Here is a 109,043-nt window from a genome sequence, read left to right as displayed (position 1 = left end):
CAGGTGTCACCAGCCGTTCGACGGCGCTCCAGTTCCGCGAATCCAGCGACGCGTAGAACTCACTCGTGATCGTTTGAAGATTCTCCATGCTTCTGATCATCGCAAAGTTGCCTGCGTGTGCTTACCGGGACCGGAACCACAGCGCAGGCTCTCTGATCTCAACTCCGTACGAGCCCTAGCCGGGCATCCCCTCGACGAAGCGGGTGAGCAGCCGAGCGAACTCCGCCCGCTCCTCCGCCGACCACCCCTCCATGGCCGCCGCGAACGCCACCTGCCTGCCGCGGTGCGCCTGTTCCAGCGCCGCCTGACCCGCGTCGGTCAGCACCAGCCACGCCCGGCGCCCGTCGGCCTGGTCGGCCTCCCGCCTGACCAGGCCCGCCGTCACGGCCGCCGCCACGAGCCGGCTCGCCCTCGGCTGATCGACGTTGAGCGCCTGCGCGACCGTGGACACGGTGGCGGGCTCGCCGGCGCCCTCGATCACGTCGAGCACCTCGAACTCCGGCCCCAGGGCGCCCTGCTGCCGCGCCAGCGCCCGCCTGCTCTGCCGCCGCCTGATCGCGACCATCGCCCGCTCAATCGCGGCAATTTCCTTGTCTTTATACATATAGTTGCTATCCTACATCTATGGACAGACCGATCGGCCACTGGCTGAAGCATCTCGACAACCTGCTGGAAGACGCCATGGAGCAGGCGCTCCAGACCACCACCCGCCGGGAGTGGCAGGTGCTCAACCTGGCGGCCCAAGAAAGCACTTACACCATGCCGTTCACGGGGGTGGACGAGGCGGTGGAGCGGCTCACCGCCAAGGGCTGGCTGGCGGACGGCAAGCTCACCGACGCGGGCAGGGCCGCACATGAGGAGATCTCCGAGAAGGTCGGGCATTTCAGGCAACAGGTGCTCGTGGGCGTGAGCTCGCAGGAGTATCTGGCCACCGTCGACGTGCTCCGCCGCATGTCCGCCAATCTCACGAAATAGCGCTTGATTCCAGGATGATGCGGGCCACGAGCTCGGGGTCGTCGCTCATCGGTACGTGACCGCAGCCCTTCAGCAGCTTGACCCGCTGCCCCGACCAGCGGGCCGCGCGTACGGCCTGGCGGCGCAGCAGCAGCCGGTCGTGCTCGCCCCACGCGATCGTGATGGGCGACTTGGGCGGCGCGGGCGGCATCAATCCGGCGAACGACTCAAGCGTCTCGTCGAAGCCGCTCGCCTCACTCAGGGCCTGCACGGCCGCCGCCAGCGCGTGCGGCTCCAACCTGGACGGGTGGGCGACCAGGATCCCGATGGACGCGCTGCTCAGGAGCGGGGTGGCGCCGAACCTGGCCCCCGCTCGCAAGGCACGTAGCATCGCCTGGGCGTAGAGCAGCTCCGGGCGGGACCAGAAGCCGGTGGGCGACAGCGCCGTCGCCGTGCGTACGACACCGCGCGAGGCCAGCTCGAGCGCGATGTAGCCGCCGAGCGAGTTGCCCGCCATGTGCGGCTCGCGCACGCCGAGCCGCGCGCAGAACGACTCGACCGCGTCCGCCAGCGACTCGGCGGTGTAGGGGATGCCCTCAGGGAGCCCCGGCGAGACTCCGAAGCCGGGCAGGTCGACCGCGATCACCGTGCGGGAGGCGGCAAGCCGGTCCATCACCGGCAGCCAGGCCTGCCAGTGGTGACCGATGCCGTGAATGAGGATCAGCGGCGCACCGGTGCCTCGTCGCTCGAACGCCAGCTCCACAAGGCCAGCTAATCACTCACCTGCCGCGGGTGGGAATCTCGAACCAGACGGCTTTGCCTTCCCTGGTAGGACGCGATCCCCAGCGTCTGGCCAGCTGGTCGACGAGGTAGAGACCGCGTCCGCCCTCGTCGTTCTCCCCCGCGCTGCGGATGCGCGGCAGGCGCAGATCCTGGTCGAAGACCTCGACCCAGACCGCCTCCTCGCCTCTGCGCAGCCTCAGCGTGAACTCCTTGTCGCCGACCACTTCGTCCTCGAAGCCCGGCATGTCCCAGGACTCCTCGAACGGCAGCGGCGGCCCTTCCACGACCAGCTCCCTGCGCGGGATGCTGGCGGTGGCCGCGTGGAGCACGACATTGGTCACGACCTCGGAGACGAGCAGGCAGGCCAGCTCGGCCCGCTCCTCGGGGACGTTCCAGCTCGAGAAGGCCTCCGACGCCATGCGGCGCGCCTCCCCCACCATGATCGGCTGGGCGGGGAACGTGCGCTCCTCGACGTCGAGGTCGACGTCGCTGGAGCGGACGACCAGGATCGCCATGTCGTCGTCGATCTCGCCGGGCACGGCCACCGTGGCGGTGTCGGCGATGCGCTCGACCTCGGCGCCGGACATCTTGGCGAGCTTCTCGCAGAGCACGCCGAGCGTCTCCTCCTCGCTCGGCATCCGGCCGTCGCGGCCCGGCCGGCGGTCGACCAGCCCGTCGGTGTAGAGCAGCAGCGCGGCGCCCGGCGGGAGGGTGCGCGTCTCCTCCTTGTAGACCAGGTCGGCGTGCAGGCCCTTGGCGCGGACGCCGAGCGGCTGGCCGACCTCCTCGATGTCGAGCTCGACGCACTGGCCGTCGACCAGCAGCAGCGGCGGCGCGTGGCCCGCGTTGGCGAACGACAGCTGGCGCGACCAGGCGTCGTAGACCAGGTATTGGCAGGTCACGATGGGCGGGATGCTGACCTCGGCGCCGTTGTCGTCGTGCTCGGGCGTGGCGATGATGCGGGTCCACTCGTCGAGCCTGGCCAGGATGTCGGCCGGTGACTTGTCGTCCTGGGCGAAGGCCCGCAGCGCCGCCCTGAGCTGGCCCATGATGGCCGCCGCCTTGGCGCCCCTGCCCTCGACGTCGCCGATCACGATGCCGACCCGGCCGGCCGAGAGCGGGATCACGTCGTACCAGTCGCCGCCGACCTGGGTCTGGATGCCCTGCCCGTGGGAGGCGAGCGGGGCCGCCGGGTAGTAGCGCACCGCGATCTCGAGGCCGTCGAGCTGCGGCAGCGCCCGGGGCAGCAGGTATTTCTGGAACGACTCCGCCGTGTGGCGCTCCTCCTCGAACAGCAGCGCGTTGTCGATGGCGAGCGCGACCCTGGTGGCGATGGCGCCCACGAAGTCACGGTCGAAGGCGTCGTAGTGGGGGCTGCGCCGTTCGGTGAGGTTGGACAGGCCGAGGTACATCAGCCCGAGCGTCTCACCACGCACCAGCAGGGGCGCGGCGATGGCGGAGGTCATGCCGATCTCGCCGCACAGCTGCGCGCTGCCCTCGCTGGGGGCCGGGTAGCTGCTTGAGGCGAAGCTCTCGACCAGGATGGTCTCCTGGCGGCGCAGCGCCGTGTCCGCGTAGTGGCCGATGGGGTAGCGGATCTCCGCGCCCACCGGCATCCATGTGCCCGGCGGGGGCGTCCACCCCTGCACGTGTTGTGAGACCCGGCGGACGAGCCTGTCGCCCTCCATCAGCTCGATGAAGCAGTGGTCGGCGAACTGCGGGACCAGCATCTCGGCGACCCGCTTGAGCGTCTCCTCGACGTAGAGCGAGCCCGCCAGCCGCTCGCCGATGCGCTCGAGCAGGCCGAACCGGTCTTTTTCCCGCTCGTTGCTGCGCAGCGCCTCGCGGGCCGTGATGACGATGCCCGTCACCGAGCCCGAGGGGTGGCGCAACGGCACGGCCTGGGCGCGCACGTAGACGATGGTGCCGTCGCCGCGTCTGACGTCGAACGTGCCCTCCCACACGCCGCCCTTGAGCACGTGCTTGGCCAGATCGATGGCGAGCGGGTGGTCCTTCTCCAGAATCCCGAGGGACAGGACGGGCGTGTCACGCGAAGGCGACTTGCGGCCGAAGAGCTTCTCGGCGAACGGGTTCCAGTAGAGGAGATTGCTGAAACGGTCGGTGACGACCACCGCCATCTCGGCGTGGTCGAGCACAGATCCGGCATTAAGGTGATCAGCCGTTTCTTGTGACAGATCCCCCCAACGGTTCATCCGGAGACCACTCCTCGGGGTGGCATGCACGCAAAGCGGACCACGGGCGCTCCTGCAACAGTCTTGGCCAAGGGGGAGTGGAGGGCCTCCCAGGAGGGATTCAACCAAGCAGCCGCGCGCGCGTCAGCGCTTGGAGACAAATACGTGCGCGGCGACATCGCGCGGAAGCTCCGCGGGAGTGTCGTTTGCGTCACCGTCACCTGTCACCCGCACACCGTCGTCGCTCGCCGCGAGCGTCACCTCGCGTCCGGGTTGTATCCCAACTTGCTTGAGTTTAAGCATCACAGCAGGATCGCTTTGCACTTGTTCGCTAATTCGCCGCACGACGACGGGTGTGTCTCTCGGACCTGCCAGGTCCGACATCGATGTCAGCACGTTCGCGCCGCCCTCGGCGGCCTCCTTGGCGCCCAGCTCGCCCAGCCCGGGGATGGGGTTTCCGTGCGGGCAGACCGTGGGGCTGTCCAGCAGCGTCACCAGGCGCGTCTCGACCGACTCCGACATGACGTGCTCCCAGCGGCACGCCTCGATGTGCACTTCTTCCCACGGAAGGCCGATCACCTGGGTCAGCAGGCACTCGGCGAGCCTGTGCTTGCGCATCACGCGGGTGGCCAGCGTGCGGCCCAGATCGGTCATCGACAGGTGCCGGTCGCCCTCGACGCGGACGAGGCCGTCGCGCTCCATGCGGGCGACGGTCTGGCTCACGGTGGGGCCGCTCTGCTGCAGACGCTCCGCGATGCGGGCGCGTAGGGGGACGATGCCCTCCTCTTCGAGCTCGTAAATCGTGCGGAGGTACATCTCCGTGGTGTCGATCAGGCCGTGTGCGGTCAAGGCAGTCCTCCCAAGTAAATGGTACGCCGGTCGAGGTGGGGACTGAGCCCGTCCGCAGCGGGCACAGGAGTCACAGGAACCCTATTGGGAGAACGACCGACGATGGTTAAGGACGGCAACAAGGGAGCGGCCGAGTTCCTTCCCGACCAGCTCGATCTCGACTCGCTGCGCCGCGCGGCGGCCTGCTGCGAGGGTTGCGAGCTTTACAGGAACGCCACGCAGACCGTCTTCGGCGAGGGCCCGAAGCAAGCCAGGTACATGCTCGTGGGCGAGGAGCCCGGGGACCAGGAGGACCGGCAGGGGCACCCGTTCGTGGGCCCGGCGGGGCGCATTCTGGACAAAGGGCTGGAGGAGGTGGGTATCGAGCGCGATGACGTATACGTCACCAACGCGGTGAAGCACTTCTCCTTCACGCTGCGCGGCAAGAGGCGGATCCACCAGAAGCCGACGGCCGCCGAGATCACCGCCTGCCGGCCGTGGCTCGACGCCGAGCTGGCCGTGGTGCGGCCCGAGGTGATCGTGGTGCTCGGGGCGACGGCGGCCAGGGCGCTGCTGGGGCGGGAGTTCCGGGTGACCCAGCACCGGGGTGAGCCGGTGCCGCTCGGGGACGCGCTCGCCGTGGCCACGGTGCACCCGTCGGCCGTGCTGCGCGCGCCCGACCGGGAACTGGCGTACAAGGGCTTCGTGGCCGACCTGAGGGTCGCGGCCAGTGTGGTGTGACGCTAACGGGCCCGGTAGTTGCGGAAGCCTCTCACGGAGAGGCCGACGACCAGCACCGTGACGGCGCAGGCGATGCCGCCGCCCACCCAGGCCCCGGTCAGGCCCAGCCCGGTCGCCATGGCCCCGGCCCGCAGGTCGCCGAGGCGCGGCCCGCCCGCCACGACCACCATGAACGCCCCTTGCAGCCGCCCGCGCATCTCGTCGGGCGCGTACAGCTGCAGGATGGACTGCCGCCACACCGACGAGATCACGTCCGCCACACCTCCCACGGCCATGAACGCCACCACCAGCCAGAGCTCGTGCACGAGCCCGGCGACGGCCACGGCCAGGCCCCAGACGGCGATGACCACGACGAGCGCCACACCCTGCCGCGAGACCCGGCCCACCCAGCCGGAGAACAGCGCCCCGGCGGCGGAACCGATGGCCATGGCGGAGGTCACCAGGCCGAGCGCGAGGGAGGAGCCGCCGAACCGTTCGGCGGTCAGCTCAGGGAAGAGCGCGCGCGGATGAGCGAACACCATCGCGATGATGTCCACCACGAACGACATCAGCAGCACGGGGCTCCTGACGATGAAGCTGAGCCCCTCGAGCACCGCCCCGGCCCCGGGACGTCTCACCTCGCCCAGCGGGGGCAGTGAGGGCAGCCTGAGCGCCGCATAGAGGCTGCCGGTGAAGAGGAGGGCGTCCAACGCGTACGCCGCCGCGAACCCGCCGGTGGTCAGCGCGACCGCGCCGATCAACGGGCCCAGCACCGCGCCGGTGCTGAAGACGAGGGAGTTGAGCGCGTTCGCCGAGGGCACCAGCTCCTTCTCCAGGAGCCGGGGGATGATCGCACCCCTGGCCGGGCTGGTGATCGCGAAGCCGGTGGCGTTCACGGCGACCGCGGCGAAGATCAGGTAGATGTTCCCGATCTTGAGCAGGGCCTGGGCGAGGATGAGCAGCGTCGCCGCCCAGGCGATGAGCGAGCCGACGATGAGCAGCTTGCGCCGGTCCACGGCGTCGGCGACCGCGCCTCCCCAGAGACCGAAGACGATCAGCGGGATCAGGTTGGCCATGCCCAGCAGCCCGACGTAGAACGAGGAGTGGGTGAGCTCCCAGACCTGCTGCCCGACCGCGACGATGGTCGCCGCGACGCCTACGTGGGAAACGGACTGGCCAAGCCATAGCCGCCGGTAGTCGGGCACACCGAGCGGCCGGGTATCTACCAGATGACGCTTGACCAGATCCGCGATTGCCACTCAACGAACATTAAGGCGCGAGCCTTTCCAGGGCCCAGCCGGGTCTCGTGCGCCGGTAGCGGAGCCTGTCGTGCATCCGGTCGAGTTGCCCCTGCCAGAACTCCATCTCGATCGGATAGACCCGGAAACCGCCCCAGAAGTCGGGCACCGGAGGATTCTCCGGCCAGCGCGCCGCCAGTTCCGCGTAGCGGTCGTCCAGCTCCTCCCTGGTGCGCACGACGGCCGACTGGCGCGAGGCCCAGGCCCCGATGCGTGAGCCGTACGGGCGGGAGTTGTAGTACGCGGCCGACTCCTCGTGGGAGATTCGCGTCACAGTGCCCTCGATGCGTATCTGGCGGCGGATCGGGTGCCAGGGGAAGAGCAGCGACGCGCGGGCGTTCTCGGCCAGGTCGCGGCCCTTGCGCGACTCGTAGTTGGTGTAGAAGACGAAACCGCGTTCGTCATAGCCCTTCAGCAGGACCGTCCTGGCACTGGGCCGGCCGCCCGCGGAGGCGGTGGCCAGGACCATGGCGTTGGGTTCGGGCAGGCCGGCTTCGAGCGCGTCCTGGAACCACATGGTGAATTGCTCTATCGGTTCGGACGCGAGGTCTGATTCGAGCAGCGGCTCGCCCTCGTAGGTACGGCGAAGCCCAGCCAGCACGGGCGGGCGCGGGGTGGCATCCACGAGACGGTATTCTTGCGCGCTTGTGTGGTAGATCCCATGCATCCCCTCTCACCAGCGGGTTTGGCCTTACAGCGGGTCCCGAGACCAAGCACGACCTGGGAAGGGGTTAAATTGACCCGCCGGTATCTCGACATCAACAGAGCGGAGGAGCTCGGGGGGAGAGAACGAGGCCACCGATGCCAACGACCCCCGCAGCGGCCGCAACCATTGGCACAGCATTGCCCAAACATGGCAAGGGAAAGGGAGGCGGCCGAGTATGTCCGACTTCAAACCCGGGCTCGAAGGCGTCGTAGCTTTCGAGACCGAGATCGCGGAACCGGACAAAGAAGGGGGCGCCCTTCGATACCGGGGCGTCGACATTGAGGAACTGGTCGGCCGTGTCCCGTTCGGGGCGGTCTGGGGCCTGCTGGTCGACAACAAGTTCCAGCCGGGCCTGCCTCCGGCGGAGCCGTACCCCATCCCTGTCCACTCCGGTGACATCCGCGTAGATGTGCAGAGCGCCCTGGCCATGCTGGCTCCGGCCTACGGCTTCAAGGCCCTGCTCGACATCAGTGACGAGGAGGCTCGCGACCAGCTCGCCCGCGCCTCCGTCATGGCTCTCTCGTTCGTCGCGCAGTCCGCGCGTGGGCTCGGCCTGCCGATGGTGCCGCAGAGCCGGGTCGACGAGGCCAAGACCATCGTCGAACGCTTCATGATCCGCTGGCGCGGTGAGCCTGATCCCAAGCATGTCAAGGCCATCGACGCTTACTGGACCTCCGCTGCCGAGCACGGCATGAACGCCTCGACGTTCACCGCCCGCGTCATCGCCTCCACAGGGGCAGACGTGGCCGCCGCGCTCTCCGGCGCCGTCGGCGCCATGTCGGGCCCGCTGCACGGTGGCGCCCCGGCCCGCGTGCTGCACATGATCGAGGGTGTGGAGCAGCTCGGCGACGCCAAGAAGTACGTCCAGAGCGAGCTCGACAAGGGCAACAGGCTCATGGGCTTCGGGCACCGCGTCTACCGTGCCGAGGACCCGCGCGCCCGCGTGCTCCGCCGTACCGCCAAGGAGCTCGACGCGCCCCGCTACGAGGTCGCCGCTGCGCTGGAGCAGGCCGCGCTGGAGGAGCTGCACGCGCGCAAGCCCGATCGCGTGCTGGCCACCAATGTCGAATACTGGGCGGCCGTGGTGCTGGACTTCGCCGAGGTGCCGTCGCACATGTTCACCTCGATGTTCACCTGCGCCCGCACGGCCGGTTGGGCCGCGCACATCCTGGAGCAGAAGCTCACGGGCCGGCTCGTCCGGCCGAGCGCCAACTACGTCGGCCCCGCCTCGCGTCCCCTGAGCGACGTGCCCGGCGCCGCCGAGGTGGCCGGGAAGTTCTGACGCGATCGGCCCCGGCACGTCAGCCGAACGAGCACTTCACCTCGAGTTCGGCGGCGCTCCCGGGGCCTTTTCGTCGGCCGTGCGGCTGCCCCGCGACACCGGGTCGTTCCGGAAGGAACCCGCGGGGTCCATCGAGCGGTTGTGGGGTTCTTCTCAGTTTCCAGCCCCGGTCCCGGATCATCCTCGCGGGGTCAGTACCCTGGTCACGTGGCTGACATCGTGATTCCCGCTGACATCAAGCCCGCCGACGGCCGATTCGGCTGCGGGCCCTCGAAGGTGCGCACCGAGCAACTGGCCGCGCTCGCCGCCTCCGGCGCGAGCCTCATGGGCACCTCCCACCGCCAGAAGCCGGTCAAGAACCTGGTCGGCCGCGTACGCTCCGGGCTCGCCGACCTCTTCTCGCTTCCCGAGGGCTACCAGGTCGTGCTTGGCAACGGCGGCACCACCGCGTTCTGGGACATCGCCGCCTTCGGGCTGATCCGCGACAAGTCCCAGCACCTGTCGTTCGGCGAGTTCTCCTCGAAGTTCGCCGCGGTCACCAAGAAGGCCCCGTGGCTGGCCGAGCCGAGCGTCATCAAGTCCGAGGTCGGCACCCACCCCAGCGCGGTGGCCGAGGAGGGTGTGGACGCGTACGCGCTCACCCACAACGAGACCTCAACCGGCGTCGCGATGCCCATCAAGCGCGTGGGCTCCGACGACTCGCTCGTGCTCGTGGACGCCACCTCCGGCGCCGGCGGCCTGCCCGTCGACATCACCGAGGCCGACGTCTACTACTTCGCCCCGCAGAAGAGCTTCGCCTCCGACGGCGGCCTGTGGATCGCGATCATGTCGCCGCGCGCCCTGGCCAGGGTCGAGGAGATCGCCGCGACCGGCCGCTACGTGCCGGAGTTCTTCAGCCTGCCCGTCGCGATCGACAACTCCGCGAAGGACCAGACCTACAACACGCCGGCCGTGGCCACGCTGTTCCTGCTGGCCGACCAGCTCGACTGGATGAACTCCCAGGGCGGCCTGGCCTGGACCACCGCCCGCACGGGCGAGTCCAGCCAGCGCCTCTACACGTGGGCCGAGAAGTCGTCGTACGCCACGCCGTTCGCCGCCCCGGAGTTCCGCTCCCAGGTGGTCGGCACGATCGACTTCTCCGACACCGTCGACGCCGCGGCCGTGGCCAAGGTGCTGCGCGCCAACGGCATCGTCGACACCGAGCCGTACCGCAAGCTGGGCCGCAACCAGCTGCGCATCGCGATGTTCCCGGCCGTCGACCCGGCCGACATCGAGGCGCTCACGGTCTGCGTCGACTACGTGGTCGAGCGCCTCTGACGGCCCCAGGAGGGTGAGCGCGTCCCCTCCTCGACGCTCTGCGCGAACCTGGCCAGCACCGGCGCCTGTCGTTGCTGGCCGTTCGTCAGTTTGACCCACCCTCCCGGCTTGAATAGTAGGAAACGTTTCTTGCCCGAAAAGCTCAGTCCCGGCCAGGCGATGACCCGGTCGAAGAGCCTCGGTTATCTCATGTTCGCCAGCCGATGGCTCCAGGTCCCCCTTTACCTGGGCCTCATCGTGGCTCAGGCGGTGTACGTATGGCAGTTCGCGCTCGAGCTCTGGCACCTGATCGAGACGGTGTTCCTGCACACCGAGCCAGCCACCGCGGCGACGCCGTCGCCCGAGGTCGTGGTCATGCTCACCGTCCTGGCGCTCATCGACGTGGTGATGATCTCCAACCTGCTGATCATGGTGATCATCGGCGGCTACGAGACCTTCGTCTCCCGCATCAACCTCGACGACCATCCCGACGAGCCGGAGTGGCTCTCCCACGTCAACGCGAACGTGCTGAAGGTCAAGCTGGCCACGGCCATCGTCGGCATCTCGTCGGTGCACCTGCTGCAGACGTTCATCAGGGCCCAGTCGACGCCGAACGACAAGATCATGTGGCAGACGATCATGCACCTGGCCTTCGTGGCCTCGGCCATCGGCCTCGCCTACATCGACCGCCTGCTGTCCTCCTCGCCCGCGGAGCACACGCGGTCGCACCTCAGCGGCTAGATCGCTGATGTGAATTTGGGTTAGTGGTCGTAGGCGGTCAGGGACCGTTTCACGGGTGCGTCGGTGTTCCAGTTGTGCCAGATTGCGGCGTTGAGGGCGAGGATGCGCTGGCTGATACGGGCCCAGAGGCCGTCGGGGTGGCGGGCGTTGTGGCGTTCGAGGCCGAGCTGGTTCTTCAGTGTCCAGATGATCGCCTCGATGCGCTGGCGCAGCCAGCCGGGAAAGGGCAGGGCGCGTGCAGGCTCGTCTTCGCGGGTCGGCCGGATCAGGAGATGACCCAGATCGGCGGCGGCCTTCTCGATGCCGGCTCCGGCGAATCCCTTGTCGCACACGATCGGGCATGGCCCGTCGGCTATCTGGTGGACGTGCAGCAGGTGCAGGGCCTGCTTGCGTTCATCGAGCTCTTTGGGGTGGGCCAGGCTGAAGCCGGTCACCGCGCCATCAGCGGTAGTGATCAGCATCAGCTTGGCGCCCCAGTAGAAGGCGTGGTGGGACTTGTCCATGCCGTATCCGGCGATCTCACCCAGGTGTGATCTGTTGACCGTCACTCGCGAGGCGCCGCAGCGGATCGGGGTGCCGTCCATCAGCCGCAAAGGCTCGTGCCAGGTCGGGACCTGGCGGGCCAGCCACAACGCCGCCGCCGACATGGCCGGCCCCAGATCACGCAGTTGCCGGTTGTACTGCGACTGGGACGGCAGCCTGGGGAACAGGTGCCCGATCCGGCTGGCCGCCATCCGCATCCAGCGGCGTTCGTCATCACACCGCAGCAGCACCTGCGCCACTGCCACGACCACCGCCTCGGCCGGGGTCAGCACCGGCGGCCGGCCCCGTCCGCGAGGCCGTCCCCGCGAAGGCATCACGTGATCGTCCAGATGCACATAGAGTGCGGTCAGAAGGGCGTCTAAGTCAGTCTTCACACACCGACAATGGACGCCCTTCGTCACGCCCGCGGCCGATCACCAAAATTTCACATCAGCGATCTAGTACGCGGGGATCTCGCGCTTGCGGCGCAGCACCCAGCCGGCCACCACGCCGCCGATGAGGCCGAACAGGTGGCCCTGCCAGGAGATGCCCTGCTGGTTGGGCAGCAGGCCCGCCAGGATCCCCCAGTACGCGATGCCCACGCCGACGGCGATGACGATGTCGAGCAGCCTGCGGTCGAACAGGCCGCGGGCCAGGATGAAGCCGAAGTAGCCGAAGACCAGGCCGCTCGCCCCGACCGTGTAGACGCCGGGGCTGGTCAGCCAGGTGCCGAAGCCGCCGATGAGGATGATCAGCACGCTGGCCCACAGGAACTTGCGCAGGTCACGCAGCCCGGCCAGGAAGCCCAGGATCAGCAGCGGCAACGAGTTGGCCATGAGGTGGCCGAAGCCGCCGTGCAGGAACGGGGCGAACAGGATGCCGATCAGGCCGTCGGGCTCCCACCCGATGATGCCGAACTCCCGGTCGAGCGAGCCGTTGAGGAAGAAGTCGACGCCCTCCACGACCCACATGACCGCGAGCATGGCGACCACGACGAGGAGAGCGCTCAGCGCACCGGACAGGAGGGCCCCGGCGCCGCGCTTGGCCGACTCGAACCTGGAACCCGAATAGTCGCTCATGCGCCTCTCCTGGTACGTCGTTTTCTCTTTCTTTACCGTAGCCAGGAACGCTTATGCGCGCGCTGAAGGCGGGAGGCGCGCCCGCGCAGAAGTGGTGTGGGAGGGCGCGGGTGGGCGCCCTCCCCCGGTTATTCGCCCTTCCACTTGGGCGGACGCTTCTCGGCGAAGGCCGCGGCGCCCTCCATGGCGTCCTTGGAGCCGAAGACCGGCCCGACGATCGCGCTCTGCTTGGCGAACATCTCCTCCAGCGACCAGTCCGCGGACTCGATGACCACCTTCTTCGTGGCGGCAAGGGCCAGCGGCGCGTTGGCGGCGATCTTGCGGGCCAGCTCCAACGCCCCCTCGAGCGCCTCCCCCGGCGATGTGATCCGGTTCACCAGGCCCAGCTCGTACAGGCGCGAAGCCGGGTAGTGGTCGCCGGTCAGGGCGATCTCCATGGCCACGTGGTACGGGATCCGGCGCGGCAGCCGCATGATGCCGCCCGCGCCCGCCACAAGACCACGCTTGGGCTCGGGCAGGCCGAACGTGGCCTCCGACGACGCCACGATGACGTCGCACGACAGCGCCAGCTCGAACCCGCCGGCGAGCGCGTACCCCTCGACGGCGGCCACCAGCGGCTTCTTCGGCGGCGACTCGGTCAGACCGCCGAAGCCGCGCCCCTCGACCACCGGGAAGTCACCCGACAGGAACCCCTTGAGGTCCATGCCCGCGGAGAAGGTGCCACCGGCACCGGTCAGGACATAAGCAGAAATGTCGGGACGAGCGTCCAGCGTGTCCAGCGCCTCCGCGATCCCCCGCGCCACCGCCCCGTTCACAGCATTACGCGCTTTAGGGCGATTTATCGTGATTACGGCGACGTTCTCGGATTCCTCGACGAGCACTTCGTCAGACAACGAGACCTCACTTGGGCTGGAAGCGGATGCCGCCGTCGAAGCGGACGACCTCGGCGTTCATGTAGTCGTTCTCGATCAACGACCGCACCAGGTGCGCGAACTCGTCGGCCCGCCCCATGCGCTTGGGGAACACCACCGGCGCCACCAGCTTGGCCTTGAACTCGTCCGCGTTGGCCGAGAAGCCGTAGATCGGCGTGTCGATGATGCCCGGGCAGATCGTGTTCACCCGGACGCCGATCGCGGACAGGTCGCGCGCCGCGGGCACGGTCATGCCCACGATGCCGCCCTTGGAGGCCGAGTACGCGAGCTGCCCCGTCTGACCCTCCAGCGCGGCCACGGAGGCGGTGTTGATCACCACGCCCCGCTGCCCGTCGGCGTCGGCCGGCTCGGTCTTGGCGATCGCGGCGGCACCGATCCGCATGAGGTTGAACGTGCCGATCAGGTTGACCTCGATCACCTTGCGGTAGGAGGCCGGGTTGTGCGGGCTGCCGTCGCGGTTGACGGTGCGCTCGGCCCAGCCGATGCCGGCGCTGTTGACCACCACGCGCAGCGGCTTGCCTGTGGCCACGGCGGCGTCCACGGCCGCCTGCACCTGATCGTCGTCCGACACGTCGGTCCTGACGAACACCCCGCCGAGCTCGTCGGCGATGGCCTTGCCGCGCTCCTCATTGAGGTCGGCGACGACCACGGTGGCGCCCGCGCGGGCCAGCTCACGAGCCGTGGCCTCACCGAGGCCGCTGGCGCCGCCGGAGATGATTGCTGCAGATCCGTTCACGTCCATATCCCGGACCCTAACCCGCAGACCGAATGAAGTTCTACTCGGGGTGCGGTCAAATCTCGCCCACGGCGCTGTCGACGTCGGAGTACACCTTGATGCGCCGGTCGAGCCCGGTCGTGCGCAGAATGCGCGCCACGGGCGCCTGGGGCGCCGCCAGGGACACGCCGCCGCCCTCGCCCGTCGCCAGCCGCCAGGCCTCGATCAGCACCGACAGCCCACTGGAGTCCATGAACGACAACTGCTGCAGATCAAGCACGAGCTTGGCGCTGTCCTGCTTGATGGCGTCACGCACCTCGTCGCGCAGGAACGGCGCGGTGAACAGGTCGAGTTCTCCCTCAACGGCCACCACCACGGCGTCGCCAAGAGCGTGTCGCGCAAGCCGCAGCTTCATTTGGCCCCTCCTCGATGAGCCACTGTACTTCGACATCCCCGGGTACCGGGCATGCACAAACTACGAAGATGCGGACGAGATACCTGAAATAGGCCTCATACCGCAGGGATGGCGAAGCCGTACGGAAGCTCCAAGCGGTGCTCGGCCAGCAGTTCCGCGTCGGAGAGCAGCTCGCGCGTGGGGCCGTCGGCGGCGATCACGCCGCCGGAGAGGATCAGCGAACGTTCACACAATTCCAGCGCGTACGGAAGGTCGTGCGTGACCATGAGCACCGTCACGTCGAGAGAGCGCAGGATCTCGGCCAGCTCCCTGCGGGCGGCCGGGTCCAGGTTGGACGAGGGCTCGTCGAGCACCAGGATCTCCGGCGACATGGCCAGCACCGTCGCCACCGCCACGCGGCGACGCTGGCCGAACGACAGGTGGTGCGGCGGCCGGTCGATGGCCTCCAGCATGCCGACCCGCTCCAGCGCGTCCTTGACGACGCGGTCGAGGTCCTCGCCGCGCACGCCCGCGTTGGCCGGGCCGAAGGCGACGTCCTCCCTGACCGTGGGCATGAAGAGCTGGTCGTCCGGGTCCTGGAAGACCAGGCCGACGCGCTGCCTGACCTCCTTGAGCGTGTCCTTGCGCACCGGGGTGCCGGCCACGGTGACAGTTCCGTGCCCAGGGGTGAGGATGCCGTTGAGATGCATGACGAGGGTGGTCTTGCCCGCGCCGTTCGGGCCGAGCAGGGCCACGCGCTCGCCGCGGGCGATCGACAGGTCCACGCCGAACAACGCCTGCGTGCCGTCGGGATAGGCGTAGGCGAGCTGCCTGACTTCGAGAGAGTTCACCAGGAGAGTCCCCATACTGCGAGGGCCATGGCCGGGAGGGCGAGAGCAATGCCCCATTGGCGTACGGATGCTGAAAAATCTTGAATAATTGGCATCCGTCCCGAGTATCCCCGACTGAGCATCGCGAGGTGCACGCGCTCGCCCCGCTCGTACGACCGGATGAACAGCGCCCCAGCGGACCGGGCGATCACCGGGATCTGCCGCAAATCTCGCGCTTCGAACCCACGGGACTCCCGAGCCACCCGCATCCGCCGCATCTCATCCACGATCACGTCCATGTACCTCAGCATGAACATGGCGATCTGCACCAGCAGACTCGGCAGCCGGAGCCGCTGGGCCCCGATGAGGATCACCCGCGGCTCGGTGGTGGCCGCGAGCAGGATGGAGGCGATCACGCCGAGCGTGGCCTTGGCCAGGATGTTCCAGGCCGCCCAGAGCCCGGGCACGCTCAGCGAGACCCCCAGGACGCTGGTCCGCTCCCCCAGCCCGATGATCGGGATGACGAACGCGAACAGCACGAAGGGCACCTCGATCACCATCCGCCGCAGGACGTACGGCATCGGCACCTTCGCCACCACCGCCACGATCCCCAGCAGGGCGGCGTAGGCCGCGAACACCCAGAACCGCTCCCGCGGCGTGGCCACCACGACGATCGCGAACGCGAAGACGGCCAGCAGCTTGCACTGCGGCGGCAGCCGGTGCACGACCGAGTCGCCCGGCAGGTAGAGCTGGTGATGGTGCCCCGCACCCATGAGTCAGACCTTGACCTTCGTACGGCTCCGCGCGGCATAGGCCACGCCCCCCGCGACGAGCAGCACCAGTCCGACACCGACGATCCCGGCCACCCCGACCGGAATGCCGCCCACCTCGCCGTAGTCGGCCAGCGCCCACGACCCGAACAGATGGTCGCTCGCCTGCGAGAGGAAGCCCTTGTTCTCCGCGACCGCCTCCAGCCCGTCAGGCGAGGAGGAGGCGAAGAACGACGCGATCCCGGCCAGCACCAGGGTCAGGCCGATGCCCCCGAGCAGGAACGGCCTGAGCGCGCCGGGGGCGGCCGCCGGCTCCTGCCCGCCCACTGTCGTGGTCTCACCGTCGGCCCCACGCAGGACCAGCGGCTTGGCCAGGCCGCGGGCGCCGTACACGAGGTCGGGCCGGACCGCGAGGACCGCGCCGACCGTCATTGCGGTGATCAGCGCCTCGCCGATCCCGATGAGCACGTGGACGCCGCCCATGGCCGCGGCCACCGCGCCCACCTCGACCGGCGCGGTCCCCCCGACCCAGAACAGCAGCGCGAACACCAGCGCGGCCGAGGGCACAGAGACCAGCGCGGCCAGGAACGCCGCCACCACGACCCGGCCTCTGGTCACCCTCGCCACCAGCCGGAAGACCCCCCAGCCGACCAGCACGGTGACGATGCCCATGATCGTGATGTTGATGCCGAGCGCGGTCAGCCCGCCGTCCGCGAAGAGCACGCACTGCACGAGCAGCACCACGGCCATACACAACACGCCCGTATAAGGCCCGACGAGTATCGCGGCCAGCGCCCCGCCCAGCAGGTGGCCGCTGGTGCCGGCGGCGACGGGGAAGTTGAGCATCTGGACGGCGAAGATGAAGGCCGCGACGAGCCCGGCCATGGGGGCGGTCCTGTCGTCGAGCTCGCGCCGCGCCCCGCGTAGACAGACCGCGACGCCGGCGGCCGCCACGACGCCGGCCGAGACGGATGTCGCCGCGTTGAAGAAGCCATCGGGTACGTGCACGCCAAACCTCCTGCAAGAGCAAACGTCCCTACTTTAGGACATCGTCTTGCACCTGCACATAGATGGCAATTAGCGCATGATCCTTCTGATGATCGTCCGCGCCGTCAGCCGCCGCACCACGGTGCTCAGCCTCCCCTTCCCCGAGGTCGCGTACGGCCGCACGGTCCTGAGCAGGGCCGCGCCCCACCACCACCTGCGCGGCGCCGCGACCGTCTCGGCGTCGGTCTCGATCCTGAACCGGGCGGGCGGCCCGCCCAGATCGAGCTCCAGGTACGCGTCCCAGGTCCCCGGCGGGAGCCAGCCGACCGCGACCCTGGCCGCGAACCCGCCGCCGGGCAGCGCCAGCACGCGCTCGGTCCGCTCGCATCCGGTCCGCCGCTCGCGCCAGACGATCCGCTTGACCGCCGAGGCCGCCGGAGCGGTGCCGACGACGCTGACCTCGCCGTCGATGAGCAGCCGGTGCCCCAGCGCCCACCTCGTCCTGATGAGGCGCACCGTGCCGGGCACCGCGACCACGTGGCCGCCGACGTCGATGCTGAGGTTGCCGTTGTCCCGGGTGAAGTACGGCAGTGCCACCACCCCGTCGATCAGCCGGGCCGGCGGGAGATTGATGCCGCTGTCGCGCTCGCCCCCGAGCCTGCCGAACCGCACCACGCCCTCGAGCTCGACCGCCACCCGCAGATCCCAGATCCCCGAGGCGAGCGCGGCCACGTCCACCCGTACGGTGAACTCGCCCCCCTTGCGCTCGGCCGGGATGACCAGCTCGGTGGCCGGGTCGTGCCGCGCGCGCAGCACCACGGCCAGGCCGTCGTCCCTGCTGATGCCGTCCAGCCGGGCGGATCCCGTCACCACCAGGCGGTCGCCGTCCCAGCGCAGCCCGGTCAGCCTGCGCCGCACGGTGGCGCTCTCGATGCGGGCCAGGCGCACCAGACGGTCGATGTCGCCGAGCGCGGTCGCCCGCTGCCTGTCGATGCTGTTGAGCAGCTCGTGCACCCCGGGCGTGTACCACTCGTCGCAGAGGGCGGCCACCTCCCGGGCGATGTCCTTGCGCCGTACGTCGTCGCTCTCCAGGAACACCGCCCCGAGCTGCGCGAACGCGTCGAGCCTGAAGTGCCTGCGCAGCAGGTGGTCGCGGAGCGGACCGGGCTCGACGTGCTCGGCCATGAGCTGGATCGGCTGCCTGATCATGGCCAGCCAGGCCAGCGGGTCCCTGCTGCCCTTCTGCTGCATGATGCTGCTGCCGTCCGGCCTGGACACCAGGTGGTAGCAGTCGTAGTCGGCCACCACGGAGATGACCGCGGCGTGGCAGTAGGCGTGGACGGTGAAGACGATGTCCTCGCCGACGAGCATGCCCTCGCCGAACCTGATGTCGTGGCGTTCGAGCAGTTCCCTCCTGAAGAGCTTGAAGCAGCACAGGCTGTTGTAGACGTTGCTGTCGCCGAGGCCCACGCGGTCGGCGCTCTGCTGGAACATCGACACCGGCGCCCGCCGGCCGTGCCCCACGATCTTGCCGAGGACGATGTCGGAGCCGTTCCTGTCGGCCATGGCGACCATGCGTTCCAGCGCCTCGGGGCCGAGGTAGTCGTCGGCGTCGCAGAAGAACACGTACCGGCCCGTGGCGTGCTCGATGCCGACGTTGCGTGGCCGGCCCGCGCCACCGCTGCCGTCGATGTGGACGACCTTGACGCTGTCCTTGTGGTAGGTGGCGTAGAGGTCGAGGAGCTCGCCGCTGCCGTCCGTGGAGCCGTCGTCGACGACGATGAGCTCCTTCTTCACGCGCTGCACGAGCGCGGAGGTGAGGCATCTGTCGAGGTATGCCCGGCAGTTGTGTGCGGGGATGACAACGCTTACGTCAACCGCGTCGTCATCGTTCCCGGTTGCCGACATCGCCACCACCGCCGCCTGTGTCACGTTGCGCTGCTAGTTGGTTTCAGTATGTGACGGGCGCCGGTCTCCAGGGGGGCCAATCGGGCATCTTCATCCCCTGCTTTTGCCAGCAACGGAGATTTACGGCATTCCGCTGATAACCGCTGAAGTGCCACATTCAGCCTGGACCGAATGAGTTTCAGGGACGAGGTTTTCCTACCGGGGAATAGAAACCTCTGCACCAGGATCATTGAGATACCCCCGGCCGTTCGCCGGTGATCCGCTCCCGAGAGTTGCGCGTCTACAGTTAGGCAACCTTGACCGGGAGGTGGCGGTAAATGGGATCGGATCTCCGCAGGCGGGCGGCGCACGACTCGCCCACGCACTCTGCTGAGTTCATCGCCTCGGCGGCTCGACTGGAAGAGCTGCACGAGTGCTCCGCACTGCTTCGCCGCACGAGGATGCGAGCCGAAGAGATCGTGGACGAGGCGCGTGCCCTGTTGATGGAGGCCGAACAGCGCGGCGAGGTGGACCGCGTCCTGGAGTTGCGCGCCCAGCTGGAGCAGGCGCGCGGGTTGTACCGCAAGGTGCTGAACGCGTACGTGACGATCTGCCACAGGATCACCGAGGAGCGCCAGGAGATCTTGCAGGAGCACTTGGGGTTGTCAGGTGCAGCTTGACGGGGATAATGTCAGGCCATGCCTGACTTGAAGGACAAGATCCGCTGCTCTTTCTGCCACAAGAAGAGTGCGGAGGTGAGCAAGATGATTGCCGGTCCTGGTGTGAACATTTGCGATCAATGTATAGGGCTGTGCAATCAAATCCTCGAACAGGAACGACTCGCATCCTCCACCGAGCCCCGGCTCCCGACGTGGGAGACGATGACCGAAGAGCAAATACTCGAGCACCTCCCGAAAATCGCCGTCGTACAAGCACAGGTGGACGACAACCTGCGCGACTGGGTGGCACACCTGCGTGGCAGGGACGTCAGCTGGGAACGCATCGGTGCCTCGCTCGGCATGACGCGGCAATCCGCGTGGGAACGTTTCAGGAGCGAGACCTGAGCATTGAACCGTTGTGGCGCGTGGGACGTCCTATATCCAGGGAGGCCCAACATGCGCGTGCTAGACGGTCTCGCGGCGCCCGATCTCGAGGAGCTCCACCTGGAGCTGGTTCTGATCCTGGCGCTGCACGAAGAGGCAGAGCGGCCGGCTGCCCAATGAGCGGGCTCCAGCTCCCCGGACCGCAACCCGGGGAGCTGGAGCAGGGGGGACGCCTCGTAGGATTGCCGACCATGCTGCGTTGCGCCGTGCTTGACGACTACCAGGGAGTGGCGCTCGGTCTGGCCGACTGGTCGAGAGTGCGGGCGACGAGCTTCCGCGACCACTTCGGCAGCCAGGACGAGCTCGTGGCCGCCCTCCACGACTACGAGATCGTGGTCGCCATGCGGGAGCGCACGCCGTTCCCGGCCGGGCTGCTCGCCCGGCTGCCCAACCTCCGGCTGCTCATCACCACGGGCATGCGCAACGCCGCCATCGACCTGGACGCCGCGCGGGAGCGCGGCGTCACGGTCTGCGGCACGGGCAGCAGCTCGACCCCTCCGGTCGAGCTGACCTGGGCTCTGATCCTCGGCCTCACCCGCCACCTACTGCCGGAGGCGACGGCCATGCGCGCCGACGGCCCCTGGCAGAGCACCCTGGGCACTGATCTGCACGGCCGCACGCTGGGGCTGCTCGGGCTCGGCAAGCTGGGGTCCCGGATGGCGGAGATCGGCCGGGCGTTCGGCATGGACGTCGTGGCGTGGAGCCAGAACCTCACCCAGGAGCGTACGGACGCCCTCGGCGTGCGGCTCGCCCCAGGCATGGACGTGCTGCTGTCCGAGGCCGACATCGTCTCCATCCACCTCGTGCTGAGCGACCGGACCCGGGGCCTGATCGGGGAGCGGGAGTTGTCGTTGATGCGGCCCGGCGCGTACCTGGTGAACACCTCGCGAGCGGCGATCGTCGATCAGGAGGCTCTGGTGGCGGCGTTGAAGGCGGGGCGGATCGCGGGAGCCGGGCTGGACGTGTTCGAGACGGAGCCGCTGCCCGCCGGCCACGAGTTGCGCACGCTGCCCAACGTGCTGGCCATGCCGCACCTGGGGTACGTGACGGAGCTGAACTACCGTACGTACTTCCGCGAGGCCGTCGAGGACATCGACGCCTTCCTCGACGGCGCTCCGATCCGCCGCCTTCAGTGAGTTCTGCCCCTGGCCCGGAAGGCGGCCGTCTTGACGCGGTTCTGGCAGGCCGTGGAGCAGAACCTGCGGGTGCCGTTGCGTGACACGTCCACGTAGACGCGGTCGCAGTGCGGGGCCGTACAGACTCCCAGGCGGTCGCTGAACTCGCTGCCCAGCACGATCGCGAGCCCGGTGGCGCAGCTCGCCCCCCACTCGCCCGCCATCGTGCCGTCGTGGCCGTGGAAGTGCAGGTGCCACGGCTCGCCGTCGTGCCGCTGGAGCATCGGTCTGGCGTGGGTCTCCTCCAGCAGCGCGTTCACCTGTGTGGCCGCGGTGTCGATGTCGCCGTCGGCCACGGCGGCGAAGACCGTACGCAGGCGGGCGGCCACCTCGGCCAGTTCGGCGCCCTCCGGCTCGGTGACCTCGCGGTGACCCGGATAGACAGCACGCAGGGCCTCGGTGGCGGCGGCGCCGAGGCCGTCCGGCGCCGGATGGTCGCGTCCCCGCCGCTCACCCGGGGTCAGCGCGTTGACGAGCGCCACCGCCGCCCTGACCACTCCATCAGTGTGACTGTTGAAATCCAATTGACCGGTTACACCTTCATGTTCTAGTTTGTAACTGACCAAAGCCTAAACGACAGTTACAAGGAGACGTTCGTGCTCACTCACGATGCCGCATTGGAGTGGATGGCGCGCTGGGACCGTCAGCAGGAGGGCTACCTGCCGGATCGCGAGGAGCGGTTCACCGCCCTGATCGACGCCGTCGAGGCGCTGGGACGGCCGGATCCGGTGGTGATCGATCTGGGCTGCGGCCCCGGCTCGCTGTCCGCCCGGCTGCTCGACCGCCTGCCGAAGGCGAAGGTGATCTCGGTCGACGCCGACCCGCTGCTGCTCGGGCTCGGGCGTGCCGCGTACCCGCAGCTCACGTTCGTCTCCGCGGACCTCCGCACCGGCGGGTGGACGGAGTCGCTCGGACTGGACGGGCCCGCCGACGCCGCGATCAGCACGACGGCGCTGCACTGGATCTCCGGCTCCGACCTCAAGAGCGTGTACGGCGAGGTCGCGGCCGTCCTGCGCCCGGGCGGGCTGCTGCTCAACGGCGACCACATGGACACCGACGACGCCACCCCGGCCCTCGCCCGCCTGGAGCACGCCGTTCACGACCGGGAGACGGAGCGGACGTTCGGCGCGAACCCGCCGGAGGACTGGCGGACCTGGTGGGACGCGGTCGAGGCGGACCCCGCCTTTGCCGAGCTCAACGCGGAACGGCGCACCACTGCCGGGGCCTCGCACCACGGCTCGGAGTCCCGGCTCCTGTCGCATCACGTCGAGGCGCTCCGGGAGGCCGGCTTCTCGGAGGTCGGCACGCTCTGGCAGCGGGGCAACAACCGCCTGCTGTGCGCCGTACGAGACTGACGCGTTCGACCCCTATACAGTCAACCAAGCGCTTGCTACGCTCCGCCCATGATGTCCACGGTCGTCTGGGGCACCGGCAACGTCGGCCGCGCGGCCATCCGTGCCGTCGCGGCCCATCCAGGATTGAAGCTCTCGGCCGTGCTCGTCCACGACCCGGACAAAGTCGGCCGGGACGCCGGCGAGCTCGGCGGGCTCGGGCACGATCTCGGGATCGTCGCGACCGACGACGTCGACGCGGTGTTATCCGCGAGCCCCCGGGCCGTGGTGTACGCCGCCTCCGGCGACCTCCGCCCCGACGAGGCGCTCGCCGACGTCACCCGGGCGATCCGGGCGGGGGCCGTGGTCGTCACCCCCTCCCTGTACGCGCTCTACGACCAGCGCAGCGCACCGCCCGAGCTGCGCGAGCCGGTGCTGGCCGCCATAGGGGACGGCGGCGGCTCGCTGTTCGTCTCGGGAATCGACCCCGGCTGGGGCAACGACGTGCTGCCGCTGCTGATCAGCGGGCTCGGCACCGCCATCGACGTGATCCGCTGCCAGGAGATCTTCGACTACTCCACGTACGACCAGCCGGACTCGGTCCGGTACCTGGTCGGCATGGGCCAGCCGATGGACTACGAACCGCCCATGATCGCGCCGACCGTCCCGACCATGGTGTGGGGCGGGCAGGTACGCCTGATGGCCAGGGCGCTCGGCGTCGAGCTCGACGAGATCCGCGAGACCCGGGACCGGCGCCCGCTGGACGCCACAGTGGGCGAGTTCGAGGCGGGGACCCAGGGCGCGGTGCGGTTCGAGGTACAGGGCATCGTCGGGGGCGAGCCCCGCATCGTCATCGAGCACGTCACCCGCATCCACCCGTCCTGCGCCCCGGACTGGCCGACGCCCCCGAACGGCGTGGGCGCGCACCGGGTGATCATCGAGGGCCGCCCGCGCATCGAGGTCACGGTCGAGGCCACGGACGAGGGCGGCAACAGCTCCGCCGGCGGGAACGCCACCGCGGTCGCCCGGCTGGTGGGCGCCATCGCCTGGCTCGCGGAGGCGGAGCCAGGACTGTACGACGCGCTCGACGTCCCGCTGAACCCCGGCAGACTCGGAGGGAACCGGCCGTGAACATCGACATCCCCCAGGGCAAGGACCCGATCGCGTACGTCTGGGGCGAGATGGTGCCCGGCATCGGGATCGCCGCCTCCAAGTTCTCGATGTCGGTGTACGCCCACAGCACTCTGGGACTGCGCGAGTTCGAGGCGGCCCGGCTGCGCATCGCCCAGATCAACGGGTGCGCCTTCTGCCTCGACTGGCGCACGGAACGGGACGGGGAGAAGGTCGAGGAGGAGTTCGACGAGGCGGTGACGCAGTGGCGCACCACCGACGCCTTCGACGAGCGCACCCGGCTGGCCGCCGAGTACGCCGAGCGGTACGCCCTCGACCACCACGGGCTCGACGACGAGTTCTGGACGCGGATGACCGCGCATTACAGCCAGCTCGAAATCGTGGAGCTGAGCATGTGCCTCGGCTCATGGCTGGCGTTCGGCCGCCTCAACCACGTGCTGGGCCTCGACGCCACATGCACGCTGACCGGCGGCTCCTCACCCACACCGCAGCGCAGGAAGTGAGGACCACATGAGCAGCACCAACCTCCCCTCGGGCAACGGCATCTCGCGCCGCGGCTTCCTCGCCGGAGCCGGCTCCATCGTGGGGGTAGCGGCCCTCGGCGGACCCGCCGCCGCGGCCGCCGGCCCGATCGCGAACGGGGCGCACGTGCCGGTGCTGGTGATCGGCACCGGGTACGGCGGCTCGGTCGCCGCCCTGCGCCTGGCCCAGGCGGGCGTCGACGTGCACATGGTCGAGATGGGCATGGCCTGGGACACCCCCGGCTCCGACGGCAAGATCTTCTGCAACACGCGCGAGCCCGACTACCGCTCCTACTGGCTCCGTACCAGGACAAAGGCCCCGCTCAACTACTTCCTCGGCTTCCCCATCGACCGGGACATCCCCCGCTACACCGGCGTTCTGGACGCGGAGGACTTCAGCGGCATCACGGTCTACCAGGGCCGCGGCGTCGGTGGCGGCTCACTGGTGAACGGCGGCATGGCGGTCACCCCGAAGCGCGCGAACTTCGCCGCCATCCTCCCTTCCGTGGACCCGGCGGAAATGTACGACACTTACTACCCCCGCGCGAACGCCGGCCTCGGAGCCGCCACCGTGGACCCGGCCTGGTTCGACTCCACCGACTGCTACCAATACGCACGCGTCGGCCGCAAGCATGCCCAGCGCTCCGGCTTCCCGTTCGTTTTCGTGCCGGACGTGTACGACTGGAACTACATGAAGCAGGAAGCGGCGGGAACGGCCACCAAGTCCGCCCTGGCCGGCGAAATCCTCTACGGCAACAACTACGGCAAGAAGTCGCTGCAGAAAACGTACCTCGCCCAGGCCAAGGCCACCGGCAGGGTCACCATCTCGCCCCTGCACAAGGTCACCTCGGTCGCGCCGGCGACCGGCGGCGGCTACACGGTCGTCATCGACCAGCTGAACACCAACGGCGACACCACGACCACCAAGACCGTGACCGCGGACCGCGTGTTCTTCGCCGCCGGCAGTGTGGGCACCAGCAAGCTGCTGGTCAAGCTCAAGGCCACCGGGGCGCTCCCCAACCTGAACAACGAGATCGGCAAGGGCTGGGGCGACAACGGCAACGTCATGTGCGGCCGGGCCAATCACCTGTGGGACCCGACCGGCGCACTCCAGTCGGCCATCCCGTGCTGCGGCATCGACAACTGGACCGCGGGCGGCGCATTCGCCGAAGTGGCCCCGCTGCCCACCGGGATCGAAACCTACGCCTCGTTCTATCTGTCGATAACCAACACTCCGAACCGGGCCCAGTTCTCCTGGAACGCCGCGACCGGCCAGGTGGATCTGAGCTGGCAGGCGTCGTGGAAGCAAACGTCCATCGACATGGCCAAGACCATCTTCGACAAAATCAACGCGAAGGAAGGGACGATCTACCGTACCGACCTGTTCGGCGTCTACAAGATCTGGGGCGACCACCTCACGTACCACCCGCTCGGCGGCGCGGTGCTGAACAAGGCCACTGACAACTACGGCCGCCTGACCGCTTATCCCGGCTTGTACGTCATAGACGGCGCGCTGATCCCCGGAAACACCTCCGTGAACCCGTTCGTCACCATTACCGCGCTCGCCGAACGGAACATCGAAAGAATCATTTCCGCCGACCTTTGACGGATGGCCCTCCACGTGCGGCGCAGCCCCGCGAGGCAGTGTTTCGCGGGGCCGCCGGCATGCTGGGGGGTAGCAAGGGACCATCGATATCGATGTCAGGCTCCGGCGGCCAGCTTGAGAGTGATGGCGCCGAGGATGATGGCGGCAAAGGACAGCAGCTTGGGCAGGGTGATCTTCTCTTTGTAGATGAGAGCGCCCAAGAGGACGGTGCCTATGGAGCCCAGGCCGGTCCAGATGGTGTAGCCGACGCCCACATCCAGCGTCTTTAGTGCCAGGCTGAGGGTGAAGATGCCGCCGCTTGCGGCCAGCAGGGTGAAAACCGAGGGCCACAGCCTTGTGAAGCCCTGGGTGGCGTTGGTGCCGAGCGCGAAGGCGATCTCGAAGACGACGGCGAGCGACAGATAGAACCAGGCCATGACGGTGTGCTCCTTGCGAGAACAATGGTTGATCGGTCAGCCGGCGGCGGCCGGCTTCTTGGTGAGCTTGTCGGCGAGCTTGAGCCCCAGAACGCCGCCGATGATGAGGACGAAGGCGAGCGCCTTCCAGATGTTCATCGGCTCGTGGAAGATCACGGTCCCGAGCACCACCGTGCCGACCGAGCCGATGCCTGTCCACACGGTGTAGCCGACGCCCACGTCCAGCGTTTTCAGCGCCTGGCTGAGGAAGAAGATGCCACCGGCGGCGGCCCCGGCCGTGAGGAGGGACGGACCGAGTTCGGTGAAGCCGTTGGTGGCGTTGGTGGCCAGGGCGAACACCACCTCGAAGACTGAGGCGACCAGCAGGTAGATCCAGGCCATGGGGAGTTACTCCAAGGTAGTTGTATGTATATGCAATCACTTCGGGAGAGTATGTATGTACAAGTAAGCTTGTGTCAATATGACTAGATCGTCCGCCGGAGTCCCGGTGCTGCCGAAGGAGACCACGTGATGACATCAACGGCCCCGATCGCCACGAGCGACACCGGGGATGCGCACATGTGGAACCAGATGCTGACCTTGCACGCGCATGTCGAACATCGCCTCGGCACCGCACTCCAACGCCAACACGGCCTCGGCCTGTCCGAATATCGCGCCCTTGAGCTCCTGGCCGGCGCCGACGACGGCGAACTTCGCATGCAGGACCTGGCAGCCCGCCTGGGACTGAACCAGAGCTCGGTCACCCGCCTGGTCAGCCGTCTGAACGCCGCCGGGTTCACGTACCGCGACCTGTGCCCCGAGGACAAGCGAGGCGTCTACACCGTCATCACCGATGCCGGCCGCGCCCGCCACCAGGAGGCGCGGGGCACCTATGCGGAAACGCTGTCCGCCGCCCTGGACGAAGCCGCACAACAGAACGCACTGATCAGCACCCTCCTGACCACGGCCCGCCCTCTGTTTCAATGACCCTCGTACGTGCGTCCCTCCCAGAGCGCTCGCGCAATGAGCATGAGCCCGCAGGAATGCGACGCCCACACCAGGTCATGCGGAAGGCGGGACGAGCAGCGCTTCGGCGCCGATCGAGGCGTAACCGGCGGCGAGGAACGCCCGGACGCTCGCCGCATTGCCCGGGGCGATTTGAGCCCAGAGCGGGTGTGCGGTGAGATGCCTGGCCGCGCGGGCGAGTGTACGGCCCAGGCCGCGTCCTCGGCCGGCCGGATCGACCTCGATCGCGACCTCCCACCGACCGGCTACGCCCCGTCCGATGACCAATAGTCCTCCAGGACAGGTCCAGACGCGTACGTCGTCACGATAGCGGCGGGCTCGCTCGACGCGTGGATGGGCGGTGTCCGTGACCTGGATCAACTCGATCGGCGGGGGGCCGGCGCAGGGAGTGGCCAGGGCGAGCATGTCGATGTTGTTGATCCGGCGTCCCATGCGTTCCTCCAAGTCTCTGAGGAACGGGGGGTTGAGCGGCGCAGAGAGGTCGCCGTCGGGAAGCCGGGATCTGATCCACTCCTCGTCGAGGTCGGCGAAGATCACATTGTGCGCGGTGAAGGCGATCACTCCTGCGTCACGCGGAGACGGCTGCGGGACGATGGTGGGACCGGCATCCGGCTCGGGCATCTGCCCACGGGCCGCATGGGCGAGGAGATCAGACAAAGCGATCACTCAGAGACCGTAGTCACCCAGCCGATGCGCTTTCAAATGTAGTCTCCGGGCCACACGAACGGTCTTCGGCGGCTACTGTCCGGCGAGCCGGGCGAGAAACGGCGTCAGCGTGTTCAGGAAGGTGTTCTTCGCAGGGGCCGCCAACAGCGGGTCCAGATGGGTCATGGCATTGTCCTCGGCATATGTCACGTCGGTGATCCGCGACTGTCCCACCACCCATGCGGCGGCCGTGTTGGCGGAGCCGTGCGTCAGACCGCTCTGGAACGAATACAGCGGCACGTCGATCTCGCGGGTGTGCGACAGCCGCAGGCCCAGCTTGCGGGCCACCCGGGTGTCGTCGAACGGGTCGGCGGCCTCGAGGTCGAGGCTGAGCCGGTTCGGCCAGTACCACTCGAACAGTGAGGGCACGGGGCCGGCCAACGCGCGGGCAAGGGCGGCGGCCGAGGTGTAGGCCGGGTTCACGCTGATGTCCGGCACCAGCGGATGCGTGACGAACAGCCACTCGACCAGTCCTTCGTTGGTCACCTGGGCCGATGGCCGCAGCCCGGGCGGCAGGTGACGGGCCACCGCCGAGGGCTCGTCCGGGAGGGCCGCCGCGTACTTGCCCGCGAGCTGCTGCAGGATCGCGAACGTCTCGGTCCGGCCCATGGTGAGGGACTCGTCGAAGACCTCGCCACCCGCGATCTCGGCGAGCCGGGCGTCCGCCTGGTCGGCGGTGAGCCGGTAGGTGTAGCCCTCCCCGGCGAAGGCGTCGTGCACACCGCCATCGATCAGCACCAGACCCGCCAGGTCGCGGTATCCGGGGTGGCCGTCGAAGTCCCAGCCGGCGTAGGCGAGCGCGGTGGTCGCGCCCCACGAGTGCCCGCCCAGGATCACCCGGCGGCGTCCGCCGTCGGCTGCCGCCAGCACCACCCGCCGCAGGTCGGCGAGCTCGACACCCAGCCCCCACTGCCCGACGTACGGCACGGTCTGTGGCGTCTGCGCCCGGTAGTGCTCACCGAGGTAGTAGTCCGCGGCTCGGTCCGGTGAGCGGCGGAACCCGCGCAGGTCGGTCAGGTTCTGCTCCCGGCGATCGACGGCCCAGATCTGGGTGCCGGGCAGCCGGGCGGCCAGCTCTCGGGCGAGCGGCGCGAAGCCACCCGCGGCGCCGAACTGACCCGGGACCAGCACCACGACCTGCCGGGCGCCGGGCGACCCGACTTTCAGCACATGGACACGGTCATCGGCGGCCGGGCCCGGCGCGTCGGCCCCGGGCATCGGCTCATAGGCCTCCCGAACTGCGGCGGCCCCGGCGGTCGCGCCGGCGACAGCCAGGACGGCCGTGATCGCGCAGATCATGCGCTTGAGCGTTCTCATCGCTTCCTCCTTGCGGATGTCTCGACTCGGAAGAGCACACGGACCGGCCGGACGTTCCATGTGCTCTCCGTCACAGGGAACGTGGGCCGGGTCCCAGCCCTCTTCGGTCATGAAGTGACCTCACAACCATCAGGAGGCGGTAGCTGTGAAACCCCAGACGCGAGTGCGTACCGGGATCGCGGTGGTCACGGTCCTGGCGGCGGACGCCGTCGCGCACCTGTACTGGATGACCGGCAGCACCTGGCCGGCCCGGGACGCCGGCTCGCTGTCCCGAGCTGTGCTCAACTTCGTGGTTCCGTTCACGCCGCGGGTCCTGCTCGTGCCGTTGGCGCTGCTGCTCGCCGCGGCGACGCTGGTCCTCATCGCCCTGGACCGGCCCGCCTGGCTCTCTTCGCCGGGCACGGTCATCGTCTCCCGGCTGCCCCGGGCAGTGAGCCGCGCGGATGGCATGGAACGTTCGCGGCCGAGCGCTCCTCTTCCTTGGTGACACAGGTTTCAGATCCCCGGGAGAAGCAGTGTTTCGTCACCGCCCGTCGTACGTCACCTTGCTGACAGGATCCTTCAGATGAACGATCTGGTGAGAGCGGCGCAGCGGGGCGACACCATGGCGATGAACGAACTGCTCGAGCTGCTCACTCCGTACGTCACCCGGATCTGCGGCCCCATCGCGCTGGCCGATGGCGCGGACGCCGCGCAGGAGGCGCTGATCGCGATCTTCAAGGGCCTGCGCGGCCTGCGCGAGCCCGCCGCGCTGTACGGCTGGGCCAGGGCGATAGCGGTACGTGAGGCGGTGAGGGTGGCCAAACGGAGCGGACACACGGTCGAGTTCGAGGACGACCTGCCCTCACCCGCCGACCTGGAGCAGGCGGCGGACATCAGAGACATGCTCGCGCGGCTCTCGCCGGAGCACCGGGCGGTGCTGATGCTTCGCGACGTGGAGGGGCTTGACGAACGGGCGGCGGCCGAGCTGCTGAAGGTGCCCGTGGGGACAGTCAAGTCCCGGCTGTTCAGAGCCAGAGACAACTTCAGGAAGGCGTGGTCGGCATGAGTGGTTCGTGGCCGGTGGCCGAGCTTGACCCCGTCCGCAGGCTGCACGTGCTCGCCTCGGCGATATCGGGGGCAGCGGTGGCGACCCGGGTCATTTCCGCGCCGTTCGAGCAGGTGTGGCGGGTGGCGAGCGATCTGGAGCGGGGGCTCGGCACGTTCGAACCCGATATGCGATCCGTACGCGTCGAGCAGACCGAGTCCGGACTTGTCGCCCACGCCCGCAGCCGGTACGGCTTCCGCGCCTGCTTCGAGGTGGACCTGCGGCCGGGCTGGATCTGGATGCAGAGCAGATTCCTGCTGATCGGGCTCGCGGCCGTACCCGTCGCTGAAGGCACGCTGTTCGCGGCGACCGGCGGCGTACGCCTGCCCGGCCGCGCGGCCCTCGTCCCCCTCCTCGTACGGCGGGCCAACGAGCGCGCACTTGAGCGACTGGCCGCCCGATTCGGCTGAACGAGCGGCTCCGACTTCAGGAGTCGCGGCGCAGGGAGGACAGGCCCCACAGTTCGGCGATGCGCCCGTCGCGTACCCGGAAGATCTCCAGCATGGTCGGCGGCTGCCCGCCGGGAATGCCGCGCACGCTGGTGCGGACGGCGGCGGTGTCTCCCTCGACGACCATGTCCTCGACGACGACCTGTGCGTCGGGGAACGCCTCGTGGAACTGCTGCCAGGACCGGGTGACGCTTCCGGGCCCGGTGGTGCCCAGGGGGTGGCTGTAGAAGTCCGACGTGAAGATCTCCTCTGCGGCGGTGTGGTCGTGGGCGTTGAACGCGGCGTACATGCGCTGCGCGGCGGCCCGCACATGGTCTGTCATCGGCTCTCCTGTTCGGACGCGTTCGCGTGGACGCGGCGCAGGACGTCCAGGACGATCTCTTGTTGCTGGGCAGTGGTGCCGGAGAGCAGCCGCTCCTGGTAGGCCTGGTGTGCTCGCTCAAGGTCGGCCGCCATCCGCTCGCCGGCGGGGGTCAGCGCGGCCAGGGTGTAGCGGTTGTCGGCCGGGGCGAGTCGCCGGCTGACCAGCCCCTCGGCCTCGAACTCCTTGACCAGGCGGGTGACGCTCGCACCGTCGATGCCCAGCGCCTGGCGCAGGTCGCTGTGACTGGTCTCGCCGTCGCGCCGCAGCCGGACGAGAACCTGTACGCGTTGCGGGCTCATGCCCACGTGCCGGGCGAACGCCTGGCGCAGCTCGGCGCAGACGCTGCCGAGCTCGCGGAAGAACGTGTCCTCGGACGTCTCTTCATGCACGATCTCTTTATAACCTCAACTCTTGAGGTAATCAAGAGAGTCGGACGGGATGGTCAGCTGACTTGCTCGAGGTGTTCAGCGACCTTAGCTTGATCTTTAACCTTTCTCATCGGCCGGGTTGTTGAACTGGGTGAAGGTTGGGCCGTTCGCGGGACGTGGAGACGGCCTCGGCTGATCATGAGCGTTGCTGAAGACGCCGACGATCACTACCGAGACCGTGAGGATGAGTGTGCTGAACGAGGCTGCCCGTGTCGAGTCCTTGGCCGCTTTGTCCCGCTTTCGACCGACTTTTACGACTGTCTGAGCGCGCGCGCCGATGCGCTGTTCGAGCTGGCCGATGCGGTGTTATGCAGTGATGGGCCGGTGCGTTCGCTGGTGGAATTGTCGCTGGTCGGCGAGCACCGTCGAGGTCATGGGTCTGAGGGGCCATGATCGTTGCGTGATCTGCCCATCCAGATCCTGGCCAGGATGCGTTCGGATCGGGTGCTGCGCCGGGCGGCCCCGGCACGGGTGCCGGGGACCAACGGCCGGCCACCGCGTCATGGGGGCGAGTTCATCTTCGGCGACCGGGACAGTTGGGGCGAGCCGGACGTGGACAGCGAGACCGACACCCGCCTGTACGGGCGCGCCATCGCCTGGGCTTGGGATCGGCTGCACCCGCGGTTGACCCGCCGTGCGGCCTGGGCCGATTCGGCTGAGCTGCCGATGATCGAGGGCACCGTGATCCGTCTGGAGGTGGACCATCTGCCCAGCGGGGCGATCCCGAAGCCGGTGTGGCTGTGGTGGTCCCAGGTCGATGCCTGCGCAATCGAGGTGGACCGGATGTGGCAGGCGTTCCTGCGCCGCTTCGACATCGAGCACACCTTCCACCTGCTCAGGCAGACCCTCGGCTGGACCTGCCCCAAAATCCGCGATCCGCGGGCGGCTGATCGCTGGACCTGGCTGATGCTGGCCGTCTACGCCCAACTCCGGCTGGCCCGTCCCTTGGCCGCCGACCTACGCCGCCCTTGGGAGGAGCCCGCGCCCCCGCAGCGTTTGTCGCCCGCTCGCGTTCGCCGAGGGTTTCGGCACCTGCGCGCCAAGACGCTCAGTCCGGCCCAGGCACCGAAACCTTTCCGGCCAGAACCAGGACGACCACCCGGGCGGCGCAACAACCAACCCACCCCACGCCACGACGTCTACACCGCCACCGGCCTGACCACCGCGAAGACCCCTGCCCGGAAACCGACGACGAAGAAATCCGCTAACCCACGTCCGCGACGCACAGGTTAAAGATCAAGCTATAGCAGCGGTGGCCACGCCGACCACGGCGGGGCGCGGCGATCCCGAATGGCAGTCCTGGCGGAGTGAGTTCACCACGGAGGAAATTAGTCGGAAACAAAAAGACATTTACGGCCATGTACACTCCTCGCCGATGCTGATCATCTTGTTCCGATCAGCGCGCGCTCAGGGAGGTACTGTGCGGTTACCCCGAAGATCTGCGACCTGTGTCGGCGTCGCCCTTGCCGCGGCTCTGCTGACCCCCGGAGCGACCCACGCTGCGGCCGGTCCTGCCCGAACGTCCGCGACGCCGCCGACCTCCGGGGCCGTCAGCGCGCGGAGCGCACCGGCGACGGTCACCTTGATCACCGGTGACAAGGTGACGGTGACTCCCGGGACCGCCGGAGCGGCTCCCGAGGTGAAAGTCACGCGAGCGCCCGGCGCGACGGGCTCGGTGCGCGTCACCACCGAGGGCCGGGACACCTACGTGTACCCCGAGGAGGCCCTCGCCTACGTCGCGGCCGGCCGGCTCGACAAGCAGCTCTTCGATGTGACCCAGTTGATATCCGAGGGCTACGACGACGGGCATGCCTCCGAACTCCCGCTGATCCTCACCCAGGCCAAGGCCACGGCCGCCCCCACGACCGGCGCCGGGCTGCCGGGCACCGAGATCACGATGAGGCTTCCCGCCGTCCACGGTGCGGCGGTCCGTACCCGCCGGTCGAAGGCCGGCGCCTTCTGGTCGGCCCTCACCGGCGGGGCCGGACACGCTGCGGAGGCCCCCTTCACCGCCGGCGTCGACAAGGTGTGGCTCGACGGCGAGGTGCGGGCGGACCTGACCGAGACGACGGCGCAGATCGGCGCCCCCGCCGTCTGGTCCGCCGGCGGCACGGGCGCCGGAGTCCGCGTCGCCGTCCTGGATAGCGGCGTGGACACCGAGCACCCGGACCTGGCGGGACGCGTCGTGTCGTCCAAGAGCTTCGTCCCGGGCGAGGACATCGTCGACCGGCTCGGGCACGGAACCCACACCGCCTCCACCGTCGCCGGCACGGGCGCCGCTTCCGACGGCGTGGAGCGCGGGGTCGCCCCCCAAGCTGATCTGTTAGTGGGCAAGGTGCTCAGCAACAAGGGAATGGGCCAGGACTCCTGGGTCATCGCGGGCATGGAGTGGGCGGCGCGGACCGAGCACGCCAAGGTGATCAGCATGAGCCTGGGCGATCCGTCGCGGCACGGCCAGAACGATCCGGTGAGCCAGGCCGTGAACCGGCTGAGCGCCGAGACGGGCGCGCTCTTCGTCATCTCCGCGGGCAACGACGGAAACAACACCTCCTACCACCTCGGCGCGCCGGGAACGGCGGACGCCGCCCTCACCGTCGGCGCGGTGGACGGCTCCGACAATCTCGCCCAGTTCTCCAGCGCCGGGCCGCGTCTGCTGGACGACGGCCTCAAGCCCGACATCACCGCCCCCGGGGTGGGCGTGGTGGCGGCACGCTCGCAGTACATGGCGAACGGCAGCGGCTACTACACCGGGCTCGACGGCACCTCCATGGCGGCGCCGCACGTCGCCGGGTCGGCCGTCCTGCTGGCCCAGAAGCATCCCGACTGGAGCGGGCAGCAGATCAAAGACGCCCTGATGAGCACCAGCGCGCTGACCTCCGAGCGCAACCCGTACAAGGCCGGAACCGGCCGGGTGTCGGCGTCCGGTGCGTACTTCGCCGGGATCGTCGCGACCGGGTCGGTGGACGCGGGACTCGTCCCATGGTCGCGCACCACGCCGCCGCAGCCGATCAAGCGTGAGATCACCTACACCAACACCTCGGACTCCCCCGTCGCGCTGGACCTCTCCGTCGACCGAATGGACTCCGGCGCGGAGGTGTTCACGCTGGATGCCGACCACGTCTCCGTGCCCGCGCGGGGAACCGCGCAGGTCGGCCTGGTGGTGGACCCGAAGGGGCTCGCGGCGGGGCAGTACGCCGCCCAGGTCCTGGCGAAGGGCAGCGACGGCGCCGTACTCGCGCACACGGCCGCGGGGGTCTCCGTCGAGGCCGAGAAGCGCAACCTCACCGTCCACCTGAAGGACCGCTCCGGACGGCCCATGAGCGGCGCGGTCCACATCGCCGGCGACAATGGGATCGACTCCTGGCTGTGGGTCCCCGAGGACGGATCGCTCACCAGCCGCTGGGCGCCGGGCACGTACGCGCTCAGCTCGTACGCGGACGTGGAGGGGACGCACGGTCCCCATTCCCTCGGGGAGGCCGTGCTGGCCGCCCCGGAGGTCGACCTGACGACCGACCGGGACGTGGACCTCGACGCCTCGCGGTCCCGGCAGGTGAAGGTGGCGACGCCCAAGCCGACCGCCGTCGTCGACAGCAGGCTCGACCTGTGGCGCTCCTTCACCTCCAGCACGCCGACGCCGGGCACCGGGGCCGTCTTCGACGTGCTGTTCCCCTCGGCCGACTACGACAGTGTGTGGGCCCTGCCGACCAAGGACGAGGTGACGAAGGGCAGCTTCGCCTTCGGCACCAGGTTCCGCGCGAAGCAGACGCCGCTGGCGATCACCTACAACGGCGAACGCCTCGACGACGTGCTCGCGCAACCCGGCTCCCCGCCGCTGCCGGACGGCACCTCGCGCCTGGACGCCGTCTTCGCCGGCAACGGTACGGCGGCCGACTACGCCGGCCTGTCCGCCCGCGGCAAGGCCGTGGTCGTGCGCAGCACCGACGCCGTGCCGACGGATCAGCAGGCAGCGGCGAAGGCGGCCGGCGCGGCGATGCTCCTGGTGGTCGACCAGGAATCCGGTCGGATCGGCGACTGGTGGTACGGCGAGCCCGACCACACCACCGCCGGATCGGTACCGGTCGCCTCGCTGGGCCGGGACGAGGGGGAGAAGCTGATCAAGAAGATCACCGCGGCCGACAGGCCGATCCACCTGGCGGCCGAGTCACACCCCACGCCCGAGTACCTCTACGACCTGGCCGACTACCACGTCGGCGGCGTGCCCGCCGACCCGTCTGCCGACACCGATCCGCGCAGCCTCGCCCGGATCGACCTCGACTTCGCCGTGCCTCCCGGCAAGCAGGGCATCGAGATGCGTGATGACTTCCCCCCGTACGACTGGCCGGGCGGCCCTGCGCACCAGTGGGGGAACGTCGTGAAGCTTCCGTTCGCCGACGAGCCGGTCGCCGCGGGGACGCGTACCGACTGGGTCTCCACCGGACCCGGCGTCCAGTGGAAGCAGTCCGGCACCCTGCGGTACCCCAACGGCCAGACGGGCGCCACGCAGGAGTGGACGACGGCCACCGACGAGCTGAGCTACAAGCCGGGCAGCGCACACGAGGACCGCTGGTTCGGGCCCGTCATGCGGACCCGGTTGCTCGCCGCCGACGCCCTTTACCGGCTGCCAACCGGCGATTTCACCATGACCGTCGCGGGACTCGGCGATGGCGGGTCGGCGCACGACGGCCCCGCCAACCAGACGCTCTCGCTCTACCAGGGGGACACACAGCTGCTCCAGATTCCCTACTACTACTTCGACGTGAGCGGGCTGGACGATCGGGAACTGCCGTACCGGCTGGTCGTGGACACGACGGGCAGCCCCGACCTCAGCTCCTACTCGACCACCACCAGCACCGAGTGGCGCTTCACCTCCGGGGCCACCACCGAGACGAAGGAGATCCCCCTGGTCCAGCTGGACTACGCGACCGACCTGGACCTCGCGGGCCGGGCGGATCGCCGGACCGGAATCTCCATCACACCATCGGTGCTTGGCGGCACCTCCACAGCGGACGATGTCTCCCGGCTCCGGCTCGAGGTCTCCTACGACGACGGGAACACGTGGCAATCGCAGGATCAGAAGGAGACGAAGGGCACCTGGCGGGCGACGCTGAACGCGCCGGCCGGCGCGTCATACGTCTCTATCCGGGTCACCGCCGACCAGCGGAACGGCGGCGGCGTCACCCAGACCGTCATCCGCGCCTTCGGCCTCAAGCCGTAACCGGGGCGCGGTAGATCACCCGCCGCCACCGTGGCCATCAGGACGGTGGCGGCGGGTGGGATCCTCAGAGGCGGCGCACGGCCCTCAGCTTTGCTTTTAACCTTTGGGCTGAGGTCTCCTTTCAGACGTGGACGCTGGTTGATCTTGTTTGCGTGGGACAGGGTGGCGTGGGGCTGGACCGGAGCGTGATCCTTGAGGACGTCCCGGTCCGGCTCGAGTGGGTTTGGGAACAGCGGCTGGGATGCCGAGCAGACGGTGGACGTTGCGAAATCCGCGGCGGACCCTTCCGGGCGTGAGCGGCCGGTCCGTGGCGGGTGGTTTCTCCCAGGGGCGGCGCAGGTCCTCGGCCAGGTCGCGAACGCCGCATACCGACGAGCGAGGACGGGCTTCGAGACACCCCGAGCCGGACCTGGGCGATGGAGATGCGATTGTCGGCAGCAAGCAGCGCCGATGTCGCAGCGCTACTCGTCGCGATCCGTGGAGTCAGGAGGAGGCTGATTCGCGTGGTCGTAGGCTTCCTGCGACGCTGACACGTCGCCGAGGTGCGCGATCGCCCATTCCTGCAGTGCGCGCAGCGGCTCGCGCAGAGTGCGGCCCGCCTCGGTCAGCGCGTACTCGACGCGGACCGGAACCTCGGGGTAGACGGTACGGCGCACGAGCCCGTCCCGTTCGAGCCCGCGGAGGGTCTGGGTGAGCATCTTCTGCGAGATGCCCTCAATGCGTCGGCGCAGCTCCGAGAAGCGGGCGCTGCCGTCCCAGAGGGCGCCCACGATGAGCACCGTCCAACGGTCGCCAATGCGATCCAGGATGTGGCGAGTCGGGCAGTCCGCGCGGTAGGGGCTGCCGCGGAGCACCGACTCGGCCTGAGTGGTTACCACAAAGTGCCTTCTTCCCATTGGAGAGCTGCGCTCATACGGTAATCGCAGCGCGTCGTCCGACGCCAGCCGTCCCGCAGAAAGGCCTCCTCATGTCCCGCATCACCGTCATCGGCGGCACCGGCTATGCCGGTTCGGCCATCGTCGCGGAGGCCGCTGCCCGCGGTCACCAGGTCACCGCGCTGAGCCGCTCGCTCCCCGACGCGCCCATCCCGGACGTGGCCTATGTGCAGGGCGACGCCACCGACGAGGCAACGCTCTCGGCGGCCATCGAGGGCGCGGACGTCGTCGTGGGCGCACTCGCCCCACGCGGCCCGCTGGCCGGCATCTTCCGCGACGTCTACCGCATGATCGCGCGGCTGACCGATGCCGCGGGCGTACCCCTGTACGTCGTCGGCGGCGCCTCGTCGCTGCGCCCCGCGCCCGGGGCGGATCGCTTCGTCACCGACCTCAGCCACATCCCCGCAGAGCTCCACGACGAGATCCGTGCCGGAGCCGCGCTCATCATCGAGGACCTCCCAGCCACGCCCCCGACCCTCGACTGGGTCTTCGTCAGCCCGGCGCTCCGGTTCGGCGCACGCATGCCCGGCGAACGACTCGGCCGTTACCGGCTCGGCGACGACGTCGCGGTCGCGCCCGAGGACGGCGGCGCGATCTCCGCCGCGGACTACGCCCTCGGGTTCGTCGACCTGATCGAGAAAGGCGACCACCACCGGGCACAGGTCAACCTCGGCCACTGAGGCGATCCCCGTGAGATTCCGTTCGCTGTCCGGCGCTCGAAGTCCGATACAGGGCATGCACGAAACCGCGCCCGAACGTAAGGAAGGCATTTTCCGGCATGGACGACGCATATGAAAAGACGCACTATCGGGGATTCGGGCCCGTCCTCGGGCTGCCGGTCCAGGACGGCCGGGTGGATCTCTCGGCCTTTCCCCCGGATCTCCAGGAGTTGTTCCCGCCCGTGATCGAGAGGGCGAAGGAGCCGCTGGTCGGCATCACGACGGACGGGCACGTCGTACGCGATCTGTTCGCCCTCCAGGACACCGGCTGGAATCCCGAGCCCGCGAGCAAGGCGGCGACCGCCTTCCTCGACCGCCTCACTCCCGCGCAGCGCGACGACGTCCTGTTCGCCGTGGACGCGGCCGAATGGCGCATGTGGATCAATGCCTTCCCGAACTGGGATCCGCACGGCCTGCGCCTGGAGGACCTGGAGCCCGCGCAGCGCGAGCGGGCGCTCGCGATCGTCGAGGCGTCCTTGTCCGCCACCGGCTTCTCCTACGCTCGTACGGCGATGAAACTCAACGCCGCGCTCGGCGAGCTGATCGGCCAGTACCGCGACACCCTCACCGAATACAGCTATTTCTTCGCACTGTTCGGCACCCCCTCGGCAACGGAGCCGTGGGGATGGCAGCTGTGGGGCCACCACCTCGACGTGCACTGCTTCATCATCGGCCGGCAGATGGTCCTCACCCCGGCCTTCATCGGCGCCGAGCCCACCGAGGCCGACCGCGGCACCCACAAGGGCCTGCGCCTGTTCGACGAGCAGCGGACGGCCGGGCTCGACCTGCGGCGCAGCCTGCGCCCCGAACAGGCACGTCAGGCCGTTCTCCACACCTCGATCCGGGTGCAGGACCTGCCCGCCGAACTCTCCGACCCGGTCAACGGCAGGCACTTGGGCGGCCCCGCCCAGGACAACCGCGTCATCCCCTACGCGGGGCTACCGGCCGGCGGACTCTCCCCCAGGCAACGGGAGTCGCTGCTCCACCTGGTGAAGACCTACGCGCAGCGGCTCCCGGACGGTCCCGCCGCCGCCTTCATGGAAAGCATCGAGCGGCACCTCGACGACACGCACCTCGCCTGGATCGGCGGGAGCGGCGACGACGACGCCTTCTACTACCGCGTCCACAGCCCCGTCGTCCTGATCGAGTACGACTGCCACCAAGGCGTCTTCCTCGACAACGACCAGCCCGAACCGTTCCACGTCCACACCATCGTGCGCACCCCCAACGGCGGCGACTACGGACGCGACCTGCTGCGCCGGCACCTCGCCCGCCACCATCCACAACAACGCGCCGGACGCTGACGGCCACTCGCCCGCCCGTCACGGAAGCGTGACGGCATGCGACGTCGTGGACATGGAGAAAACGGGGTGCCGGATCCGGGCTCGCATCCCTACCCTCGGCCCCATGCGCCGCGAACCTGCCCTGCTGAACGTCATCGACGCGGAAGCCACCTGCTGGGACGGACAGCCTCCGCATGGCTCGGTGAACGAGATCATCGAGATCGGCCTCACCGTCGTGGACGTGGCGGCCCGGCGCCGTGTATCCCGCCACCGCGTCCTGGTCCGCCCTGCCCGGTCGGCGGTGAGCGACTTCTGCACCGAACTGACGGGACTGACTCAAGCCGAGGTGGAACGGGGCGTCACCTTCGCCGAGGCCTGCCGAATCCTCGTCGAGGAGTACGAAGCCCGGAAGCGTCCCTGGGCAAGCTGGGGCGAATACGACCGCCGGCAGTTCGCCCGGCAGAGTCAGGCCGACGGGGTGGCCTATCCGTTCGGCTATCCAACGGAGCGCACCCACACCAACGCCAAGGCCGTATTCGCCGCCGCCTACGGGCTGCGCAAGAAACCCGGCATGGATCACGCCCTGCGGATCGCCGGACTCCCGCTCGAGGGACGCCATCACCGGGGCGAGGATGACGCTTGGAACATCGCCGCAGGTTCCCGTCACGCATCAGACGCCACCGCCTCTAACAAGCTCGTCATGCGTGCGGGGACGCGCCGGATGGCAGGTGCCTCGCGAAGTGCTGCACAATGGCGGGCTGGCGGTCATCGGCGGGGTGGCAAGCATGGTCAGGCACATTCCTCTGCGGTGGGTGGTCCAAAGCTTCTCTCATCGAGGCGCGGCTGCCTTTAGAGAGTCGAGCTGGGTCTGCAGAGACTGGCGCACCGTCGAGGCGCGGGCGTATCCGATCTTGGCGTGCCCGGATGTCCGGGTGCCGGCGGCGGGGCGGGGCAGTTCCGCCCACGAGGTCCCAGGTTTGCGCAGCGCCGGGGTCGGCATGTTGAGCACCTTGGCCGGCGACGGCACGAGCCGGAACCGGGGATCGAGGCGGGAATGCCCTGGACGGCCGGATGTGGGGCCGCTGTTTCATAGGCGCTTATGAAACACCGCCTATCCGCGCCATCGAGAGTGTGGGCATTCGGGCATGATGCTGGGTATTTCATGGGCATCCCGAGGGTACTGGAGACACCCCTCACCGGCACGATCAACGACACGCTGGCGACCGGAGTGCGCGCGCTGCTGGCCCTGCCCGGCTGTCGGGGTCGTCGCCGCGGGCGCGGCCCACACGGCGGGCCCGGGCGCTGGACGCGCTGCTGCGCGAGCAACCGGACCGGGTCGAGCGCCGCGACCTGGCCGCCGCCGCACGGCTGCCGTTAGGTGCTGACCCCGGCACCTCCGGCGCGATCTTGACCGCTCGGTGGGCGGCGGCGGCCGCGGCCGCCGAGTATGAGGCGCACCACTACTGCGACGCGGACGGTCATTCCGCGCGGTCATAGGCGTCCTGCGATACCGACACGTCGCTGAGGTGTTCGATCGACCACTTCTGGAGCGCGCGGAGCGGTTCCAGCAATGTTCGACAGGCGTCAGTGAGTGCGTACTCGACGCGAACCGGCACGTCGGGGTAGACCGTGCGGCGCACGCAGGGTGGCACCCCGCGCTCGGGCGTGGAAGGCCGAGGCCAGGCAGCCCAGCGCGCGCAGGACATTGTGGGTGATCGCGGCGCAGGTCAGCCACGCGGCATTGGCGGCGAAGACACCAGAGGGCATGTGCGCGAGCGGCCCGTCGCTCAAATCAGCGTTGACCTGTTCCTGTACCGCGTGATCACGGTGCTGCTCCTCAGCTTGGATCAGCGTGTACGGGGTGTCGGTGAAGATCGGGTAGTGGCGCCAGGCGGGAAACAGTTCGTCTTGGCGCTCTTAGGATGAGGTGTACCCCTCGCCGTTAGGTGCCTGCCGATCGCGGCTACGTCAGCACCGCGTAGTTCTCGCTGGCGGCGTCGTGCAACTGCCAGAGGTGGTCGGCGACGGTGTCGGGCTCGTGTTTGAGTCCTGGGCCCACTGGTCCCACGACCACGAGGTGGGCGATGTGCAGCGGGGTGCCGGCGAGGGCCTGGGACAGCAGCGCGGCGTAGGCTTGCTCTGCGGCTCCGGCGATCGCGCTCGCCGCGCGGTCGGGGTTCGGGTGTTCCACGGCACCTCCCGTGACGAACAGCAGTGTGCCGCGACCGGCCGTACGCATGGCGGGCAGAACGGCTTGTGCGGCGGCAGCGGCGCCGACCACGTTCAGGGCCAGGGCCTGTTCCAGGTCGTCGGCTCGAGTGTCCAGCACTGGTTTGATCAGGCCGATGTCCGGCAGTGGGCTGAAGCACATCACCTCGGCCGGGCCTTGCCGCTCGGCGAGCACCGCCAGAGCCCGGGCGACGGCGGTGGGATCGCTCGCGTCGGCCGGGTGCCACTCCGCTTGGATGCCGTCCTCGGCCAGGGCCTTGGCCAGGGCGGCGAGCCGCTCGGGGTCGCGGGCGACGAGCCCGGCGGGGTGGCCGGCGCGGGCGAAGCGTCGCGCCACCGAGGCTCCCACTCCGGGCCCCGCGCCGATGATGTGCACGGGGCCGGGGCGTTGGTTATGCATGTTCACTCCTGTGTCGCGCTGGATCATGATCTGTGGTGTGCCCGGTCACGCCTTGGCGGCCAGTGGTCGCCATGCGTTCCAGGTGTCGAGTCGCTGCCGGTAGGCGGCTTCGACGACGGGATAGGGATAGGTGCCGAGGAAGAGCCGCAGTGGCGGCTCGTCGGTGTCGATCAGTGCGAGGATGACATCGGCGGTGGCCTGGGCCCGCGCGACGGCCGGGGAACTACAAGCGGGAGGCCGGGTTGGTGGCGGTGTTCATGTTGTCACGGTCGTCGACATAGGCCAGGAACAGGGTTGCGACCGGTTCGGGGACGGGAGAGGGCGGTTCGCCGGTGATCGAATGCTGAGTTACGCGCCCTGAACTGCGGTTGAGCGGGGTGGCGGCCGGTGGTGAACCCGCCGGCCGCCACGCGTCTGGCGCGCGCACCTACTTGGCGGCGTGCTCCCGGACGCCCGCAGTGAGGACGCCCTGCTGCTTCCACGCGGGGATCTGATCGTAGATCACCTCGGCGAACGCCTCTGCGGTCTTGCTGTCCTCGGTCCAGCCGCGCTGGAACTCGGACCCGACAGTAAGCCAGCCCACCGGAATCGCTCCGGCCTGGATCACCCGCTGCATCGCGAGCTCGTGAGTCTCCTTGGTGCCGGCGGCCGACGCGTCCCCGACCACGTGCACCTCGTACCCGCGGTCGAGGGCGGTCAGTGCGGTGAGCGAGAGGCAGACGTCGGTCTGGACCCCCGCCATGATCAGCTTCTCGCGACCGGTCGCCTCGATGGCCGCGGCGAAGCTCGCGTCGTCGAACCCGTCGTACATCGGGGGATGCGCTCCACGACGGGGTGGTCACCGAGGACGTGGGCGAGCTCCGGATAGAGCGGGCCACCGAGGCCGTCGGAGGGGCCGTCCGTGACGACCAGCGGCGTGTTGAAGATCTTCGCTACCTCGGCCAGGGCGACGGTGTTGTTGATGTGCTCCTCAAGCGTATGGGAGCGGAGCAGGTCGGCCCTCCCAACCTGGTGGTCCATCAGGACGATCGCGCTGTTGTCGGCGGACAGGCGGATGCGTGCCATCTTTTTTCCTCTTCTGCTGTCGAAACTGTGGGCGGGGGTGGCTCTGACCACCTGGCCGGTTGCTGTCTACATCCAAAGCAACTTGCCTGCGCACGCAGGTATTTCCGCTTTCGGCGCACCGGTTGCTGTTCGCCGGCCGCGCCGCTGGGTGCCGGTCAGAAGGTGACGACGGCCTTGAAGCGCGCCTCCCCGGCCGCCTTCACTTCAAGCACGATGACTGCCTTCATCTGTGTCGTCATTGGCGAGACTCCTTCCCCTCGGCTCGGCGGCGGGCCGGACGACCATGGCCCGCCCCACTCGCGTTCTTGCGGTGTTGCGGCCGTTTCGGGACGCTGCATTCATGCTCGCCGCTCCGCACCGCGGTCGCCTCGGCGAACATCGCCTAGATCCAACGCCGCTGGGGGGGTGGTGGTGTCAGGACCGCTTGTGAGCATGTTGATGCTGCCGATGGCTTGGTAGGTGGGCGGGTCGATGGCGGGTCCGCGGGCGCGCCGAACCCCGGACGTGACGCCGTCGTCACGTCGCTGCGGGCCGCCACCATGGCTCCGTGATGCGCGGCAGCCAAGGGCGCACCGGGGTCCGCGCGTCACCGGGTCAATGGTGACGAACCAGGTGTGCGCCTATGACCTGCCGCACATGTTCGCCCGGTCGGGGGATGACGGTGTGGGTGTCGTCAGTCCGGCAGCAGGTGTGACGCCAGGGAGAACATCTTCTCTGACAACGCACCACTCCACGTGCCGTACCAGACAAAGCTGGAACGAACGTAGCGGCAGTGATCATCAGCCCGCCACAGGCGGTCAATCTCCTCCGTTACCGCAGGTCAGACTCAACTTCGTTGAAAATTTCCCGTTGCTAGTGGGACCCCGGGAAGGCGGTGCGTTGCCGCTCCCGCACGGCTACCCGCTGCGGGTCTGCCGGTCGATCATGGAGACCAGGGTCGAGACGAGCTCCTCGGCCGTGATGTGCCACTTGTCCGCGGACAGGTGTCCGCTAACCTCCATGTCCGTGATCCCGTGCACGCTGGTCAACAGCAGCGCTGCGTATCGACGGGTGTCCTGGGCGCCGACCAGATCGCCGACGATGGCGAAGAACTCGCCCTGGGCGCGGTCGCCCGCCTGGGTCGCCGCGTGGACCGCGGCCGGGTCGCCGGCCGGGGCGGCGAACATCAGCCGGTACAGGTGCGGCTGACGGCGGCCGATCGTCATCAGCGCGGACAGGGCGCGCTGCAGCTTGTCGGCCGGGGGTGCCTGCGGATCGGCGCGCACGACCTTTGCCTGATCCGCGAGCCGGTCCAGGGCTTCGGTCGCTACGGCGGTTAGCAGGCTGTCCTTGTCGGGGAAGTGCCGGTACGGCGCCCCGCGGGTGACCCCCGCGCGCGCCCCGACCTCGCGCAACGTCACCGCGCCCGGACCGCCGATGTCCAGCAGGGCAGCGGCCGCGTCCAGCAGGGCGCGTCGTGTCGCGGCGGCGGATTCCACTCGGCTGACCATGCCGATCACTATACAGTTGACACTGTCATCTGAGAGGTCCACCCTTGTTAAGGTGACAACGTCATCTGAAACTACGCTGGAAAACCGCGGCTGCGTCGTCGTGACCGGAGCCTCGACAGGGATCGGCGCGGCGTCCGCCCGCGAGCTGGCCCGCCGGGGATTCCACGTCCTCGCCGGCGTCCGCCGCGACCAGGACGCCGACACGCTCCGCACCCCGGGCGTCGAGCCGGTCATCCTCGACATCACCCGGCCCGACCACATCGCCGAGCTGACCGCCCGCGTCGGCTCGCAGACAGGTGCGTTGCGGGCGTTGGTGAACAACGCCGCCATCTCCGTCAACGCCCCCGTCGAGGCCCTGCCGCTGGACGAGTGGCGCCGGCTGTTCGAGGTCAACCTGTTCGGCCACGTCGCCGTCACCCAGGCACTGCTGCCCGCCCTGCTGCGCCACTGTGGCCGGGTGGTCAACATCAGCTCGGTCGGCGGGAGGGTCGCCATGGCCACCTTCGGCCCCTACGCGGGCACGAAGTTCGCTCTGGAGGCGGTCAGCGACGCGCTGCGCCGGGAAGTGACGCCGCATGGTGTGCGGGTGGTGGTCGTCGAGCCCGGCGGGGTCCGCACGGAGATGGGCGACCGGGGCATCGCCACCACAGGTCGGCTGGCCGAGGCCATGTCACCGGAACTGCGGGATCGCTACGGGCCGCTGGTCCAGGCGGTCATCGCGTTGACCGCCGCGGGCACCGCGAGCGGTAAGTCCGCCGACGATGCCGCCCGGGTGATCGCCAAGGCCGTGACCGCCAGGAAGCCTCGCACGCGCTACACCATCGGCCGTGACGCGGCCGTACTCACCCGCCTGTCGCGGGTACTGCCGGACCGGATGCTCGACCGCATCAGTGCGGCCGCCCTCCGCCCGTACTACCCGAAGACCACCACCCACGTTCGAGCGAGCAGCGGCTGATTCCTGAAATCTAGGGTCTCTTGGCCGGATGCGGACACATCGTCACACGTGTGTCACGTTCCACCCCCGACCCTGGAGCCCCCTAGTGCTCAAGCGCTTCCTCGTTTCCACCGCCTGGTCGGCGCCGCCTTAGTTCTCGGTCCGCACTCTGCGCCGGGACATCGACCGGCTGCGCGAGCTGGGCTATCCGGTCGAGGCGCAGCGCGGCGTGGACGGCGGCTACCAGCTCGCCGCGGGTGCGGCGCTGCCACCGTTGGTGATCGACGACGAGGAGGCGGTCGCCTTGGCCGTGGGACTGCAGGCCGCCGCGCAGGGCGCGGTGGAGGGCATCGCCGAGTCCTCGGTGCGGGTGCCGGCCAAGGTGGTGCAGGTGATGCCGGTCCGGCTGCGGCGCCGGATCGACGCGCTGCGCGCGATGACCGTGCCCGCCGGCTGGGCCGGCCCGGCCAGGGCGGACGTCGACCCGGGCGTACTCACCGCGGTCACGCTGGCCTGCCGGGACAGCGAACAGCTCCGCTTCTCCTACACGGCCGCCGACGGCGAGCGGAGCGACCGGCACACCGAACCACATCGACTGGTCTGTCTCGGGCGCCGCTGGTATCTGGTCGCCTACGACCTCACCCGGCACGACTGGCGCAGCTTCCGGGTCGACCAGCTCACCGCGCCACAGGGCACCGGCTCCCGGTTCCGGCCTCGTGACCTGCCCGCCGCCGACGCCGCCGAGTTCGTCCGCGCCGGCCTGGACAACCTGACCCGCCCGTACCGGGTGGAGGTCCTGGTCGACGCCCCGGCCGCGACCGTGCGCGAACGGATCGGCAGGTGGTTCACGGTCGAGGAGGTTGACGCCGGGCACTGCCGGGTGCGCATGACCACCGACTCTCTGAACTGGCCGACCATGGCGCTGGGCGTGCTCGGCGCCGACTTCCGCGTCCTCGACCCGCCCGAATCGCTCGACCAGATCCACAACTGGGGAGCCCGGTTCAACCGGGCCTAGTTCAAGGAAGGGATCGTTACCAGGCGGTCACGGCGAAACCGTCGAAGGCAAGAGGCGGCCTGAGGTAGGCAGACCCGGCTCCCCCGTGCCGGCATCGGCGATGTGGTTCACTGCTGGAGTGGCTGAAGACTTGACGCCCCTTTCATTTGAATCCGCCGAGGATTTCGAGGCCTGGCTCGACGGACACCACGCTTCCTCACCTGGTATCTGGCTGAAGCTCAGGAAGAAGGCGCCGGGGGTTGTGGCCCTGGACTATGCCCAAGCCCTCGAGGTGGCTCTCTGTTACGGCTGGATCGACGGGCAGAAGGGCAAGTTCGACGACCAGCACTGGCTGCAGCGGTTCACCCCGCGGCGGCCGAAGAGCAGGTGGTCGAAGATCAACCGCAATAAGGCCGAGGCGCTGATCGAACAGGGTCGGATGCGACCGCCGGGGTGGGCCGAGGTCGAACGCGCGAAGGGGGACGGGCGCTGGGACGCCGCATACGACGGCGCGAAGACCGCCTCAGTGCCAGACGACCTGGCCGGGGCACTCGCCGCGAACCCGGCTGCGGCGGAGTTCTTCGCGACGCTGGACAGCCAGAACCGCTTCGCGATCCTGTACCGCATCCAGGACGCCAAGAAACCTGAGACCAGAATTCGGCGGATCGATAAGTACGTGGCGATGCTGGCGGAAAAGAAGAAGATCTATCCCTGAGCCGACGTCCCAGGCCGGTTCTGCCGAGCTGATCTCGCACGGAGCCAGATCCAGGCAACGCAGAGGGTCACCCCTGCGGGGGCTCGAACTCCGCAGGCAGTGGGAAGCGCCGCGCCCGATCCGTCACAGGCGGACCGGCCGGGCGTTACTGGCATGGGCGGTCGATCGCCTGGTCCACGAGCCGTGGGTTGACAACCGGAAACGAGCCGTCGCCGAACAGGATCCGCGCCGCCAAGGCACGACCAGCACGGCCGCGCAGCACGGTCACCGCCGCCTCTGCCGCGGCGGGTGATCGGATGCCGGCGAACACGCGGCGCAGCAACAGGCGGCCTCGGAATCGGCTCCGCAACGCGTGCCCGTCGTACCGGCTCAACATGCCTTGGTCGCCAGTGCGCACGTATCCGGCGGCGACCGCCGCGGCCAGTTCGGACATGCGTAAGCAGGGGTCCAACCCACCGGCCGTCAGCGGCGACACCGCGCCCGCCGCATCTCCGACGAGCAGTCCGGCGGGGCACGCCAACCGTCGCAGCACACCGCCGACCGGGATCGGACCACCTCGGCGCTCGACCGGACCAGCCGGCGCCGCGCGGCCGGGCGCGTCCGCGGCGAAAGCGTCCAGCAGGTGGCGGATGCCGGTGCGCATCGCGTCCGGATATCCCGCGACGCCAACATGCGCATGCCGGCCGTCGTCGATGACCCACCCCAGGTATCCCGGAGCGACCCGAGGATCCAGCACGCAGTGGAACGCCGGGGTGGTCGTGCCCGACGCGATCGGATGGACGATCTCGGCACCGACGAGAAAGCGCCGGTTGACATCAAGGCCGAGATCACGGGCCACTCGGGAGCGAGCACCGTCCGCGCCGACGATGAACCGGGCCATCACCGGTTCCGCACCCGCGAACCGTACAAAACCCATCGACGCGTCGACATACCGTACGCCCAAGACGACCCGTGCCCCGGCCGACTCCGCCGCGTGATGCGCGTGCTCGTAGACGGCCGCCATGTCGGCCACGCGATACTCGTCCCGGTCACTGGTGAGTCGGATCGGTGCCCGCCGCGACGGCGGATACAGCAGCACGTCCCGGACACCGGGCCCGAGCAGATGGTCCGGCAGATCGAAGTCATCGAGCGTGCGACGCACGAAGATCCCGGTCGTGCGGATGCCCGCCGACAGTGACCTGCGGCGGTCGACCACCATCACATTCAGGTCCCGTTGCGCGAGCAGGCGTGCTGTACGCAGGCCGGCCAGGCCCGCACCCACGACCAGTACATCCACTGTCTGCATATCCTGCGACGGTAGGGGCGATGCCCCACCCGTGCGACCGTTTGCACACGACCCGCCCAGTACCTCCACACCGTCGCCACACTCGGGACCGTGGATTGCTCCTCTGCCGGGAGCCTCACGGTGAACTCGTCGGCCCCTCACGGGCGCCCCTTCGGTGGGGAAGATGATCTGCGGCGGCCGAACGCGGTGGCGAGAGACACCTCGCACGGCGACATCCTCGCGGTCGACGATCGACTCCCGTCGTTGAAACCCCTTACGCTCATACAGGCGATTTGCTCCGGACTGCCTCGAACGACATCCGTCCGGTCCACGCTACGGTTCACTCGTGATCACCACCATGCATGACGTGCCGTACTTCGCTCAGTGGGAATCGCCAGAACTGATCCCCGAGATCGTCGGTGGACGAATGTCCGCAGTCGATGACCCGTGCTGGCCGGCATCAGGGGCGGCTTCCCCTGAGGAATACGCCTGGTGGGCGGGACGGATCTGCGGGATGGCGTGTTTGCGGATGGTGCTGGCGTTTCACGGGCTACCGGTTCCATCTCCTGTACCGCTCGCCGTTGAGTGCATGGAGCATGGTGGGTACGTCCGCGACGGCGAAGGGCTGCGAGGTCTTATCTATGCGCCATTCGCCGAATGGGTGACGAGTAGATGGGATATCCCGGTGGAGGTCCGTCCTCAGTTGACGCTGGACGATGTGGCTGAGGAGGTTCACCGAGGTCGGCTCGTGATGATCTCCGTGCACAAGTGGATCCGTTGGCCGGATCGCACACCCCTGTCCACGGGCGGTCATCTCGTTCTTGCGACGGGAGCCGGCCGAGAGCACATGACGCTGCACAATCCCTCGGGGATACCGGGTGAGACCCAGCAGCACGCTTTGATCAAGAAGGCTGATCTGAAGCGCTTCTTCGCTGGACGAGGCATCGTGATCGGCCTGCCCTCCTAGCGATCTCCTCGTCTCTGCCGTACCCGATCGGCCTGTTTCGGCTACCCGGCTCCGGGCGTCAGAGGCTTCCGCTGCGCCAGAGGCTGATCTCCTCGTCCAACCTGCCTTCATCCAAGGGCGGAACGGATGCACTCTCGGCCCATGCCACCAGCAGCCGGACGAACTCCTCGCTGGTCTCGCGCTCCACGCCGCTGTTCACGTGGAACCACGTGAACAGCGGAGCGGCGTGCGGCGCCTGGGCGTCGCACGCCGCGCACAGCACGACACCATTCCGACCGTCCACTGCTGTGCCTTCCGCGTTCGTCCAGCCGTACGGCACGCGCACGAGCAGCAACCCCTCTCGACGGCAACGCGGGCAGGACGAGGGTTCCTGGGCGGTCACGATGTCAATCCGCCGCCGTTCAGTCACAGTGAGATGGCTTCCGGGCCGAACAGTTGCTTGACGTCAGCGGCGAAGCTCGGTTCAGCGTTGACCGAGAACTCCGGCACGGCACACACCACGGTCTTCCCAGACAACTGCCGCACGTTGATCCGCAAGGGCACGCTGCCCTGGTGCAGCTTCAGCACGTTGCGAAGCTCCTCCACGGCCTGCTGCGTGAGACGTTCCTCCCGTACCTGGATCGTGACGGGATGCCCGGACTCGCTGGTGATGCCGGAGACGTCGATCAACGTCAGGTCCTGGGCAAAGATCGAGATGGCGCCGTCGCGGTTGTTGATCTGCCCGCGCACCGCCATCACGGCGTCCTCGCGCAGCTCTGGCCCGTACAGTTCGTACGACTTCGGAAAGAACAGGCACTCCACCGCGGCGTCCATGTCCTCGACCGTGACGATCGCCCACACGTTGCCGGCCTTGTTGACCCGCTTGTCCACCTTCGTGACCATGCCGCACACGCTGACGTCGCCGCGGTCATCCCGGCCGCTGTCGAGCAGGTCCGCGATCGTGGTGTCCCGATTGCGGGCCAGGAGCCGTTCCGTGCCGGCCAGCGGGTGGTCGGACACGTACAGGCCCAGCATCTCCCGCTCGAAGTCGAGCTTGGTCTTCTTGTCCCACTCCATGTCGGGGATGGCGATCGTGAACGCCGTGTCGTCGCCGGTGTCGTCCATCCCGCCGAACAACGAGTCCTGGCCGTGAGCCTCGTTCTTCTTGATGTCGATGACCGACTCGACAGCCTGCTCATGGACCATCAGCACGCCCTTGCGCGGGTGTTCGAGGGAGTCGAACGCTCCCGCCTTGATCAGCGATTCGATGACCCGCTTGTTGCAGACCGTGAGCGGCACCTTGGCCAGGAAGTCGTTGAAGTCGCCGTAGCGGCTCTTCTCTTTGCGAGCCTTGACGATGCCCTCGACGACATTCGCGCCGACGTTGCGGACCGCGCCGAGCCCGAACCGGACCTGGGTGTCGCCGACCGCCACGAAGTCGAGCTGAGAGTCGTTGACGTCCGGAGGCAGGACCTGGATACCCATCTTGCGGCACTCAGCCAGGTAGACCGCGGCCTTGTCCTTGTCGTCGCCCACCGACGTGAGCAGAGCAGCCATGTATTCGGCGGGGTAGTTGGCCTTCAGGTAGGCGGTCCAATAGGCGACCAGGCCGTACCCGGCGGTGTGCGACTTGTTGAACGCGTAGCCGGAGAAGGGCACCATGACGTCCCACAGCGCCTTGATCGCTTCCTCCGAATAGCCATTGCCGCGCATGCCGGCCGAGAACTTGTCCCACTCGGCGTCCAGGACCTCTTTCTTCTTCTTGCCCATGGCCCGGCGCAGCATGTCGGCGCCGCCGAGGGTGTAGCCGGCCAGTTCCCGGGCGACGGCCATGATCTGCTCTTGGTAGACGAGCAGATGGAAGGTGGTACCCAGGATCGGCTCCAGGGCGTCCTTCAGCTCGGGGTGGATCGGCTCGATGTCCTGGCGCGCGTTCTTGCGGTGCGCGTAGTTGGTATGCGCGTTGGCCGCCATCGGACCCGGCCGGTACAGGGCGAGCACGGCGGCGATGTCCTCGAATCGGGTCGGCTCCATCAGTTTGAGGAGCTGCCGCATGGGGCCGCCGTCGAGCTGGAACACGCCGAGAGTGTCACCACGGGCGAGTAGCTTGTAGGTCGTCTCGTCGTCGAGCGGGATGGTCTGGGTGTCGAGTTCGACGGCCCGGTTCTGTTTAATGATCTTTATCGCGTGGTCGATGATGCCCAGGTTCCGCAGACCCAGGAAGTCCATCTTGACCAGGCCCATGTTCTCGCACGACGGGTAGTCGAACCCGGTGATGATCACCTTGTCCTTGTCCCGCATGTGCATGGGGATCAGGTCGAGCAGGGGGTCCGAAGACAGGATGACCGCCGCCGCGTGCACACCGGTGCCGCGGATAAGTCCTTCGATGCCGCGGCCGGTGTCGATCACCTTGCGTACGTCGTTGTCGGACTCGTACAGGGCGCGGATCTCGGTGCCCTCGTTGTAGCGGGCGTGGTCCGGGTTGAACATGTCCGCCAGCGGGACGCCCTTGCCCATGACATCCGGCGGCATCGCCTTGGTGATGCGGTCACCCATCGCGAAGGGGTAGCCCAAGATCCGGGAAGCGTCCTTGACGGCGGCCTTGGCCTTGATCGTGCCGAATGTGTTGACCTGCGCGGTCATTTCGCTGCCGTACTTCTCGGTGACGTAGGCCACCATGCGGTCGCGCTGGCGGTCGTCGAAGTCGAGGTCGATGTCCGGCGGATTGATGCGCTCGGGGTTGAGAAACCTCTCGAACAGCAGGCCGTGCTCCAGCGGGTCGAGCTCGGTGATGCGGGTGGCATAGGCGACGATCGACCCGGTGGCGCTTCCTCGGCCGGGGCCGACCGGGATGCCGTTCTCGCGGGCGTAGCGGCAGATGTCCGCGACCACGAGGAAGTAGGAGGAGAACCCCATCGGGCCGATGACCTTCATCTCGGTCTCGTACCGGTCCTGCACCTCCTGGGGGACCGGCGTGCCGTACCGCATCGCCAGCCCGGCCTCGACCTCCTTGCGCAGCCACGACTCCTGCGTCTCGCCCTCGGGCACGTCCGGGTAGTCCGGCATCCGGTCGACCAGCTTGAACACGTCGCTGTAGTCGCTGACCATCTCCGCGACCAGCAGGGTGTTGTCGCACGCCTCGGGCAACTCGGGGAACAGCGCCCGCATCTCATCGGCGCTCTTGAGGTAGTAGCCCGATCCGTTGAACCGGAACCGGTTCGGGTCATCCTTGTTCTTGCCCACGCCGACGCACAGAAGGCTGTCGTGAGCGTCGGCCTGGTCCTCGGTGACATAGTGGGAGTCGTTGGTGACCAGCAGCGGGATGTTGAGCTGCTTGGCGAGCTTGAGGAGATCGGCCCGGACCTCCCGCTCGATGTCGATGCCGTGGTCCATCAGCTCCAGGAAGTAGTTCTCCTTGCCGAAGATCTCCTGGTACTCGCCGGCGACCTTGACCGCCTCGTCGTACTGGCCGAGCCGCAACCGGGTCTGGACGGCCCCGGACGGGCAGCCGGTGGTGGCGATGATCCCTTTCCCGTACTGGGCGACCAGCTCCTGGTCCATGCGCGGCTTGCCGTAGTAGCCCTCGAACGAGGCAAGCGACGAGAGCCGGAACAAGTTACGCAGCCCGTCCGCGTCTTTGGCCCACATGGTCATATGGGTGTACCGGCCGCCGCCGGAGACGTCCTTGCCGCCTTCTCCATCGGCCACACCGGTCTCCGCTCGCGAGCCCCAGAAGACCGGTTTCTTGAAGAACCGTGACCCCGGCGCCACGTACGCTTCAATCCCGATGATCGGCTTGACACCGCTGCCCTTGGCCACCGACTGGAACTCGTACGCACCGAACATGTTGCCGTGGTCCGACATCGCGATGGCTGGCATCTCCAGCCGCTCGGCTTCCTTGAACAGCGGCTTCATCTTGGCCGCTCCGTCCAGCATGCTGTACTCGGTGTGCACGTGCAGATGCACGAAGGACTTGCTCACCCGTTCCCCTTACCTTGCGCCCCGGCCCGACTGCCGCAAGAGCCTATTCCGTCCGATGGGCTGTTGGGGCTTAGGCAGCAAGCGACAGACACCCTGTTTCGGACTGTTGCCAGCCTGCAATGCCGCGCGTTGTACCAGCTCAAATGCGCATGGATCCGCGGGCTACAGCTCACGTCCAGCGTGTACGCGGGAGTCAGACTCTCTCGGCAGGTCGGGGCCCTTCGCGTCCAGGCCGATGGCCACCGGCGACGGGCGGGAGAGCAGGCCCCCACCTCAGCCACTTACGCACCGCAGCGGCCCCGTGGTGCTGCTCCCGGAGCCGGAGATCCCCGCCGGAGGCTGGTCTTGGATGTGATGTACGCGGCAAGCCATAATCGCCGCGTGCCCCTCTTCAAGGCGCCTGCCGCCTTCGCAGTAAGACAGCTCCTCGTGGTGGGTACCGCCTTCGAATTGCTCGCTTTGGCCCGCGCCGACGGTGAGGACCCCTTCGAGGTGGGACCGTACAAGATGGCCGCGTACGTGGCCCTCGCGCTCACGGGCGTCCTTGCCGCCTGGTCCATCAAGCGGCGGGGGAAGGGCCGGGGCGGCTCCCGTGGCTGAGATTTTCTTCCTGCTGCTGAACTGGGCTGTCCCGGCAGTCGTGCTCTTCTTCATCATTTATTGGTCGGTTCGGCTGGCGATCAGGCATGAGAAGCACAGGCAACCGAGTGCAAGGGACTTGGATCGGGCGCGGCACGCACGCGTGACAGCGGAGCGAGCGGCGCAACGCCGTGAGTGGAAGGAACGGGAGGCTCGACGGGGTGAACAATCCGAGCTGTAGCGACTTGGTCACCTGAGCGCTGACACCCCCAGCGCGGACACCGGCACCCGCACGAGCTCCGGCACTCCGGCGCGTCGCTCATGCTCGCCCGGGGAACCCCGCTCCACCTCGTCTCCGAAGTCCTCGGCCACGCATGCATCGCGATCATCAAGGACGTCTACGGACACCTCGTTGAAGAGGACCGCCGCGCCGCGACCGAAGCCATCTCCAGCGCTCTCCTGTTAGCAAGATCCGATGGAACCTGCGAGGACGACCGCGCACCCAGCTACGCGACTGGTGCAAACGGTCACCTAGGGCACCACGACGAGCTTCCCGGTGGCTTGGTCGTTCTCCATGTACCGGTGGGCCGCAACGATGTCGTCCAGGCCGAAGACACGATCGACGTTGGGTCGATAGACGCCGGCCTCGACCTCGTGGACGATCCGCTGCAGCACGGTCGCGCCCGCGCTGCCCTTGAAGTCGTCGCTGTGGAAAGCCGTGAGCTTGGTTCCGGACGGGATCATCGCTATCGGCTCGAAGTCGGGGATCAGCCACCCACTGAGGGAGCCCGACACACACACCGCCCCGCCACGACGGACCAGGTGCAGCGAGTCCACCGCCGTGCGCGCCCCGACGAGATCCAGAACATAGTCCGGACCCTCGGGCCAGACCGCGTGCAGGCTCGCCGTCAGCGGTCCCCCGGCGTCGACGAGCACGTGGTCGACGCCGGCCCCAGTCAACGCGTCGACCTTGCCTTGCCGCCGGGTCGTGGCCGCGGTCTCGACACCGTAGCCGGCCGCGATCGACGCGGCCGCCATCCCCACCGACGACGTCCCGCCACGGATCAGCAACCGCCCCTGGCCACCCGGCACGACCCCCAACGCGTCCAGCGAGCCCTGCGCGGTCAAGTACGTCTCAGGTAGCGCGGCCAAGACGTCCCAGGGCAGCGTGGTGGTGATCGGCATCAGCAGCGAGTTCGGCAGCAACGCGTACTCCGCATAGCCGCCGTCGAACTCCCGGCCCATCTCACCCATCACCGCCGCAACGGTCGTCCCGTCCGGCAACTCGGGATCGGTCGAGGCTGCCACGATTCCCACACATTCGATCCCGAGCACACGCGGGAACGTCACACTCGGGGAATGCCCCTGGCGGGTCCTCAGCTCCGACCGGTTCAAGCCCGCGCCCTTCACCTGCACGAGGCTCCAGCCCTCCCGAACCGCCGGTACCGGCAGCTCACGGATCTCGAGCACCTCCGGGCCACCGGTCCTGACACAGACCGCCGCTCGCATGGTCATACTCATCTCACACCACCTCGGAGACATGGGTTGTCGCGACACCGAAGATCTCATCGCGCATGCATCCACTGTCGCGAGAAAGCGTTGTGACCGGCCACCGGTAGAATGCCAAGTTATGCCCGTTGGCCGCCAACTTGCCCCGTCCGGTCCGACATCACATCTATGGCCGTCCGGAGGCGTACATCTATGGCCATCGGGGGGAACAAGCCCGGTGGATTCCCATGCACGTGGACATCTGGTGTACGCCGCCCGTGGCGTCCTGTCCGTGCACACCGAACGCGGCACATCGATCGTGCCGGCCAATCGGGTCGCATGGACCCCCGCCGGGTTCACGCACTACCACCGCGCGCACAGCCACACCGATATGCGGATCCTCTTCCTACCGGCGTCCCTGGCCCGGCTCGTACCCGGCCATCCCGCCGTATTCATGGTCTCCGACCTCGCCCGCGAAATCCTGCTCACCCTCACGGGCCCACGCAACTACGACCGGGCCGCGGGCGACCACGACCGGGCCGCGAGCGCTCGCCTCCGTCGAGTCCTCGTCGACGAACTCCACGAAGCGCGCGAGCAGCCACTGCACCTGCCGGAACCGCACGATGACCGGTTGCAAGCCATCGCACAGATGATGTACGAGCAGCCCGGAGACAACACCTCACTGGCCGAACTCGGGCAGGCGATCGGAGCCAGCGCCCGCACTCTCAGCCGGCTGTTCCACAACGAACTCGGCATGACCTTCTACGAATGGCGCACACAGCTACGCATCTATCACGCACTCGTCCTTCTCGCCGACGGCCACGACACGACCCACGTCGCCCACGCCTGCGGCTGGGCGAATCCCAGCAGCTTCATCTCAGCCTTCACCAACATCATCGGCACCACCCCGGGCCGTTACCGATCCGGTCACCAGCGCCCCATCACCCCATGACCTGAGCCATCGGCGACGATCTCGCGGCGCGCTCGCAACTGAATGTTGACGGCTCGGACCACGCCGCTGAGGGCGGTGAGTGCTTTGGATACGGCGCGGTGCTGTGCGGCGGGCGACCCGAGCTGCCGGCCGAGACCGGCCCCCAGGCCGCATGCCCGGCCGCCGAGCCATGCCAGTTGGAGGTCCACAGTCTTGACCTCGATCTCTTGCTTGCCTGTCACACGGCCTCGGCCGGCTGGAGTGCAGGGGTCAGGCCGCAGTGATGAGCGCGGCGGTCTCGCGTAGGTGGCGGTGTATGCCGCCGTAGACCTCGGCTCGCGGGAGCAGGGACTTGGCGACCTTCGTCACGACGCTGTAGTTCGTGTCCACCACGTTGGCGATGGGCACCTGGCTGGTCTGGCTCAGCAACTGGTAGCCGTCGAGCCTGTCCAGTGCGAACAACTCGCACAGCCAAAGCACCATGTCCACCTGACCCGCTCGCCAGGCGTCTTCGAGGGGACGGCTCGACCCGACCACCATCAGATGCTCGTCGTCCTCCAGACGTGGCCACACAGGGGCGCCACCCTTGATCAACTCCACCACCAGAGTGGTGTACATCGCGCCTTCCACCGCGGTGCCGCAGGACTCACCCTCACCCTGGCGATAGTGACCATCGCCTATGGAGAACAACCCGCCCTCCACATTCACGCCCAGGTAGCAGGTGGAGCCGGGGCGCATCTCGGGGGTGTCCATGTTCCCGCCGAACTTGTCCGGCACGAGCGAGGTGCGCACCTCGCCCGAGGCCGGCGCGACTCCGACCGTGCCGAGCATGGGCGCGAGCGGCAGTTCGAGACTCAGCTCCCTGCTTCGCGCCTCGAAGGTAACCGTCTTACGGGCGGAGTCCACCTGGTAGATCCAGGTCCGCTCGGGCAGCGGTTCCTGCAGCGTTGCCGTACGGTCGGTGCTGGTCAGCCCGCCGAAGAACGGGATGGTCGCCGACGCGCCCCACGAGCGGGCGGGAGTCATGTCTACGAAGTGCAGCGCCAGGGTGTCGCCTGGTTCGGCGCCTTCCACGTGGAACGGGCCCGTCTGGGGGTTGAGGTAGCGCGCGTCGAGCGAGAAACTGGCCAGATCGGTGATATCGCGCAGCCTGCCGGCGAACGCGTCGTCGCTCCACAGCCGCAGCACGGTTCCGGGTTGGATCCGGTGAGAGGGGGCGGTCCCGCCGAACGTCCACGCGTACTGCTCCGGCTGCGGGGTGAACTCAAGGATCTCCATAAGCGCGCGGCTCTCCTTCGCGATGACGATCGGGGCAGCCGATCTGGGGCGAGGTGTCCATACCATACGACATCTAGGCAATAACCACGCTAAACGCCACTTATCTCCGTCTCGACCGCTGAAGACGTTCGTGACGATCCACTCCCGCGCTGTGGCAGGGTGCCGTTCTTGCGCTCACGATGGACGAGTCGATGAGGTCTTCCTCGGTGGAGCAGCGTCCCACCAGCTGTGGCGAAGGCTCTTGGCGGACCGCACGTACCGTGGGTCGGCGTACGACTGCGCGCGAACGCGCCGCCCAAAACGGCAAACCCGGGCATCGCAGCGGAATGCCCGGGCGCCTCATCGAAGGACAGAGAACCACCGGCTGACGCGAAGCACTCAACGAACTCGCCATCGCCCACCCAGGCGGAATCAAGTAAACGATCTCACTACTCGAGATCATCTTTACCACCTTGAGGTTACTGGCTCAGGGCGTCTCTGATGGCGTAGTAGGCAGGCTTGGGGTTGAGGTTCTCGTCGTACGGCAGGGCGGCCCCCTCGCCGGGGAAGAAGGCTGGGATCCAGGAGTACTTGTCGGTGTGGCCCCAGAGGGTGATGCCCACGCACCGCCGGACGGCAAGGCAGGCCTTCGTAACGTCGGCGTACCACTTGGCCTGGGTGGCCAGCTTGTCGTCGGTCGCGGGCAGCAGCATGCGGATGTCCAGTTCCGTGATGGCCACGTCGACGCCAAGGTCCGCGAAGCGCTGGAGGTTCTCCTGGAGGGTGGTCGGATACCCGTACTGCAGGGCGAGGTGGCCCTGGAAGCCCATGCCGTGGATCGGCACGCCCTCGGCCTTGAGCGACTTCACCAGCGCGTGATAGGCGTCGCTCTTCGGGCCGATGTACTCCACGTTGTAGTCGTTCAGGTAGAGCTTGGCGTGAGGGTCTGCCTCGTGCGCCCAGCGGAACGCGTCCGCGATGTAGCCGGGGCCGAGGATCCGGTAGAAGATGGTGTCCCGGTAGGTGCCGTCCTCGTTGAACGGCTCGTTGACGACGTCCCAGGAGTAGGCCTTGCCCCTGTAGTGGCGTACCTCCTGGGTGATGTGGTTCTTGAGGATCGCCCGGAGTTGATCGGCGGTCCACGCGCCGTTGGTGAGCCAGTCGGGGAGCTGGTTGTGCCACATGAGTGTGTGACCACGGAAGACCATGTTGTTCTTGCGGGCGAAGTGGACGACCTGGTCGCCCAAGGTGAAGTCGAAGACACCCTGCTGCGGCTCGGTCGCGTACCACTTCAGTTCGTTGCCGGCCGTCGTGGAGTTGAACTCGTGAGCCAGCTGGCGGGCGTACTCCGCGTCGGCTAACCCTACGACGTCGGTGGCCGCGCCGAAGTACCGATCCTTGGCGGCGGCCAGCTCGCCGAGGGTCTTGGCGGGGCGGCGGCCGCCGTCGGCGGACGCCGGGACCGCCGTCAGCACCAGTCCGGCGGTAGCGAACGCGGCGAGCGCGGCAAGCGCGTGTCGATGAGCCATCGTCTGATCCTTCGAGTGGGAGCCTAAACTTTCGAAATGTTTCCTTAACTTTCGACGTACGCTAAAGGCGTCCGGATGCGCGGTCAATAGCGAATGAAGGCGTCGGCTTCCGGCACCTTCGGCGCGGACCACAGCCCGTCTGCCGTCTTGCCGCGCGTGCGTCAGGACGAACTGCTGCCACAGGTCGAGCACGAACCGGTCGACGCGGCGAGGTCGATCACCTCAGGCGCGGCGCTGAAGCGGTAGGGCGGCCAGTTACCCACCCGTGGCGTCTGCGCGACGCGGTTTGGTGGCCGAACCAACTGCCCGGACTCGTCGTCTTACCAAGTAGTTCCGAACCCAGGGGGACTGTCATCGAAGAGGACGGAGCGGCGGAAGGCGGCACAGCAGTGATGGAATCCCGACCAGAGCCCACTTCAGTCGCACTCCGTCTATTGCACCGGGCTTGGCGGCCTTCGGCGCATTCCGACCGGCCCCCGCCCATCTGGAACGCGCCCCCGCTGCAGCGGAGATTTTTCCCGGAAAGGCCTTCTCTCTTCCCCAACAGGCTCATCCCTCTGTTGCTCCTGCTGGTGGTTTTCGTGGCCGCGCGGTGGCTCCTCTACCTGCTGGCGCTGTACTACTTCTTCCGCAGCGCCCGCCTCCTCGTCTGGCGCCTTTTCGGCGACGATGCCCCTCCGGATGTGCACGACCCGATGGTGACGCGCATCAAGAGACTGCGGACGTGGACGGCGCCCACGGTGTCGCTCGTGCTCCTCGTATCGTTCGCCACCCCAGAAGACGTCATCACCGAGAAGATCACTGAACCCTTTCTGACACTTATCGTCGCGCCCTGGCTTCTCGTCGCCACCGCGACGGTCGTCATCGGGATATTCATCCGCTGCGCGCCACCCGAAGAGCGCCCGGTTATGCGGACCGCCCTGCGAAGTCCGTTGCGCAAACTCGGCTATTACGCCGGCACATTGCTCCTCGCCTACGCTCCCCTTCTCGGCCTCATGTTGTGGCTGCCTGACGGCGAGGTGAATTTGAACAACGCCAGCTGGCCGGTCAAGGCGGCCGTGGCGGCGTTCGTTTGGTTTGCGCTCGTATTCCTGTTCGCCTCCGGCAGGGTCGTACGGAACGGCTTCGGCCTGGGCACCATCCACCCCGCGCTCCCGGCCTTGCTGACCGGCGTCCTGGTCTGGGAGTGCTTCGCCCTCAACGGACTGCCTGGAGGACCGCCGGCGATCGCGTGCCTGCTGTTCCTCGGCGGCCCGATCATGATGAGCGCCATCGTGTGGTGGGAACTCCACCGGCTGCGCGTCTGTCACGGGATTACCCTGCGGGGAGGTTGGCCCGCCCGCAGCGTCCCGAATCAGTTCGAAAGCGGCCGAGTGAGAGGTGGAGATGCCGACCTCATCCGGCAAAGTGCGCGGCGGTCGGAGTCAGACGCCCCCATGTACCACTCTGCGGAGCAGCGTGATGTTCGGGACCGCTGAGCACGATCGGCATGGCCGGGTCGCTCCTCCCGGCTCCCCGACAAACCGCGCCGCGCCTGCGGCGTCCCCGCGCTCCTTGGCGCGTCAGCGGAGGGCGGCCCGGCCGCGCGCGTGCGCGATGCGTCGCGGCGAAAGATTTCTCCGGGGCCGTGTCGATCTGCGGGCCACTCGTTCGGCGTCAGGGTGCGAGAGCCGAGAGGCGGCCCCGCCGGACGAGGAGAACGCGATGCCGAAGTACATGCTGATCATGCGGGGCACCGACGAGGCGAACGCGGCCATGATGGCCGACATCGACGAGATGATGGCCACGACCCGCCAGTTCATCGAGGACCTGTTCAAGGCCGGCGTCTACGTCGCGGCCGAAGGGCTGGACGATCCGGGTCAGGGCGTCGTGGTCGACTTCAGCGGCGAAGCCCCGGTGGTCACGGACGGGCCGTACGGGGAGACCAAGGAACTGTTCGGGGGCTTCTTCCTGCTCGATGTCGCCTCGAAACAGGAGGCGGTCGAGTGGGCCAAGCGGGTCCCGGCGGCCCCCGGCTCCAAGATCGAGGTCCGGCGGGTGCCCGGGAGCGACGAGGTCCCGCAGGTCGGCGGGTGATCGTCAAGGACTGGGCCGGGCCCGAGAGCAACGGCCAGATCTGATGGGTACGGCCGATGTCGAGGCGGTCTGGCGGATCGAGTCGGCGCGGATCGTCGCCGCGCTGACCCGGTCCACCGGCGATTTCGGGCTGGCCGAGGACGCGGCCCAGGAGGCGGTGGCCGAGGCGGCCAGGCGCTCGCTCAGCGGGCGGGCGATGGCCGCGGCGCCCAGCTCGGCCAGCACCTCGGCGTGGCGGCCGAGCCGTACCTGCGCGTCGAAGAAGTCCTCGGCGACGGTGGCGCGCAGCTCCTCCAACCGGGCCGCGACGTTGCGGGCGAACGAGGCCTCCAGCACGTCCGCCAGCGCGGCGCCCCGCCATAGCTCCAGGGCGGTGCGGAGCAAGGAGGAGGCTTCACGCGGCCTGCCGGCTGCGAGCTCCAGCCTGGCCTGCCCGGCAAGCTGCTCGAATCGGTGCGCGTCCACGTCCTCGGGGCGCAGCGGCAGCCGGTAGCCGCCGGCCACCAGTTCCACGGACTCCGGCCCGCCCAGCGTCCTGCGCAACCGGGAGACCAGGCCATGCAGCGCGTTGACGGCTCCGGCGGGGGGCTCCTCGCCCCAGATGCCGTCGATCAGGGAGTCGGCTGACACCGGGCGGCCGGCCTCCAGCGCGAGCCGCGCCAGCAGCATCCGCAGGCGCGCGCCGGGGATGTCGATCGGGGAGGCGTCGTCAGAGGTGGCTTCGACCGGACCGAGGAGGGAGATCTGCACCGAGCCAGCTTCCCATCCGCGCCCTTCGGACGGTCGCCGGACCCCGGCCTCGCCCGCTGTGCGCAACACCGGCTGTAACCGGGCGGAATGTGGCTGAGAGAGCCACTACTTCACGATGTTCATCAGGAGATGGGTCGGCTGGTGGTACCCGGCAACCTTCACCGCCTGACGGTAGGCGCGCAGGGCTCCGGTGATGTCGCCGCGTTCCTCGTGGAGGCTGCCCAACCGAGACCAGAGGATGACGGCCCCGTGTCCTGAGGCTGCGCGTTGAAGCGCGTGTTCCCCTTCAGCCAAAACGGCGGCGGCCTGGGGCTGGTCGTTCATCGCGATGTGGACCATGCCGAGGGCGATCAGTGCTTCGGCTCGGGCTACGGGGGCCGCGTCAGCGGTGAGCCTGGAGCGGGCGGCCTGCGCCCAGCGCAACGCCTCGTCGAGGTCGCCGAGTTGCACCGAGGCGCGGGCCAGGTTGGTCTCGCACTCGCTGATCTCCGCCGGGCTGGCCAATTGCGTGAGGCGCTCGTGCGCGTCGAGGAGGAATTGCAGGGCCTGGCGTGGCTCGGCGGGTTCGCCGTCCAGCAACATCTCACCGTAGAAGGTACGCAGGACGGCCAGGTTGCGCTGGTGGTCGGTTTCGCCGAACAGGGCCAGGGCGCGGTCGGCGAAGGCCTTGGCGTCGGCGCCCCGGCCTTGGTAGTGGGCGGTGACGGCGGCGTTCCAGTAGGCCGAGCCCCTGGCCAGCGGGCTGCCCGTGCTGTCGGAGATGTCGATGAGGCGTCGCAGCAGGCGGGCGGCGCGTACGAGGTCGCCCCGGTGGATGTAGACGCCGGCCAGGGTGACGCCCAGCCGCACCGCACTGTCGCTCCATTCCATGCCCAGGTCCTCGAACGTGGCCATCGCCCGTTCCCCGAGGTCGGCGGCGTAGCCGTAGTCGCCCAGCTCCCGGCTGCAGCGCAGCATGTCGGTGGCCCGTTCGGCCCACAGTGCGGTGCCGGGTTCGGTGGCCTTCCACAGGGCTTCGTAGGCGGCGAAGGCCTGTTCGGCGCGGCCCAGCAACTCCAGCGCCTGGGCTCGGCCGAGTTCGGCCCGTGTGTGGAACGGGGGCGGGGCGGTCTGTTTGACCTCCTCAAACTCGCTCAGAGCGTCCTCGGCGGTTGCGTGATGAAGGGCCAGTTCGGCGAAGGCGAGCCGGCGCTCTGTCTCCTGCCACAGGTCCGGCTGCCGCCCGGTGGCGAGATGGTCGGGCGTGGTGCCGAGCTGTTCGGCCAGATGACGCAGCACCTCAGGTGAGGGACGCCGCCGCCCCGACTCGATCAAGGACAGGTAGCCGGCTGACAGCAGGCCAGGCTTGACCAGTTCCGCCTGTGAGCGCCCCTGCTCCTGGCGTAGTTCGCGGATGCGCTGTCCGACGCCGTCGTCGATCATGCGAGGATCCTACCAGGAGTAATGTGCAAGCTTTACATTCAATTACAGCCTCCATTACAGTAGGCCGCTCCTCACAGGGAAGCTCGCTCACCCAACGAAAGGCGTTTCGGCTATGACTACTCAAGACTCCAAGATCGACGCCATCGGCAGGTTCTTCGCCGCGTACGCCGCCCACGACATCGAACGCATGCGCGAGGTACTGGCCGATGACATCCAGTGGACGATCCCCGGACACCATCCCCTGTCGGGCGTCAAACATGGGGTGGAGGAGGTCGCCGCGTTCCTCACCCAGTTGGGGAAGTCCGGCTTCCAGGCCGACCCGATGTTCCTTGAGGCCAACGAGGAATACGTGGTGGACATCCACCGTGGCTGGACCACCGAGGGCGCGGGCAAGGTGGACACCCTGTGGGCGCTGGTGTGGCACTTCAACGCCGACGGCAAGGTCGACAAGGTGGTCAACCTCTCCGGGGACCAGCACCAGATGGACGCTTTCGTCTGGGACAACTACGCCCTGGCTCCCATCCCCGCCCGCCTGGGCTGACCTGACAACGAAATACCGGAGATCCGGCCGCCACGGACAAGGGCGCCGTCGTGCAGCGCTCTTGCCAGCCTCACTCGCTACAGCCCCAGAGCGGCAGTGCGTTGGGCCACCTCGGATTGCCCGGTCAATGGCGTTCTCAGGCCGGACGCGAGTGACCGTGACCAACCCCTCATCACCGGCGTTAATGGCACGGTGATCAAGGCTCTGACCTCATCAGGAAGGGTACAGATGGTCGGTCGAGCCGGTCATTGCGGGCCTGGCGTACTGGCTGCGTGAAGGCGTACACCGGTGGCTCGTGAAGCCAAGGCGAGGGCGCTGGAGATGGGGGCGTCGGCGTATCCGTCGTTATCTGGGTACAGCCCGAGCCCGTGCACGTCGGCGAGGAATCGGTCAGGATCGTCTCCCTCGCGGAACCGGTAGCTGTACAGGCTGAACGTAGTGATCAGTTGCTCGTTGACCTCGTAAGTGAAGTCCGCGCCCTTGAGGTCGGCGAAAACGGTGGCCACAGCTGTGCGCAAGGACAGTGGTCCCGCCACCTTGGTGACGTACTTGGTTGCCCATCCACTCTCGGCCAGGACGGTTCCACCCTCGGCTGCGTAGACTGCGACACCGAACTCTCCGGTGATGCCTGGGTGACCTTGATCCGCCTAAACACGGCGATGGTGGGTGTCCGCTCGGCCGTCGCTACGGCTGCCCGGGCAGAGCGTTTCCTCGCTCGTTGACCGGCTGCTGCTTCTTCCGGCTGCTGCCGGACCAGGTCCGCCGGCCGCGCTGGTTTTGAGAGGTCGCGGATGCGCTGCAGGCGGATCCCCAGCGGCTGGCCGCATCGTCGAGCAGGCCCTGCTGATGCACCCAGTGCCTGTCCACGTGGCTCAATTCGAGGGTGTCCACGAAGCAGGTAGCCGAGTGGGCAGGCAACAGCCCCAAGGTCCTCCTCAGCACGTACTCCAAGTGCCTCGTGGGGGAAGCAGAGGTTTCCCTCCATCGGATCATCGACGCACTCGGCGGAAGGCCGTGGGACGCATTGGGAAAGCAGAGCCGCCGTCAGCCAATGACGGCCGGACACAGCCGGACACCCGCAACTGATCCAGATCATACGAAAGTCCAGGTCATCGCGCGATGACCTGGACTTCCGAGTGGAGCCGACGAGGGGAATCGAACCCCTGACCTTCGGTTTACAAGGTCCCAAACGATCTTCGGAGTCGTTCAGAACCGTTCGCCGCGCTGGTTATCAGTCATCCGACCGTCCAGATCCGTCCGGCGCAGTTCGTGATTGCTCCCCCCTTGATCACCGCCCCATCGGGCACTCGCGGCCGCTGGCGACGGTTTTACAGGGCGTCGCCGTTCTTCCCACCGACCCCTTCCGACAGCCGAAGCCGCTTCACCTACCCCGCCTTTATAGGCGAGTTCGGTTCAAGAAGATCAGCAGGAGGCATTCTGGACCGTACTCGGCGGCTCGGCCACGATGAGGACATGACGGGAAGCGGATCAGCGCAGCCGCCGACGGCAGGCGGAGGAGCAGGATTGCGCCTGAACTGGACGGCAGTGAGCGCTCTGGCGGGTGCGATTGCCGCCGTGGTCGCGCTGGTCGCCTACCTAATGCCGCCGGCCTCGCCTCCCCGGCCCCAGCCCGACACGGTGATCCCCACCCCGGCCCCACAGTCATCGTCACCAGATCCGGTCGCCACCCGGCATGCACCGCCGACCCCGAGTCCATCGCCTGAGTCCAGCACGCCCCAACCACCAAGCCCCACGCGAGTGGTCCCGATTTCCTCCCCACTGGTGTCAGCGGTCCGGCCCGGCGGCTGCGACGAGGCGGCGGCGGCGCTGACCGCATACCGCCGGAACGCCGGAACCGTCCGCAGCAGCCAGGCGGCCGCGGCTCAGCAGACGTACCGCGACCTGATGGGCGCAGTCCTCGACGCGCAAGGAGTGGTGGGGGCGAAGATCAGTCGGCTGGCCGCCGAATTCCAAGAACTGAACTTCCGCTTAACCGGCATGACTGGCGGCGACCCCAACCAGGTGATCGCGGATATCAATACAGACGTCGCGGAGCTCAAGCGGCTGTGCGAATCCATCTGACCTGACGACACATCTACGGGCATCTCCTGGAGAGCGACCGCCGCGCCGCAACCGAAGCCCATCTCCCGCGCTCTCCTGGGGAAACAGCCCCCGGTGGCTCCCAAAGACGCCGAAGACACTGGTTGAAGATCGGAAAGCACAAGGCCCCTGATGGCGTAATGCCTTAGTGCCCGTGTACAAACCGTTCGTCAGGTGGATCTGGGAGATGCGGATCGGGCGCGTCGTCGTCCCATGGGGATGATCATGGCCTACAGGACCATGGCCTCGTGATGCTCGGGTAACCGCTCGTAATCTCGTACGCAGCGCCTGCGCTGGGAGATCCACGACAGCGTGCGCTCGACCACCCACCTGCGCGGCAGGACCACGAAGCCGCTCATGTCGTCGCTGCGCTTGATGATCTCCAAGGTGAGCTTGACGTGCTTCTTGGCCCAGGTGACGAGCTTGCCGCCGTAGGCGCTGTCGGCCCAGATCAGTGTGATCCGCTCGTACCAGTCGCGTAGGCGTTCCAGGGCGGGCTTGGCGCCGTCGCGGTCCTGGACGGATGCGGCGGTGACGATGACGACCAGCAGCAGGCCCAGGGTGTCGACGATGATGTGCCGCTTGGTGCCCTGCACCTTCTTGGCCGCGTCGTATCCGCGTGAGCCGGCGGCGACGGTCTCAGCGGCCCGTAGCGACTGCGAGTCGATGATCCCGGCGCTGGGCTCGCTCTCGCGTCCGTCGGCCAGGCGGACCTGTTCGCGTAGGTCATTATGGAGGGCGTAGAGGTCACCGTCCTGCCACCAGCGGGTGAAGATCGCATGGACGGTGCGCCAGGGCGCCAGGAAGTCGGCGGGCAGATTGCGCCACTTGCAGCCGTTGTCGGCTACGTACCGGATGGCATCCATGATCAGGCGGCGGCAGTATTTCTCGGGTCGGCCACCCTTGCCGTGCAGCCAGGCGGGCCAGGGCATCAACGGCTCGATGACCTGCCATTCCGCGTCGCTCATGTCGGTGGTGTAGCGGGGGCTCGGGGTGGATGGCCGGTTCCGTGACCGTAGCGGCAGGCCACGCATGAGCAGGTGTTTTCTTCGTTGTGGGAGACAGCGGCGGGGGCGGTGGCGTTCAACGGCGTCAGACCTTCCGGTTGGTAATGGGGCTTGGATAACCACCGTTGCTACCGGAAGGTCGCTTTATGTTGCAGAAGATTCGCGCTACGTCACCATTTCGCCTGATTGCTGGCCCGAACAGCGTGCCCAGCGGTCAGTTTGTACACGGGCACTTAGCGAAGCCAGGCGGCGGGTGCTGGGGTCCGAGGATCCGCTGCCATCGGGAGCTCGGCGGGCGGGTGAGCTGGCCGCCGCCCGCCGAGCGGTTGCTTACCGGTGGCTCTCCGCCGCAGACCTGAGCGCGTCGAGCGTGGACTGGTGCGGCTGGTCGATGACGGCCTTCGACTCGTCGACGAGGCCGGTCAGGCGGGCTACCTCGGCGTCGGTCAGGTTCTTGGCGACCTCGGCCGCGGTGATGTTGGCGCGCAGGTGATCGGGGTTCGTCGTGCCGGGGATAACGACCATGGCGGGGGAACGGCGCAGCAGCCAGGCCAGCGCGACCTGGGCCGGCGTCGCGCCGAGGCGCTCCGCGGGGCCGGTCAACTCGTCGTAGCTGGTGAGCTGTCCAGAGGCCAGCGGGAAGTAGGGGACGAACATGATGCCCTGCGCCTCGCAGTCGGCGAGGACCTGGACGCCGCTGCGGTCGAGCAGGTTGAAGCGGTTCTGCACGGCCGCGATCGGCGTCATCTTCTGCGCGCGGGTCAGCATCTCCGGCGACGCGCCGGACAGACCGATGCGGCGGATGAGCCCTTGGTCGCGCAGCTCGATGAGCACGCCGAGTGAGTCCTCCAGCGGCACGTCGCTCCGCGATGCTGCATAGTCGCCGCCGAGCCGCAGGTACGTCAGCTCGCTCGCCTCCGTGCCCAGGTCTTCCAGGGCCTCGTGGACCTGCCGGCGGACCGTGTCCGGGTGGTCGGTGATGATCCACGACCCGTCCGGGCCGCGCCCGGCGCCGACCTTGTTGCCGACGATCACTCTCTCCGGGAACGGCCGCAGCGCCTCCCCGATCAGCTGGTTCACCGTGCGCGGCCCGTACGCGTTTGCAGTGTCGAAGAACGTGACTCCCAGCTCGACCGCCAGCCGCAGCGTCCGCCGCGCCGATTCCGGGTCGTCCGGCAGGCCCCACACGTTCGGCCCGGCGAGTTGCATGGCGCCGTATCCGACTCGATTCACTGGCTCTCCCTTTTCGTATCAGTGCCACGCCGATCTGCGTAGCACTGCTCGTCTCAGTGATACGCCGAATGCCGTAGCATTGCAACCGTGGACGACGCGAAGACCCGTACCCGGCGGCAGATTCTCGAGGTGGCGGCCGGCATCCTGGAACGGGACGGCGCCCAGGCGGTCTCCACCCGCTCGGTCGCCGCGGCGGCCGGCATCCGCGCCGCGTCCCTCTACCAGCTCTTCGGCGACAAGGACGGCCTCCTCGCAGCCCTGGCCATCCACGCCTTCGACCTGTACTTGGCCGAAAAACACACTCTGGCGTACTCCGGCGACCCGGTCGACGACATGCGCCGCGGCTGGGACATGCACGTCGACTTCGGCCTGCGCCACCCCTCCGTATACCTGCTGATGTTCGGCCCCGACCGCCCCGGCCGCCGCCCGCCCGCCGCCGACGAGGCCCACGACCTCCTGCTGAAGTTCCTCGACCGCATCGCCTCGGCCGGCCGCCTCCGGGTCCCGCCCGACCTCGCCGCCTACCTCTCCGTGGCGGCCGTCACCGGTGTCACTCTGTCGCTGATCGGCGCGCCTGCGGAGAAGCGCGACCCGGAAATCTCAACGAGAATGCGCGATACCCTCATCGGCTCCCTGACCAGCGATCCGCCCTCGGCGACGGACACCGGCCTCGCCTCCCGGGCCCTCGCCCTCGATGCCGCCCTCACCACCGCAGACGAGGCCACCCTCCCGCTCCGCCCGACCGAGACCGCCCTCCTGCGCGACTGGCTCCGCCAGCTCGCCCGCTGACCCGGACGCTCGCCCGGGTATGTCCGGCGTAGCCTCGATTCGCCCGGCGCAAGGCCAAAACCGGTGAGCACGGATCGAGACATGACCGCGCTCACCGGCGCCAGAAGCACCAGCCATCCGACAGCGGTGCGCCAACTCGGCCCATGATCGAATATCCGCTTCTCGGCAGAGCCGGATGTCCTCCCCCATAGGGAACGACGCCCGCTCGGCGGTCAGTCCTACGGTGACATGACCTTCATGAATCGGACCCCTTGGAGGAGCCATGCCACCCGTGGACTACCGCGGTCAGAGCACCCTCATCACCGGCGCCAGCGCGGGCATCGGCGTCGAATTCGCCCGGCAGCTCGCCGCCCGCGGCTCCGACGTCGTGCTCGTCGCGCGGCGGCTGGACCGGCTGAAGCCCAACAGAGCGGGTAGCGGCCTGGCACAAGCCTTTCAAGATCATGCTGTCTGAGCTGCGGAAACGGTGACCTGGAGGTATGTAGGTCGAGTGACCGTGAGTCCCCGTGATTTCCTGCGGGTGGCCGACCGTAGGGGCATGCAACGGGCACGCCCGGCTGGCGAGCCCTCCTCACACCTCCAGCAACCGCACACATGCGCAATGGCTGGATACTGGCGGCTATGGTCATCGTCGACGTCGTCTTGGAAACCTACGACGCGGTGGACTTCACGGCCTGGCCGATCGCAGAGCGGTCGAGCGACCGCCTCCTCGCTCTCTCCGGCCAGATGTCCCCCGCCGAAGTCGGGACGGCCATGGCCGCCATCTTCAGCTACAACGGCATCCCAGTCGTCCACACCGCCGACATGACCGGGGCTTACCTGGAACAGCATCTCGCCGAAGCGGAAGCCCTGATCGCTCCGGGTGGGCTGCGTTTTCGCGACACCATCACAGACGTCAACGTCTCGCCCGGTTGCTGTTTCGGCTTGGAAAACTGGCGGGACTGGTGGATCGTAGCTCGCGGGCAAGAAGCCTGGCTCGGCCACGACCCCACGCCACACATCACACACGCTGGTCACGTCATTCAGCTTCGGCAACACGATCAGGGCCTTCCCCCGTCCCCACCCATCGAGATCACTCGCAGCGAACTTTCCAGCCTGCTCACCACAGCACAACAGCAACTCACCGGGTTTCTCAACGTCGCCCAGCAATGGGCTACGGCCACTACTCCGGGGCTGGCTGACCGACTCATCTCAGCCCTCGACGAACACCTGGTGATCACTGTGGCGGAGTAGGGCGAACGCCGATGTCATGACCACTTCGATGCGAAGCATTCGTATTGATCGCTTGGGCTGGCGTTTGAGCTGGCCTACCGGGTCGTCAGTGTGCATCGACGTGCATGTTTGAGTGGGATAAAGCATCTCCGATGTCACTCAGTTCGTCACTCAGTCCCGCGATTGGACTCGAAAGACTTTCAGCGTTTTGATCAGGTCACCCTGGTTCGGATGCGAGGTCAGGCCGGTCAATCGAGCCCAAGCCGGTTCACACTCGTTCATCTTGTGTGGCTCCCGACCTGGCTCCCCTTTGGGCTCTCAGCCGATCACGCTTTCGGGGTCGGCTGCGTCCGACTGGACAGGGCGTAGAGTCCTGTCAGCCGTCGAACCAATGTGCTGCCGAGGGTGTGAGCAGCGCGATGACGGCCACCACCGGGAGGAGTGTGCTCGGGGCGAGCAGCTTGATCCAACTGAGATCACCATCAATCGCGGCCATGGCGAGATAACCGCCACCCGTAACTACCTCGACGGCGACAGGCGCCCCAACGTACAAACTTCCTTCGCGACGGCCAGCGGGACAGCAACCAGCCCATGAGCGCCGTGATCGAGCTGGCATAGAGGAACAGTAGGAGGAACGGGGCGCTGAAGGCAGTGGCTGCCACGCCGATCATGATGGCAAGTCCCACGAGGCTAAAGGCCACCTCAAGGGTCATGATGAATCTTGCGGCTCGCGCGGTCGCCGGCATGCGCCCGGCCTGGATGACCTCTGTCACACGATCATTCTGCTACGTGACGGACCCTTCGGATCCCGGTCGGCAAGCCCTGCTCGCCCTGGCGCATGTGCGCAACGGCGACACCTTGACCCGCCTGGCCTGCCGATTCGAGATCGGTGTGACCACCGCCTGGCGATACATCCGCGAAGCCATCGACCTGCTCGCCGCCACCGCAGACGACCTCGACACCGCGATGAACAGAATCCGCCTGCTGGCCTATGCCATCCTCGACGGCACCCTCATCCCGATCGACCGGGTCGCCGACCAGAAGCCCTACTCCTCCGGCAAACACCACCGCCACGGCGTGAACGTGCAAGTCATCGCTGACCCGGCAGGCCGGCTGGTCTGGGCCTCGGCAGCGCTGCCCGGCTCCGTCCACGACCTGACCGCGGCCCGCACCCACACCATCATCAACGCGCTGACCAGCGCAAACGTGATGGCGTTCGCCGACAAGGCATACCAAGGCGCCCGAGGTACGATCCGAACCCCGTTCAAGCGCCACCGCTACCGGCCGGAACTCTTTCGCTGGCAGAAGAAGGTCAACCGCGCCCACGCCCGGATCCGCTCCATCGGCGAACGCGCCAACGCCACCCTCAAACCTGGAAGATCTTGACCAAGCTGCGCTGCTGCCCACATCGCGCCACCGCGATCGTGCAGGCCATCCTCGTGTTACACCACGCCGAGAACCCGATCTACCGAGGATGAAAAGGCTCATTGATATCCGACATCAGCGAGTCGGTGCTCCATCAACCATTGTCAGGGCGCACGGCTCCCTGTTCGCCGACTGCTCGGCCCCGGGGGCTCAGCCGGTAAATTCGTTGACGCCGAGGGCGAAGTCCCAGTGGCCGACCCCGTTGCCGGCAAGGCCCACCGTGACCACGCCCACTCCTTCGAGCCAGTGCGCCATTTTCAGGCCGCCGACGTCCAGCGGACGCAGCCCGAGGCTCTGGATGAATGCCGCCACGCCCGCCTTGGCCTGCGCATTATCGCCAGCGATGAAGACGTTGGGCCGGCCCTTCTCCAGGACATTACGAAAGATGGTGTTGAATGCCTTCACCACGCTGGCGCTGGCCGGGGCCACCTTGGCGGCTTCCTGCGCGATCGAGGTCTCCTCGCTGTGGGCCAGTCCGTCGAACGTGGCGTTGAAGGGGTTGCTGATGTCGACGATGACCTTGCCTGTGAGGGCGTCACCGTACTCGGCGACGACCGGAACGACACCGTCGTACAAAAGGGCCGTGACGACGATGTCTCCGGCCGGGACGGCGCCCCACTTGCCTGTCGTCGTGCCGCCGCCCAGAGCCTTCGCCAGGTCATCGGCCTTGGACTGATCGCGTCCCATGACCTCGACGGTGTTGCCGCCCGCCACCGCGAGCGTGCCGATGGTACGGGCCATGTTGCCCGTGCCGATGAGGGTGATGCTGCTCATGGGGTGTGCTCTCTTCCTGTTCTCAAGGTGTCGCTCTGTCTCGTTCGTGCTGGGTCAGGCGCAGGGCGTCGGCCGTAACGTTTCTGGGCCAACTGCCGCGCCTTTCTCGGCACCTCCGGCTCGTCGTCTTCCGCCGGTGGATTGGGTTGTTGCGGGGTGTGCACGCGGCATTCCTGGTGTGTGGTTCAGATGGCGGTGGTGCCGCCGTCGGTGACCAGTTCGAGGCCGTTGACGTAGCTGGAGTCGTCGGAGGCGAGGAACAGGGCGACGGTGGCAATTTCTTCGGGGCGGCCCATCTTTCCGCGGGGGATGAGGGACTCGAATGCGGCCTTGGTGGCCTCGTCGAACAGTTCTTCCTGTTTGGCGGTGGCGACCTGGCCGGGGGTCAGGACGTTGACCCGGATCTTGCGGTCGCGCAGTTCGTTGAGCCAGACGCGGGCCCAGGCCTGCTGGACGGCCTTGCTGCCGGCGTAGAGGCTCCAGCCAGGGAAGGCGCCGAGGGAGGCGTTGGAGCCGGTCATGAGGATGGAGCCGCCGTCGTTGAAGAGCGGGAGGGCCTTCTGGACGGTGAACAGGGTGCCGCGGGCGTTGAGCCCGAACCAGGTGTCGAACTGAGCCTCGGTGATCTCGCCGAGCGGGGCGGGCTCGCCGCCGCCGGCGCTGGCCCACAGTACGTCGAGGCTGCCCTTCTCCCGCTTGACGGTGTCGTACAGGCGGTCTAGGTCGTCCAGGTTGGCGGCGTCGCCCTGGACGCCGGTGACGTTCCGGCCGATCTGTTTCACGGCCTCGTCCAGGGCGTCCTGGCGGCGGCCGGTGATGAAGACGTGCGCTCCTTCGTCGACGAACAGCTTCGCGCCGGCCAGCGCCATGCCGGTGGTGCCGCCGGTGATGACCGCTACCTTGCCGTCAAGCTTTCCCATGGTCGCTCCTTTGGGTCGGTGGTGCCGTGTGCACCTGGGGTGACGGCGTTATGTACACCGCCCTGTGTGCTTACGGTACGGGGCGGGCGACCGGGACGCAAACTATGTACACCGGTCGTTACCCATCTGGGGTACCATGGGCCCATGACGGAGCTCGAGAAGGGCCCCCAGGGCCGCCGCCGTGGCCGGGGCGCCCGCGAGCGCATCCTCAGCGCGTCCCAGCAGCTGTTCCGTGAGCAGGGAATCAACCGCACCGGCATGGACCAGCTTTGCGCGGCGGCCCAGGTGTCCAAGCGCACGGCCTACCAGCACTTCACCGGCAAGGACGAACTCGTCGCCGAGTACCTGCGCCGGTTCGACCCCTCCGTTCTATCCGGCGTGTTCGACCGCACCGACCTCACGCCCCGCGAACGGCTCCTCGCCGCCTTCGACGTCCCTCCCACCACCCCCCTGTGCCCCTACATCGGCGCCGCCGTCGAACTCCACGACCCCCAGCACCCCGCATCCCAGTACGCGCGCGACTACAAGAAAGCCGTCGCCGCGCGGCTCGCCGACACCGCCCGGGAAGCCGGCGCCGCCGAGCCTGAACAGCTCGGCGAGCAGCTCGCGCTGCTCATCGACGGCGCCGCGGCCCGGACCCGGGTTCTCAACGCCGACGCCTTCCCCACCGCCGCCGCCATCGCCGCCGTCCTCATCGACAACGCCATCCCCGCGTCATCTCCGGCAGCCCAGCGATGACCGCAGAACTACCGGGTCTGCCCCCGTTCCGGTGGGAGGCCAATGACAGCCCGATCACGCCTCGTCGGCCGGAAGACGACGTCGAGTTCGGCGCGGCCGGAGCGGTAGATCACGCCGTACAAGGGCAAGAACAAACCCGACTCGCAGAAGGACGCCAACCGGGCTCATGCCCGGCTTCGCGGGGCGAACGCGCCAACGCCCAGCTCAAGTACCGGCGCTTCCTGCACAAAGTCCGCGTCAGCCCACGCGGGGTCGGTCGACTCGCCAAAGCCATCCATGTGCTACAGAACTACGAAGCAACCGCAGGATGAAACATGTTCACTGATCCACAACATGCGAAAGCCCAGGTCACCGCGCAATGACCTGGGCTTCCGCGCAGAGCCGACGAGGGGAATCGAACCCCTGACCTTCTGTTTACAAGGGACTTCGCGCTCGTCCAGGACCGGCCACGGCGAACGTTTCGCCTGGTGCAAAGCCTTCTACGACAAACCTGTCGTCCACATGTGTCCATGCATCTCCAAGACCGTTGTTAGCGTCCGCGTTAGCAAGATCGACAACGCTTCTGGTCCATAGCTCAACCTTGTCCCCTTCGGCCTGAGAACGGGGCCAAAGCGTTCTCGGCTGATGGGCGCGACAGGGACTGCTGGTTGAGGGGTACCCCGGGAACGAATGACAAACGCCACCTTTGATGATCGTTGGTTGCCTACGCAAGTCAATCCAGAACTAGGGTCGCGTTCGCGTGCCATCATCCCCCATCGACGTGCTCTCCCAAAGGCGCTGGCCGGGAAACCTGCTGACGAGGGAGGAGAAGGATGCCCTGAACGCCGGACGTCCCGCACCCGAGCAGCCCTCCCAGCCGCCATCGCAGCAGCCCGATCTCACGCGTGCGGCGAATACGCGCCGATGAAGGGCGGCTCGACGGTCTTCGTCGCCCTCACCTACAGCTCCCGGAACGGCGACCTAGAATTCGTCGTCTCCCTCACGCCGGGCACCTCCCACACCAACCCGCTGGTCAAGAAGGCCGCCGAAGCCGTCCTCTGCCCCAAGGGCTGACCGGTGGCGAGCCTGTACGGAATCGAGTCGGCTGAAAGCCAGCAGCCGAATATCGGTCTCCGCGACCCTATGGGCGGCTACTCGTGGTGCCGGGAGCGACCGCGCACAGATAGACCGACGCCTCCAGAAGATGCTCTGTCAGCTTGACCCCGGTCAGGTACTCGGCCAGCGCGAAAACGGTCCCGGCGCGGGCCGCCTCACTTTCGGCCGTGCCGGACTGGTCGCCGTCGCCCAGATCGAACCCCGCCTGACGCATGGCCTCAACCGATCCATCCGGGTCACTGCCGAATCGCATGGTGGGAAGAAGGGGCTCGAAGCCGAGACGTATCTCGCCGTCTTCCAGCCAATAGAAGTAGCCGGTCGCGTTGGCGTTGTTGTTGGAGTGCGACACCAATCGCGTGCCTTTCGACAGCGGTTTGATGATGTCCTGGTTAACCCCCATGGCGCCACCGGGCTCGACGACGAGACACCCCTCCGCCAGGGCGACGGCGCCGAAGAAATAGCCAGGCCAGCCACCGTACGGACCCGGGCCGGAGTAGGCGGCGCTCTCCATGTCCTCGAAGGACATCGGCTCGAAGTCCTCGGTCCGGGCATTGAGCCGGGTCACGACGTCCTGCGGACGCAACCCCTGGATCAGAGTCAGGCAGTATGCCTCCCATAAGCCAGGGAAACGATCGTAGAACCAGACATAGTCTGCTGCCGTTATAGTCACTGCGGCCTCCTATCTGGGGGTCGGCAAAACGAACGATCACGACATAAGTGGGGCGTAAATGAAAGATTCTTTTTCGAATGTGAAAGGTCATACTCCGTTGTGGAGGCAGCGCTTAGCGGTATGCCGCGTACATCACCTGAGGCGCGTCGAACCGAATGAACTCGTCGACCTTCACCATGTCGAGAGACTCCAGCAGGCGGACGGAGCGGAGGTTGGCTGCCTGGGTGATGGCGACGATTCGCTCGGTACCGGGGATATTGGCGAAACCCCATTTCAGGACAGCGGCGCAAGCCTCGCGTGCATAGCCGTGTCCCCAATGCTCGGGCATGAAGCTATAGGACAGTTCGAGGTCATCTTGCTCCGTACGCCAGTAGAAGCAGAAGCCAACGATCGCGTCCTCGTCCAGGGTGACGGTGAACGTGCCACGGCCCGGCTGCATCTGCCGCCGACGCTCCAGCGTCTCAGCAGAGACGGGACCGCCCAGATAGCGGCGGATCTCGGGGTCCAGCCAGGTTCGTTCCAGCGCGGGCAGATCATCGCGCGTAGTCGCCCGAACCCACAATCGCTTCGTAGAGATCCCAGCCGGATCCAGCCACTCTTCCACGATCGCTCCCAACCTGGTCCGTCAAAGATCAACCAATGTACGGCAGGGCGGTGCCGACTAGGTAGTGCTCGATGCGCATCCGCATCGACCGATCCATCTGCAGCGCGGTGACCTGCTCGCGCGGCATCCAGCGCACCTCGCGGGACTCGTCGCTCGGCGTCAGCTCCCCGCTGATCGCCCGGGCGGTCAGGACGATCGAGAACTCCTGGCGGGCCTCGCCGTTGGAGGTGTAGAGGATCACGTGCCGGGGGTCGCTGTACGTTCCGACCAAGCCTGTGATCTCGCACTCGATGCCGCTCTCTTCGAGTATTTCCCGGATGGCGGCTTGCGGGATGGACTCGCCGAGGTCGATCGCCCCGCCAGGCACGGCCCAGTTGCCGTTGTCGCTGCGGCGGATCATCAGGATCTCGTCCGCGGCATTGGTGACGATGACGTTCACGGACGGGACCAGGCTGTTGGGCGCTGGGGCGTCGGGGTCGTCGTAGTAGTCGATCCGCTTGGCCATGGCTCAGGAATCTATCTGTCGTGCGCCTTCCCAGACGCGTTCGAAGCTTTCGGAGTAGGTGGCGACCATGTCGCCGCCGATGACTCTGCGTAGGTGCAGGACCGGTGCGTTCCCTGCTGGGACGCCGTAGACGTGGGTGTTGATGAGGAACTGATCGTCGGCGCGGTAGATCGAGTTGTACAGGACTGTGGCGTGCAGCCGGAACTCGATGTTTTCGCGCCCCTGGAGGGGCCGGTACAGGACGAGGACGTTGCGGATCTTGGCGGCCATGCCGTCGTCGATGCCCTCGTCCTTGCCCCGCTGTGCCACCTCGGCGCAGTCCGGATCGCCGAGCAGATACCCTCTCTTCCCTGACACGCCGAGTTCCCTGATGCCCAAACTCATCGAGGCCCACAACAAGCAAAACCCCAAGACCCAACTCCTCCACGCCGGCCTGCACGACCTCCGCCACGTCCACGCCACAACGCTGCTCCTGGCGGGCGCCCCCGTCCACGTCGTCGCGGCCCGCCTCGGCCATGCCGACCCGGCGATCACCCTGCGCGTCTACGCCTCTTCGCCGAGGCTGTCGGCGGATAGCGGGGAGCCACCCGGGAGCCACCGTGTTAGCAAGGGTGTTAGCAAGATCTCGACATTGTCCTGACAAAGAGAAAGCCCCTGGACGGCGTTATGCCTGTTCAGGGGCCCTCTACTGCAGAGCCGACGAGGGGAATCGAACCCCTGACCTTCTGTTTACAAGACAGATGCTCTGCCGATTGAGCTACGTCGGCACGGCCTACCAGTGTAGACGCTAGAGACGCCTGTGACGAGCGACTTCGTACAGCGCCACTCCAGCCGCCACTCCCGCGTTGAGGGACTCGGCGGCCCCTCGCATCGGAATGCGGGTCACCACGTCGCAATGCTCCCGGACCAGGCGCGAAAGCCCCTTGCCCTCGGATCCCACGACCACCACCAGCGGCTCGGACAGCAGCTCCACGTCCTGGAGGTCCGTCTCGCCGGCGCCGTCGAGGCCGATCACGAACAGGCCCGCCTCGCGGTACTCGCGCAGGGCCGCCGTCAAATTGGCCGCTCGCGCCACGCGCATGGTGGCGAGGGTGCCTGCGGAGGTCTTCCAGGCCCCGCCTGTCACGCCGGCCGAGCGGCGGGAGGGGATGAGGAGGCCGTGGGCGCCGAAGGCGGTGGCGGAGCGGGCGATGGCGCCGAGGTTGCGCGGGTCGGTGACCGAGTCGAGGGCGACGATCAAGGGGGTCTCGGCGGCGTCCTCCGCCAGCTGCACCAGGTCGGACGGGTGCGCGTAGTCGTAGGCGGGGATCTGGAGTGCGATGCCCTGGTGGACGCCGCCCTCCGTCAGGCGGTCGAGCTTGTCGCGGGTGATCTCGAGCAGGGCGATCCCGCGCTCCGCGGCGATCCTGATGGAGTCGCGTACGCGGTCGTCGTTGTCGATGCGCTGGGCGACGTAGAGCGCGTTGGACGGCACGCCCGCCTGCAGGGCCTCGAGCACGGGGTTGCGGCCGCCGATGTATTCGGGCGCGTCCTCGGAGCGCCGCTGCCGCGCCGGTGCGGTACGCCGTGTGCCACCGCGTTCCTCGCGGGCGACGCGCTCGGAGCGGGCCTTGTCCTTGTACCAATGGCGCATTTCGGCAGGCGGGGTCGCGCCCCTGCCCTCGAGCGCCCGGCGGCCCTGCCCTCCGGCGCCCTTGGACGGGCCCTTCTTCTTCGCGGGCCTGCCCGACGCTCTACCCCCTGCTGCCATGCCAACAAGAGTACTCGGGGCTCCGGGCATCTCATCCCACGCCGGGAATGCGGCGTTCCTCCGGCTCCGGGATGCATGGGGCGGTGAGGATGGCGAGGGCGGTCACACGGAGGTCGGCCAGGGCCGCGGCGGCCCGAGGTTCGTCGAAGGCGGGTTCGGTGAGGCGTTGCTCGACGTCGGCGAGAACCATGACGATGTGAAGGTTGAGGACTCGGAGGCGTTCTTCCGCCAGCGTGGGGAGGTGCTCGAAGAGGAGGCCGGCGAGTTCGTTGACAGCGGGGTGGTGGTCACTGGAGTAGGGCCAGGACCGGTAGCTGCCTGACAGGACATAGCGGCTGGTGAAGCGCACGTACCAGCTGGCGCCCCGATTGGCCAGGATGTGTTCGGCCAGAGGGGCCACGTAGGCCTCGACCAGGGCGGGAAGGTCTCCCTCCAAACCGTGCGCGCGGAGCTCCGCGACGAGCTCACGGCGCCGCAGGTTGAGCGGCGTCATGCGGTACTCGTACAGGGCGTCGACGAGACCGGCCTTGTCGCCGAAGTGGTACTGCACGGCCGAATGGTTGCGCTGGCCGGCCGCGACGGCGATCTCCCGGAGGGACACCCCGAAGCCGCGTTCGGCGAAAAGCCGTTCGGCCGCGATGAGGATCTTCTCGTTTGCCTGCATTCTTGCCTTTTCCTACCAAGTCACCATAGTATCGCCGCGAATTAAGACAACTTGTCTTAATCAGGTTCCATCGTAGTGAGGAGAGCACCGTGATCACGGTCTCCGAAGGGAGCGGCGCGTGAACGGGGCCATGCTGTTCGTCGTCGCGGTCCTCATGCTCGGACTGGGCCTCGGCCTGACGGTCGAGGACTTCCGGCGCGTGCGCCATTACCGGCTGACGATAGCCGCCGCACTCGCCTGCCAACTGCTGGTCCTGCCACTTCTGTGCTTCGCGATCGTCAGCGTGCTCGGTCTGCCGCCTGTCCCCGCCGTCGGCATGATGCTCGTCGCCGCCTCGCCCGGCGGCCCGCTCGCCGGAGTGTATTCACACCTGTTCGGCGGCGACGTGGCCTTCAACCTGACGCTCACCGCCGTCAACTCCGTACTGTCGGTCGTCACGCTGACGGCGATCACCAACCTGTCGCTGGCGCACTTCCTGCCCGCGCAGGAAGGCATCGGGCTCCACGGCGGGGAGATCGTGCAGGTCTTCGCCGCCGTCCTCGTGCCGATCGCGGTCGGCATGGCCGTCAAGGCGAAGTGGGACCGGTTCGCCAAACAGGCAGAACGCGTCTTCCGGGTCATCTCCGGGCTCAGCCTGGCCGCGCTCATCGCGAGCGGGTTCGCCTCCAACCTCTCCCCGCTCATCGACAACGTCACCACGGTCTTCCCGGCCGTCGTCGCGTTCGCCCTCGTCAGCCTCACCACCGGCTACTGGGCGGGGCGGCTCACCCGCGCCGGGCGCGGCCCGTCGATCGCCGCAGGCATGGAGATCGGCTTCCACAACGCCGCGCTGGCCCTCACCATCGCCCTGAGCCTGACCGATGACCTCGCCCTGGCCGTCCCCGCAAGCATTTACGGCATCACCATCATGATCGTCGCGGCGGGGTTCGGCTTCCTGCTCAACCGCGTCCTCGCCCCGCAGGCCGACGCCACCCCGTCCACCGCCGGCTGATTCATCGCCATCTCCGAGCGCAGCCGATCCCTCCGACCTCGCAGGAGCACCACCATGACCTCCGAACCGATCTTCCGCAGCGCCGGCCGTCCGCCGGACGGCGCCCCGAACATCGTCGCCATCGTCCTGGACGACACCGGCTTCGCCCAGCTCGGCTGCTTCGGCTCCGACATCGCCACCCCGCACATGGACCGGCTGGCCGCCGGAGGACTGCGCTACAACCGGTTCCACGTGACGGCCCTGTGCTCGCCGTCCAGGGCCTCGTTCCTCACCGGACGCAACCACCACGCAGTCGGCATGGGCTTCCTCGCCGACATCCCGCTGGACCACCATGGGTACACCGCCCGCATCCCCCGCTCTGCCGCGACCCTGCCGCGGATCCTGCGCGACAACGGCTACTCCACTCTCGCCGTGGGCAAATGGCACCTCACGCCGCGCTTCGAACGCTCGGCGGGCGGCCCGTTCAGCCACTGGCCTCTGGGTACCGGCTTCGAGCGCTACTACGGCTTCCTCCAGGGCGACGCCAACCACTACGCCCCCAACCTCGTGGAGGACAACCACTACGTCGACCCGCCTGCCACCCCCGAGGAGGGCTACCACCTCACTGAGGACCTGACCGGCCGCGCCATCCGCTACCTGGACGACCAGCGCTACGCCACCCCGGGCAAACCTTTCTTTCTCTACTTCGGCCTCGGCGCCATGCACTCCCCGCACCATGTGACGCCCGAATGGGTCGAGCCCTACCGCGGCCGGTTCGACCGGGGATGGGACGCCTGGCGGGAGGAGATCTTCCAGCGCCAGCTCGAAGCAGGCGTCGTCCCACCCGGCACCACCCTCACTCCGCGTCCGGCCTGGGTGCCCGCCTGGGACGGCCTCGGCGACGACGAACGCCGCATGTACGCCCGCCAGCAGGAGGTCTTCGCGGGCTTCCTCACCCACACCGACGCCCAGATCGGGCGCCTGCTCGACCACCTGGAGGAGACGGGGCAACTCGACAACACGATCGTCGTGCTGTTCTCCGACAACGGGGCCAGCGCCGAGGGCGGCGTGGACGGCAGCGTCAACGAGCACCGCTTCTCCTCGGGCTTGCCCGAGTCCCTGCAGGACAACCTCGCCCACTATGACGACTGGGGCGGCCCCCGCACCTACAACCACTACTCGTGGGGCTGGGCGTGGGCGGGCAACACCCCGTTCCGCCTGTGGAAGCGCTACACCTGGCTCGGCGGCACCCGTACGCCGCTCATCGTCCACTGGCCGGCCGGGATCCGCGAGCGTGGCGCGGTCCGGGGCCCGGTCGTGCACGTCAACGACCTGTTCCCGACCCTCTTGGACGCGATCGGCATCGAGGCGCCGGACATCGTCGACGGGATCGAGCAGCAGGAGATCGACGGGGCCAGCTTCCGCGCCACCTTCGACGACCCCGAGGCGCCCGCGCCGCGCGACACCCAGTACTTCGAGATGCTGGGCTCCCGCTCCCTCATCCACGGACGCTGGAAGGCGACCACTGACCACGTCTCCACGGGCGTCCTCGACGAGGAGAAGCTCCTCACCGGGAGCCGGGCCTTCGAAGACGACCACTGGGCGCTGTTCGACCTCTCCACGGACTTCTCAGAGGCCACCGACGTGGCCGCCGAGCATCCGGAGGTCGTCGCCGAGCTCCGGCGGCTGTGGGACCGGGAGGCCGAACGCAACCACGTCCTGCCGCTCTTCGACAATCTCGTGGACCGCATCGGCACCCTCATCGGCCCGGTCTGGCCGGCGGGTGACGACCGTACGTACCGCCCCGGCGCCTCCCCCATCTTCGACGAGTCCCTCCCCGTGCTCTTCGGCGGCTTCCGCTTCACCGCCGAGGTGGAGGCCGCCGACGCCCCTGACGGCGTCCTGTTCGCCCTGGGCGACTGGCACGGCGGCTTCGCCCTGTATGTCACCGGAGGCCATCTGGCCTTCACCTTCTCCCGCGCCGGTGAGCTCCTGGAGGTCACCGCGGACCGCCCCGTTCCGCCCGGCAGCCAGGCTCTGGGCGTCGCCCACACCGCGGGGCCGGACGGCTTCGCCTTCCACCTCCTCCACGGCGACGCCGTGGTGGGCACCCTGGCCTTCGACGGCCTCCTCCCCGTCGCCCTCCAGCACGGCGGCGCCGGCCTGCGCCTGGGCCACAACACCGGCCTGCCCGTGTCCGGCCGCTACCGCACCCCGGCGCCCTGGAACGGCCGCCTTCTCTCCGTCCGCGTCCAGACCCCCGGCCCCGCCCAGCCCGACCCTCTCGCTGACCTCCGAGCCGCCCTCCACGCCGACTGACCACACGCGGGGAAGGCCTCACTCGAAGGCCTTCCCCGCCTCAGCAGCCGGGCCGCTTCCGGTGCAATCGGACAGCGTTGAACGGGATCTCGTGGAAGCCGGCGAGCGCCGCGGGAGGCGAAGCCGGCCTCGTGTCAGCGGGTGAGCTCCCAGCGGGCGCCGTGAGGCGTGTCCTCCACCGTGATCCCCGCCGCCGTCAGCTGGTTTCTGATCGCGTCGGCCGCGGCGTAGTCCTTGCGCTCCCTGGCCGCCTTCCGCTGCTCCAGCGCCACCGCCACCAGCGCGTCCACCACCGGGGAGAGGTCCGACCCGGCTCCACGCCACTGCGGAGAGCGCGGGTCGAGGCCGAGCACGTCCAGCATGTTCTGGGTCTCTGCGAGCAGCCGGGCCACGGCCTCCTTGTCGCCCCGCGACAGCGCCACGTTGCCCTCGCGCACCACCTCGTGCACGACCGCGAGAGCCTGCGGCGTGCCCAGGTCGTCGTTGAGGGCGTCCACGAACGCCTGCGGCAGCGGCGCGTCCGCGTCGACGTCGTGGATGACCTCGGCGGCACGCGTCACGAAGCCCTCGATGCGCTGGTAGGCCGCCGCGGCCTCCATCAGGGCCTCTTCCGAGTATTCGATCGGGGAGCGGTAGTGCGGCACCGCCAGGTAGTAGCGCAGCTCCACCGGCCGGACCTTCTGCACCATCTCGGGGATCAGCAGCGAGTTTCCGAGCGACTTGCTCATCTTCTCCGCGCCGATCTTGACCAGGCCGTTGTGCATCCAGTAGCGGGCGAAGCCGTCGCCCGCCGCCTGCGACTGGGCGATCTCGTTCTCGTGGTGCGGGAAGATCAGGTCGATCCCGCCGCCGTGGATGTCGAAGGTCGGGCCGAGGTATTTCGTCGCCATGGCCGAGCACTCCAGGTGCCAGCCGGGGCGGCCGGGCCCCCAGGGGGTGGGCCAGGTCGGCTCGCCCGGCTTCTCCCCCTTCCACAGGGCGAAGTCACGGGGGTCGCGCTTGCAGGACTCGTCGTCGGTGTCGGCCGCGGCCCGCATGTTCTCCAGCTTCTGGTTGGAGAGCGCGCCGTAGCGGTCGGCGTACGACTGGACGTCGAAGTAGACGTCACCGCCCGACGCGTACGCGTGGCCGCGCGCGATCAGCCGCTCCATCAGCGTGATCATCTCGGGCACGTGACCCGTGGCTCGCGGCTCGACGGTCGGCGGGAGGCAACCCAGCGTGTCGTACGCCCAGGTGAAGGCCCGCTGGTTGCGCTCGGCCACGACGAACCAGGGCACGCCCTCCTCGGCCGCCACCCTGATGATCTTGTCGTCGATGTCGGTGACATTGCGGCAGAACGTCACGTCGTAGCCTGAACGCGCCAGCCAGCGCCGGAGAACGTCGAAGTTCACACCTGAGCGGATATGCCCGATGTGCGGCGGAGCCTGCACGGTCGCCCCACACAGGTAAATCGACGCCCGGCCGGCTTCGACCGGAACGAATTCACGGATGGCGCGCGAACTGGTGTCGTGGATGTGCAGGCTCACGAAGGCAAGGCTAACGCCTCCGCGCCTTGGTCACGCCGATAAATCCCGCCGTCACACCGATAAATCAGCCCCGCAACGTGACCCTGTCCGGAGAGATCCGTACGATTAGCCGCTCCGTGTCCGGTTTGTCCTCCCAAGGCATCCCTCGATACTTCTGCGAGAGCTCCTGAATGAGCGCGCCTTCAGGGTCGGGCGTCATGGTCACGCGCCCGCGCACCTCCACATACCTGTACGGATCGTCCGGGTCGATGACCAGCAGACTGGCCCGCGCGTCCCGCTCGAAATTCCGCGGCTTCCTGCGCCCCTTCACGGTCGAGAACAGCACGTCGTCGCCGTCCGTACGCACCCACACGACGGTCGACTGCGGCCCGCCGTCGGGGTTGACACTGGTCACCGTCGCATAATTCGGCGCGTCCAGAAGTTTGCGAACATCTTCCGACAGCTCGGCCATGTATCTCCCTTGATCGGTCCTGGCCCCCATTCTTCTGTAGGCTCGAAACCGCCATGGACGTGACTCCCCCCTCAATGCTCCGCCGCCTGGGCATCGCCCTGGCCGGGCTCGCGGTCGCCGCCCTGACCGGGGCCGCGTGCGCACTCTCATTCGACGACCTGCGCGCGCTGGCCATCACCGGCGAGGCCAGGCAGGACCTCGCCTTCCTCTATCCGGCGGCCTTCGACGCCCTCCTGGTGATAGCGCTGATCGACGTGCTCCTGCTGCGCTCGGCCCGGCTGGTGGTGCGCGTGCAGGCGGCGTTCGTGCTGGTCGTGCTCATCGTGGCGGCCGCGGCGGCGAACGTGGCGACGGCGCTGCGGTTCGGGTTCGACGCACGGCAGGCGGCCGTCGGGGTGGCGCTGGCGCCCTGGGTCATGCTGGCCGTGGCGCTGTGGCTCTGGCTGCTGCTGATCAAGCACGTGCAGTCGCATCGGGCGGAGGCGGAGCACACCGCGGTGGAGCGGGACATCGTTCCCTTCCACCCGGACCGCCCGGCCGAGACGCCGCCACCTCCACAGCTCCAGGAAGCTCAGGAGATCCAGGAAGAGGTCCAGGAGGTCCAGGAAGACCCCGAGGCACCGGTGTCCGCGCAGGTGACCGAATGGCCCGTGCAGCACGAGGAAGTGCCGCAGCCACGCCGCCCCATCCGCTGGGGCGATCGGGTCAAGCCGGCCGACGTCCTGGTCCACCCGCGCACCGACGACAAAGACGCCGACACCCAGCCGCACCCCGTCGTAACGGACGACCTGCCCGACCCCGGGCACGGCCCCGAGCTGGCCGACGCGGAAGAGCGGGACGACGAGTCAGAGGACACCGCCCCCCACCCTGTGGTCCACGACGACGGCACCCCGGCCCCCTCGGGGCGCCTGCGTAGCACTCCACGGCCCCCAGAAGACCCAGAGGACTAGAAAAGCCCGCCCGGGACCCCATGATCCCGGGCGGGCGCATCTATCCCGCCTAGACCCTGGAGCCGCGCTTGAGCCCGGCGACCAGGCCGACACCGACGATCGCCAGCACCACCTGCATCACCAGCTCGATCCAGTCGATCCCAGGCGTCGTCTCCACACCGAGCACCTGCGCGAGCGCGGTGCCCAGCAGGGCGGCCACGATGCCGACGACGATGGTGAGGATCCACCCGATGGCCTGCCTGCCCGGAAGCAGCAGGCGACCGATTGCGCCAATCACGGCGCCAATCACGATGGCGCCAAGGATGGACTCGATTGTCATGATCGAAACCTCCCCGTGAGGGTGAACGGTTCACTCTCACGGGGATGTCGCTACCCGATCTACCGCGTTTATGCGCGGACTTTACAAAAGTGCAGGTCAGGTGGGCGTTCCACCGGTACGTCCCGTCCGTCCCGGGCGCATGCGCGTCACGAGGAGCACACCGATGACCGCCAGCACGAGCTGAAGTATGTGCTCGATCCAGTCGATCCCTCTCGTGTCGGCCACTCCGGCCGCCTGCGCGATGAGCGTGCCGATCAGGGCGGCCACGATGCCGACGATGAGCGTCAGGCCGATGGACATGTTCTGCCTGCCAGGCACGATCAGCCGGGCCAGGGCACCGACGATCGCGCCGATGACTATTGCAGAAACGATCGCGCCGATCATGTGTGACTCCCCCCGAGACGTTCACATGTCTTGCGGAGGACATCTACCCTCTGAACAGGCAAGAAACCAAGGGGAGGCGGCGGTCCGTACCGCGCCAGTGACGAACCGCCGCCTCCTGATTCAGCGGGTTGGCGACCCGCCGGGACACCCTCACGCATCCGTACGTAAGACGCCCGGCGTTCAGAGAAGGTTGACTACCAGAGCCGTCGCGAAGGCCGCGATGCCCTCTCCGCGCCCGGTCAGCCCGAGCCCATCAGTGGTGGTGGCCGACACGCTCACAGGCGCACCGACGGCGGTGCTGAGCACCTTTTCGGCCTCCGTACGGCGCGGCGCCAGCCTGGGCCGGTTGCCGATCACCTGGATGGCCACATTGCCGATCTCGTAGCCCGCGGCCCGGACCTGGCGCGCGGTCTCCTCCAGCAGCGCGACGCCAGAGGCGCCCGCCCAGCGTGGATCGGCGGTCCCGAACAGCTGCCCGAGGTCGCCCAGACCGGCGGCGGACAACAGCGCATCACACGCCGCGTGCGCGGCCGCGTCGCCGTCAGAGTGGCCCTCGAGCCCGGTTTCGCCCGGCCAGTGCAGGCCGGCGAGGTTGAGCTCGCGCCCCGAGGCTCCCGAAGCGAACGGGTGGACGTCGACTCCGACGCCCACCCGGGGAAGATTCGTGTTCAGGAGTTGAGAACCTCGTCGAGCAGGGCCTCAGCCTTGTCCTCGTTGGTCTTCTCCGCCAGGGCCAGCTCGCTGACCAGGATCTGGCGCGCCTTGGCAAGCATGCGCTTCTCACCGGCGGACAGCCCGCGCTCGCGGTCTCTCCGCCAAAGGTCCCGAACCACCTCGGCGACCTTGTTCACATCGCCGGAGGCGAGCTTCTCCAGATTGGCCTTGTAACGACGAGACCAGTTGGTGGGCTCTTCCGTGTGCGGCATGCGCAGGACATCGAAAACCCGTTCAAGGCCTTCCTGGCCGACAACATCGCGCACACCGACGAGTTCTGCGTTTTCGGCTGGCACCTGGACGGTAAGGTCGCCCTTGTCGACCTTGAGCACCAGGTAGGTCTTTTCCTCACCCTTGATGGATCGCTTCGTGATTGCTTCGATCCGAGCAGCCCCATGGTGGGGGTAGACGACAGTGTCGCCGACCTGGAAAGTCATGTGACAAGTACCCCTTCCGCTGTACTCCAGGGTACCACGCATCCACAGCCTCCCGGAACAGTGAAATCATCATAACTGCAGGTCAAGGCCTCATATTGGGGCTTGACAAGCGCTCAACTCTATGAATCGCATTTGCGGACATAGCTAATGACCTGCAGGGGTGTGGATATGACCATGGATTGGGGTGGATATGGTGGGCGCTGCACATCACGCATGCGCGCCACCTCCGCCTAGCGCATGCGCGAGCCCTCCGCAAGACCAAGGAGAACCCGCCCGTGACCAGCCGTCGCTGGATTGTCGTAGCCGCCGCGTTCTTGGCAGCCCCCGTGCTCGCGGGCTGCGGGGCTGGATTCGACGCCAACACCAACAAGCCGTACGCGCCCAATGAGGCAGGGGTACTGATCGAGAACGGTGCTTACGGCACGCGCGGCATCCAGATCCCTCAGGCGTTCATCCTCGGCCCCGATTCCGGTGCGCAGCTCGCCTGGCGCGGCTCGGCCCCGATCTACCTGAACATCCTCAACACCGCCGGCGCCCCCGACACCCTCGAGGCGGTCAACGCGGGCGGCATGGGTACGGTCAAGGTCACCGCTCCGATCCAGCTCCCGAGCAACCAGCTCGTGAACACCGGCAAGCCCGCCCCTCAGATCATGCTCGAGGCGATCCCCAAGAGCCTCAGGGGCGGCGAGAGCGTCAAGCTGGACCTCCAGTTCGCCAACGCCGGGATCGTGTCCCTGAACGTCCCTGTGGTCACGCGCAGCCGCGAGTTCAAGGACTACCCCCCGGCCCCGAACGCCACTCCGGCCGCCACGCCCACCCCGACGCCGTCGGCCACCGCTTCCGAAGAAGCCCACTGACACGCGAAAACCCTTGTTCCGGTACGCGATCCGTACCGGAACAAGGGTTTTCTCATTCTTCGGTGGCGTCGAACTTGTAGCCCAGGCCGCGCACGGTGAGGATGCAGCGCGGGTTGGACGGGTCGGCCTCGATCTTGGCCCGCAGGCGCTTGACGTGGACGTCGAGGGTCTTGGTGTCGCCCACGTAGTCGGCGCCCCAGACGCGGTCGATGAGCTGGCCGCGGGTCAGAACACGCCCTGCGTTGCGCAACAGCACCTCCAAGAGCTCGAACTCCTTCAGCGGCAGCTGCACATGCTCCCCGCGCACCGCGACGACGTGCCGGTCGACGTCCATGCGCACCGGGCCGACCGCCAGCACCGCGGTCTCCAGCTCCTCCATCACGTCGCCCTGGCGGCGCAGCACCGCGCGGATGCGGGCCACCAGCTCACGCGAGGAGAACGGTTTGGTGACGTAGTCGTCGGCGCCCAGCTCGAGGCCCACGACCTTGTCGATCTCACTGTCCTTGGCCGTCAGCATGATCACCGGGACCTTGGAGCGCTGCCTGAGGGAACGGCACACCTCCGTGCCGGGCAGCCCCGGCAGCATCAGGTCGAGCAGCACCAGATCGGCGCCGTTGCGGTCGAAGGTGTCGAGCGCCTCGGGCCCGGTCGCCGCGACCGACACCTCGAAGCCCTCTTTACGGAGCATGTAGGACAGGGCGTCGGAGAAGGACTCCTCGTCCTCCACGACGAGTACGCGCGTCATTTGGCTGTCTCCAGGGGAATCGAGGGTGGTACTGCCACCGCCGTGCCGCCGAAGGCGGGCAGGCGGAGGGTGAAGGTGGAGCCGGAGCCTTCCTTGCTCCAGACTGACACCTCGCCGGCGTGCGCGGCGGCGACGTGTTTGACGATGGCCAGGCCGAGGCCCGTGCCCCCGGTCGCGCGCGACCGGGCCGCGTCGACGCGGAAGAAGCGCTCGAAGATGCGCTCGAGCGCCTCCTCGGGGATGCCGATGCCCTGGTCGCTGACGCTGATCTCCACCGAGTCGCCGGCGGGCCGCACACTGACCACAACCCTCGTGTGATCGGGGCTGTACGCGACGGCGTTGTCGATCAGGTTGCGCAGGGCGGTGACAAGCAGCTCGTCGTCGCCCCAGATGCGCAGGTTCTCGGTGCCTCCGGAGACGAGCGCGATGTCCTTGGCAGCGGCCTTGGTGTTGCAGTGGTCGATGGCGTCGTGGATGGCCTCGTCGATCGAGACCTGGCCGGGGGTGGGGATGGGCTCGGCGCCCTGGATCCTGCTGAGGGTGATCAGGTCCTGGATGAGGTAGTTGAGGCGGGCGGCCTCGAGCTGCATGCGCCCGGCGAAGCGGCCGACCGCCTCAGGGTCGTCGGCGGCGTCCTGGATGGTCTCGGCCAGCAGGCTCATCGCGCCCACCGGGGTCTTCAGCTCGTGGCTGACGTTCGCGACGAAGTCACGGCGTACGGCCTCGACCCTGCGCCGCTCGGTCTGGTCCTCGGCGAGCACCAGCACCAGGCCGTGGGAGCCGAGCGGGGCGACGCGCACCGCGAAGTTGGTGGTCTCCTGACCGAACTTGTGACCGGCGACGTCGATCTCGCTCTCGCGGATCTCGCCGTCCCTGCGTACCTGCCTGGCCAGCGCCAGCAGCTCGGCTGCCATCAGCCGGTCTCCCTTGACCAACCCGAACGCCCGTGCGGCCGAGCTCGCGCGCAGCACCTTGTCGTGCGCGTCGAGCACCACAGCGGACGAGGGCAGCACGGCCAGCACGGACGCCACGCCCTGCGGCAGCGCCGCGCCGGTCTCGACCGGGTCGGGTCCAGGGGTACGGCGGGGAGCCTCAATCTGATTTCGATAGAACAGGACCGCCAGCGCGCCCACCACGAACCCGGCCAGGGCCGCGAAGCTCATGGCCATCTCACTCATATCTCCGATGGTAGGTGGCCTTTTTCCAGCTGCGGACCCCCCGATCAGGGGATGAACGCCCTTTCCTGGAAAGTTCATCTGGCGGTAGAGGTTCGTTCATCGACGGGCACGTACGGTGACGGCATGCGCGACGCGTACCATGAAGAACTCGATTCACTGACCGACAAGCTGGTCGAGATGACCAGCCTCGTCCGCTCGGCCATTTCACGGGCCACGACGGCCCTGCTCGACTCGGACCTGCAGCTCGCCGAGAGCGTCATTTCCCGCGACGAGGAAGTGAACGCGGTGTTCGCCGACATCGAGAGCTCGATCTTCGAGCTGATGGCCAGGCAGCAGCCAGTCGCGGTGGACCTGCGGATGGTCATCACAGCGCTGCGCATGGGCACCGACCTGGAGCGCATGGGCGACCTCGCCGTCCACGTCGCCAAGGTCGCCCGGCTCCGCCACCCGGACTCGGCGATCCCCGCCGAGGTGCGCTCGACGATCCTGGAGATGGGGCAGATCGCCGAGAACCTCGTCACCAAGGCCGGGAGCTGCGTCGCTTCGCGGGACGTGGAGTCGGCGCTGGAGCTCGAGGCGGACGACGACGCGATGGACCGGCTGCACCGGAGGCTGTTCAGGAACATCCTGTCCAAGGACTGGGAGCACGGGGTGGAGCCGGCGATCGACATCACGTTGATCGGGCGGTATTACGAGCGGTACGCGGATCACGCGGTGCGGGTGGCGGCGGACGTCGTCTACTTGGTCACGGGGTCCCGTCCCGGCTAGAAAAGCGTCGTCCTCGCAGGCGAGACGCTGTCGTGGGGGGCACGCCCCCCACACTTCCGGGCGAGGGGCCACCGTCCCCTCGCGCTCCCCCTTTTTCTGGGCCCTCTCGTATCGATGGTGGGTCAGTCCCCACGACCGCAGGCATGATGCCTTGACCTGCGGGAGCATCCGTCCCATGCCGGTCTACTGCATGGACGAGGCCGAGTCCGCCCTCCCGCCCCCTGATGGCGCCCGGTACCGTGCTGGCAGGGAGGGATGGGGACACATGAGCGAACATCGTGAGACGACCGGCCGATGCTATGCGTGCAAGCGCACATTCAGCTTCGACCCTGCAGAAGTCACGACTTTCTTGATCGATCCCGAGACCCATATGCCGCCAGGGATCACGGTCCTGGGCACTCTTCGACCGGCCAAGCCGGAGGCCGTGGCCAGGTCCGTTGACGAGCCTGTCTGCCCTGACTGCGTGGCCAAGGCGAAGCAGTACAGCGAGGAGATCGGATCAGGTCGCTCCTGGGAAAGCTGGCCGCCGAGCAGCAATTGAGCTCTCCTGCGGGCTCCCCAACGTTCCAGGGACGCCCACAGGCAGATCATTGTCGAGCGGGTACACCAGGATGCGCGCACCGGCCAGCGCCAGCAGCGTGGACGGCTCCCGAGGAACAGCTTGCGCGCGACCAAATGATCTGTCCCTTTCCCGGCGTTGCGGGCTATCCTGACTAGGAAACGGATCTAGTCAGTCGGTCAGGCCTGGTGTTGCTCGTGTCGCAAGTAAAGGTGTCTCGCATCCTCGACGCCGCGGAGGAGTTGCTCCTCGCGTACGGCTATCGCAAGGTCACCATCGACGAGGTCGCGGGCCGGGCCGGCGTGGGCAAGGGAACCGTGTACCTCTACTGGACGAGCAAACGGGATCTGTTCGCGGCCGTGCTCGCCCGGAGCACGGCCCGGCTGGTCGCCGCGCAGTTCGCCGCGGTGCGTGCCGATCCGGCCGAGGTCCGGCTGCATCGCTCGATCCGCCGGTCGTTCCTGCTGACCATGCGCAGCCCGGTGGTCAAGGCGCTGGCCACCGGCGACCACGTCATGCTCGGCGAGGTGCTGACGCGGAGCGAAGCCGGATCGCACTACGTCCTGGGCAAGGTCGATACGACGGCGCGCTATCTGGCGATCCTGTACGAGCACGGTCTGCTGGCCGAGGATCCCGCGACCGACCCGACCCTGTTCTACCGGCTTTCCGCCGCGGTACTCGGCTCTTACCTGCTTGAAGCAGGTCCACCGGGCACCGATGACATCCCGGGCGCGGAGCTGGAGCTGGAGGCCAAGGCCGACGCCCTGGTGACCACACTGCGCCGGGCCTTCGAGCCCGCCACCGAGCCGTCGGAGGCCACGCTGCGGGCCGCAGCGGGCGAGCTGGCCGATCTCTACCGGCAGTGGCTGGCCGACCTGGCCGGCTATCTGCCGCAGGCGACATCGTTCGAAGTCGAGGAAGTCTGACCCTTCCCAGGGACCTGACCCACGAGCGCAAGGGGTTTGCACATGGCAGGCGTCAAGGTACGACTGGACGAGGCGATGGGCACGTCGCTGATCATGCTGTACGGGTTGGCTCACGACGCGCACGCCACCCCGAGCATCCTCGGCGACACCGTCGCCGCGCAGGCTTTGGAGAAGGTCGACTACGACTTCGCGCGGCTGAAGCTCTCACCGAAGCTCACGGCGCTCGCCGTCACCACTCGTGCCAAGCACTTCGACGGCTGGACCTCCCGGTTCCTGGCCCAGCACGAACGGGCCACCGTGGTGAACCTGGGCGCCGGCCTGGACTCGCGCGTCTGGCGGGTCGCTCCGGGGGCGGGCGTGACCTGGTACGACGTCGACTACCCCGAAGTGGCCGAGGTCCGCCGCAAGATCTTCCCGAGCCGTGACAACTACCACCTGATCGGCTCGTCCGTGACCGAGCCGGACTGGCTGGAGCAGATCCGGCCCGATCTGCCCACGCTGATCGTGGCGCAAGGGCTGACCATGTACCTCCAGCCGGAGGAGGGACAGTCGCTGTTCCGCCGCCTCACCGACCACTTCGCCCACGGAGCCGTCATTCTCGACACCCACAACTCCTATGCCCTGCGCCGGCAGAACAAGCTGGTGCACCGTCACTTCGGGGCCACCATGCACTGGGCAATCAACGGCCCCGACGACCTGGAGCGCGCCGTCCCGCAGTTGCACTGCACCGACGTGGTCAGCGGTCTCGTCCTGCAGGGCCGCGCTCCCGGCCTGCCCATCGCCTACAAGATTTTCGTCAAGCTGGTCCAGTCCGTCCCCGTCATCCGTGACGCAGGTCTGTACCTGCGCTACGAATTCGGTAGCTGACGGCCGGCGCGGAGACCGGCAGCCGGGACGACGTCAGGCGTCGGGGCTGGGCGGAGTTCCCCTCCAGGCGCACGCGATCTTCGGCCTTCGGCCTGTCCGATCGCGCATGTTCGATTCCAGACGCTATTGCTCGAAATCGAGATGTTATCTCGTCGCCTTGTGGTCAAAGTCGGGGAGCGCGAGGGACGATAGTCCCCCCGCGCTCCCACACGACACAGCCTGAGCCCCTTGCGCGAAGACCGCGCCTTTGGGAGTCGAAGGGGGCTTGCCCCTCCTGGGAGGCGCTGTCTGGAACCCCGGGCGCGAAGCGCCGATGAGTGGGAGGCCGTGCTTCGGGTCAGCGGCCCTGGTTGGCGACTGCCTCTATGGCGGTCTTGGCGGCCTCCGGGTCCAGGTATTCGCCGCCGGCCTTCCGGGGCTGGAAGTCCGCGTCCAGCTCGTACAGCAGGGGGATGCCCGTCGGGATGTTCAGCCCCGCGATCTCCTCGTCGCTGACGCCGTCCAGGTGCTTGACCAGGGCCCTCAGGGAGTTGCCGTGAGCCGCCACCAGGACCGTGCGGCCCGCTGCCAGGTCTGGGACGATCTGGTCGTACCAGTACGGGAGCATGCGGTCGACCACGTCCTTCAGGCACTCCGTGCGGGGCATCAGCTCCGAGGGGAGGAGGGCATAGCGGGGGTCGCCGGCCTGGGAGTATTCGTCGTCGTCCGCGATCGGGGGCGGCGGCACGTCGTACGAGCGGCGCCACAGCATGAACTGCTCGTCGCCGAACTCCTCGCGCGTCTGCGCCTTGTTCTTGCCCTGAAGGGCGCCGTAGTGGCGCTCGTTGAGGCGCCAGCTCCGCTTGACCGGGAGCCAGAGCAGATCAGCCTCCCCCAACGCCAGCTGGGCCGTCTGGATGGCCCTGGTCAGCAAGCTGGTGTGGACGACGTCCGGGCGCAGTCCGGACTCGTGGATGAGCTTGCCGCCGCGGCGGGCCTCGTCCTCGCCCTTGGCCGAGAGGCTCACGTCCACCCAGCCGGTGAACAGGCCCTTCGCGTTCCAGTCACTCTCGCCGTGCCTTAGCAGCACCAAAGTCGCCATGCGGCCAATCCTATGGTTCCCGGAGTCCGCGGCGTTCTGTGGATCAAACCGTCAACGCTCCGGATCGGCGAAGCGGGCGAACGCCTGCAGGTTGGCGAGGGACTCCCCTCGTTTGGCCCGCCACTCCCACTCCCGCCTGATCGACGACGCGAACCCCAGCTCCAGCGCCCGGTCGAACCAGTCGTCCGAGTACGTCAGCACGCACCCCAGCAACCGGTCCACCTCGTCCTGCGAGACGGCGGCCAGCGGCACCCGTCCCACCAGGTACACGTCCCCGACGGGGTCGAGCGAGAAGTGGACTCCGTACATCGAGCCGTTCTTGCCGAGCAGCCAGCGGTAGAACTCGGTGTGGTTCTCGTCGGGCTGGCGGCAGAAGAACGCCTCGACGTGCAGTGCCTGCTCCCCCACGATCAACCACGTCATGGTGGCGAGCTTGTGTTGGCCGGGCAGTTTGACCAGGAACGCCCCCGGTCGCGGCTCGTCGTAGGAGACGTCCGCGGCCTTGAGCGCGGCTTCGACGACATCGCGCATGCCGACAGGATAGAAGGCCGCCAGAACAAAAGTACGGAGCTAGAAGTTCAGGGCGACGGGCGTCTTGTGCAAGTGCGCGACGGCGGCCGCGTACACCTCTGTCAACCGGGACGCGGTCGCCTGCCAGCCGAACGCGGCCGCATGCGTGCGGGCGCCCACCGAGAGCGAGTCGCGCCACCCGGGCGAGGTGACGAAACGGCGCAGCGCCAGCGCCCATTCCGCCGGGTCGTGGCCGTTCACGAGCAGGCCGGACACCCCGTCCCGTACGGCGGTGCGCAGCCCGCCCACGGCGGCGGCCGCGACGGGGGTGCCGCAGGCCTGGGACTCCAGCGCGACGAGGCCGAACGACTCGCTGTACGAGGGCACGACCGTCACGGAGGCCGCCCGGTACCAGTCGGCCAGTTCCTCCTGCGGGGCCGGGGGCACGAGGCGGACGACGTCCGAGATGCCGAGTTCGGTGGCCAGTTCGGTGAGGAGGGACGGTCTGGCCAGGCCGTTGCCCGACGGACCGCCGACGCAGGCCACGACCAGGCGGTCGCGGAGCGACGGGTCGTCGATGAGCATCCTGGAGGCGGCGCGGAGCAGCACGTCCGGGGCTTTGAGCGGCTGGATCCTGCCGACGAAGAGGAGCACGTGCGCGTCCTGCGGCAGGCCGAGCCGGCGGCGGGCGGCGCCCTGTGAGGCGGGTTGGAAGACGGTGAGGTTGACGCCGGGGTTCACGACGGCAACGCGCCCCTCGTCGGCGCCGTACAGGTCGATGAGCTCACGCGCCTCGTCGACGGTGTTGGCCACGAGGCGGTCGGCGATGTCCACGACCTGCTGCTCGCCGACCACACGGGCCTGGGGCTCCGGCTTGTCGCCCTCGGCGAGGAGGAGGTTCTTGACCTTGGCCATGGTGTGCATGGTGTGCACGAGCGGCACGCCCCAGCGCTCCTTGGCCAGCCAGCCGACCTGGCCGGACAGCCAGTAGTGGGAGTGGATGAGGTCGTAGCGGCCCGGGTCGTACATGGCCTCGGTGCGCAGCACCCCGGACAGGAACGCGCAGAGCTGGCCCGGGAGGTCGCTCCTGTTCATCTCCTCGTACGGGCCCGCGGTGAGGTGCCGTACGAGGACGCCCGGGGCGAGCTCGGCCACGGGCGGGAGGTCGCGGGCGGTGGCCCGGGTGAAGATCTCCACCTCCACGCCGAGCTGAGCGAGCCTTTTGGCGGACTCGACGATGTACACGTTCATGCCTCCGGCGTCGCCCGTTCCGGGCTGGTCCAGGGGCGACGTGTGCATGCTGATGGTCGCGACCCGGCTCACCCGTCGTCGCCTCACTGGACACCACCTCCAACCTGGCTATAACCATCAACATTTTTGCGACATTCCCGACATTGGGTCATAACCGGGTGTTTGGTGCGCCGTGAACCGGCCTCTACGCCCGGCAGGGGCCCTTTTGAGGAGGCGCCAGGGCGCGACTTCCCGCGCCTCGGTGCCGAACGCGGGGGGACATGGAGCCGGGGAGTGGTGCGGTGCCGGGAGGCTGGCAGGATGAAGGGCATGCGGAGAACGGCTGTGGTGACCGGGGCGAGCAGCGGGATCGGAGAGGCGACCGCGCGAAGGCTCGCCGCCGAGGGTTTCGAGGTGGTGGCGGGAGCGCGGCGGCGCGAGCGGCTGGACAAGCTGGCCGCGGACGTGTCCTCGATCAGACCTGTGGTGCTGGACGTGACCTCCCAGGAGTCGGTCGACGCCCTGGTGGACTCGCTCGAGCGCTGCGACGTGCTGGTCAACAACGCCGGTGGCGCCCTCGGCCTCGAATCGGTGGCGGAGGCCCATCTGGACGACTGGCAGCGCATGTACGACGTGAACGTGCTCGGCTCCCTGCGCATGACCAAGGCGCTCGTTCCCAAGCTCATCGAGTCGGGCGACGGCGTGCTGGTGATGGTGACCTCGACGGCGGGCCTGGTGTCGTACGAGGGCGGGGGCGGCTACTGCGCGGCCAAGCACGCCCAGACGTCCATGGTCGAGACGCTCCGCCTGGAGTTGGTCGGGGAGCCGGTGCGGGTCGTGGAGATCGCGCCGGGCATGGTGAAGAGCGAGGGGTTCGCCGTCACCCGGTTCCGCGGGGACGAGGCGGCCGCGGCGCGGGTCTATGCGGGCGTGCCCGACCCGCTGAGCTCGGATGACGTGGCCGACGCGATCGCCTGGTGCGTGACCCGTCCCGCCCACGTGAACATCGACCGTATGATCATCCGCCCGAGGGCCCAGGCCGCCCAGCACAAGGTGCACCGCGTCAGTGGATAGACCGGCCGGAGCCGGCGGCGCCCTGCCAGGTGGGCGGCGCCGCTGGACAGGTCACGGGTCACCGGTCGGCACGATCACCCGGGGCACGACCGGGCACAACCGGCTGAGGCGCTCCGACCGGTGGGTCGTCGCCGTGCACGGCCCGCTGCTGCGGGCCGTCGAAAGGCCGCTCGTGGTGGATCTCGGGTACGGGGCGTCGCACACCACGACGCTGGAGCTGTTCACCCGGCTGCGCAGGGTGGCGCCAGAGGTCGAGGTGGTCGGGATCGAGATCGATCCGGCCAGGGTGGCGGTGGCGAAGCCGTACGAGAGGGACGGGTTGAGCTTCCGGCTGGGCGGCTTCGAACTGCCCGTCTCGCGCCCGCCGACGCTGGTGCGGGCCTTCAACGTCCTCAGGCAGTACGGCGAGGCCGAGGCGTGGCATTACTGGGACGTGCTCAGGGGTGGGCTGGCTCCCGGCGGCGTCCTGATCGAGGGGACGTCGTCCGAGAACGGGCGGCGGGCGATCTGGGCGGGGCTGTCTCCGGAAGGGCCCCGGACGATCACGTTCTCGGCCCGTTTCGATGCCTTCGAGCGGCCTTCGGACCTGGCCGACCGCCTGCCGAAGACCCTCATTCACCGGAACGTGCCGGGTGAGCGGATTCATGCGTTCCTGAGCGACTTCGACCATGCATGGGCGATGAGCGCGCCGTATGGGGCTCATGGGCTGCGGCAGCGGTGGCTGGCCTCCGTGCGGGTGCTGTCCACGTCGTGGCCGGTGCCCATGCGCCCGCCGCTGGGCGGACCGGCGAGGTGGCGGCTCGGCGAGCTGACCCTCCCCTGGTCGGCCGTCGATCCTCGCTGAAGCGCAGCCGCCGTCAGAGGCGTGCCTCGAACACGGCGTAGGCCGCGCTGTCGAACAGCACGAAGCGGACATCCTCCACGGACGTGTCCGCCTGCCGCACCGTGTCAAGGGCGATCCGCGCGGCGTCGTCCATGGGCCAGCCGTAGATCCCGGTCGAGATCGCGGGGAAGGCCACCGACCTGGCCCCCAGCGAGTCGGCCACTCGCAGCGACTCCCGATAGCAGGAGGCCAGCAGCTCCGAACGGTCCTCCGACCTGGAGTGAACCGGCCCGACCGTGTGGATCACCCACTTCGCGGGCAGCCGCCCGGCCGTCGTGGCGACCGCCTGTCCAGTGGGCAGGCCCTTGCCGTAATGACCGGCTCGCAGCTTCCTGCACTCCTCGAGGATCTCCGGCCCGCCGCGGCGGTGAATGGCGCCGTCCACGCCTCCGCCGCCCATGAGGGAGGAGTTGGCGGCGTTGACGACGGCGTCCGCGCGCTGCTCGGTGATGTCGCCCCGCACCAGCGTGATCTCCATCTCACCCAGAGTGTCATCATCGGCCGTCCCGCGCCAACACCGGCGTCATGCGTACGGCCAGCAGGGCGAGCGCCGGGAGCGGGAGGAGCATGGACACCGCACCTGCCAGGCGCTGGTCGGCGAGGACGTCCGGCGCGCCGGACGGGGCAACGAGGGAGAGCCAGTCCTCCGCGACCGCCGGCCCGAGCAGCAGGAGAGCGCCGAGGACCAGGTGGACCGCGGTCACGGTGGCCAGCAGCCGGGCGCGGGCGGCCCACGGGATCGGGCCGGGCAGCGGATCCACGGCTGCCACGACCCGGAACACCAGGAGGCCGATGCCGAAGAAGAGGAGCTCGGTCAGCAGGTGGGGCGCGTAGCCGGACAGGGACCAGGTGAGCCAGGACGTGCCGTACAGGAGGAGGAAGGACACAGGGTAGACGGCCAGCAGGAAGGAGGGGCCGGCGAGGAGCCGGGGGCGGTCGTACCGGAAAGCCCTGGCGGCGAGGGTGAGCGGGGCGCCCAGGCAGAGCAGGAGCGGGGCGATGACGGCGAGCACGGTGTGCTGGAGCGCCTGCGCCGACAACATCGCCCGCGAGTAGCTCCCGACCCCGCCGAGCAGCGCCCACGCCGCCAGCGCCAGTCCCGCGTGCCAGGCCAGCATGCGGCCGGCCGGCCACGGGCCGATCCTGCGCACACCGACCACATAGGCCACCGCGGGCAGCGCCAGGAGCAGCAGGATCGTCGGATCCAGGCGGATCCCGGTGATCAGCGCGCCGGGGGTGAAGGGCGCGAGCGCGTACTCCAGGACGAGATGATCGTGGCCGCCGCCGCTGCCCGGAGGCGGTGGGGTACGCGACAGGCCGACGGCCAGCCCGATGGCGGCCACCATCACGGTCAGCTCTCCGGCTGCCAATCGGACGAAGGTGCGGCGCACGGTGCGGTCGGCGACGCCCGTGACCGTGCGGCGGCGGTGGTTCCAGCCGAACAGGCCGAGGATCACGAGAACGGCGACCTTGGCCATCAGAAGCAGCCCGTAGCCGCTCTGCCAGAGGTCGGAGGGGGCGCTGAGCCGTACCCACGCACTGGCCACGCCGGAGACGGCCACCGCCGCGAAGCAGCACAGCGCGAGCGTGCTGAACCGGGGCAGCACCACCGGCAGGTCACCGGACCGGCGGAAGTGGATGAGCACCGCGGCAAGCCCGCCGGCCCACATCGAGACCGGCACCAGGTGCGACATCAGGGCGGAGATCGCGATGTCGTGGTCGCCCGCGGAGGCGGCGTGCCCCACGTAGGCGGGCGGCAGCAGCCCGAACACGGCGACCGCCAGCCGGATCCCCACCGGGAGCCGGGCCGCCACGACCGCGGTGGCGGCCAGGACCACGAGCAGGGCCTGGGTCTGCGGGATGGACGTGCCGAACTCCAGCAGGTCGGGAGAGGTGAGCAGGTCCCCGACGGGCAGCGGGACGAGGTTCGACAGGGTCAGGACGTAGCTGAGCGCGGTGGCGAGGGCCCAGCCGAGCGCCCACCGGCCGGCCGCGCGCCGGCAGGCACCTGCCTCGGGCGAGGCCGCGGGGGCCAGGACGGCCGCCGTGAGCGTTCCGACGCAGCCGACCGCGCACAGGTCGTAGCAGAACCGGGCCAACGGCAGCCCCCACGCGGTGACCGGCCCGGCGGTGGGCAACCCGGGGATCTCCGGCTTCACGGCCCCGCCGAACCGCAGAACGGCGACCAGCACCACGACGCCCGCGGCCACCGCCGCACAGGCGTAGACCGGGACCGTCCTGAGCGTGAAGGCTCTCGCCGTGATCGGGCGGTCGAGGGGATGCGTCCTCGCCACGGCTCAGCCCGCGTGCCCGGCGATGTCGGCCAGCTCGGCCTTCTGTGCCTGGACGACCTTGCCGGCCAGCTCCAGCGTGGGCCCGTGCTTGCCCGCCTTACTGACGGCCTCGGCCATCTGTACGCCGTGCTCCAGGTGCCCGGTCAGCTCCTTGAGCCACTGCCGGTCGAAATCTGGTCCGGCCTTCAGCTCCGAGCCCATCTGGGTGGTCGGCTCCGGTGGCAGCGGCTCCTTCCAGGAGCGCAGCCACGACGACATCATCTCGATGTCCGCCTTCTCCTCCGCGATGAGCTTCTTGCTCAGGTCGCGCACGTACGAGCTCTTGCCTCGCTCGGCCGCCACCTCGGCCAGCTGGATCGTCTGCTGGTGGTGCGTGATCATCTCCTGGCTGAAGACCACGTCCGCCTGGACGTGGTCCACGGACGTGTCCGCGGCCGCCGCGCATCCCGCCGCCAGCACCAGCCCTAGCAGCGCCACAATTGCCGTGCTCCAACGCATGCCTGGGGATACGCGGGGTATGGCACGCGGGTTCATCCGACGTGGCGGGGTTCACACTCCCCAAATGCCAGCTCGACAGGTTGTAGAGCTACCCTGAAGGGCGTGAAGGGTCTTGGCGAGCTTGAGCGCAGCATCATGGACATCCTCTGGGCGGACAGCAACGCGCTGACCGCCCGCGAGGTCGGCAGGCTGATAGCCGACCGCGATCTTGCCCCCACCACGGTGATGACCGTGCTCGACCGCCTCACCCGCAAGGGCTTCCTCCAGCGCACCCGCGACGGCCGGGCGTGGAGATATCAACCCGCCGAAAGCCGCGACGCGTACATCGCCGAGCTTATGCTTGAAGCCTTGGACATGACGGGCGACCGATCGGCCGCTCTGACTCGCTTCGCCCAGGCCGTGTCGGGCTCGGAGGCGGAGATCCTGCGAAGAGCCCTTACGGAGCTGGAGGAAGAGTGATCACGGCAGCGGTGCTGGCAGCGCTCGCCATGGCGTGCGCGGGCGGCTCCTGGCGTTTCACCACGGCCCGGTGGACCTCACGTGCTCCACGACTGGCCATCATCGTCTGGCAGTCCCTGGGCGTCGCCTGGGGCCTGGCCACCACCGGCGCCATGCTCGCCTACGCGGTCCAGCCGTACGGCGTGGGGGTGCTGCCCGGGCTGATCGCGTTCGCGCAGGGAGAGCCGCCGCTGGAGGCATGGGACCCACTGCACGTGCTGGCCCTGATCGCGGGACTCACCGCGCTGACCGTGCTCGTCGCGGTGCTCCTCACCGCGGGCGTGCAGGCGCTGCGGGCGCGGCGGCGGCACCGCATGCTGCTCGCGCTGATCTCCCACGACGATCCCGGCGTGCCCGGAGTGCGGGTGCTCGACCACCCCGGCGCCGCGGCGTACTGCGTGCCCGGCCTGCGTTCGCAGGTCGTGGTGAGCGCGGGCGCGCTCAGGCTGCTGTCGGAGGACGAGCTGGCGGCCGTGCTCGCGCACGAGGCCGCGCATGTGCGAGAGCGGCACGACCTGGTGCTGCTGCCGTTCGCCGCGCTGGGCAGGGCGCTGCCCTGGTCGAAGGTGGTGGCCGACGCGCAGGCGCAGGTGGAGCTCCTCATCGAGATGGCCGCAGACGACCGCGCCCGGCGCTACTGCTCGCCGCGCAGGCTGGCGACGGCGCTGCTCAGGTTCGGTACGGCGGGCGCCATGCCGACCCCCCACGGCATGATGGGCGTGCACGCCCACAACGTCATGGCCAGGGTCGACCGCCTGATCAAGCCGGGGCCCGAGCTGGCCGTGTCGGCGCGCTACGCATATATCGCGCTCTCTGTGGCATTGGTCACCACGACGCCTTTTCTCTGGGTCTTCCAGCTCTGATGCTTGCTGCCGTTAACCGTCCTGCTTGCAATTGCAAGCAGGACGGGGCAGACTATGGGTATGGCACTACCCAAAGTCGGTTCGATCGGCGAGTACATCCGCGAGCAGCGGCAGCAGGCGAAGATCTCGCTGCGGCAGCTCGCGGAGGCGGCAGGGGTCTCCAACCCCTACCTGAGCCAGATCGAGCGAGGGCTGCGCAAGCCGAGCGCGGAGATCCTCAACCAGATCGCCAAAGGTCTGCGCATCTCCTCGCAGGCGCTCTACGTGCAGGCGGGCCTCATCGAGGACCGAGAGCCGCCAAGTGACGTCATCACGGCAATAAGGGCCGACACGCATCTCACCGAGCGGCAACGCCAGGTGCTGATTGATATCTATGAGTCGTTCCGTAAGGAGACGCGCGCCGAAGGCGAGCAGACCTCCCAGAATGCTCGCCCTCGGCGCGGCTCCGCATCGGACGACGAACCGCTGCCGGAGGAGTTTCTCGCCGCTCTTGAGCCCTATGCGGCGCCCTCCGGCAACGGCAACGTCACCCAGGAAACCAAGGAAGGTTAACCCATGACGCTCGCAACCGAGGTAAAGAAGCTCACCGAGTCCAAGCCGTTCTACGCCGTCGCGGGCGTCGGCGACTACGCCGTGGAGAAGCTGCGCGAGCTGCCCGAGCAGCTGCAGAAGCTGCAGTCGCGCCGCACCGAGCTCGCCAAGGAGCTGCCGGTGCGCGCCCGCGCGTACGCCGACAAGGCCGAGGGCCTCGCCAAGGACTTCCCCGAGAAGGCCCGCGAGTACGCCGACCAGATCACCAACAGGGCCACCGAGGTCTACGAGGACTTCGCCACGCGTGGCCGCAGGATCGTCAGCAAGGCCAGCGGCAGCGCGGCGCTCGAGCTCGAAGAGGTGTCCGAGGCCGCCGAGCCGCCCGTCGCCAAGCCCGTGACGCCGGTCAGGAAGCCCCGCACCACCAAGACCAGGGCCTGAGCCGGCCGGAGAGCCCGCTTCCTTCGGGAGGCGGGCTTTCCGCTTTGGGGTGCCCTCCTGTCGGGGCTGGCCATTAGGCTGAAGCCGATTTCATCGCGGCGTTGTGCGGAGCCAACAACATGAACTTGATCAACGGTGTCCTCAACCTCCTCTTCCTGGTGCTCGCCGCCGTCATCTTCGGAATGTCGGTTTACGCGCTCGTTCACGCGCTCCGGGTGCCGACTGGCGCGTTCGTCTCGGCGGGCAAGCTGCAGAAGAACATCTGGCTGCTGTTCCTCGGGCTGGCGACGCTGTTCTCCGCCGCGGGCGCGTGGAGCTACCTCACTGCCTTCCTCTTCGTCGGCGGCCAGGGCTTCATCGGCATGAGCGCCCTGGGCTTCTTCTCGATCCTGGCGGTCATCGCGGCCACGATCTACATCGTGGACGTCAAGCCGGCCGTCAAGGGCATGGGCCGGGGGAACAGCGGGCCCTACGGCCCCTGGTGATCAGGCCAGCTCGCCCGTCAGCCAGGCGGCGAGCCTTTCGTGCCCGACGAGCGTGGGATGCACGCCGTCGGGCAGGATCGCCTCAGCGGGCCAGTGCCGGCGCAGCGGGTCGAGGAACGTCACGTCCTCCCGCCTGGCCACCTTCGCCAACTCGTCGCGTACGTCGTAGGCCCTCCTGGGCGCGCCGGCCAGCCAGATCGGCCCGACCATGACGATCTTCGTGTGCGGCCAGCGCCCACGCACCTCCTCCAGCAGCCCCGCGGCGGCGTCCCCCACCCGCGCCGGGCTCCAGCGTCCGTCGTTGTGGCCGCCGGAGATGACCAGCAGGTCGGGGGCCGGGCGCCAGGCCAGTTCCACCTCGAACGAGCGCTGGAACGTACGCCCCACTCTGCCCGTGTTGAGATAGCCCGTCCCGCCCGCGCCGGCGATGACCGGCTCGAAGCCCAGGTGCCGCGCGGTCTCCGACGCGTACGTCTCCCACCGGGGCACCGGCCCCGACCCCACGGTGAAACTGTCGCCGACGAACATCATCACCGGCTTGGGCGAGGGCACGGCTCGCTCTTCACCGGCGCACCCCTGCACCAGCGCCGCCATCACGACGAACGGCGCGATGAGCCTCAGGCCACGCATCATCACCTCGGGGCACTAGGCTGCCGACATGACCAACGACCTCCACGGGCGCACACAACGGCTGGAACTGTCGGACCAGGTCCTACGCGACTTCGAAGCCGTCGTGCTGGACGCGACGCCTGACGGGATCGTGCTGAGCAGGTCGGCATTCTATCCAGGTGGCGGCGGTCAGCCGGCGGATCACGGGGTTCTGATCTGGCAGGGCGTGGAGACCCGCATCGTGGGGGCGCGCAAGGGCGACGACCTCTACCTGATCCCGGCCGAGGGCGATCCGATCCCGCCCGCGGGCACCGTGGTCCAGGCGGCGGTGGCCGACGAGCGCCGCTCGGCCCTCATGCGTACGCACTCGGGGCTCCACGTGCTGTGCGGGGTGGTGTTCAGGGACTACGGCTGCCTCGTCACCGGCGGCAACATGGACGAGCTCAGCGCGCGGATGGACTTCAACCTGCCGGAGGTGCCTCCCGGGTTCAAGGAGGCCGTCGAGGACGCGTGCAACGCCGAGATCGCCGCCGACCGGCGCATCGACGTACGCGTCCTGCCCCGCAAGGAGGCGTTCGAGATCCCCGACATCATCCGCACGGCCACCAACCTCGTGCCCGAAACCGTGCAGGACGTGCGCATCGTCGACATCGTGGGCCTCGACACCCAGGCCGACGGCGGCACCCACGTGGCCTCCACCAAGCAGATCGGCCACATCAAGGTCGCCAAGATCGAGAGCAAGGGGCGCGGCTTCCGCCGGCTGCGCATCCAGATCTCCGGCTGACCCCATCCTTGGGGCCGGCCTGCGCTCCTTCGCCCCCACCGCACTTCGGTGCCGCCCTTAGGGATGAACGGGCGAAACCCCACCTCGGTGCGGCCCCTTGGGGAAGGAGGGGCCGGAGGGTGGGGAAATTCGGCTAGTCGATCACCTTGGCGAGGCCGTCGAGCAGCGGGCCGAGCCCGAACTCGAAGAGCCGGTCGAGGTCGAGGTCGAAGTCGCCGTCCAGCTCCTCGACGACTTTTGCGAAGGCGGGATATTCGTTCGACTCGGTGATCCCGCGCAGGGCCTCGTCCTGCTCGGCCATCCACTCGTCGGCCGTGATGCCCGTGGCGGCCTGGAACCGCCGCTCCAGCTCGATGTTGGCGGCGATGCCCTGCACGTAGCTGTAGACCAGGGTGTGCACGTGCATCTTGGCCGTGGCGTCGAGCCTCGTGTCCGCCAGCGCGGCCATGGCCCATTCCGTGTGCCTGATCAGGCTGGCCGAGGGCAGCGGCCTGGTCAGTGACGTGACGCCGGCCATCCACGGGTGCGCGCGGTAGCCGGCCCACTGGAGGCGGGCCGACACCTCCATCCTGGCCCGCCAGCCGTCCGGGGGCTCCTCGGGCAGCGGGAACTCCTCGATCACGGCGTCCACCATGAGCAGCACCAGGTCATCCTTGCCGCCTATGTGCCGGTAAAGGGACATGGTGGCCATGCCGAGCCGGTCGGCGACGCCACGCATGGTGAGCTCGGGAAGCCCCTCCGCGTCGGCTATCTCGATGGCCGCCCGCACGATGCGGTCCCGAGTCAGATCGTTTCCGGAAATATCCGGACGCCGAGCGGCTGCCTGGCCCCCGCGGGGTTCCGCCACGATCGTGCCCACCCGCGGCTCCGCGACCACCACTCCCTCCTGGGCCAGGAGCGCGAGCGCCTTGGCCGCGGTGGCCAGCGCGACCTGCCAGTCCCTGGCGAGCTGCCTGGTGGAGGGCACCCGGTCGCCCGGTCGCAGCTTGCCGTCGGCTATGCGGCGCTTGATATCGGCGACGATCCGGGCGTAGGGCGCTGTCATTCGGCCTCCTGTACTAGTACAGATCTCGCCAGCATACCCTTGTGACGTGCTGTCCGTACGCCGTACATTCAGCGTACGACGTCAACAGACAGGAGTACATCATGAAGGTTCTCATCTCCGGCGCCAGTGTCGGCGGCCCGGTCCTGGCCTACTGGCTGCGGCGGCACGGATACGAGACGACGCTCGTAGAGCGGGCCCCGGCCCCGCGCAAGGGCGGCCAGGCCATCGACATCAGGGGCGCCGCGCTGACCGTGGTCGCGAAGATGGGCGTCATCGAGCAGATCAAGGCCCTGCGGACCACCATGCGCGGCATGTCCATGGTGGACGGCGACGGTAACGAGCTCATGCGCAGCTACGAGGAGACGGTCAGCGGCGGCCGGTTCGACAGCCCGGACATCGAGATCATGCGCGACGACCTGACCGCGACCCTCACGGCCGCCACCGAAGGCGCCGAGTACGTCTACGGCGACTCGATCGCCACCCTCGCCCAGGACCCCGACGGCGTGGACGTGACGTTCGAGAGCGGCCGTCAGGCCCGCTACGACTACGTGTTCGGCGCTGACGGCCTCCACTCCAACGTGCGCAAACTCGCCTTCGGCCCCGAGGAGCCGTTCCTCAGCCACCTCGGCATGTACGTCTCCATCTTCACCGCCGACAACTTCCTCGGCCTGGACCACTGGCAGACCTGGTTCAGGGAGGGCGATGCGGGCGGCGCCGTCTTCAGCGACCGGGACGCCGCCGTGATGCGGGTCAACTTGGGCTTCGGCGCGGATCCGATCGACTACGACCACCGCGACATCGACCAGCAGAAGCGCCTGATCGAGGAGCACTGTTCGGGAATGGGCTGGGAGGTGCCGAAGCTGCTCGAGGCCATGTGGAAGGCCGACGACTTCTACTTCGACGCCATGGCCCAGGTCAAGATGGAGCGCTGGTCCAAGGGCAGGGTCGCGCTGATCGGCGACGCCGGCTACTGTGCCTCGCCTCTGTCGGGGCAGGGCACGAGCCTGGCCCTGGTGGGGGCGTACGTGCTGGCGCAGGAGCTCGGCAGGGACCCGCTGGCCGCCTTCGACCGGTACGAGGAGCGCATGCGCGCGTTCGTCGAGCAGAACCAGGCGCTCGTCCTCGAGAACCCCGGCCAGGGCGCCTCGCCGGAGAGCGTTCAGCGGGCGGCAACCAGCATCACGCTGGATTGACAGTCACGAACCGATACGATTTGCCGCCATGGGTATCAGACTCACGATGGCCGCGCTCGGGGCCACCGCTCTGACGTTGACCGCCGCACCCGCGTACGCAGCGGAAGCCGGGATCACGGACGAGGTGACGATGACCCTCGGCAAGAACGGCACTCTGCACGTGGTCGAGAAGATCGGCGGGGCGTCGGGTGAGCTCAAGCGGACGTTCATCACCAGGACGCGGTACGACGACGGCAACGACCGCGTCTACCAGATCTCGAACGTCAAGGGCGGCACCCTGGCGGGCGACGTACTCACCGTGAAGGGCGATGGCACGGTCGAGTACGACGTCAAGGGGGCGGTGACGACCTCGGGCGGTGTCGAGGAGCTGCGCTGGTTCGCGGTGAACGGCTGGAATCAGCAGGTCGCCAAGGCCACGGTGAGGGTGAACGGTCCGGGCCAGGTGCAGAACCTGTCCTGCTTCGCCGGGGAGCTGACCTCGGCCATCGGCTGCACGTCGGCCTCCATGGACCACGAGGCCACCAGGGCCGACTTCGAGCAGGACAACATCGGGCCCGGCCAGGCGCTGACCGTGGTCGTCGGCTACCCCAAGGGCTCCAGCGGCGGCGCCCCCATCCTGGAGCGGCGCTTCTCGCTGGCCTCCGCGTTCACGCTCAACACCGTCACGGGCGGCGCCCTGGCCGGGCTGCTGGTGCTGCTGCTCGGCGGCGTCGCCCTGCTCTACTGGACGCGCGGGCGCGACGCCAGGGTCGCGGGAAACGAGCGGGGCTCGGTCGATCCGGTGCAGAACGGCCACTTCTCCCCGCCCGACGGGGTCCGGCCCGGCCAGATCGGCACGCTGGTCGACGAGCAGGCCGACGTGGTCGACGTGACCGCCACGATCGTGGACCTCGCGGTCCGCGGCTACCTGCGGATCGACGAGCAGCAGCGCCAGACGTACGACGCGCCCGACTGGATGCTGGTCAGGCTGCCGAACGCGCCCGTCAACGCGCTGCTGCCCTACGAGCGCGCCCTGTACGACGCCATCTTCGACGGGCGGGACGCGGTGCTGCTGTCGCAGCTGTCCGGCTCGTTCGCGGCCCACCTGGGCAAGGTGCGCGACGCTCTCTACGCCGACGTGGTCAGGCAGGGCTGGTTCGCCCGGCGCCCGGACACCGAGCGCACCAGGTGGACGACGATCGGCGTGGTGCTCATCGGCCTCGGACTGGTGGCCACGGTGGCGCTGGCCTGGTTCACCACGTACGGGCTGCTCGGCCTGGCCCTGGTCATCG

The 109,043-nt window shown here is 68.3% G+C and carries 120 protein-coding genes, 1 tRNA gene and 7 pseudogenes (2 of these 128 running past the window's edge); 60 read left to right on the top strand and 68 right to left on the bottom strand.

The features are described from left to right. A protein-coding gene (locus ACQPWU_RS05195; protein ID WP_433437275.1) for an ester cyclase crosses the window boundary here: on the bottom strand, positions 1-88 show its beginning. 317 nt of this gene lie to the left of the window's left edge; 88 of the gene's 405 nt are visible here — the first part of the coding sequence; the start codon lies at positions 86-88; its stop codon lies beyond the left edge, outside the window. 87 nt (positions 89-175) lie between these two features. Next, complete coding sequence (locus ACQPWU_RS05190; RefSeq protein ID WP_433437273.1) at positions 176-604, bottom strand: MarR family winged helix-turn-helix transcriptional regulator; 429 nt, start codon at positions 602-604, stop codon at positions 176-178. Between the two features lie 20 nt (positions 605-624). On the opposite strand from ACQPWU_RS05190, the gene ACQPWU_RS05185 reads away from it, so the two are divergent. After that, a complete protein-coding gene (locus tag ACQPWU_RS05185; RefSeq protein ID WP_433437272.1) occupies positions 625-975 on the top strand; it encodes a helix-turn-helix domain-containing protein in 351 nt (116 codons plus the stop codon). On the opposite strand, the gene ACQPWU_RS05180 is transcribed toward ACQPWU_RS05185, so the two are convergent. The 3 genes from ACQPWU_RS05180 to ACQPWU_RS05170 all read right to left on the bottom strand — a co-directional run bounded on the left by ACQPWU_RS05180 (position 965) and on the right by ACQPWU_RS05170 (position 4,778). After that, positions 965-1,717 (bottom strand): alpha/beta fold hydrolase, encoded by a 753-nt coding sequence (locus ACQPWU_RS05180; protein WP_433437269.1) that lies wholly within the window; start codon positions 1,715-1,717, stop codon positions 965-967. The two genes, ACQPWU_RS05185 and ACQPWU_RS05180, sit on opposite strands and share 11 nt — an antisense overlap. A gap of 16 nt (positions 1,718-1,733) precedes the next feature. Continuing rightward, positions 1,734-3,950, bottom strand: coding sequence for a SpoIIE family protein phosphatase (locus ACQPWU_RS05175; RefSeq protein ID WP_433437267.1), 2,217 nt, complete (start codon positions 3,948-3,950; stop codon positions 1,734-1,736). A gap of 123 nt (positions 3,951-4,073) precedes the next feature. Next, positions 4,074-4,778, bottom strand: a complete 705-nt coding sequence (locus tag ACQPWU_RS05170) for a metal-dependent transcriptional regulator (protein ID WP_433437265.1) — start codon at positions 4,776-4,778, stop codon at positions 4,074-4,076. A gap of 102 nt (positions 4,779-4,880) precedes the next feature. Between ACQPWU_RS05170 and ACQPWU_RS05165 the strand changes: the two genes are divergently transcribed. Further along, a complete protein-coding gene (locus ACQPWU_RS05165) occupies positions 4,881-5,498 on the top strand; it encodes a UdgX family uracil-DNA binding protein (RefSeq protein WP_433437263.1) in 618 nt (205 codons plus the stop codon). A 2-nt stretch (positions 5,499-5,500) separates the two neighbouring features. On the opposite strand, the gene ACQPWU_RS05160 is transcribed toward ACQPWU_RS05165, so the two are convergent. Together ACQPWU_RS05160 and pdxH are read right to left on the bottom strand one after the other, a co-directional pair. Further along, positions 5,501-6,736, bottom strand: coding sequence for an MFS transporter (locus tag ACQPWU_RS05160; protein WP_433437262.1), 1,236 nt, complete (start codon positions 6,734-6,736; stop codon positions 5,501-5,503). 10 nt (positions 6,737-6,746) lie between these two features. Next, positions 6,747-7,400: a pyridoxamine 5'-phosphate oxidase gene (gene pdxH / locus ACQPWU_RS05155; RefSeq protein ID WP_433437260.1), complete on the bottom strand. Its 654-nt coding sequence runs from the start codon at positions 7,398-7,400 to the stop codon at positions 6,747-6,749. Between the two features lie 256 nt (positions 7,401-7,656). Here pdxH and ACQPWU_RS05150 point away from each other — a divergent pair, with 256 nt between their 5' ends. The 3 genes from ACQPWU_RS05150 (at position 7,657) to ACQPWU_RS05140 (ending at position 10,800) form a co-directional block, all read left to right on the top strand. Then, complete coding sequence (locus ACQPWU_RS05150; RefSeq protein WP_433437258.1) at positions 7,657-8,763, top strand: citrate synthase 2; 1,107 nt, start codon at positions 7,657-7,659, stop codon at positions 8,761-8,763. Positions 8,764-8,970: 207 nt separating this feature from the next. Further along, entirely contained in the window at positions 8,971-10,080 is a 1,110-nt protein-coding gene (serC, locus tag ACQPWU_RS05145) for a phosphoserine transaminase (RefSeq protein WP_433437257.1), read from the top strand. A gap of 129 nt (positions 10,081-10,209) precedes the next feature. After that, positions 10,210-10,800, top strand: coding sequence for a TIGR00645 family protein (locus ACQPWU_RS05140; RefSeq protein ID WP_433437256.1), 591 nt, complete (start codon positions 10,210-10,212; stop codon positions 10,798-10,800). A 20-nt stretch (positions 10,801-10,820) separates the two neighbouring features. Here the strand turns inward: ACQPWU_RS05140 and ACQPWU_RS05135 are convergent, their stop codons facing one another. The 9 genes from ACQPWU_RS05135 to ACQPWU_RS05095 all read right to left on the bottom strand — a co-directional run bounded on the left by ACQPWU_RS05135 (position 10,821) and on the right by ACQPWU_RS05095 (position 18,937). Then, positions 10,821-11,717, bottom strand: a complete 897-nt coding sequence (locus ACQPWU_RS05135; RefSeq protein ID WP_433429273.1) for a transposase — start codon at positions 11,715-11,717, stop codon at positions 10,821-10,823. 63 nt (positions 11,718-11,780) lie between these two features. Next, positions 11,781-12,401 carry a rhomboid family intramembrane serine protease gene (locus ACQPWU_RS05130; protein ID WP_433437254.1) on the bottom strand — a complete coding sequence of 207 codons (621 nt, stop codon included), beginning with the start codon at positions 12,399-12,401 and terminating at the stop codon, positions 11,781-11,783. A 128-nt stretch (positions 12,402-12,529) separates the two neighbouring features. Then, the gene (locus tag ACQPWU_RS05125; RefSeq protein WP_360683243.1) at positions 12,530-13,294 is read right to left on the bottom strand and encodes a crotonase/enoyl-CoA hydratase family protein; all 765 of its coding nucleotides are present in this window, start codon (positions 13,292-13,294) and stop codon (positions 12,530-12,532) included. Positions 13,295-13,301: 7 nt separating this feature from the next. After that, complete coding sequence (locus ACQPWU_RS05120) at positions 13,302-14,075, bottom strand: SDR family NAD(P)-dependent oxidoreductase (RefSeq protein WP_433437252.1); 774 nt, start codon at positions 14,073-14,075, stop codon at positions 13,302-13,304. A gap of 49 nt (positions 14,076-14,124) precedes the next feature. Beyond that, complete coding sequence (locus tag ACQPWU_RS05115; RefSeq protein ID WP_091080528.1) at positions 14,125-14,463, bottom strand: STAS domain-containing protein; 339 nt, start codon at positions 14,461-14,463, stop codon at positions 14,125-14,127. Positions 14,464-14,558: 95 nt separating this feature from the next. Beyond that, the gene (locus tag ACQPWU_RS05110) at positions 14,559-15,308 is read right to left on the bottom strand and encodes an energy-coupling factor ABC transporter ATP-binding protein (RefSeq protein WP_433437249.1); all 750 of its coding nucleotides are present in this window, start codon (positions 15,306-15,308) and stop codon (positions 14,559-14,561) included. Continuing rightward, a complete protein-coding gene (gene cbiQ, locus ACQPWU_RS05105; protein ID WP_433437247.1) occupies positions 15,290-16,045 on the bottom strand; it encodes a cobalt ECF transporter T component CbiQ in 756 nt (251 codons plus the stop codon). Before cbiQ ends, ACQPWU_RS05110 begins: the two co-directional genes overlap by 19 nt. 3 nt (positions 16,046-16,048) lie before the next feature. Beyond that, positions 16,049-17,050, bottom strand: coding sequence for an energy-coupling factor ABC transporter permease (locus ACQPWU_RS05100; protein ID WP_433437245.1), 1,002 nt, complete (start codon positions 17,048-17,050; stop codon positions 16,049-16,051). A 69-nt stretch (positions 17,051-17,119) separates the two neighbouring features. Then, positions 17,120-18,937, bottom strand: coding sequence for a glycosyltransferase family 2 protein (locus ACQPWU_RS05095; RefSeq protein WP_433445156.1), 1,818 nt, complete (start codon positions 18,935-18,937; stop codon positions 17,120-17,122). Positions 18,938-19,254: 317 nt separating this feature from the next. Between ACQPWU_RS05095 and ACQPWU_RS05090 the strand changes: the two genes are divergently transcribed. From ACQPWU_RS05090 to ACQPWU_RS05080, 3 genes are all read left to right on the top strand, one after another. Beyond that, positions 19,255-19,596, top strand: coding sequence for a hypothetical protein (locus tag ACQPWU_RS05090; RefSeq protein ID WP_433437243.1), 342 nt, complete (start codon positions 19,255-19,257; stop codon positions 19,594-19,596). Positions 19,597-19,614: 18 nt separating this feature from the next. Next, a complete protein-coding gene (locus ACQPWU_RS05085; protein ID WP_433437241.1) occupies positions 19,615-19,980 on the top strand; it encodes a ClpX C4-type zinc finger protein in 366 nt (121 codons plus the stop codon). Between the two features lie 230 nt (positions 19,981-20,210). Then, positions 20,211-21,155, top strand: a complete 945-nt coding sequence (locus ACQPWU_RS05080) for a D-2-hydroxyacid dehydrogenase family protein (RefSeq protein ID WP_433437239.1) — start codon at positions 20,211-20,213, stop codon at positions 21,153-21,155. On the opposite strand, the gene ACQPWU_RS05075 is transcribed toward ACQPWU_RS05080, so the two are convergent. Next, positions 21,149-21,718 carry a CGNR zinc finger domain-containing protein gene (locus ACQPWU_RS05075; RefSeq protein ID WP_433437237.1) on the bottom strand — a complete coding sequence of 190 codons (570 nt, stop codon included), beginning with the start codon at positions 21,716-21,718 and terminating at the stop codon, positions 21,149-21,151. The two genes, ACQPWU_RS05080 and ACQPWU_RS05075, sit on opposite strands and share 7 nt — an antisense overlap. A 72-nt stretch (positions 21,719-21,790) precedes the next feature. Here ACQPWU_RS05075 and ACQPWU_RS05070 point away from each other — a divergent pair, with 72 nt between their 5' ends. From ACQPWU_RS05070 to ACQPWU_RS05055, 4 genes are read left to right on the top strand one after another with little or no spacing between them, the layout of a single operon-like run. Beyond that, the gene (locus ACQPWU_RS05070; RefSeq protein ID WP_433437235.1) at positions 21,791-22,549 is read left to right on the top strand and encodes a class I SAM-dependent methyltransferase; all 759 of its coding nucleotides are present in this window, start codon (positions 21,791-21,793) and stop codon (positions 22,547-22,549) included. Positions 22,550-22,597: 48 nt separating this feature from the next. Next, positions 22,598-23,656 (top strand): NAD(P)H-dependent amine dehydrogenase family protein, encoded by a 1,059-nt coding sequence (locus ACQPWU_RS05065; RefSeq protein ID WP_433437234.1) that lies wholly within the window; start codon positions 22,598-22,600, stop codon positions 23,654-23,656. Then, positions 23,653-24,159: a carboxymuconolactone decarboxylase family protein gene (locus ACQPWU_RS05060; protein WP_433437233.1), complete on the top strand. Its 507-nt coding sequence runs from the start codon at positions 23,653-23,655 to the stop codon at positions 24,157-24,159. Before ACQPWU_RS05065 ends, ACQPWU_RS05060 begins: the two co-directional genes overlap by 4 nt. A 7-nt stretch (positions 24,160-24,166) precedes the next feature. Continuing rightward, a complete protein-coding gene (locus tag ACQPWU_RS05055; protein ID WP_433437231.1) occupies positions 24,167-25,783 on the top strand; it encodes a GMC oxidoreductase in 1,617 nt (538 codons plus the stop codon). A 95-nt stretch (positions 25,784-25,878) separates the two neighbouring features. Here ACQPWU_RS05055 and ACQPWU_RS05050 read toward each other — a convergent pair whose 3' ends face one another. Together ACQPWU_RS05050 and ACQPWU_RS05045 are read right to left on the bottom strand one after the other, a co-directional pair. Next, positions 25,879-26,199, bottom strand: coding sequence for a DMT family transporter (locus ACQPWU_RS05050; protein ID WP_433437229.1), 321 nt, complete (start codon positions 26,197-26,199; stop codon positions 25,879-25,881). A gap of 36 nt (positions 26,200-26,235) precedes the next feature. Further along, positions 26,236-26,580 carry a DMT family transporter gene (locus ACQPWU_RS05045; protein ID WP_433437228.1) on the bottom strand — a complete coding sequence of 115 codons (345 nt, stop codon included), beginning with the start codon at positions 26,578-26,580 and terminating at the stop codon, positions 26,236-26,238. Positions 26,581-26,709: 129 nt separating this feature from the next. Between ACQPWU_RS05045 and ACQPWU_RS05040 the strand changes: the two genes are divergently transcribed. Continuing rightward, positions 26,710-27,165, top strand: coding sequence for a MarR family winged helix-turn-helix transcriptional regulator (locus ACQPWU_RS05040; RefSeq protein ID WP_433437227.1), 456 nt, complete (start codon positions 26,710-26,712; stop codon positions 27,163-27,165). Positions 27,166-27,240: 75 nt separating this feature from the next. Here the strand turns inward: ACQPWU_RS05040 and ACQPWU_RS05035 are convergent, their stop codons facing one another. Beyond that, positions 27,241-27,870, bottom strand: coding sequence for a GNAT family N-acetyltransferase (locus tag ACQPWU_RS05035; protein ID WP_433437225.1), 630 nt, complete (start codon positions 27,868-27,870; stop codon positions 27,241-27,243). A 72-nt stretch (positions 27,871-27,942) separates the two neighbouring features. Next, positions 27,943-29,226 (bottom strand): alpha/beta hydrolase, encoded by a 1,284-nt coding sequence (locus ACQPWU_RS05030; RefSeq protein WP_433437223.1) that lies wholly within the window; start codon positions 29,224-29,226, stop codon positions 27,943-27,945. A 145-nt stretch (positions 29,227-29,371) separates the two neighbouring features. On the opposite strand from ACQPWU_RS05030, the gene ACQPWU_RS05025 reads away from it, so the two are divergent. The 3 genes from ACQPWU_RS05025 (at position 29,372) to ACQPWU_RS05015 (ending at position 30,723) form a co-directional block, all read left to right on the top strand. Then, positions 29,372-29,713 (top strand): hypothetical protein, encoded by a 342-nt coding sequence (locus tag ACQPWU_RS05025; protein ID WP_433437221.1) that lies wholly within the window; start codon positions 29,372-29,374, stop codon positions 29,711-29,713. A 78-nt stretch (positions 29,714-29,791) separates the two neighbouring features. Further along, positions 29,792-30,274, top strand: coding sequence for an RNA polymerase sigma factor (locus ACQPWU_RS05020; protein WP_433437219.1), 483 nt, complete (start codon positions 29,792-29,794; stop codon positions 30,272-30,274). Beyond that, positions 30,271-30,723, top strand: coding sequence for a hypothetical protein (locus ACQPWU_RS05015; protein ID WP_433437217.1), 453 nt, complete (start codon positions 30,271-30,273; stop codon positions 30,721-30,723). The genes ACQPWU_RS05020 and ACQPWU_RS05015 overlap by 4 nt, the downstream gene beginning before the upstream one ends. 16 nt (positions 30,724-30,739) lie before the next feature. Here the strand turns inward: ACQPWU_RS05015 and ACQPWU_RS05010 are convergent, their stop codons facing one another. Next, positions 30,740-31,084 carry an ester cyclase gene (locus ACQPWU_RS05010; protein ID WP_433437215.1) on the bottom strand — a complete coding sequence of 115 codons (345 nt, stop codon included), beginning with the start codon at positions 31,082-31,084 and terminating at the stop codon, positions 30,740-30,742. Continuing rightward, complete coding sequence (locus ACQPWU_RS05005) at positions 31,081-31,515, bottom strand: MarR family winged helix-turn-helix transcriptional regulator (protein WP_433437214.1); 435 nt, start codon at positions 31,513-31,515, stop codon at positions 31,081-31,083. The genes ACQPWU_RS05010 and ACQPWU_RS05005 overlap by 4 nt, the downstream gene beginning before the upstream one ends. A 435-nt stretch (positions 31,516-31,950) precedes the next feature. Here ACQPWU_RS05005 and ACQPWU_RS05000 point away from each other — a divergent pair, with 435 nt between their 5' ends. Continuing rightward, positions 31,951-32,787, top strand: a complete 837-nt coding sequence (locus ACQPWU_RS05000) for a hypothetical protein (RefSeq protein WP_433437213.1) — start codon at positions 31,951-31,953, stop codon at positions 32,785-32,787. A 406-nt stretch (positions 32,788-33,193) separates the two neighbouring features. After that, on the top strand, positions 33,194-36,769 hold the full coding sequence (locus tag ACQPWU_RS04995; RefSeq protein ID WP_433437211.1) for a S8 family serine peptidase: 3,576 nt from the start codon (positions 33,194-33,196) through the stop codon (positions 36,767-36,769). A gap of 461 nt (positions 36,770-37,230) precedes the next feature. Here ACQPWU_RS04995 and ACQPWU_RS04990 read toward each other — a convergent pair whose 3' ends face one another. Continuing rightward, complete coding sequence (locus tag ACQPWU_RS04990) at positions 37,231-37,647, bottom strand: winged helix-turn-helix transcriptional regulator (RefSeq protein ID WP_433437210.1); 417 nt, start codon at positions 37,645-37,647, stop codon at positions 37,231-37,233. 89 nt (positions 37,648-37,736) lie between these two features. Here ACQPWU_RS04990 and ACQPWU_RS04985 point away from each other — a divergent pair, with 89 nt between their 5' ends. From ACQPWU_RS04985 to ACQPWU_RS04970, 4 genes are all read left to right on the top strand, one after another. Beyond that, positions 37,737-38,384, top strand: a complete 648-nt coding sequence (locus ACQPWU_RS04985; RefSeq protein WP_433437208.1) for an NAD(P)-dependent oxidoreductase — start codon at positions 37,737-37,739, stop codon at positions 38,382-38,384. Positions 38,385-38,482: 98 nt separating this feature from the next. Next, positions 38,483-39,727, top strand: a complete 1,245-nt coding sequence (locus ACQPWU_RS04980) for a DUF3500 domain-containing protein (RefSeq protein ID WP_433437206.1) — start codon at positions 38,483-38,485, stop codon at positions 39,725-39,727. A 103-nt stretch (positions 39,728-39,830) separates the two neighbouring features. Next, positions 39,831-40,559: an exonuclease domain-containing protein gene (locus tag ACQPWU_RS04975; RefSeq protein WP_433437204.1), complete on the top strand. Its 729-nt coding sequence runs from the start codon at positions 39,831-39,833 to the stop codon at positions 40,557-40,559. A 309-nt stretch (positions 40,560-40,868) separates the two neighbouring features. After that, positions 40,869-41,084, top strand: a complete 216-nt coding sequence (locus ACQPWU_RS04970) for a hypothetical protein (RefSeq protein WP_433437203.1) — start codon at positions 40,869-40,871, stop codon at positions 41,082-41,084. 100 nt (positions 41,085-41,184) lie between these two features. Here the strand turns inward: ACQPWU_RS04970 and ACQPWU_RS04965 are convergent, their stop codons facing one another. The 6 genes and pseudogenes from ACQPWU_RS04965 to ACQPWU_RS04940 form a co-directional block, all read right to left on the bottom strand. Further along, positions 41,185-41,412, bottom strand: a complete 228-nt coding sequence (locus tag ACQPWU_RS04965) for a winged helix-turn-helix transcriptional regulator (protein ID WP_433437202.1) — start codon at positions 41,410-41,412, stop codon at positions 41,185-41,187. Further along, positions 41,345-41,617 (bottom strand): annotated as a pseudogene (locus ACQPWU_RS04960) (IS1380 family transposase); the annotation flags it as partial. The pseudogene ACQPWU_RS04960 and the gene ACQPWU_RS04965, both read right to left, overlap by 68 nt. 52 nt (positions 41,618-41,669) lie before the next feature. Further along, positions 41,670-42,335 carry an SDR family NAD(P)-dependent oxidoreductase gene (locus ACQPWU_RS04955; RefSeq protein WP_433437201.1) on the bottom strand — a complete coding sequence of 222 codons (666 nt, stop codon included), beginning with the start codon at positions 42,333-42,335 and terminating at the stop codon, positions 41,670-41,672. 427 nt (positions 42,336-42,762) lie between these two features. After that, complete coding sequence (locus tag ACQPWU_RS04950) at positions 42,763-43,146, bottom strand: isochorismatase family protein (RefSeq protein WP_433437199.1); 384 nt, start codon at positions 43,144-43,146, stop codon at positions 42,763-42,765. After that, positions 43,080-43,400 carry a hypothetical protein gene (locus ACQPWU_RS04945; protein WP_433437197.1) on the bottom strand — a complete coding sequence of 107 codons (321 nt, stop codon included), beginning with the start codon at positions 43,398-43,400 and terminating at the stop codon, positions 43,080-43,082. The genes ACQPWU_RS04950 and ACQPWU_RS04945 overlap by 67 nt, the downstream gene beginning before the upstream one ends. Before the next feature lie 896 nt (positions 43,401-44,296). Next, entirely contained in the window at positions 44,297-44,890 is a 594-nt protein-coding gene (locus ACQPWU_RS04940; RefSeq protein WP_433437195.1) for a TetR/AcrR family transcriptional regulator, read from the bottom strand. Positions 44,891-44,942: 52 nt separating this feature from the next. Here ACQPWU_RS04940 and ACQPWU_RS04935 point away from each other — a divergent pair, with 52 nt between their 5' ends. The 3 genes from ACQPWU_RS04935 to ACQPWU_RS04925 all read left to right on the top strand — a co-directional run bounded on the left by ACQPWU_RS04935 (position 44,943) and on the right by ACQPWU_RS04925 (position 47,533). Continuing rightward, the gene (locus ACQPWU_RS04935; protein WP_433437193.1) at positions 44,943-45,845 is read left to right on the top strand and encodes an SDR family oxidoreductase; all 903 of its coding nucleotides are present in this window, start codon (positions 44,943-44,945) and stop codon (positions 45,843-45,845) included. A gap of 148 nt (positions 45,846-45,993) precedes the next feature. Beyond that, positions 45,994-46,839: a helix-turn-helix transcriptional regulator gene (locus ACQPWU_RS04930; protein ID WP_433445154.1), complete on the top strand. Its 846-nt coding sequence runs from the start codon at positions 45,994-45,996 to the stop codon at positions 46,837-46,839. Positions 46,840-46,957: 118 nt separating this feature from the next. Next, positions 46,958-47,533 carry a YdeI/OmpD-associated family protein gene (locus tag ACQPWU_RS04925; RefSeq protein WP_433437191.1) on the top strand — a complete coding sequence of 192 codons (576 nt, stop codon included), beginning with the start codon at positions 46,958-46,960 and terminating at the stop codon, positions 47,531-47,533. 145 nt (positions 47,534-47,678) lie between these two features. Here ACQPWU_RS04925 and ACQPWU_RS04920 read toward each other — a convergent pair whose 3' ends face one another. Next, on the bottom strand, positions 47,679-48,818 hold the full coding sequence (locus tag ACQPWU_RS04920; RefSeq protein ID WP_433437189.1) for an NAD(P)/FAD-dependent oxidoreductase: 1,140 nt from the start codon (positions 48,816-48,818) through the stop codon (positions 47,679-47,681). A gap of 325 nt (positions 48,819-49,143) precedes the next feature. On the opposite strand from ACQPWU_RS04920, the gene ACQPWU_RS04915 reads away from it, so the two are divergent. After that, entirely contained in the window at positions 49,144-49,764 is a 621-nt protein-coding gene (locus tag ACQPWU_RS04915; RefSeq protein WP_433437188.1) for a C39 family peptidase, read from the top strand. A gap of 58 nt (positions 49,765-49,822) precedes the next feature. On the opposite strand, the gene ACQPWU_RS04910 is transcribed toward ACQPWU_RS04915, so the two are convergent. Then, entirely contained in the window at positions 49,823-50,146 is a 324-nt protein-coding gene (locus tag ACQPWU_RS04910; RefSeq protein WP_433437186.1) for a DUF6300 family protein, read from the bottom strand. A gap of 23 nt (positions 50,147-50,169) precedes the next feature. Next, positions 50,170-53,724 (bottom strand): DNA polymerase III subunit alpha, encoded by a 3,555-nt coding sequence (gene dnaE / locus ACQPWU_RS04905; protein WP_433437184.1) that lies wholly within the window; start codon positions 53,722-53,724, stop codon positions 50,170-50,172. 381 nt (positions 53,725-54,105) lie between these two features. Between dnaE and ACQPWU_RS04900 the strand changes: the two genes are divergently transcribed. Together ACQPWU_RS04900 and ACQPWU_RS04895 are read left to right on the top strand one after the other, a co-directional pair. Beyond that, on the top strand, positions 54,106-54,324 hold the full coding sequence (locus ACQPWU_RS04900) for a hypothetical protein (RefSeq protein WP_433437182.1): 219 nt from the start codon (positions 54,106-54,108) through the stop codon (positions 54,322-54,324). A 270-nt stretch (positions 54,325-54,594) separates the two neighbouring features. Further along, positions 54,595-54,702 (top strand): annotated as a pseudogene (locus ACQPWU_RS04895) (site-specific integrase); the annotation flags it as partial. Positions 54,703-54,834: 132 nt separating this feature from the next. Here the strand turns inward: ACQPWU_RS04895 and ACQPWU_RS04890 are convergent. Further along, on the bottom strand, positions 54,835-55,824 hold the full coding sequence (locus ACQPWU_RS04890; protein WP_433437180.1) for a zinc-binding dehydrogenase: 990 nt from the start codon (positions 55,822-55,824) through the stop codon (positions 54,835-54,837). Positions 55,825-56,056: 232 nt separating this feature from the next. Here ACQPWU_RS04890 and ACQPWU_RS04885 point away from each other — a divergent pair, with 232 nt between their 5' ends. Continuing rightward, positions 56,057-56,743 carry an AraC family transcriptional regulator gene (locus ACQPWU_RS04885; protein WP_433437179.1) on the top strand — a complete coding sequence of 229 codons (687 nt, stop codon included), beginning with the start codon at positions 56,057-56,059 and terminating at the stop codon, positions 56,741-56,743. Here the strand turns inward: ACQPWU_RS04885 and ACQPWU_RS04880 are convergent. The 3 genes from ACQPWU_RS04880 to ACQPWU_RS04870 form a co-directional block, all read right to left on the bottom strand. Then, positions 56,719-56,964, bottom strand: a complete 246-nt coding sequence (locus tag ACQPWU_RS04880; RefSeq protein ID WP_433437177.1) for a hypothetical protein — start codon at positions 56,962-56,964, stop codon at positions 56,719-56,721. The two genes, ACQPWU_RS04885 and ACQPWU_RS04880, sit on opposite strands and share 25 nt — an antisense overlap. A 28-nt stretch (positions 56,965-56,992) precedes the next feature. Further along, positions 56,993-58,000 (bottom strand): acetamidase/formamidase family protein, encoded by a 1,008-nt coding sequence (locus tag ACQPWU_RS04875; protein ID WP_433437176.1) that lies wholly within the window; start codon positions 57,998-58,000, stop codon positions 56,993-56,995. 458 nt (positions 58,001-58,458) lie between these two features. Further along, positions 58,459-59,508, bottom strand: a complete 1,050-nt coding sequence (locus tag ACQPWU_RS04870; protein WP_433437175.1) for an endo-1,4-beta-xylanase — start codon at positions 59,506-59,508, stop codon at positions 58,459-58,461. 560 nt (positions 59,509-60,068) lie between these two features. Here ACQPWU_RS04870 and ACQPWU_RS04865 point away from each other — a divergent pair. From ACQPWU_RS04865 to ACQPWU_RS04855, 3 genes and pseudogenes are all read left to right on the top strand, one after another. Further along, positions 60,069-60,986, top strand: a complete 918-nt coding sequence (locus ACQPWU_RS04865; protein WP_433437173.1) for a hypothetical protein — start codon at positions 60,069-60,071, stop codon at positions 60,984-60,986. A gap of 226 nt (positions 60,987-61,212) precedes the next feature. Beyond that, positions 61,213-61,628, top strand: a pseudogene (locus ACQPWU_RS04860) (YciI family protein). Beyond that, positions 61,628-61,753, top strand: a pseudogene (locus ACQPWU_RS04855) (RNA polymerase subunit sigma-24); the annotation flags it as partial. The pseudogenes ACQPWU_RS04860 and ACQPWU_RS04855, both read left to right, overlap by 1 nt. 50 nt (positions 61,754-61,803) lie before the next feature. Here ACQPWU_RS04855 and ACQPWU_RS04850 read toward each other — a convergent pair. Together ACQPWU_RS04850 and ACQPWU_RS04845 are read right to left on the bottom strand one after the other, a co-directional pair. Next, positions 61,804-62,253: pseudogene (locus ACQPWU_RS04850) on the bottom strand (AfsR/SARP family transcriptional regulator); the annotation flags it as partial. A gap of 186 nt (positions 62,254-62,439) precedes the next feature. After that, the gene (locus tag ACQPWU_RS04845; protein ID WP_433437172.1) at positions 62,440-63,756 is read right to left on the bottom strand and encodes a helix-turn-helix domain-containing protein; all 1,317 of its coding nucleotides are present in this window, start codon (positions 63,754-63,756) and stop codon (positions 62,440-62,442) included. Positions 63,757-63,868: 112 nt separating this feature from the next. On the opposite strand from ACQPWU_RS04845, the gene ACQPWU_RS04840 reads away from it, so the two are divergent. Beyond that, positions 63,869-64,297 (top strand): nuclear transport factor 2 family protein, encoded by a 429-nt coding sequence (locus ACQPWU_RS04840; protein ID WP_433437170.1) that lies wholly within the window; start codon positions 63,869-63,871, stop codon positions 64,295-64,297. Between the two features lie 245 nt (positions 64,298-64,542). Here ACQPWU_RS04840 and ACQPWU_RS04835 read toward each other — a convergent pair whose 3' ends face one another. Next, positions 64,543-64,923 (bottom strand): DUF6461 domain-containing protein, encoded by a 381-nt coding sequence (locus ACQPWU_RS04835; RefSeq protein ID WP_433445153.1) that lies wholly within the window; start codon positions 64,921-64,923, stop codon positions 64,543-64,545. Positions 64,924-66,079: 1,156 nt separating this feature from the next. Here ACQPWU_RS04835 and ACQPWU_RS04830 point away from each other — a divergent pair. Further along, complete coding sequence (locus ACQPWU_RS04830) at positions 66,080-66,379, top strand: hypothetical protein (RefSeq protein ID WP_433437169.1); 300 nt, start codon at positions 66,080-66,082, stop codon at positions 66,377-66,379. A 248-nt stretch (positions 66,380-66,627) separates the two neighbouring features. Here ACQPWU_RS04830 and ACQPWU_RS04825 read toward each other — a convergent pair whose 3' ends face one another. Both ACQPWU_RS04825 and ACQPWU_RS04820 read right to left on the bottom strand, forming a co-directional pair. After that, positions 66,628-67,431, bottom strand: a complete 804-nt coding sequence (locus ACQPWU_RS04825; protein ID WP_433437168.1) for an IS5 family transposase — start codon at positions 67,429-67,431, stop codon at positions 66,628-66,630. Positions 67,432-67,734: 303 nt separating this feature from the next. Next, on the bottom strand, positions 67,735-68,637 hold the full coding sequence (locus ACQPWU_RS04820) for an aldo/keto reductase (RefSeq protein WP_433437167.1): 903 nt from the start codon (positions 68,635-68,637) through the stop codon (positions 67,735-67,737). Positions 68,638-68,724: 87 nt separating this feature from the next. Between ACQPWU_RS04820 and ACQPWU_RS04815 the strand changes: the two genes are divergently transcribed. The 3 genes from ACQPWU_RS04815 to ACQPWU_RS04805 all read left to right on the top strand — a co-directional run bounded on the left by ACQPWU_RS04815 (position 68,725) and on the right by ACQPWU_RS04805 (position 70,659). Beyond that, positions 68,725-69,426 (top strand): TetR/AcrR family transcriptional regulator, encoded by a 702-nt coding sequence (locus ACQPWU_RS04815; protein WP_433437166.1) that lies wholly within the window; start codon positions 68,725-68,727, stop codon positions 69,424-69,426. A gap of 262 nt (positions 69,427-69,688) precedes the next feature. After that, positions 69,689-69,880 carry an SDR family NAD(P)-dependent oxidoreductase gene (locus ACQPWU_RS04810; RefSeq protein WP_433437165.1) on the top strand — a complete coding sequence of 64 codons (192 nt, stop codon included), beginning with the start codon at positions 69,689-69,691 and terminating at the stop codon, positions 69,878-69,880. 167 nt (positions 69,881-70,047) lie between these two features. Next, on the top strand, positions 70,048-70,659 hold the full coding sequence (locus tag ACQPWU_RS04805; RefSeq protein WP_433437164.1) for a hypothetical protein: 612 nt from the start codon (positions 70,048-70,050) through the stop codon (positions 70,657-70,659). A 461-nt stretch (positions 70,660-71,120) separates the two neighbouring features. Here ACQPWU_RS04805 and ACQPWU_RS04800 read toward each other — a convergent pair whose 3' ends face one another. Further along, positions 71,121-71,411: a hypothetical protein gene (locus ACQPWU_RS04800; protein WP_433445607.1), complete on the bottom strand. Its 291-nt coding sequence runs from the start codon at positions 71,409-71,411 to the stop codon at positions 71,121-71,123. Between the two features lie 31 nt (positions 71,412-71,442). On the opposite strand from ACQPWU_RS04800, the pseudogene ACQPWU_RS04795 reads away from it, so the two are divergent. After that, a pseudogene (locus ACQPWU_RS04795) lies at positions 71,443-72,116 on the top strand (transposase family protein); the annotation flags it as partial. Between the two features lie 97 nt (positions 72,117-72,213). On the opposite strand, the gene ACQPWU_RS04790 reads toward ACQPWU_RS04795, so the two are convergent. Next, complete coding sequence (locus ACQPWU_RS04790; protein ID WP_433437163.1) at positions 72,214-72,837, bottom strand: NADPH-dependent F420 reductase; 624 nt, start codon at positions 72,835-72,837, stop codon at positions 72,214-72,216. Between the two features lie 185 nt (positions 72,838-73,022). Continuing rightward, positions 73,023-73,757 (bottom strand): SDR family NAD(P)-dependent oxidoreductase, encoded by a 735-nt coding sequence (locus ACQPWU_RS04785; protein WP_433437162.1) that lies wholly within the window; start codon positions 73,755-73,757, stop codon positions 73,023-73,025. Between the two features lie 144 nt (positions 73,758-73,901). Between ACQPWU_RS04785 and ACQPWU_RS04780 the strand changes: the two genes are divergently transcribed. The 3 genes and pseudogenes from ACQPWU_RS04780 (at position 73,902) to ACQPWU_RS04770 (ending at position 75,548) form a co-directional block, all read left to right on the top strand. Further along, the gene (locus ACQPWU_RS04780) at positions 73,902-74,495 is read left to right on the top strand and encodes a TetR/AcrR family transcriptional regulator (RefSeq protein WP_433437160.1); all 594 of its coding nucleotides are present in this window, start codon (positions 73,902-73,904) and stop codon (positions 74,493-74,495) included. A gap of 108 nt (positions 74,496-74,603) precedes the next feature. Beyond that, positions 74,604-74,806 (top strand): annotated as a pseudogene (locus ACQPWU_RS04775) (IS5/IS1182 family transposase); the annotation flags it as partial. Between the two features lie 592 nt (positions 74,807-75,398). Next, positions 75,399-75,548, top strand: coding sequence for a hypothetical protein (locus tag ACQPWU_RS04770; RefSeq protein ID WP_433437158.1), 150 nt, complete (start codon positions 75,399-75,401; stop codon positions 75,546-75,548). Between the two features lie 67 nt (positions 75,549-75,615). On the opposite strand, the gene ACQPWU_RS04765 is transcribed toward ACQPWU_RS04770, so the two are convergent. The 4 genes from ACQPWU_RS04765 to ACQPWU_RS04750 all read right to left on the bottom strand — a co-directional run bounded on the left by ACQPWU_RS04765 (position 75,616) and on the right by ACQPWU_RS04750 (position 77,726). Beyond that, positions 75,616-76,260, bottom strand: a complete 645-nt coding sequence (locus ACQPWU_RS04765) for a DUF6461 domain-containing protein (RefSeq protein ID WP_433437157.1) — start codon at positions 76,258-76,260, stop codon at positions 75,616-75,618. Between the two features lie 112 nt (positions 76,261-76,372). Continuing rightward, a complete protein-coding gene (locus ACQPWU_RS04760) occupies positions 76,373-76,864 on the bottom strand; it encodes a GNAT family N-acetyltransferase (RefSeq protein WP_433437155.1) in 492 nt (163 codons plus the stop codon). Between the two features lie 28 nt (positions 76,865-76,892). Then, a complete protein-coding gene (locus tag ACQPWU_RS04755; RefSeq protein WP_433437153.1) occupies positions 76,893-77,369 on the bottom strand; it encodes an NUDIX hydrolase in 477 nt (158 codons plus the stop codon). A 3-nt stretch (positions 77,370-77,372) separates the two neighbouring features. Continuing rightward, complete coding sequence (locus ACQPWU_RS04750) at positions 77,373-77,726, bottom strand: hypothetical protein (RefSeq protein ID WP_433437152.1); 354 nt, start codon at positions 77,724-77,726, stop codon at positions 77,373-77,375. Positions 77,727-77,739: 13 nt separating this feature from the next. Here ACQPWU_RS04750 and ACQPWU_RS04745 point away from each other — a divergent pair, with 13 nt between their 5' ends. Next, entirely contained in the window at positions 77,740-78,009 is a 270-nt protein-coding gene (locus ACQPWU_RS04745) for a tyrosine-type recombinase/integrase (RefSeq protein ID WP_433437151.1), read from the top strand. A gap of 54 nt (positions 78,010-78,063) precedes the next feature. On the opposite strand, the gene ACQPWU_RS04740 is transcribed toward ACQPWU_RS04745, so the two are convergent. The 3 genes from ACQPWU_RS04740 to ACQPWU_RS04730 form a co-directional block, all read right to left on the bottom strand. Then, a tRNA-Thr gene (locus ACQPWU_RS04740) sits at positions 78,064-78,136 on the bottom strand. Positions 78,137-78,156: 20 nt separating this feature from the next. After that, positions 78,157-79,119, bottom strand: a complete 963-nt coding sequence (gene rlmB / locus ACQPWU_RS04735) for a 23S rRNA (guanosine(2251)-2'-O)-methyltransferase RlmB (RefSeq protein ID WP_433437150.1) — start codon at positions 79,117-79,119, stop codon at positions 78,157-78,159. Positions 79,120-79,150: 31 nt separating this feature from the next. Then, positions 79,151-79,783 (bottom strand): TetR/AcrR family transcriptional regulator, encoded by a 633-nt coding sequence (locus tag ACQPWU_RS04730; RefSeq protein ID WP_433437148.1) that lies wholly within the window; start codon positions 79,781-79,783, stop codon positions 79,151-79,153. A 118-nt stretch (positions 79,784-79,901) separates the two neighbouring features. Between ACQPWU_RS04730 and ACQPWU_RS04725 the strand changes: the two genes are divergently transcribed. Together ACQPWU_RS04725 and ACQPWU_RS04720 are read left to right on the top strand one after the other, a co-directional pair. After that, positions 79,902-80,774: a bile acid:sodium symporter family protein gene (locus tag ACQPWU_RS04725; RefSeq protein WP_433437147.1), complete on the top strand. Its 873-nt coding sequence runs from the start codon at positions 79,902-79,904 to the stop codon at positions 80,772-80,774. Positions 80,775-80,828: 54 nt separating this feature from the next. After that, positions 80,829-83,072, top strand: a complete 2,244-nt coding sequence (locus ACQPWU_RS04720; protein ID WP_433437146.1) for a sulfatase-like hydrolase/transferase — start codon at positions 80,829-80,831, stop codon at positions 83,070-83,072. A 134-nt stretch (positions 83,073-83,206) separates the two neighbouring features. Here ACQPWU_RS04720 and cysS read toward each other — a convergent pair whose 3' ends face one another. Beyond that, positions 83,207-84,598, bottom strand: coding sequence for a cysteine--tRNA ligase (gene cysS, locus ACQPWU_RS04715; protein WP_433437144.1), 1,392 nt, complete (start codon positions 84,596-84,598; stop codon positions 83,207-83,209). A gap of 64 nt (positions 84,599-84,662) precedes the next feature. Beyond that, entirely contained in the window at positions 84,663-85,049 is a 387-nt protein-coding gene (locus ACQPWU_RS04710) for a PPOX class F420-dependent oxidoreductase (RefSeq protein WP_433437142.1), read from the bottom strand. A gap of 53 nt (positions 85,050-85,102) precedes the next feature. Between ACQPWU_RS04710 and ACQPWU_RS04705 the strand changes: the two genes are divergently transcribed. Beyond that, positions 85,103-85,999 (top strand): DUF2637 domain-containing protein, encoded by an 897-nt coding sequence (locus ACQPWU_RS04705; protein ID WP_433437141.1) that lies wholly within the window; start codon positions 85,103-85,105, stop codon positions 85,997-85,999. 49 nt (positions 86,000-86,048) lie between these two features. Here the strand turns inward: ACQPWU_RS04705 and ACQPWU_RS04700 are convergent, their stop codons facing one another. From ACQPWU_RS04700 to ACQPWU_RS04685, 4 genes are all read right to left on the bottom strand, one after another. Then, on the bottom strand, positions 86,049-86,318 hold the full coding sequence (locus ACQPWU_RS04700) for a GlsB/YeaQ/YmgE family stress response membrane protein (RefSeq protein WP_433437139.1): 270 nt from the start codon (positions 86,316-86,318) through the stop codon (positions 86,049-86,051). A 96-nt stretch (positions 86,319-86,414) separates the two neighbouring features. Next, positions 86,415-86,702, bottom strand: coding sequence for a GlsB/YeaQ/YmgE family stress response membrane protein (locus ACQPWU_RS04695; RefSeq protein ID WP_360699280.1), 288 nt, complete (start codon positions 86,700-86,702; stop codon positions 86,415-86,417). Between the two features lie 180 nt (positions 86,703-86,882). Then, on the bottom strand, positions 86,883-87,353 hold the full coding sequence (gene ispF, locus ACQPWU_RS04690; RefSeq protein ID WP_433437138.1) for a 2-C-methyl-D-erythritol 2,4-cyclodiphosphate synthase: 471 nt from the start codon (positions 87,351-87,353) through the stop codon (positions 86,883-86,885). 17 nt (positions 87,354-87,370) lie between these two features. Continuing rightward, the gene (locus ACQPWU_RS04685) at positions 87,371-87,853 is read right to left on the bottom strand and encodes a CarD family transcriptional regulator (RefSeq protein ID WP_043624891.1); all 483 of its coding nucleotides are present in this window, start codon (positions 87,851-87,853) and stop codon (positions 87,371-87,373) included. A gap of 275 nt (positions 87,854-88,128) precedes the next feature. Here ACQPWU_RS04685 and ACQPWU_RS04680 point away from each other — a divergent pair, with 275 nt between their 5' ends. Next, positions 88,129-88,710 (top strand): copper chaperone PCu(A)C, encoded by a 582-nt coding sequence (locus ACQPWU_RS04680; protein ID WP_433437137.1) that lies wholly within the window; start codon positions 88,129-88,131, stop codon positions 88,708-88,710. Positions 88,711-88,762: 52 nt separating this feature from the next. On the opposite strand, the gene ACQPWU_RS04675 is transcribed toward ACQPWU_RS04680, so the two are convergent. Together ACQPWU_RS04675 and ACQPWU_RS04670 are read right to left on the bottom strand one after the other, a co-directional pair. Continuing rightward, positions 88,763-89,455 carry a response regulator transcription factor gene (locus ACQPWU_RS04675; RefSeq protein ID WP_360699285.1) on the bottom strand — a complete coding sequence of 231 codons (693 nt, stop codon included), beginning with the start codon at positions 89,453-89,455 and terminating at the stop codon, positions 88,763-88,765. Then, positions 89,452-90,624, bottom strand: a complete 1,173-nt coding sequence (locus ACQPWU_RS04670) for a sensor histidine kinase (protein ID WP_433445152.1) — start codon at positions 90,622-90,624, stop codon at positions 89,452-89,454. Before ACQPWU_RS04670 ends, ACQPWU_RS04675 begins: the two co-directional genes overlap by 4 nt. Positions 90,625-90,756: 132 nt before the next feature. On the opposite strand from ACQPWU_RS04670, the gene phoU reads away from it, so the two are divergent. The 4 genes from phoU to ACQPWU_RS04650 all read left to right on the top strand — a co-directional run bounded on the left by phoU (position 90,757) and on the right by ACQPWU_RS04650 (position 93,753). Beyond that, positions 90,757-91,401: a phosphate signaling complex protein PhoU gene (phoU, locus tag ACQPWU_RS04665; protein WP_433437135.1), complete on the top strand. Its 645-nt coding sequence runs from the start codon at positions 90,757-90,759 to the stop codon at positions 91,399-91,401. A gap of 265 nt (positions 91,402-91,666) precedes the next feature. Further along, positions 91,667-91,942, top strand: coding sequence for a hypothetical protein (locus ACQPWU_RS04660; protein WP_433437133.1), 276 nt, complete (start codon positions 91,667-91,669; stop codon positions 91,940-91,942). Positions 91,943-92,172: 230 nt separating this feature from the next. Further along, positions 92,173-92,886: a TetR/AcrR family transcriptional regulator gene (locus tag ACQPWU_RS04655; RefSeq protein ID WP_433437131.1), complete on the top strand. Its 714-nt coding sequence runs from the start codon at positions 92,173-92,175 to the stop codon at positions 92,884-92,886. Between the two features lie 42 nt (positions 92,887-92,928). Next, complete coding sequence (locus tag ACQPWU_RS04650) at positions 92,929-93,753, top strand: class I SAM-dependent methyltransferase (RefSeq protein ID WP_433437130.1); 825 nt, start codon at positions 92,929-92,931, stop codon at positions 93,751-93,753. Between the two features lie 337 nt (positions 93,754-94,090). On the opposite strand, the gene ACQPWU_RS04645 is transcribed toward ACQPWU_RS04650, so the two are convergent. From ACQPWU_RS04645 to mshA, 3 genes are read right to left on the bottom strand one after another with little or no spacing between them, the layout of a single operon-like run. Then, on the bottom strand, positions 94,091-94,834 hold the full coding sequence (locus ACQPWU_RS04645) for a phosphoglyceromutase (RefSeq protein ID WP_433437129.1): 744 nt from the start codon (positions 94,832-94,834) through the stop codon (positions 94,091-94,093). A 51-nt stretch (positions 94,835-94,885) separates the two neighbouring features. Next, entirely contained in the window at positions 94,886-95,365 is a 480-nt protein-coding gene (locus tag ACQPWU_RS04640; RefSeq protein WP_433437128.1) for a YbjN domain-containing protein, read from the bottom strand. A 39-nt stretch (positions 95,366-95,404) separates the two neighbouring features. Continuing rightward, positions 95,405-96,682: a D-inositol-3-phosphate glycosyltransferase gene (gene mshA, locus ACQPWU_RS04635; RefSeq protein WP_433437126.1), complete on the bottom strand. Its 1,278-nt coding sequence runs from the start codon at positions 96,680-96,682 to the stop codon at positions 95,405-95,407. 222 nt (positions 96,683-96,904) lie between these two features. On the opposite strand from mshA, the gene ACQPWU_RS04630 reads away from it, so the two are divergent. Together ACQPWU_RS04630 and ACQPWU_RS04625 are read left to right on the top strand one after the other, a co-directional pair. Next, positions 96,905-97,648: an SDR family NAD(P)-dependent oxidoreductase gene (locus tag ACQPWU_RS04630; RefSeq protein WP_433437125.1), complete on the top strand. Its 744-nt coding sequence runs from the start codon at positions 96,905-96,907 to the stop codon at positions 97,646-97,648. Further along, complete coding sequence (locus ACQPWU_RS04625; protein WP_433437124.1) at positions 97,641-98,492, top strand: class I SAM-dependent methyltransferase; 852 nt, start codon at positions 97,641-97,643, stop codon at positions 98,490-98,492. Before ACQPWU_RS04630 ends, ACQPWU_RS04625 begins: the two co-directional genes overlap by 8 nt. Before the next feature lie 13 nt (positions 98,493-98,505). Here ACQPWU_RS04625 and ACQPWU_RS04620 read toward each other — a convergent pair whose 3' ends face one another. The 3 genes from ACQPWU_RS04620 to ACQPWU_RS04610 are packed head-to-tail and all read right to left on the bottom strand — an operon-like array spanning position 98,506 to position 101,302. Further along, entirely contained in the window at positions 98,506-99,009 is a 504-nt protein-coding gene (locus ACQPWU_RS04620) for an O-acetyl-ADP-ribose deacetylase (RefSeq protein WP_433437123.1), read from the bottom strand. Positions 99,010-99,025: 16 nt separating this feature from the next. Then, positions 99,026-100,825, bottom strand: coding sequence for a cytochrome c oxidase assembly protein (locus ACQPWU_RS04615; protein WP_433437121.1), 1,800 nt, complete (start codon positions 100,823-100,825; stop codon positions 99,026-99,028). A 3-nt stretch (positions 100,826-100,828) separates the two neighbouring features. Further along, positions 100,829-101,302: a DUF305 domain-containing protein gene (locus ACQPWU_RS04610; protein WP_433437120.1), complete on the bottom strand. Its 474-nt coding sequence runs from the start codon at positions 101,300-101,302 to the stop codon at positions 100,829-100,831. Between the two features lie 123 nt (positions 101,303-101,425). On the opposite strand from ACQPWU_RS04610, the gene ACQPWU_RS04605 reads away from it, so the two are divergent. From ACQPWU_RS04605 to ACQPWU_RS04585, 5 genes are all read left to right on the top strand, one after another. Beyond that, positions 101,426-101,782, top strand: a complete 357-nt coding sequence (locus tag ACQPWU_RS04605; protein ID WP_433437119.1) for a BlaI/MecI/CopY family transcriptional regulator — start codon at positions 101,426-101,428, stop codon at positions 101,780-101,782. Next, complete coding sequence (locus tag ACQPWU_RS04600) at positions 101,779-102,684, top strand: M56 family metallopeptidase (protein WP_433437118.1); 906 nt, start codon at positions 101,779-101,781, stop codon at positions 102,682-102,684. Before ACQPWU_RS04605 ends, ACQPWU_RS04600 begins: the two co-directional genes overlap by 4 nt. Positions 102,685-102,744: 60 nt before the next feature. Beyond that, a complete protein-coding gene (locus ACQPWU_RS04595; RefSeq protein WP_433437117.1) occupies positions 102,745-103,236 on the top strand; it encodes a helix-turn-helix domain-containing protein in 492 nt (163 codons plus the stop codon). A 3-nt stretch (positions 103,237-103,239) separates the two neighbouring features. After that, on the top strand, positions 103,240-103,656 hold the full coding sequence (locus ACQPWU_RS04590) for a hypothetical protein (protein WP_433437116.1): 417 nt from the start codon (positions 103,240-103,242) through the stop codon (positions 103,654-103,656). Between the two features lie 119 nt (positions 103,657-103,775). Then, the gene (locus tag ACQPWU_RS04585) at positions 103,776-104,141 is read left to right on the top strand and encodes a DUF2516 family protein (protein WP_433437114.1); all 366 of its coding nucleotides are present in this window, start codon (positions 103,776-103,778) and stop codon (positions 104,139-104,141) included. On the opposite strand, the gene ACQPWU_RS04580 is transcribed toward ACQPWU_RS04585, so the two are convergent. Continuing rightward, positions 104,142-104,774, bottom strand: coding sequence for an SGNH/GDSL hydrolase family protein (locus ACQPWU_RS04580; RefSeq protein WP_433437113.1), 633 nt, complete (start codon positions 104,772-104,774; stop codon positions 104,142-104,144). Positions 104,775-104,799: 25 nt separating this feature from the next. Here ACQPWU_RS04580 and ACQPWU_RS04575 point away from each other — a divergent pair, with 25 nt between their 5' ends. Further along, positions 104,800-105,534, top strand: coding sequence for an alanyl-tRNA editing protein (locus ACQPWU_RS04575; protein WP_433437112.1), 735 nt, complete (start codon positions 104,800-104,802; stop codon positions 105,532-105,534). A gap of 133 nt (positions 105,535-105,667) precedes the next feature. Here ACQPWU_RS04575 and ACQPWU_RS04570 read toward each other — a convergent pair whose 3' ends face one another. Continuing rightward, positions 105,668-106,579, bottom strand: coding sequence for a TetR/AcrR family transcriptional regulator C-terminal domain-containing protein (locus ACQPWU_RS04570; RefSeq protein WP_433437110.1), 912 nt, complete (start codon positions 106,577-106,579; stop codon positions 105,668-105,670). A gap of 101 nt (positions 106,580-106,680) precedes the next feature. Here ACQPWU_RS04570 and ACQPWU_RS04565 point away from each other — a divergent pair, with 101 nt between their 5' ends. Together ACQPWU_RS04565 and ACQPWU_RS04560 are read left to right on the top strand one after the other, a co-directional pair. Further along, positions 106,681-107,772, top strand: coding sequence for an FAD-dependent monooxygenase (locus ACQPWU_RS04565; protein ID WP_433437108.1), 1,092 nt, complete (start codon positions 106,681-106,683; stop codon positions 107,770-107,772). Between the two features lie 28 nt (positions 107,773-107,800). Continuing rightward, positions 107,801-109,043 carry the 5' portion of a DUF2207 domain-containing protein gene (locus ACQPWU_RS04560; RefSeq protein ID WP_433437107.1) on the top strand. It continues 365 nt past the right edge of the window, so only the first 1,243 of its 1,608 coding nucleotides appear in the window; the start codon lies at positions 107,801-107,803; the stop codon falls past the right edge of the window.

The organism is Nonomuraea sp. CA-141351, assembly GCF_050944675.1.
Lineage (GTDB): Bacteria > Actinomycetota > Actinomycetes > Streptosporangiales > Streptosporangiaceae > Nonomuraea.
The sequence above is the reverse complement of the archived record's forward strand: the minus strand, read 5'-3'. Positions and strand labels throughout refer to the sequence as shown.

Excerpts from the sequence above, each read along its gene's own strand:
- ACQPWU_RS05190 (WP_433437273.1), bottom strand. The coding sequence starts at position 604 with ATGTATAAAGACAAGGAAATTGCCGCGATTGAGCGGGCGATGGTCGCG.
- ACQPWU_RS05185 (WP_433437272.1), top strand. The coding sequence starts at position 625 with ATGGACAGACCGATCGGCCACTGGCTGAAGCATCTCGACAACCTGCTG.
- ACQPWU_RS05175 (WP_433437267.1), bottom strand. The coding sequence starts at position 3,950 with ATGAACCGTTGGGGGGATCTGTCACAAGAAACGGCTGATCACCTTAAT.
- ACQPWU_RS05165 (WP_433437263.1), top strand. The coding sequence starts at position 4,881 with ATGGTTAAGGACGGCAACAAGGGAGCGGCCGAGTTCCTTCCCGACCAG.
- ACQPWU_RS05150 (WP_433437258.1), top strand. The coding sequence starts at position 7,657 with ATGTCCGACTTCAAACCCGGGCTCGAAGGCGTCGTAGCTTTCGAGACC.
- ACQPWU_RS05130 (WP_433437254.1), bottom strand. The coding sequence starts at position 12,401 with ATGAGCGACTATTCGGGTTCCAGGTTCGAGTCGGCCAAGCGCGGCGCC.
- ACQPWU_RS05120 (WP_433437252.1), bottom strand. The coding sequence starts at position 14,075 with ATGGACGTGAACGGATCTGCAGCAATCATCTCCGGCGGCGCCAGCGGC.
- ACQPWU_RS05115 (WP_091080528.1), bottom strand. The coding sequence starts at position 14,463 with ATGAAGCTGCGGCTTGCGCGACACGCTCTTGGCGACGCCGTGGTGGTG.
- ACQPWU_RS05110 (WP_433437249.1), bottom strand. The coding sequence starts at position 15,308 with ATGGGGACTCTCCTGGTGAACTCTCTCGAAGTCAGGCAGCTCGCCTAC.
- cbiQ (WP_433437247.1), bottom strand. The coding sequence starts at position 16,045 with ATGGGTGCGGGGCACCATCACCAGCTCTACCTGCCGGGCGACTCGGTC.
- ACQPWU_RS05095 (WP_433445156.1), bottom strand. The coding sequence starts at position 18,937 with ATGTCGGCAACCGGGAACGATGACGACGCGGTTGACGTAAGCGTTGTC.
- ACQPWU_RS05090 (WP_433437243.1), top strand. The coding sequence starts at position 19,255 with ATGGGATCGGATCTCCGCAGGCGGGCGGCGCACGACTCGCCCACGCAC.
- ACQPWU_RS05085 (WP_433437241.1), top strand. The coding sequence starts at position 19,615 with ATGCCTGACTTGAAGGACAAGATCCGCTGCTCTTTCTGCCACAAGAAG.
- ACQPWU_RS05080 (WP_433437239.1), top strand. The coding sequence starts at position 20,211 with ATGCTGCGTTGCGCCGTGCTTGACGACTACCAGGGAGTGGCGCTCGGT.
- ACQPWU_RS05065 (WP_433437234.1), top strand. The coding sequence starts at position 22,598 with ATGATGTCCACGGTCGTCTGGGGCACCGGCAACGTCGGCCGCGCGGCC.
- ACQPWU_RS05055 (WP_433437231.1), top strand. The coding sequence starts at position 24,167 with ATGAGCAGCACCAACCTCCCCTCGGGCAACGGCATCTCGCGCCGCGGC.
- ACQPWU_RS05050 (WP_433437229.1), bottom strand. The coding sequence starts at position 26,199 with ATGGCCTGGTTCTATCTGTCGCTCGCCGTCGTCTTCGAGATCGCCTTC.
- ACQPWU_RS05045 (WP_433437228.1), bottom strand. The coding sequence starts at position 26,580 with ATGGCCTGGATCTACCTGCTGGTCGCCTCAGTCTTCGAGGTGGTGTTC.
- ACQPWU_RS05040 (WP_433437227.1), top strand. The coding sequence starts at position 26,710 with ATGACATCAACGGCCCCGATCGCCACGAGCGACACCGGGGATGCGCAC.
- ACQPWU_RS05030 (WP_433437223.1), bottom strand. The coding sequence starts at position 29,226 with ATGAGAACGCTCAAGCGCATGATCTGCGCGATCACGGCCGTCCTGGCT.
- ACQPWU_RS05020 (WP_433437219.1), top strand. The coding sequence starts at position 29,792 with ATGAACGATCTGGTGAGAGCGGCGCAGCGGGGCGACACCATGGCGATG.
- ACQPWU_RS05015 (WP_433437217.1), top strand. The coding sequence starts at position 30,271 with ATGAGTGGTTCGTGGCCGGTGGCCGAGCTTGACCCCGTCCGCAGGCTG.
- ACQPWU_RS05010 (WP_433437215.1), bottom strand. The coding sequence starts at position 31,084 with ATGACAGACCATGTGCGGGCCGCCGCGCAGCGCATGTACGCCGCGTTC.
- ACQPWU_RS04985 (WP_433437208.1), top strand. The coding sequence starts at position 37,737 with ATGTCCCGCATCACCGTCATCGGCGGCACCGGCTATGCCGGTTCGGCC.
- ACQPWU_RS04980 (WP_433437206.1), top strand. The coding sequence starts at position 38,483 with ATGGACGACGCATATGAAAAGACGCACTATCGGGGATTCGGGCCCGTC.
- ACQPWU_RS04975 (WP_433437204.1), top strand. The coding sequence starts at position 39,831 with ATGCGCCGCGAACCTGCCCTGCTGAACGTCATCGACGCGGAAGCCACC.
- ACQPWU_RS04970 (WP_433437203.1), top strand. The coding sequence starts at position 40,869 with ATGGGCATCCCGAGGGTACTGGAGACACCCCTCACCGGCACGATCAAC.
- ACQPWU_RS04965 (WP_433437202.1), bottom strand. The coding sequence starts at position 41,412 with ATGTCCTGCGCGCGCTGGGCTGCCTGGCCTCGGCCTTCCACGCCCGAG.
- ACQPWU_RS04955 (WP_433437201.1), bottom strand. The coding sequence starts at position 42,335 with ATGCATAACCAACGCCCCGGCCCCGTGCACATCATCGGCGCGGGGCCC.
- ACQPWU_RS04950 (WP_433437199.1), bottom strand. The coding sequence starts at position 43,146 with ATGTACGACGGGTTCGACGACGCGAGCTTCGCCGCGGCCATCGAGGCG.
- ACQPWU_RS04945 (WP_433437197.1), bottom strand. The coding sequence starts at position 43,400 with ATGGCACGCATCCGCCTGTCCGCCGACAACAGCGCGATCGTCCTGATG.
- ACQPWU_RS04940 (WP_433437195.1), bottom strand. The coding sequence starts at position 44,890 with ATGGTCAGCCGAGTGGAATCCGCCGCCGCGACACGACGCGCCCTGCTG.
- ACQPWU_RS04920 (WP_433437189.1), bottom strand. The coding sequence starts at position 48,818 with ATGCAGACAGTGGATGTACTGGTCGTGGGTGCGGGCCTGGCCGGCCTG.
- ACQPWU_RS04890 (WP_433437180.1), bottom strand. The coding sequence starts at position 55,824 with ATGAGTATGACCATGCGAGCGGCGGTCTGTGTCAGGACCGGTGGCCCG.
- ACQPWU_RS04875 (WP_433437176.1), bottom strand. The coding sequence starts at position 58,000 with ATGGAGATCCTTGAGTTCACCCCGCAGCCGGAGCAGTACGCGTGGACG.
- ACQPWU_RS04870 (WP_433437175.1), bottom strand. The coding sequence starts at position 59,508 with ATGGCTCATCGACACGCGCTTGCCGCGCTCGCCGCGTTCGCTACCGCC.
- ACQPWU_RS04845 (WP_433437172.1), bottom strand. The coding sequence starts at position 63,756 with ATGATCGACGACGGCGTCGGACAGCGCATCCGCGAACTACGCCAGGAG.
- ACQPWU_RS04840 (WP_433437170.1), top strand. The coding sequence starts at position 63,869 with ATGACTACTCAAGACTCCAAGATCGACGCCATCGGCAGGTTCTTCGCC.
- ACQPWU_RS04825 (WP_433437168.1), bottom strand. The coding sequence starts at position 67,431 with ATGCGTGGCCTGCCGCTACGGTCACGGAACCGGCCATCCACCCCGAGC.
- ACQPWU_RS04810 (WP_433437165.1), top strand. The coding sequence starts at position 69,689 with ATGCCACCCGTGGACTACCGCGGTCAGAGCACCCTCATCACCGGCGCC.
- ACQPWU_RS04805 (WP_433437164.1), top strand. The coding sequence starts at position 70,048 with ATGGTCATCGTCGACGTCGTCTTGGAAACCTACGACGCGGTGGACTTC.
- ACQPWU_RS04790 (WP_433437163.1), bottom strand. The coding sequence starts at position 72,837 with ATGAGCAGCATCACCCTCATCGGCACGGGCAACATGGCCCGTACCATC.
- ACQPWU_RS04785 (WP_433437162.1), bottom strand. The coding sequence starts at position 73,757 with ATGGGAAAGCTTGACGGCAAGGTAGCGGTCATCACCGGCGGCACCACC.
- ACQPWU_RS04780 (WP_433437160.1), top strand. The coding sequence starts at position 73,902 with ATGACGGAGCTCGAGAAGGGCCCCCAGGGCCGCCGCCGTGGCCGGGGC.
- ACQPWU_RS04770 (WP_433437158.1), top strand. The coding sequence starts at position 75,399 with ATGAAGGGCGGCTCGACGGTCTTCGTCGCCCTCACCTACAGCTCCCGG.
- ACQPWU_RS04755 (WP_433437153.1), bottom strand. The coding sequence starts at position 77,369 with ATGGCCAAGCGGATCGACTACTACGACGACCCCGACGCCCCAGCGCCC.
- ACQPWU_RS04745 (WP_433437151.1), top strand. The coding sequence starts at position 77,740 with ATGCCCAAACTCATCGAGGCCCACAACAAGCAAAACCCCAAGACCCAA.
- rlmB (WP_433437150.1), bottom strand. The coding sequence starts at position 79,119 with ATGGCAGCAGGGGGTAGAGCGTCGGGCAGGCCCGCGAAGAAGAAGGGC.
- ACQPWU_RS04730 (WP_433437148.1), bottom strand. The coding sequence starts at position 79,783 with ATGCAGGCAAACGAGAAGATCCTCATCGCGGCCGAACGGCTTTTCGCC.
- ACQPWU_RS04720 (WP_433437146.1), top strand. The coding sequence starts at position 80,829 with ATGACCTCCGAACCGATCTTCCGCAGCGCCGGCCGTCCGCCGGACGGC.
- ACQPWU_RS04710 (WP_433437142.1), bottom strand. The coding sequence starts at position 85,049 with ATGGCCGAGCTGTCGGAAGATGTTCGCAAACTTCTGGACGCGCCGAAT.
- ACQPWU_RS04705 (WP_433437141.1), top strand. The coding sequence starts at position 85,103 with ATGGACGTGACTCCCCCCTCAATGCTCCGCCGCCTGGGCATCGCCCTG.
- ACQPWU_RS04700 (WP_433437139.1), bottom strand. The coding sequence starts at position 86,318 with ATGACAATCGAGTCCATCCTTGGCGCCATCGTGATTGGCGCCGTGATT.
- ACQPWU_RS04695 (WP_360699280.1), bottom strand. The coding sequence starts at position 86,702 with ATGATCGGCGCGATCGTTTCTGCAATAGTCATCGGCGCGATCGTCGGT.
- ACQPWU_RS04685 (WP_043624891.1), bottom strand. The coding sequence starts at position 87,853 with ATGACTTTCCAGGTCGGCGACACTGTCGTCTACCCCCACCATGGGGCT.
- ACQPWU_RS04675 (WP_360699285.1), bottom strand. The coding sequence starts at position 89,455 with ATGACGCGCGTACTCGTCGTGGAGGACGAGGAGTCCTTCTCCGACGCC.
- ACQPWU_RS04670 (WP_433445152.1), bottom strand. The coding sequence starts at position 90,624 with ATGGCCATGAGCTTCGCGGCCCTGGCCGGGTTCGTGGTGGGCGCGCTG.
- phoU (WP_433437135.1), top strand. The coding sequence starts at position 90,757 with ATGCGCGACGCGTACCATGAAGAACTCGATTCACTGACCGACAAGCTG.
- ACQPWU_RS04660 (WP_433437133.1), top strand. The coding sequence starts at position 91,667 with ATGAGCGAACATCGTGAGACGACCGGCCGATGCTATGCGTGCAAGCGC.
- ACQPWU_RS04650 (WP_433437130.1), top strand. The coding sequence starts at position 92,929 with ATGGCAGGCGTCAAGGTACGACTGGACGAGGCGATGGGCACGTCGCTG.
- ACQPWU_RS04645 (WP_433437129.1), bottom strand. The coding sequence starts at position 94,834 with ATGGCGACTTTGGTGCTGCTAAGGCACGGCGAGAGTGACTGGAACGCG.
- ACQPWU_RS04640 (WP_433437128.1), bottom strand. The coding sequence starts at position 95,365 with ATGCGCGATGTCGTCGAAGCCGCGCTCAAGGCCGCGGACGTCTCCTAC.
- ACQPWU_RS04630 (WP_433437125.1), top strand. The coding sequence starts at position 96,905 with ATGCGGAGAACGGCTGTGGTGACCGGGGCGAGCAGCGGGATCGGAGAG.
- ACQPWU_RS04620 (WP_433437123.1), bottom strand. The coding sequence starts at position 99,009 with ATGGAGATCACGCTGGTGCGGGGCGACATCACCGAGCAGCGCGCGGAC.
- ACQPWU_RS04595 (WP_433437117.1), top strand. The coding sequence starts at position 102,745 with ATGGCACTACCCAAAGTCGGTTCGATCGGCGAGTACATCCGCGAGCAG.
- ACQPWU_RS04590 (WP_433437116.1), top strand. The coding sequence starts at position 103,240 with ATGACGCTCGCAACCGAGGTAAAGAAGCTCACCGAGTCCAAGCCGTTC.
- ACQPWU_RS04585 (WP_433437114.1), top strand. The coding sequence starts at position 103,776 with ATGAACTTGATCAACGGTGTCCTCAACCTCCTCTTCCTGGTGCTCGCC.
- ACQPWU_RS04580 (WP_433437113.1), bottom strand. The coding sequence starts at position 104,774 with ATGATGCGTGGCCTGAGGCTCATCGCGCCGTTCGTCGTGATGGCGGCG.
- ACQPWU_RS04575 (WP_433437112.1), top strand. The coding sequence starts at position 104,800 with ATGACCAACGACCTCCACGGGCGCACACAACGGCTGGAACTGTCGGAC.
- ACQPWU_RS04570 (WP_433437110.1), bottom strand. The coding sequence starts at position 106,579 with ATGACAGCGCCCTACGCCCGGATCGTCGCCGATATCAAGCGCCGCATA.
- ACQPWU_RS04565 (WP_433437108.1), top strand. The coding sequence starts at position 106,681 with ATGAAGGTTCTCATCTCCGGCGCCAGTGTCGGCGGCCCGGTCCTGGCC.